Here is a 91,703-nt window from a genome sequence, read left to right as displayed (position 1 = left end):
GGAAATCCTAACTCCTTCGCTCTCAATCCCTGAATGCGTAGCGAAGCGAAGCACACCAATTAGGTTTGGTTTTGAATTAGGTAAAAGATGGATTGGTCGCGAGCTTGGATACGAATTGGGGCGATGGACTTGCCGCGGGAACGAGCGGGTGCTGGCGGGAAACTAAGTCACGGGTTGCGGCGGGGAACGGGCGGATTGCAACGCAGAACGAGCGGGTTAAGATGGAAATCCTAACTCCTTCGCTCTCAATCCCTGAATGCGTAGCGAAGCGAAGCACACCAATTAGGTTTGGTTTTGAATGAGGGAAAAGAAGGATTGGTCGCGAGCTTGGATACGAATCGAAGCGGGGGCTTTCCGCGGGAACGAGCGGGTACTGGCGAGAAACGATTGGGTAGCCGCGGAGAACGGGCGGGTACTGGCGAGAAACGGTCGGGTTGCAACGGAGAACGGGCGGGTACTGGCGAGAAACGGTCGGGTTGCAACGGAGAACGAGCGGGTACTGACGAGAAACGAGCGGGTTGAGATGGAAATCATAACTCCCCCAATCTCAATCCCTAAATGCGTAGCGAAGCGAAGCACACCAATTAGGTTTGGTTTTGAATGAGGGGAAAGATGGATTGGTCACGAGCTTGGATACGAATTGGAGCGGGGGCTTGCCGCGGGAACGGGAGAGTTCTGGCGTGAAACGAGGGGAAGTGCTCATAAATCTCTGAAAGTGATCATATGCCACAAAAACTTATCATAAATCTCCACACCCTCATACCCACAACAACTTTCCAACAAAAAAAGCCACATGCCCCGTCAGAACGTCTGACAGGCCATGTAGCTTATTCAAAATTACTTCTCTTCGCCTTCAGTGTCAGCCGGTGCATCTGCGCCGTCTTCTTTAGCTTCAGGCTTGCTTTGGTTAAACATGTCCAATGCAGATTTCAAATCTTTGTCTGCTACTTTCACGTCTGCATCTTTAATAAGCTTCGCAACTTTGTCGACAATTTTGCTTGTATCCGCTTTGGCAAGCTTCAACTCTTGTTTTGCTTTTTCTTTGTCTGCTTTAGAAGGCTCTTTGTCGTCTGCTTTACGCGTGTCTTCTAATTTGATGATGTGGAATCCGAACTCAGATTGAACAGGTTCGCTGATTGTTCCTTTTTCCATTGCTACAGCAGCATCCCAGAATTCTGGAACCATTTTACCTTCACCAAACCATCCAAGTTCGCCGCCAGACTTGTCAGCGCCTTCTTCAGTTGAGTATTCTTTAGCAAGTTTCGCGAAATCTTCGCCTGCATCTGCTTTCTTCTTCACTTCTTTAGCCTTCTCTTCGTCTGCAACCAAGATGTGGCTAGCTTTTATTTCTGTATTCTTTTGTTCTAGATATTTGTTAAGTTCATCATCGCTTACCTTAATACCATCTGTAAGCGCGGCTTCTTGCAATTTGTTGAGCTTAAGTGCTTTTTTGAAACCGTCCGCTGTTTGACCTTGTTGTGCGAGGTATTGATCGAAGTTGTCGCCAAGCTGTTCTTTGACATCATCGTATTCTGCCTGCACATCTTTGTCAGATACATCATATTTTGAATCGAGGACCTTTTCAATAACCATCATTTGCAGTGCTTGTTCACCAACGGAATCTTTCATCTCTTGGTAAAATTCACTCTTTGTTATATCTCCATCTTTGGATGTAACGATTGCTTCATCATCAGAAGCATTCCCTGAACAAGCCGAGAGTGCAAGAACAGATGCTGCCAACGTGAACGATAGTACTGTTTTTTTCATAGTTTAGATACTCCTCTGTAAATGTAATTAACAATTGTCACTATAACATACAAACGAATCGAGTACAAAAAGGTTCCCACTATAATCGCCCAACTATTGAAAAGGGGTTCGCATAAGATACAAAAGAAGAGAGGGGGTGCTTCGATGAGTGGATATGCTGGAGGTACTGGAGCAGGATCTGGTTTCGCATTGTTGGTTGTCCTGTTCATTCTATTGATCATTGTAGGCGCGGCTTACCTGTACTAAAACATGAAAAAAGTCCATCCCGTTTTACGGGGTGGACTTTTCGCTATTTAGACCTTCAAAAAGACTTCAACGTAAAGTGATAACATTAAGATAGTAATCAGTACATTTACAGTTGCATATATTTTATTTTGCTTTTCTTCAGGAATTTCTCGTGATTCGCAGAGCGCGAACGTCATTTTGTTGATTTGGAACAAGTAGAATAGTGAAAAGAGAACAGTTATTATTAAAATCACGTGCATACCCCCTTTGGACATCTCTTCCCATCATAGCAGACTGAGCAGAGATTTGGGAATTATTTATCCTCACCAGATACGAGTTTCAATTCACTAGGTGTCGCTGTGAGATGCCCATTTTCTTCTTCAAAAGTTTGGCCGAGGCTTTCAAATCCCTTTTCGAAAATTCCCATGAAATCTTCACCATACACATTGCGAATGACGGACATGACTTCCAAAAACTCAGGGAACTTTCCGTAAAGATTTTTAATGGGAAGGGACCCATCTAAAATTGAATGATCAGAGACAAAGTAATTTTCGGTCATCTTCTTGATTAAATCTTCGCCATGATCTGTGACGAGAACATATGTATTCCGGCGATCGTCTTCTTTTTTGAAAAACTTTAAGTACCCACGTTGTTCTAATTTCTTGGAAAAGTTGAATGCGGTAGATACATGCATGACTCCGAATTTTGCGATATCTGAGATCGTAGCACCTTGTAGATGATATGCAATCCAAAGTATGTGATGTTCGTTAATATTCAAGTCATAAGGTTTTATCCATTGTTGCCAGTCTTTTTCTACAGCTTTCCACAACGCTTTGGACATCTGCGCAAGACGTTGAGTGTAAATCATTGCTTCCTTAAAGGAATACTCTTGTTCGGACATGCAAGCACCTACTTTCTTTTTTCTATAGATGCTTTCATTATAGCAGGAAAGCAACAAATAAAAAAGTTAGAATTGAAAAAATAATTGAAATCGTTTCAAATACTAAAAGAAAAATAAAAAAACATCCCCAAAATGAGGATGCTCTTGTCGTCTTATCAATTATTTTGTTGTGCAGCAACAGAACGTTCAAGTTCTTCAATGGCAGATTGGATTTCTAGAATCTCGCTTTCTAACCGGTTCCGCGATCCTTCATCCGCAGTGCGCCAACCGCCTACAGAATCTTTGACCCCTTCAATCGCAGGTTGGACATTCTCGTTTGCAAAATCAGAAACGGATTCTTTCAACTCATTGACTCTACCTTTCACGTCTTTTAGCTTTGACTTTATATCGGCAGATGCAGTTGCGACGGAAGTTCTCATTTCGCTTCCAGACTGCGGAGTTGAGTAAAGAACTGTAATGGCAGCAGCAACTGACCCGACAGCCAGTCCTGCAAAAAATGTAGATGTTTTCATTTATAGCTCACTCCTTCCTAGTTGGTTCATTTCCTTGTCGTGAATAGTTGAAACATGATTGGATTTTAAATGATACGTTACACGTTTGTTTGGAGAATCTTTTTAATGTCTCCCGCAAGTTCTTGAATCCGTTCGCTTGGGAACTCTTCTGTTTTTGGATTCCATGTAGGACGATACCCATCCGTTTCGTCGTATCTTGGGACGAAATGCAGATGGAAGTGGAAAACGGCTTGGCCGGCTGCTGCGCCATTATTTTGGACGAGGTTCATACCCGCAGGTTCAAACGTATCCTTAATGGCGTTTGCAATTTTAGGAGCAACTGCAAACAGATGAGAGGCCTCATCAGAAGTCAGGTCATACACATTTTCCCTATGTGTTTTAGGGATGAGGAGGACATGCCCTTTTGTAACTGGCATAATGTCCATGAAAGCAATTACGTGTTCATCTTCATACAAAACTTCTCCAGGGAGTTCCCCGGCTACGATTTTACAGAAAATACAAGAGGACATTTGTACACTTCCTTTCATGAATGTCATTAGTGTAGCATATTTTCAGATAATCAGCATGAGCTGGACAAGGCATTGTTGTTTCAAATTTGGTAAACTATAAGAAGAATGGAGGATGACGCATGGCAATACTTGATTTGAAAGACGTAACAGGCGGTTATTCAAGAAAACCTGTTCTACATGAAGTATCATTTAACATTCAAAAAGGTGAATTAGTCGGGCTGATTGGACTAAATGGTGCCGGGAAAAGTACAACCATCAAACATATTATCGGGTTGATGAATCCTCAAGGGGGATCCATTGAAATTAACGGTGTCGCGTTTGACGAGGATGCTGAATTGTATCGAAAGTCATTCAGTTACATTCCTGAAACGCCAATATTGTATGAAGAACTGACACTACGTGAGCATCTAGAACTTACCGCTATGGCGTACGGACTCCCGCAAGACATATTTGAAGCAAGATCAGCGGCGTTACTGAAAGAGTTCCGAATGGAAAAACGATTAAAATGGTATCCTTCTCATTTTTCGAAAGGGATGCGGCAAAAGGTCATGATCATGTGTGCATTTCTTGCTGAGCCTGCACTCTATATTATTGACGAACCCTTTGTCGGACTAGATCCGCTAGGCATTCGCTCATTGCTTGCTCAACTTACACAGAGAACGGAAAATGGCGCATCGGTTTTGATGTCGACACACGTATTGTCGACTGCTGAAAAACATTGTGATCGGATCATCCTCTTGCACGAAGGCAGCGTGCGGGCACACGGAACGATGGACGATTTACGAAAAGCATTCGGACGTCCGGATGCATCACTGGATGACTTATACATTGCGATGACAGAGGAAGCAGATTATGAACAGCTTACGTGAAGTGTGGGGGAACCGTTTCGGTAAATATTTGATGGAGTTGCAGCGCTACTTGCAATATGTATTCACGGGACATTTGGCAATCGTGTTGCTGTTTTCGATAGGAGCAGCAGGCTATTCCTATAGTGAATGGTTAAAAGATGTACCCGCTGACTTACCTGCGGCTCGGATCATCGCCCTGTTGCTAGCTGCTTCAACGTTCATAGCGACACCAGTGACACTTCTGAAACCAGCAGATGCTGTCTATTTACTGCCACTTGAAAAAGAATTACCAACGTATACAAGCCGAGCGTTAAGTTGGACGTTCTTTTCAAAATTACCTTTACCAATCATTGTTTTCATCGTAGCACTACCAATGCTAAGTGCTTATGAAATAGGGAGTAAACCGATATTCGGCTTATTACTTCTATTGATCATTGCTGTTTTGTGGGCAAGTGTGCGAACCGAGTTTCTTTATCGGAAAGCTAACGAAGGACAAGGAGTGTGGCGGGACCGATTCATCCGTTTCGTACTGAACGCACTATTGTTTTATGCAGTACTCACTGATCAGTGGATTATCCTGGTTGTTATTACAATTGCCTATTTGCTATACGCTACTTTGTGGATGAAAAAAGCGAACGTACAACCATTTCCTTATAATCACTTCATCGAACTCGAGCAAAATCGGATGATGAGTTTTTATCGATTTGCCAACTATTTTACTGAAGTCCCTCATTTAAAGGGGTCGATAAGTAAGCGGTCATGGCTCGGTCTATTCATGCCTGATGCAAATGTAGAGCGTACAGATGCACAAAGCTTTTTGCTGCGTCGGACGTTTATCCGGACGGACGAATCTTTTTGGCTTTGGCTGCGGCTAACGGTGCTATCGATTTTAGGAGTGTTGTTCATCCCATTCCCAATCGTGGCATTCATTTTCATTGGGGCACTAGCCTTCGCCTCGGCGATTCAGACGTTGCAAACACTTCGTGGTGGTGATGAATTCCGGATGGATTTGTTATTCCCGAATACAGAAGAGACACGTCCAAAAGAAATTTTCCGTTTGACGGAGCGTGTCCAATGGTTGCAAGCAGGGCTAATAGTAATTGCAGGCTTACTCATGCATGGTCTGTCAATAACACCTTTTGTAATGGGTGCAATTGTACTGATCATTTCTGAAGCCACGATTCGATTATCGAATAACAAAGAGGAAGAGTAGGAATATTCGAAAAAGTACTTGCAAAATGGAGGAAGAATTCGTTACAATAATTAAAAGGGTTCCGAGGTGAGAAAGATGGAGAATAATTATTCATATGCTGAGTTCCTAAAGGCTGTGGGAAAGAATAGTTCCTCAATGCAAGCGGAAAAAATGCTGAATGACATCTACATCGATTTGTTTCTTAATCATATCCACCGTGAACAAACTCGAACACGTTTGCTGGAAGAGATTGATGCGGCCCTGGATCGTAATGATAAACCGACTTTTATGCAACTGACTGATTCGTTACGTAAATTAGACGAAAAAGATTGATTTAAAACTGTGCGCAATCGCGTACAGTTTTTTTTTGAGAAAAAACGTACGTTCGCTTTTTGCTTTGGTATGAAGAGGGAATGTGATAAAATAGACAATAGAGGAATACTAGGGAGTGACGTTCAGTGACAGATACATTTAGCCTACAAGCACCATATACACCTCAAGGAGATCAGCCGGCTGCCATCAAAGAGTTGGTTGCTGGTATTGAGAAAGGTGAAAAGCACCAAACATTACTAGGGGCAACAGGTACAGGTAAGACATTTACCGTTTCAAACGTTGTAACCGAGGTAAATAAACCGACTTTGGTCATTGCTCATAACAAAACGCTTGCGGGTCAACTCTATAGTGAATTCAAAGAGTTCTTCCCTAATAACGCAGTTGAATACTTTGTAAGTTTTTATGACTACTATCAGCCGGAAGCTTATGTCCCTCAAACAGATACGTATATTGAAAAAGACTCCAGTATAAACGATGAAATAGATAAGTTACGTCACTCAGCGACGGCATCACTCTTTGAACGAAGAGACGTCCTAATTGTTGCTTCCGTATCATGTATTTATGGTCTAGGTTCACCTGAAGAATATGGTGCCCATATGATTTCACTACGCCCTGGTCTGGAAATTGATAGGAATCAGTTATTACGTAAATTCGTGGATAACTTGTATGAGCGCAATGATGTGAGTTTTACACGCGGAACGTTTCGTGTACGAGGGGATGTCGTGGAAATCTTCCCTGCATCTCAAGACGAACGTTGTATCCGTATTGAATTTTTTGGAGATGAAATCGAGCGGTTACGTGAAGTGGATGCACTGACAGGTGAAGTGCTAGGTGAACGCGAACACGTAGCGATTTTCCCGAATTCCCACTTCGTAACTGGTGAAGCGAAAATGGTGAAAGCGATTGAACGAATAGAAATAGAATTGGAAGAACAGCTGAAAATACTTCGAGAAAATGACAAACTGCTTGAAGCACAGCGACTTGAACAACGCACACGGTACGACCTGGAAATGATGCGAGAAATGGGCTTCTGTTCAGGAATCGAAAACTATTCCCGTCATCTATCCCTTCGCGACGCGGGAGAGACACCTTATACATTGATCGACTATTTCCCTGATGATTTCCTCATTGTGGCGGATGAAAGCCACGTGACGCTTCCACAAATCCGAGGTATGTACAACGGGGACCAGGCGAGGAAGAAGGTTTTAGTTGAGCATGGATTCCGTCTTCCTTCCGCATTGGACAACCGTCCACTTATGTTTGAGGAATTTGAAAAACATGTCAATCAGGCAATTTATGTCTCGGCAACACCGGGACCTTATGAAATCGAACATACGCCAAAAATGGTTGAACAGATTATTCGTCCTACTGGTTTGCTCGACCCCATTATTGAGATACGTCCAATTGAAGGGCAAATTGACGATTTATTGGATGAAATCAATGAACGGGCAAAACGAAACGAACGTGTGCTTGTTACGACGCTCACGAAAAAAATGTCTGAAGACTTGACGGATTACTTGAAAGAAGCTGGCGTGAAAGTGAACTACCTTCACTCTGAAATCAAAACCTTAGAGCGGATAGAAATCATTCGTGAGCTAAGACTTGGTGTATATGATGTCTTAGTAGGCATTAACTTATTGAGAGAAGGACTGGATATTCCAGAGGTGTCACTCGTGACAATATTGGATGCAGATAAAGAAGGGTTCCTACGTTCAGAACGCGCGCTCATTCAAACAATTGGACGTGCTGCACGGAACTCTGAAGGACGAGTTATCATGTACGCCGACCGGTATACGGATTCCATGAACAAAGCAATCGAAGAAACACAGCGACGCAGAGAGATACAGATGGATTATAACGAAGAGCACAATATTACGCCGACAACGATTCAAAAGGGAATTCGCGATGTCATCCGAGCGACACAAGCTTCTGAAGAATCCATCTCCTTTGTGGATAAAGTAACAGAAGGTAAGAAGTTGACGAAAGAAGAGAAAACAACATTACTTGCTTCACTTGAAAAAGAAATGAAAGAATCAGCGAAAGCACTAGACTTTGAACGTGCTGCTGAACTCCGGGATACAATATTGGAATTGAAAGCGGAAAGGTGAGAAGGCATGAAAAATACTGAAATCTATATACAAGGTGCCCGAGCGCACAACTTGAAAAACATAAACGTGACGATCCCGAGAGATCAGTTAGTCGTCATGACAGGTCTCTCCGGATCAGGGAAATCATCTCTCGCTTTTGATACGATTTATGCAGAAGGTCAACGCAGATATGTTGAGTCTCTCTCTTCTTATGCTCGGCAATTTCTTGGGCAGATGGACAAACCTGACGTAGATCTCATAGAAGGTCTATCACCGGCCATTTCGATAGACCAAAAAACGACGAGTAGAAATCCGCGTTCTACAGTTGGTACCGTTACAGAAGTATACGACTATTTAAGATTGCTTTACGCGCGTGTTGGAAAGCCGATTTGTCCGAATCATGGGATTGAAATCACCTCGCAAACAGTTGAGCAAATGACAGACCGTGTACTTGAGTTGGATGAACGGACACGTATTCAAATATTAGCACCCATAATTTCAGGTCGAAAAGGAACCCATGTTAAGTTACTGGAAGACTTGAAAAAACAAGGGTATGTCCGTGTTCGAATTGATGGTGAAACATTTGATCTAGATGACAATATCGAACTCAACAAAAACAAAAAACATAACATAGAAGTCGTTGTCGACCGAGTCGTTATCAAAGAAGGTATTGCAGGTCGACTCAGTGACTCACTTGAAGCGGCTCTTCGCCTTTCGGAAGGAACAGCACTTGTCGATGTAATCGATGGGGAAGAACTATTATTTAGTGAACACCATGCCTGTCCAATTTGTGGGTTCTCGATAGGGGAACTTGAACCGAGAATGTTTTCGTTCAACAGCCCATTTGGTGCATGTCCGGATTGCGATGGACTCGGTATGAAATTAGAAGTAGATCCAGATCTAGTCATCCCTGATTCTTCACTATCCTTAAAAGGGGATGCGATAGTCCCTTGGATACCGACGAGTTCACAATACTATCCAGAACTGCTGAAGACAGTTGCGCAGCATTACGGAATTTCTATGGACTGTCCTGTTAGCGAATTGGCTCCAGATGATTTGGATAAAATTCTTTACGGTTCGAAAGAAGAAAAAATACGATTTAAATATACGAACGAGTTTGGTCAGACCCGTGATAATGCAATTTACTTTGAAGGCGTATTATCTAATATAGAGCGCCGTTTCAGAGAGACTTCTTCCGACTATGTTCGTGAACAGATGGAGAAGTATATGGCGCAACGTCCATGTCCAACTTGCAAGGGCTACCGATTGAAACAAGAATCGCTCGCTGTAAAAGTCGCTAATATCCACGTTGGTCAAGTGACAGAGAAATCGATTGTCGAAGCTCAGGCGTTTTTCGATAACCTTCAGCTTTCAGAAAAGGATACAAAAATTGCTGAGCTGATCCTTCGGGAGATTAACGAGCGACTCGGTTTTCTTGTAAATGTAGGTCTCGATTATTTGACGCTATCTCGCGCAGCGGGAACTCTTTCAGGTGGAGAAGCGCAAAGAATCCGGCTTGCGACTCAAATTGGCTCCCGTCTAACGGGCGTTCTGTATATCTTGGATGAACCTTCTATTGGACTTCATCAAAGAGACAATGACCGGCTAATCAGTACGTTGAAGAGTATGAGGGATATTGGGAACACACTCATTGTCGTGGAGCATGATGAGGACACGATGATGGAAGCTGATTACTTAATCGATATCGGCCCAGGAGCGGGTGTAGCGGGAGGAGAAATCGTTTCTGCTGGAACACCACAAGAAGTGATGGCAGATCCAAACTCGTTGACTGGACAGTATTTGAGTGGGAAGCGGTACATTCCTTTGCCGATGGAACGACGGAAATCAGACGGTCGGAAAGTGATAATAAAAGGCGCTTCTGAAAACAATCTTAAAAAAGTGAATGTCGATTTCCCGCTTGGCCAGTTCATTGCAGTGACGGGTGTTTCCGGATCAGGAAAGAGTACACTTATCAACAATGTACTTTATAAAATATTGGCGCAAAAGTTGAATCGTTCAAAACAACGTCCAGGTGCGTATAAAAGCGTTGAAGGATTGGAAGAATTAGAAAAGGTTATTGAAATCGACCAATCTCCAATTGGGCGAACACCTCGTTCGAACCCTGCTACTTATACGGGTGTATTCGACGATGTAAGAGACGTTTTCTCCATGACGAACGAAGCGAAAGTACGTGGTTACAAAAAAGGAAGATTCAGTTTCAATGTAAAGGGCGGACGATGTGAAGCGTGCCGTGGAGATGGGATTCTTAAAATCGAGATGCATTTTCTACCGGATGTCTACGTACCTTGTGATGTGTGTCATGGGAAACGATATAACCGTGAAACGCTTGAAGTGACGTATAAAGGGAAAAACATTGCTGATGTACTAGAAATGACAGCAGAAACTGCAACTGAGTTCTTTGAAAACATCCCTAAAATTCAACGGAAACTCCAAACAATAGTTGACGTCGGCCTAGGGTATGTTCAATTAGGGCAGCCTGCGACAACGCTTTCTGGCGGTGAAGCACAACGTGTAAAACTTGCTTCGGAACTTCACAAACGGTCTAACGGGAAGTCTTTCTACATTTTGGATGAACCGACTACGGGACTTCACGTACATGATATCGCGAAACTCCTAAAAGTTTTGGAGCGACTTGTTGACTCCGGAAATACAGTGTTAGTTATAGAACACAATCTAGATGTCATTAAAACCGTTGATCATATTATTGACCTTGGACCCGAAGGTGGCGACAAAGGCGGACAAATCATCGCTACTGGTACACCTGAACAAGTTGCTGAAAATAAACAATCTTATACAGGAATGTACTTGAAACCTATCTTGAATCGGGATCGCGGTCGTATGACTGCAAGACTTGAACAGGCTGAAAATCCAGTAACATGAAACTTTTTGGGTTACGAACCGTATAGATAAGCAAATCATATGCACCATCATTCCACATAGGAGGCGAAAGAAATGCAAAACGAAAGAAAACGCATTTTAACTATGCTTGAAAATGGAACGATTTCAACGGACGAGGCTTTGACTCTATTAGAGGCGTTATCTCAAAGTGAACCTGCAAAGAAGTCTGCTGATTTTTCTATTGATATTGAACCAGCTAAAACACAAGATCATGGACAGAAAAAAACAGAAGAAGACCCTTTTGCTGAGTCAGGAAAAGAAGAGCATTCCAAAGGAAAAGCTAAATCTGGTTGGTCAGGCACTTCTGCAGAGGAATTCATGGAAGACGTTCGTAAGGATTTAACGAATGTCGGTGACCAGTTTATGCAATTCATGCAAAGTGCAGTTCAAAAAGTGAAGCAATTCGATATGGATAATCCGTTTGGCGCTTCAACGACGTTTGAACACAAAATGCAAAAAGAAGTAAAAGAGTTGGAAGAACTCATCGTGGATATCGATAACGGTAAACTATCGATTGTCCCGGGTGAAGGAGAAGAAATTTCAGCAGTCTTTTCAGTGAAGACCTTCACGTCAAGTTCTGAAGAAGAAGCAAAGAAGGAGTTTTTGGAAAAACTTATTTTTGTAACTGATGATCAGTCACTTAGAATTTCAAGTAATTCCAAAACGGTACAAGTAAATACAGTGCTCACCGTTCCTAAAAAAACGTATCGTAAGATTTCAGTACGATTGTTGAATGGCGGATTCGATTTCCGTAATTTGGAGGCTGATGTCCTTCGTGTAAAGACAGCTAACGGAAAAGTTAATCTAAGCTACGTTAAAGCGGGAGAAGTGGACATCGAAACCCTTAATGGAGAAATCCGTTTGCTAAGCATTGAAAGTCATAAACTGGAGACACAGACATTGAACGGACTCATCTACATTGATGGGAAAGTGAAAGACACGCAAGCTCGTACACTCAACGGATCTATCTCAGTGACAACTTCCCATGAATGTCCTGAAAAAATAGATGTGAAAAGCGTTGGGGGAAATATAGAGTTGTATGTACCTAGCTCGCTATCGTTAGTAGGTAGCATTACATCAACCATCGGTAGCCTGAACCTGAAACTGCCGGATGTTGAGAATACGTCCAATCAGGATCAGCTTTTACATCGTTCCATGAACTTTAAGAAGGATGAACAGGATTCTCCTTCTACACTTCATTTGTTTGCTGAATCTAAAACAGGTTCAGTCATGGTTTGTTATTCTCCTGATAAGAACGAATAATGAATAGAGTCAGCCTTCTCTCTTACTAATCGAGGGAAGGCTTTTTAATTCATGGTTAAAAATTTTAAGACAAGCGAAGTCATCGATGCAAAAAACCGTTCAAAATCCATTGTACAATGGTAGAATGATGCATAGATGACAATTGAAGATGGAGGTGGCCGATCAGATGGGTGGAGTCACGGTAAAAGATATTAAGGAACGGTTTGACTTGGAATTGCTTGCTGGAGCTAGTGGAATCGACAGAACGATTGAGTTAAGTGACATATCCCGTCCAGGGCTTGAGATGGCAGGCTATTTTGATTTCTATACACGCACACGCATCCAACTGTTAGGGAAGACGGAGATTTCGTTTTTTGAATTGCTACCTGAAGCTCTTCGCGTTGAACGGATGAATTTGTTATGCACACCGGACACACCTGCATTCGTTTTGGCACATGGTGTTACATTACCAGCGGAGCTTGAAATCGCTGCAGAAAGAATGGGGATATCTGTTCTTGGTGCCGATATACCAACTACCAGACTTTCGGGCATGTTGACAAATTTCATTGCGGGTCGCCTGGCACCGATGAAAACACTTCATGGTGTTTTAGTGGATGTCTATGGGATTGGTGTGTTAATCACTGGAAAGAGTGGTGTTGGGAAAAGTGAGACAGCTCTCGAACTTGTTAAACGCGGACATCGACTCATTGCAGATGATTCGGTTGAAATCCGTGAAGTGGCAAAAAATATTTTAATCGGAAGTCCTCCACCTTTGCTCCAACATATGTTGGAGATCCGAGGCGTGGGTATCATTGATATTATGACCTTATTTGGCGCGAGTTCGGTAAAAGATGATAAGCGGATTGTTCTCATCATCGACTTGGAACTATGGGATCCTGAGAAAATGTATGATCGTCTAGGTGTCGATGAAGACAAATTTAAGATCATGGATTCAGAAGTGACGAAGCTAGTTGTGCCGGTTCGTCCGGGTAGGAATCTATCGGTTATTATCGAAGTGGCTGCTATGGATTATCGACTCAAATCGTTAGGCATTAATGCAGCTGAAGAATTTACAAACAAGCTGGATGCAGTGATTAGTCAAAAGGCGACTGCAGCAGAAGAAAAGGGGATTCACCGGTAAATGAATACATTATTAGCGATCGATCCAGTTGCGTTTTCGTTCGGTACTTTTGAAGTCCGTTGGTATGGAATCTTAATTGCAACGGGAATCATTTTAGCGTTTTTACTAGTTCAAAGAGAAATGGTAAAACAAAAGATGCATCCAGACTTCTTGACGGATATGCTCATTTGGGCAGTTCCAATCTCCATTATTTCTGCACGAATTTACTATGTAATCTTTTCTTGGGATTTCTATAAAGATCATCCTGGAGATATTATTAAAATCTGGGAAGGCGGCATCGCCATACACGGTGCCCTGATCGGAGCGATTATTACAGCGGCTATCTTCACTAGAAAACGTGGTGTTTCTTTCTGGAAAGTAGCAGATATTACAGCACCTGGTCTACTCATCGGTCAAATTATCGGGCGTTGGGGCAATTTCATGAACCAAGAAGCACATGGCGGTCCAGTGTCTCAGTCTTTCCTCGAAAATAACATCATTCCTGATTGGATCATGAATCAGATGACGATTGATGGTGTTACCTATCATCCTACGTTTTTGTATGAATCCGTGTGGAATCTCGTGGGTCTTGCGATCATCCTATTGTTGCGAAGAGTCAACTTGAAACGTGGAGAAATCTTCTTCTTCTATATCATTTGGTATTCAGTTGGACGTTTCTTCATCGAAGGAATGAGAACGGATAGTTTGTATGGAGGGGATCTCCGTGCAGCACAAGTCGTATCTATTTTGGGAGTGGTCATTGCACTGGGGCTACTCATCTACCGCAGGTTCATTATGAAAACGGATGTGAGGTATAATGACAAATAATGATAATATGGCGACGCTCAAGAATGGGTTAGGAGCGGGATTAAAAACAACTTGGTCACTGGGGAAAATTATTTTCCCCATCACGATTCTTGTAGTAATTTTACAACATACTCCTATATTGCCTTGGATAGTTAAGCTGATTTCTCCATTCATGAATCTTTTTGGATTGAGTGGAGAAGCGGCAATCCCGCTAGTCCTCGGAAATGCATTGAACTTGTACGCCGGAATCGCTGGAATCTTATCGCTCGACTTGACGGTGAAAGAAGTGTTTATCATTGCGATGATGCTTAGTTTTTCACACAACCTGTTCATCGAAACTGGGGTTGCGTTGAAAGTGGGCGTCAAACTATGGATTGTGTTGGTGGTGCGTTTCGGTTTGGCAGCGTTATCCGGGATTGTCATTAACCTCGTTTGGCAAGGCGGTGGAGAAATCGCGAAATATGGGATTGCTCCTGAAACGGCTATAGTTCCTGACGGCTGGTTTGATATTTTCTTATTGGGGCTGCAAAAAGCATCTTTTGGAGTCTTGCAACTCGCTCTCATTGTTATCCCGTTGATGCTCGTTGTCCAATTCTTGAAAGACCGAAATTACTTAGAGAAGTTCTCCTCTAAATTTTCACCAGTTACTAAACTTATTGGTGTACAGCCGAACGCTTCGTTAACGTTAGTGGCGGGACTTGTCATAGGTTTAGCATATGGTGCAGGTGTAATGATCCAGGCGGTTCAAGAAGACGGTGTTAGTAACAGGGATGCAACACTATCGTTCATATTCCTTGTCGCATGTCACGCAGTCGTCGAAGATACGTTATTATTCATCCCATTAGGTATCGCGGTCTGGCCACTGCTCCTGATCCGCGTTATAACCGCATTCGTTCTGACGATTGCAGTCGCGTTTTTCTGGAGACAAAAGCTGAACGAGAAACTGGAAAAGGAGGCTACTGTTTTCAATGGATAAGCCAATTACAACGATACTGTTCGATTTGGACGGTACTTTACTTGATACGAACGAACTAATCATGCAATCATTTGAACAATTACTCGGCAAACATTACCCGGGAAAATATACACGAATAGATATTTTGCCTTTTTTAGGACCTACTTTAGCAGAGACATTTAATGGGATGGACCCTTCCAAGACAGAAGGGATGATTCAGGAATATCGTGAATGGAACCTTGCGAACCATGACCGATTAGTGGATGAGTTTGATGGAGTTACGGAAGTATTGACCCAATTAGCTAACAGTGGCATCCGAATGGCGATTGTGTCGACGAAAAGAAATGACATGGTTCATAAAGGGTTAGATTTAATTGGCATCACACACTTATTTGAAACTATAGTTGGATTAGACGACGTACAACGTCCCAAACCAGATCCTGAACCACTTTTACTTGCGATGGACCGGTTGAATGCTTCAAAAGAAGAAGTCCTAATGGTTGGCGATAACTTCCACGACATTGAAGGTGGGAAAAATGCTGGGGTTCGTACAGCTGCTGTTGCTTGGTCTGCAAAAGGTTCTGAATTTCTTTCGACTTTTAACCCAGACTATATGTTGACCCACATTTCAGATTTATACGAACTTGTAGGTGTGAAGGGCAAATGAGAAAGACGGAGCGTTTTCGTGTAAAGGGTGAAGGAAACTCACTTTGGAACTTGTACAAATCGGTATCAATTTTTAAAGTCATGAAAAACTTTGTTGTCATACAAATTGCTCGCTATACACCGTCATTCAAAGTGAAGAACTGGTTATATAGAACATTCTTGCGGATGGAGGTCGGACAGCGTACCGCATTTGCTCTTATGGTCTTTCCTGATGTAATGTTTCCCGAACGCATTCAGGTAGGGAGCAATTCCGTTATAGGGTTCAACTCCACTATCCTGGCTCACGAATACCTAATAGATGAGTATCGGATTGGGAACGTGGTCATTGGTGACGAAGTCATGATCGGTGCAAACTCCACAATATTACCAGGCATTACTATCGGTGATGGAGCTGTAGTTTCTGCAGCTTCGTTGGTGAATCGAGATATCCCGGCGGGTGCATTTGCAGGAGGGAACCCTGTTCGTATTATTTACACAGCTGATCAGGTTGCAGAACGGAACGAAAACAAACTTAAGGTTTAAGATTGTACAAAAGAGTTATGGTATACTGTAGTCATATTGCAAGAAGGAGCGTTTCCCTCGTTCCTTCTTGTTTTTTATCGGAGGAATCTGTTTGGATAAAAACGAGTACAACAAAAACAATAATATTATTTCATTTGTCCCAGACGGCGATTTTTACTATGAACGGGCCCTTGCGGAAATCCAGAAAGAACAATTTCCGGAAGCTTTGAAATATTTGAAACGAGCGGTGGAACTGAATCCTGATGATCATCAAATTGTCATGCAATATGGAATTATGGTGATGGAAGAAGGACGTTTTGAAGAAGCGCTGGATTTACTAATTCAAGCGTACGAATTGGAACCGACAGATGGCGATGTGATTTTCTATCTTGCAGAAATTCATGCACATCTGGGTCTATTACGTGAAGCGAAAATGTTTGCAGAAAAATATATGAACGTGGCGCCTGAAGGGGAACTTTCAGAAGAAGCAAAAGAGATTATCGAGTTTGCTGAACAAGAAGCTGCATTTTTATCGGACGAAGAACCGGGAGACGAAGAAGTTCACTTGTTACAAGAAAAAGCAAGACGGTTAATGGAAACTGGAGAGTTTGACAAAGCGGTCTCAGTCTTAGAAGACATCGTTGTGGATTATCCTGAATCCTGGTCTTCTTTTAATAACTTGGCACTTGCTTATTTTTATAGAGGTGAAACGTCGGATGCCCGTGAATTGTTGTACGACGTGTTGCGAAAAGACCAAGGCAATGTCCATGCATTATGCAATCTTGCTGTTTTCTATTACTACGAAGGGGATCAGGAGAAATTACTGCCCCTCACAGAATTGCTAGTGAAAATACGTCCATATCAGTTTGAAAATCGCTACAAATTGGGAGCTACTTTTGCTCTGATTGGTAATCATAAGGAAGCGTACTACTGGTTGCGTAGCATTCAGAAAAAAGGATTTGAAGGAGATGCAGGATTCTTCTTTTGGCTAGCACATGCTGCATTCTTTTCAGGTCATCGTCAACAGGCTGAAACTGCATTTAGCCGATTGATTGAAATTGACCCTTCAAAGGCTGGACTGGAACCATGGGTTGACGCGAATGAGGACAAGCAGATTGACACGTCAATCTATACACAGGACAAGCAATTTTTACTCGATAAAATTGGCAATGAGTATGTCAGCGAAAGAATGTTCGGATTTTTCCTGTTAGGAAAGTCCATTCATAAACAAGAAATCATAGCACACCCTGCTTATATAGATGTTGAAAAGTTGGAGGATCTTGAGAAGCTAGTACTCGCTTCAAGTCTGGATTATCATCTTGTAGAAAAGTCTATCGCAGATCAGGCATTCAATCGCGCCATGCAAGCAAGCGAACTGTTATATGCCAAGCACAATCCGCTTGATGAAGAAGGAACGCACTTATTTCAAATGTGGTTTTCTTTGTTTGAAATCGGAATTACGAAACAGTACACATTCAAAAATCCAAAAGCGATAGCTGCAGCTGCAGACTATATGTTCCATTCTTCTCGAAGCAAAGGGGTCACGAAAACAAAACTTGCTGAATTATATAAAATAAGCACACCTACACTTACTAAATACGTGAGTGAGTTGTTCGAGCTCCTTCCAAACTTCTCGTGATAACCTTTTGCCATGAAAAACGTATAGCAGGCAGAAAAGTTGATGGTAAGTCAGAAACCTTATACGATTTGAACAGAAGTAGTTAATTAGAGGAGGAACTAGAATGTCAGCTGAAACAATCTATGACGTGATTATCATTGGAGCAGGACCTGCTGGTATGACGGCAGCAGTATATACGGCACGCGCTAATATGTCGACTCTTATGTTGGAACGTGGAGTACCAGGCGGCCAAATGGCAAGCACGGAAGAAATTGAAAACTATCCAGGATTTGAGTCCATTCTTGGGCCTGAGCTTTCAACTAAAATGTTCGATCATGCTAAACGCTTTGGTGCAGAATATGCGTATGGTGATGTCAAAGAAATTATTGATGGAAAAGAATATAAAACAATTGTTGCTGGTGGAAAAGAGTATAAAGCTCGATCCATCATTATTACGACAGGCGCAGAATACCGGAAAATGGGAATTCCTGGGGAAACAGAGTTAACAGGTCGCGGAGTGAGCTACTGTGCAGTTTGTGATGGTGCTTTCTTTAAAAACAAAGAAATCATCGTTATTGGTGGCGGAGATTCTGCGGTTGAAGAGGGGACTTACCTTACTCGTTTCGCAAGTAAAGTAACTATTATTCACCGACGCGACGAGTTGCGTGCTCAGAAAATTCTTCAAGAACGAGCATTTGCAAATGATAAGATCGACTTCATCTGGAATTCAACCGTCAAAGAAGTGCACGGTAAAGATGGAAAAATCGATTCGGTCACATTAGTGTCTACAGAAGATGGTACTGAACAAGAGTTTGCAGCCCAAGGTATGTTTATCTACATTGGTCTAGATCCAATCACTGCACCATTCAAGAATCTCGGTATTTTAGATGCGAATGGATATATTAAAACAAACGAAGTGATGGAAACGGAAATTCCGGGAATCTTTGCAGCAGGGGATGTGCGTGAAAAACTATTGCGCCAAGTCGTCACAGCTACAGGGGACGGAAGTATCGCTGCACAATCTTGTCAAAAGTATGTGGAAGAATTGACAGAATCCCTTGAAACTCAAGTGTAAGTAAATAATCTTTCCTTAACGCAACTTTAACATTTTTGTAACGCTACTGAAATAGTTATCGGTTATACTAAGAGTGTTGATTGACCCCCTATTTTTAAATAAACTTTTAAGCTGTCGGAGTGTACTATGCCGGCAGCTTCTTTTTGTGTCGTTTTTCGTTGAAATCGATTATACTTAATACTATGTGTATAAAAAGAAGTGAGGAACGCATATGCAAAGAATTGTAAACCTACTCGTCGTGAAAGACGGAAAAACCTTATTGTTAAAAAAGCCGCGTAGAGGCTGGTATGTAGCTCCTGGTGGAAAGATGGATGCTGGCGAGTCCATTATGGAAACTGCCGTACGTGAATTTACAGAAGAGACCGGGGCAAAACCTGTCGATCCTCATCTTAAAGGTGTGTTCACTATGGTCATACGTAAAGGTGAGGAAGTAGTGGATGAATGGATGCTTTATACCTTTGTCGCGCATGATCTTACAGGCACTCCTCTCACACAGACGATTGAAGGAGAACTAGGATGGCAGCCGATAGAAGCCTTGAATACACTACCAATGGCAGAGGGAGATCGAACGAACTTACTATTTGCGAGTTCAAGCCCTGGTATTCAATATGGGACATTCACGTATACAGAAGAATTTGAGCTTCTTGAAGAAAAAATTCAAAAGTCTATGGAAGGTGATTGAACCGATGGAGATTGAAGCACATTCTGAAGAACTCGAACTTGTCATTATTACAGGTATGTCGGGTGCGGGTAAGTCCGTAGCGATGCAAAGTTTTGAAGACATGGGCTACTATTGCATCGATAATTTACCACCGGAACTACTTGTGACATTCCTCGACCTGATGTTGAAATCGGCGGACAAAAAATCGAGAATCGCTGCGGTAATCGATACTCGAGGTGGTGGATTATTCGATGCTCTGCTTGATGCGATTGATAACTTGACTCGAATGGAAAATGTTACGACGCGAATTCTATTTCTTGAAGCGGATGACGAAACACTGGTTAGTCGATATAAAGAAACACGGCGATCACACCCGCTCGCAAACGGAAGACAGCCGTTAACAGGCATTCAAAAAGAACGAGGTCTCCTAAGTGATGTGAAGGGTCGTGCGCGTTCAATCTTTAACACATCTCGTATGAAACCGAAGCAACTTAGAGATAAAATCATTGCAGAGTTCTCGGTGGGGGAAGGCGAAAATTTCACACTGAATTTTATATCATTCGGATTTAAACACGGAATGCCAATCGATGCAGATGTCGTATTTGACGTTCGTTTTTTACCGAACCCTTATTACATTGAATCGATGCGCCCGCAGACGGGGCTCGACAAAGACGTGTATGAGTACGTTCTGAAATGGGATGATACGCAAACATTGATCGCTAAGTTATCTGATCTGTTTCAGTTTTTAATCCCTCAATATAAGAACGAGGGCAAATCACAAGTCGTCGTTGCATTCGGCTGTACAGGTGGGCAACATCGTTCTGTGACCCTAGCTGAATACTTTGGGAATCTGTTCAAAGATGACTATACAACATACGTAACACACCAGCATATCGAAAAAAGAAAGGGCTGACGCTATGACAACTTCCAATAGCCGCAAAAAAGTTGTGGTGTTTGGAGGCGGTACAGGTTTGTCGACATTACTTCGAGGGTTGAAGAAGTATCCAATCGATTTAACTGCGGTTGTTACAGTTGCTGATGATGGTGGAAGTTCAGGGAGGTTGTTGGATCAATATGATATCCCGCCTCCCGGAGATGTCAGAAAGGTGATGGCAGCGCTTTCAGATGTTGAACCTCTCATCGAGCAGCTTTTCCAGTACCGCTTTACAACTCAAGATGATCTTCACGGGCATTCCCTTGGGAATTTGATGCTTGCAGCTATGACAGATATTACAGGTGATTTTGCTAGCGCCGTAAAGAAAACAGGTCAGGTGCTCAATATTAAAGGAAAAGTGCTTCCGGCTGCCAATCAACGGATTAAGTTGCATGCAGAGCTGGATGACGGAACGATTGTTACTGGGGAATCTAAAATTCCGATGTACGCACGTAAAATTCGTCAAGTATACTTATCCCCTCAAGATGCCAAGCCATTGCCAGAGACACTAGAAGCGATCCGTCAGGCAGATTTAATCATCATTGGACCGGGGAGTTTGTATACAAGTATTTTACCGTCTCTGCTTGTACAAGATATTCGCGATGCCGTCCTAAAAAGTGAAGCAAGTAAGGTGTATGTCGGAAACTTAACGACTCAAAAAGGTGAAACCTATCGATATACGGCTTCTGAACATGTCGCTGCACTATATGACCATGTCGGAAAACCGTTTTTAGATGCAGTACTGCTGAATAAGACTGACATTATGCCGCTTTTAACAGAAGCAGGTCAAACCGTCACATCTTGGCCGGTAGAAAGGGATCTGGAAGAATTACAAAAGCTAGTTCCTGAAATTTGGCAAGAAGACATAGCACTCGCAGAAAATGATCGAGTGTTGCACGATGCAGAAAAAGTAGCAGAATGGTTCGTAAATTACATATCAGACGAATCTAAAACCAAACAGACGTGATCGTCACCGAGAAAGGGGAGAGTTCATGTCTTTCGCATCAGAAACAAAAAAAGAATTGACGCAAATCGAATCAGATGATTGCTGCACAAAGGCAGAAGTGGCTGCATTCATCCGAATGAACGGCGTTCTCTCATTTTCCAATAAGGCTATTAGTTTAGATGTACAAACAGAAAATGCAGCGATTGCCAGAAGACTCTATTCAAACTTGAAAAAGCTATATAAATACAAGGTCGAATTACTTGTACGGCGCAAAATGCGTTTAAAGAAGAATAACGTTTACATTTGTAGAATCCGAGAGGGAGCACGTCAGTTACTCGATGATTTAGATATTTTGACAAATACATTCCAGTCCAACCAATCCATTTCAGCATCGATTATTCCGAATGATTGTTGTAAGCGAGCGTATTTACGTGGAGCATTTCTGGCAGGAGGATCTGTGAATAATCCAGAGACGTCTTCCTATCACCTGGAAGTCTTTTCGATGTATGCAGAACACTCGGATGCATTAGTGGATCTCATGAACGAATATCAGCTGAATGCAAAATCGATTGAACGGAAAAAAGGATTTGTTTCATACTTGAAAGAGGCAGAAAAAATTGCGGATTTTTTAAGTATTATAGGTGCACATGTTGCACTCATGAGATTTGAAGATATCCGGATTGTCCGGGATATGCGCAATAGTGTCAATCGGTTAGTGAACTGTGAAACAGCGAATCTTAATAAGACAATTAGTGCGGCTCAACGCCAAGTTGAGAATATTAAACTGATCCAATCGACAATTGGTTTGGACCAATTGCCTGACAGGTTGCAAGAAATTGCTCACTTACGAGTAGAGTATCAGGATATCACGTTAAAAGAGTTAGGGGAGATGGTTTCGGGGGGGCCTGTAAGCAAATCGGGTGTCAATCACCGTCTACGTAAAATTGATGAGATTGCCGAAAAAGTTCGAGTCGGCGGAATTACTTAAAAAGAAAGGGGTCCAAAGAAATGATAGAGAAAACCGCTGAAGTGAAAATTAAGCCTGGCTTGCAAGCACGTCAGGCAGCTCTATTTGTGCAAGTAGCAAACCGATACACATCTGACTTGTATGTCAAACGGGATGAGCGTCAAGTGAATGCAAAGAGTATTATGGGCGTTATGAGTTTAGCGATTGCACAAGGAAGCACAGTTACATTGATTGCCGATGGGGCTGATGAAGAACAAGCAGCAGAGTCGCTAGCTACTTTTGTGCAAGGGGTAAACTAACTAAAAAAACGTCCCGCAATTTACGGGACGTCTTAGTAGGTCTTAAAGTTATTTTCCTTCAGATTCTCTCATATCGCTACGTGTAATGATGTGGTCGATTAAACCATATTCTTTTGCACGTTCTGCGGTCATGAAATTATCACGGTCTGTATCTTTCTCAATTACTTCAATTGGTTGACCTGTGCGCTCAGCAAGAATCTGGTTAAGTTTCTCACGGATGAAGAGGATGTGCTTGGCAGCGATTTCAATTTCAGTCGCTTGACCTTGAGCACCACCAAGTGGCTGGTGAATCATAACTTCAGCGTTAGGAAGCGCATAGCGTTTTCCCTTGGTACCAGCTGCAAGTAAGAACGAACCCATTGAAGCTGCCATACCGATACAAATTGTTTGGATGTTCGGCTTAATGTATTGCATCGTATCATAGATCGCCATACCTGCAGTGATACTGCCGCCTGGACTGTTAATGTAAATGGAGATATCTTTGTCTGGATCTTCTGATTCTAAGAATAGTAATTGAGCGACAATAGAGTTTGCTACGTTGTCGTCAATTGCACTTCCAAGCATGATAATACGGTCTTTTAGCAAGCGGGAGTAAATATCATACGCACGCTCTCCACGATTCGTTTGTTCGATAACTGTAGGAATTAAGTTCATTTCATTTCCTCCCTTTAATTGTTGAATATGTCGTATGTTAAAGCGGTCGCCCGCTCAACCATGACTTTATCATACATAGTATGGTCAACTAAGGTCAAATATAACGCTTTATAAATATTTGTTGCATTTGGATGGGGCAGGAAGTATACTATAACTTGTCCGCTGCAAAGTCAGATGATGCTGAGCCCTCGTGGTGCAATGGATAGCACGCAAGCCTCCGAAGCTTGAAATGTGGGTTCGACTCCCGCCGAGGGCATACCGTAACACCCGATATGACGGCGTTCAAAGCCGATAGCACTACGAAGCTTATACGCACACCTACACGCTGATTTAGACGTTTTTATAGTCCGATCGGCAAAGACGTAGGTACGAGAACCCCCGTTCGATTTACGTAGAAATACGTATTTTGAGCGGGGGTTTTTTCGTTGTCTAAGAAAAACAGGACGGTCAACCCGGCGATATATGAAGGCTTGAAGTCGGTTATTGGTCAGCCCAGCGATATTGTTATTTCGTATGATGCGGCAGTAGACGACTTTATCCAGTATAGCGCTATTAAAGGTCTATCGAAGCACACGGCGTCCAGCTACGCTAAGGAACTGAATCAGTTACGAAAATCATTCGTCGACCAAGGCGTTGACCTCACAGACATTCGTGAGGTGAAGGCGTCCGACTTCGAAGAATTTATCCGGTTACAAGTCGCGAAAGGATATGCGCCCTCCACGATCAATATAAGAGTGCGTACGGCACGCATATTCGGCAACTACTGCGTTAAGAAGGGCTATACGTCCAATAACGCTGCATCCGAGGTGTCGTTGCTTAAAATGCGTCATACGGTGGGCGCTACGTTCACACAAGCGCAACTAAAGCGATTACTCGAAGCACCTGACTTATCGACGTTTGAAGGCGTGCGCGACCTTGCGATCATGCTGACGTTTGCAGATACGGGCATACGCCTGTCAGAACTCGAGGCAATCCGAACGACGGATGTAGTATTTCCGGATCGCGCTATCAATATTCAGCGGACTAAGAACGGATACGCTCGACGCATACCTATGACAAAGCGTCTGCAAACCGTTCTGCGTGCCTACATGAAGGCGCGAGGATTGGACGAGTTTACATCTTCACTATTCGTTACCATCGAAGACAAGCCACTTAACGCGCGTTCTATACAGTATCAGATACGCGAGCATGGTCGACGGTCGGGAGTACTGGACGATGTGCAATGTAGTCCTCACGTATTTCGACGTACATTCGCCAAGTTTAAAATAAAAGCCGGCGTCGACATATTCACGTTACAGCAACTTATGGGGCATTCGGATATTACGGAATTACGAAAGTATGTTGCCATCTATTCAAGTGACCTAGACGCAGCAATCGAAAAAGGAATCGAATAAAAAACGCCCCAACCGCAATAAAGCGGAAAGGACGCACTCATGCCCGCGCCAACGGGACTTAACGAAATTAAAGTATGACGTTAGTATACTGCAAAAAAAGCGGAATATCAAACGTCTATTTGAGTGCGCACTTTTTAGGGGCTTCGGAATGGAGCCGTTTACTATGAATTACCTCGCAGAGTATCAAACATTCGAAAGTAAAAACGAACTAAACGATGCAATCGATATACATATAGAACGTAATAACTTCGCCCTCAACGAAACAGAGCGCAGTATTTTTCTCATGCTTTCACGTTACGCCGTTAAATTTCCCGGTGTGGCACATTTAAAGTCGGACACCATCGCCAAAGCTATCGGTAAGACGAGTCGCACGATCCGACGTGCAATCGCTAAACTTATTGAACTAGGAATGATCGAACGCCTCGAGTTTATGCGCAGCGTAGCGGGCGGTAATGGTGCGAATATTTATCGTATTGTCCACCCGTCAACGTCCACCCGTACATTACCGGAAAACACAACGACAGCAGCGGCTGAAGCGACCAAAAAGGCAACCGAACCTATTACTCTTAAAAACAATAAACCTAGTAATACAACAGATACGGCTAAATCGTTTTTGTCCACAGAATCGGACGTAATCAAACGGGGATTGCTCGCCAAAATACCGACCTACATCGCAGAAACACTAGGAATATTCTTCGATGCTTCCGCAATTCACCGTCTTTACGGCGTGATGCTTCGTGCAAAAGCTTCGATAAATCGATTACTGACGTTCGAATCCGACGAGTACGAATACAACAAGTCGCTTATGAGCGTGCTTTCCGCTTGGAAACGAGGCAAGGTGAGATCACTTGACGCTGTAATTTACGAAGCCACTAAGCGTACGGCACGTCGTTTATGGCTTATTGATAGGGGACGTGCGACATTTAATTTGTGACGCCTGTATCTAATCTAAAGGCGAAGGACTGTGAATCGCCAAGTTCATCGAGGATTGCTGGAAACGTGAGAGGAAAATTCATCGTGAAAATTTAAATGAGTAATTCATAATTGAAAACAAAGAATATTTTGTATTAAGGCTTTCTAGCTTCTGACAATTATGATACATTATTAGTAAAATAAATATTTGGAGGTAATTTTATGGCGAAGCCCGAAAAGCTAGTTAAGCTTGCGCAAGAACACCTTAATGGAGAAGAGGTTAAATATTGGGTATTCGGTGCCTTTAAGTCGGAGATTATGGGGAAAAGTACACTTCGAAATGGCGTCTTCATTGCAACTGAGAGGCAAGTATTCTTTTATTGTAAAAAATCATTTGGATTTGACACCGAGTCTTTCCCGCTTTCTAATATTTCAAGCATTGAAACAGGAAAAGGGGCATTAGGACATAAAATCAATATCATAGCATCTGGAAATAAAGCCGAAATGGGCATGATAAATAAAGGCCAGTATGCAGAATTCATCGAGTATGTAAGTTCTCAAATCGGAAAATCGAAGACTAGTGACGCAGTAGCAGAACCGATGCTTGACGCCGCTACAGAAATCCGTAAGTTTAAGGTGCTGTTAGACGACGGTATTATTTCACAGGAGGATTTTGATGCTAAGAAGAGTCAATTACTTGGTGTATAAATGAATAAAGACGAGGACTTCTGCGGCACGATGCTGTGGGGTCTTTTTTTATGGAGTTCCACCGTTTCCGGTAGCGCTTTTTGCTCTGGTGGAAACTAGGACGTTAAAAAGCCCTGGCAGATTTAATCGCTAGGGCTAAGTTTGTGTTTTATTATTCTTGTGCCGAGTTTTTATCTTCTACGTATTCAATAATGTCTTGTACGTTACACTTTAATGCTGCACAAAGTTTACTTAGTGTATCGAATTCAATCCCGTTATTCTTTCCGTTAAGTATTTTCGATATGCCGTTCCGATGAAGGCCCGCTGCAATCGCTAGTGAGCTGATGTTGTAACCTTCCTCTTTCATTTTTGCAGCTAGTTTTATAATAATCATTTATATTACCTCCTATTAGTATCTACTGATAATTATATCTAATAAACACTATGGTGTGCTATATTTTTAAAAATATTCTTTTAAAGTATTGACAATGCACACTATGGTGGTTATTATTGAGTTATCAGTTGCACACCATAGTATGCAAAATATGAGGAGGAATATTCATAATGACTATTCAAATTTCGTTTACAAAGACTATCGTAGGTTGGTTTAACGTGACACTCGTAGACACTGGCGCAATTTACAACGTATCACCGGATGTACTTCACGGAATCGCAGTCGCAAGCCCAAACGTTGTCCTAGGTTGTGCGGAAATTAACGGTGCTCAACTCGTAAAAATACTGACTGATTGTAATACGCGTTGCATTACACGTCAAACGGTCGAGGTGGCAATATGACTAATCTTCACGATGGTTACGCAAAGCGTCTCCTAGACTTGTATTCTGAAACTAGGGGCACGCGTCAACGACTGATAAAGCAGGTTTCTATCTACGATAAAGCGTTGAGTGCTTACTATCACGAACTAGAAAAACAAGTCATATCACCAGCCGAATCATTCGAGTATTTGGTTGCATTGCAAAATATCCTCATTAAACGTCGCACGGTGAAGCAAGAACTCTATCATATAGACGTAATTGAAAGGAGTTTGCGAGAAAGCGTGGAGAAGTTTAAACATCGGAGAGGCAAGGCAATCAAAAGGACGTCCGAATATGACCGGACGCTCAACGTAAACATAACGATTAATGATGTAATGTAATACTGATATGGTGCGGAAGTCTAGTGTCTCTCACTGCTTGACGTGTTAAATGGCGTTTGCGTCCGTAATAACGGAGGGCCGAGCGCAGCAGCCAAATAGTACGGTGCGTATGCGGGCGCCAAACCGTTATACGTTAAATGACGCCGTAACTGAACGACCTGGAGCGGTGTCAGCCGAATAGCCTATTAGACCAAATAGAAAAGAAGAACGGGGCGCCAACACCGCTCTTCTTCTTTATTTCCGCGAAAAACCGGAAGTGGAAAATATTTAGGATGATACATGAAATAGGTTCGCGGAAAAATAATGTTACCGAATCATGTAATATAATTTCGTATAAGTCTGCACCATAAGCTATTACTTACGTAATAAGTGGAAATATCAATCCAATAATTTCAAATCTGCAGTTAAACTTACCGATATTCCTTCATGAAGATATGTATTACTTACCGTCGCAATGTCCTCTAGTGAACCAATTTCAATTGGATTCGCCAATTTTTGTTTGATTTTTTCATTATCCGTATTTATGATTATTCTCGCTTCACTTTGATTTTCAAACCGTTTATGCTTAATTGCTAATTCTTTAGGTGGTCTTTTTCCAAAATCCCACCAACCCGAATTACCGTTTTCATAAAAATCTACATACCGAACGGGTGTAATGATAATTTCTTCTCTATTTAGTCCTAATGCCATAAGGGTTTTGATAATTCTTTGTTCAAACTCCTTGTAATTGTGTATGAAAATAACTGCCGGTTTATCATTTTTACTTAATTTCTCTACTTCTTGAGGATCTAAATCGTCCATAAAGTCTCTGAAATATGATGCTGGTACTGTTGTTGATAATATGTTTTTTCCTTCCTTATTAGGACAATCAAACATACTTTGCTTCAATATATAAAAGCAAAAACATGGCAATTCCATATCTCTGGATCTCTTTAAGTAAATGCGCTGATCAACGGTCATACGTATTAAATCCGGATACTTTTTATATTTCTGATACATTTCAACTACCCGGTCAATATCAAAAATATTAAATGTCGCTAATGTTCCTTCTAATTTGTCTCCACGCCCTTCGCCTTTTTCAAAAGCATATTTAACCCAAGAGCTTGGGGTGCTAAATTTAATCTCACCTTTTTTCAAAAAAGTTTCAGCATATTTCTGAGAAGTACATCGAAATACCGAAGTAAAGCTATCAGGCTCTGCCCATACACCTTGTTCTTCCACTTTTTAAAACCTCCTTTTTCACTTAAGTTCAATGTCTAAGATTAGTAGTTCTCTATTTTGCAGAATGAATGAGCCGCGTCTTATTTAGTGTTAGTTTTTTGCAGCCCCGCAAATTAATTTTCGTAGTAAATCAACTAGACTTAATCAAAAAATGTCCGTTTGTTGAATATTGTAACAGCTTTTTTAATTTTAAACGACCTTATTATGATTTAAACAATTGAATTATTTTTACAGAGTCTGTAGGGAATGCGAAGTATATTCACTGGGACCCCGAATGTAGAAAGTAGAGCACTGAAATATGTTTTAAGTTATTCTCGCTAAATCTCCGCACTAGTAAGTTTGAAACGATAGTACATATAGGTGAGTCGAGGAAGATTTAAAAAGAATTCCGAAATAATTCCCAATGTGCTGGTTTCAAACGATAACACAAGTAGAGGAGGACAGATATTCATGGTAGTTATAACGAACCAGCAGCAAGCTCTATCCTCGGACATAAACGTAATCACAGCAGAAATCAACGCATACCAACGAGTCGCCGGCGAAGCTATATTCGAAATCGGCAAGCGGTTGAAATACGTAAAGGACAACGACTTGGCGCATGGGGAGTTCGGCAAGTGGCTAGGGGAAATCGGTATGACAGCGCGGAATGCACAGCAATTCATGCAGATTACTGAAGAACTCGGAGAGAAAGCGAAATCGGTTTCGCATTTAGGGTTCGCAAAACTACTACAGGTTGCTCAAATTCCCGAAGACGCCCGGCAAGAGTTCGTAGAAACACCGCACACAATCCCATCAACAGGCGCAGAAAAGAAGGTCGACGAAATGACTGTGCGAGAACTCCGCGAAGTCAAAGCGGCATTGAAGGCGGAACAGGCAAGTCGTGCTGAGGCGGAAGCACAAGCGGAAATGGCGCAACGCAGCGAGGAAATTACGGAAACTTGATCGCTGACACTATAATTGCGGGGCGTTAGTTGGCTATACCTTATAGAGACGGCTTTAACGATCAAGCATAACGGCCGCAGTTAACGACGAGAGGGTTGTTAAACACCGCAATATGTATCTAACAGTAGTAGAGAGAGTAATTGACGATTCCGGGATTAGCTGTCTTTAGAGGTGAGAACGGGTAAAAATGTCGCTGCCGACACCTATACAGTGAGAGGCGCATATATTTTTTACCTTCTACGTAGCAACTATTACTATTTTAAAGGAGTTGACACAATGACATCGAATCAATTCGCCATGATCCGCCGCGTAGCCGGCCTGACACGTCAACAATTCGCCGATAAGACGGGCGTTAGTCCGCAGCTAGTCAACGCCATTGAGCGCGGGGAACGCCTTGTAACAGCCCGTACAGCCGCTTTAGTGCGGTCAGCGTTCGGACTGGACGCGGATAAGCTGGCGCAAATCATCGCCGTGCAGAATTATTTTAAATAAAACGCAAAAAAGACGGAAATCTACTAAACATCCGTAGAAAGCCGCCGATATTATACTTAGGCGTGTCTATTTCCGCCTAAATTCCGTCCATTTTATCACTGTAAAGCAATTATATCACGGTGACAGGCGTTGTGCAACAGTTTTACGAAATTTAAAGGAGATGACGAGATGACGGACACAGAAGCATTAAAACTTGTAATTGACGAGGCTGTTGCAATCGAACTCATGCAGCGCGGTCACAACTTACTGGCGCAATTACCTAGTGAGACAGTCGAGGATCGGCGCGTTTATGTATTCGCTAACACTCCACAACTAGATAAGGAGATGACAGAGTATGACGAATCTACCTACTATGCCTAGTTTCACACTCTTCTATCACGTTACTTAGCTATATATAAGTTATTAGGTTCAAAAACCAACAAGATGAAAAGGGGCGTTTTGATTGAAATGTATTTTAAGTTTCCGCGTCGCAAAGTATTTACTGGCGCAAGGCTGCAAGTTGATTGATATTGACACGTCGCACAAGGTTCCTGGGAATGTTGTTTTCATTTTCGAACAGTCACAACAACTATCCAAGGCGCTATCACAGTTACCGAAAATTGAAGAAATCAGAAAGGGGCAATGACGCATGACTCCACCGAAACAGAACAGCCAAGGTCCAACAATCGCAAAACTAAGCGACCTCTACGTCACTACACGCAAAAAGTACCTCGTCCAAACACAGGACAGTTACATCACGCTCGACCGATCGAATAATTCCGGCATTTGGACGCTGAATGACAGTATGCTGAAACGTCACATCGAAGGATCCAACACGTACGGCGTATTTAATGCGAATGCCTACAATAAATTCGTCACATTCGACGTAGATTACTCGGACGATCAGCCGATGGCGCGATGGGCAACGCTGAAACTAATTGACGTATTACAGCGCGAGTTCCACATTGCAGGCGCGGATATTCACGTCAGCATTTCCGGGGGAAAAGGCTACCACGTCGATTTATTCTTTGACCGGACGCTACCGAGCGAAATCGTGCGTACCTTCTATATGAACGTCATTCAAGAGGCTGACTTGCCGGCTGAAAAAGTCGAGTTTCGACCGACCTGGACGCAAGGCGTTAAAATACCACTCGGCATTCACCAACGTACAGGCAACCGATGCTGGTTCGTCGATAGGCAGACGCTTGAGCCAATCGAAAGCTACGACTATTTGTACGATGTACAGCCGCTTGCAGCCGAATTGATCGAGGACGGCGCTATCGAATTGACTGACGAACAGGAAGCGGAGTTCCGCGAAGTCGTGGAGCGCACAGATACGACAGTGAACGTGGTCGATACGTCAAAAGCACTCACGAAAGCCGCGGAAATACTTAAAGCCGGCCGTCTAATCGCATCGAATACGCGACACAGCACGACGTTGACGCTTGCCAGCTTCTTCAATTCGCAAGGTGTCGAGGCTGACGTGGCTATCGAGAATATCATGCGCGTGCTCCACGATACGCCTCGCGAATATTTCAGTCCAAAGAGTACGCCCGAACACTGGCAGAAGGAAACGGAGCGGATCGTCGCTATTGCATATGACCGAAATTACACGCTAGGCAACGCAGATAGACCGATTACGATTTATAAGTCGGAAATACTGGCCGTCCTGGAAGTCGGTACATTCCGTCAGAAACAGCTTGCGTATGCCATGCTATCGACTTCGAAGCGATATGGAAACGTGTTTTATCTGACGATGAACAGCGCCATGAGGATGATCGGCACGAAATCGAAGCCGACCGTAAATTCCGCAATTAAAAAGCTGGTCGAGCGCGGATTCATTGAGTACGTTCGGAAAGGTGAGGTCGATAAAGCACGGAGCGCTGAACTCGGGCAGACGCGATATAAGCCGAATAAATATCGACTACTTTTGGACAAGCCTGCAGAAGGTGAGAAGTCGGTCGAGGTTACAAGTGAGCAGTCCGTTGTCGATGTAGCTTATCTACTTTGTGATACGGATGAAATTAAGGAGCGCATCAAACGCTATGAGAGGGAGAATCACTGGTCTATCGCATAGTTTCACACTCTTCTATCACGTTACTTAGCTATATATAAGTTATTAGGTTCAAAAACCAACACACACAAAAACCACCGGAAAAGGGGAATTTCAATGACAACTAAAACTACTAATCCAACAATCGACTACTCAACTATGCCACGATTAAAAGCGTTCCACCCTGTTCGATACGGAGAAGGCTTTCCGCAGCGTAAGATCGAGGGGCGCGAACAATACGCCAATGTCACGGATATGCAGTTAAAACGTGCGCCACGGACGACACTCGAAGGATCTGCCCGCGATATGATTACGATGATTGAGCGCGCGAAGCAGGAATTGATACGCGCCAATCCGCCTGTAAACTGCAAAGGCTACGTAGAGCGCTCTGACTATCCGATTACGTCGCTGTACAGCGATTATAAGGACAAGATCGAGGACGGCAGTGCTACATGGTCGGACTATCACGCAGAGCGCAAGAAATGGCGCCAGTGTCGTCATATGTTTTGCTTAAATATGTACCCAATTGACCGCAACAACTTCCGCAAAAAGCCGGCAAAACGCAAAGACGCTCGCTTTTGCTGCGATGATTGTAGAGTAGCGCAGAAGGACGCAGATAACCGTTATAGTGAGACAGGATCGTACTTGCCTGTCTACTTCTACTTGCCGCGTTTGACTGAAACAGTGAACGACGAGGCGCGGTTGTACGAGAGTGCGTATGAAGGTGAAGATATTGAAAAGGAGATCGACAAGAAGCGGCCGGAACGTGTGCAGAAATTGAAGCGATCTAACGGCGGTGGAGGTACGCGCGGTGGGGTAATTAAGAAGTATAAATCACTCGCGGAGGCTGAAAAAGGATATGCCGAGCAAGATCGGACTGGATGGCGCAAAATAAATTAATATAATTGTAGGAAAATTCATGAAAACGAGAAAATATCCGTGGGAAAATTCCCATATATAGTAACAGGGTAGCGGCAAGCCCATATATTTTTTGCACTAGTAAACATAAAAGGGAGGGTAAAAGAGATGGACGCTAAGCAATTTAAAGAAATAAGGCAAAGTAAATACATGACGCAAGCGGAATTTGGAGCGTTGTTAGGTCTGGCACAAAGCACAGTTCAACACATCGAGGCTGGACGCAATGTGATATCAGATCGGACACGCGCTCGTCTAGCACAAGTTGTTGATATTGAGGAATTAATTTCTTTTTCTCGTCAAATCGAGGAATTAGGTAGTATATTCCCAATTAAATCATAACATTACTAATTCAAAGAGTCAAGGAGTTGTTTTAATGGAGAGAAAAGAGAAAATCGAGCCAGGTGTACCGGTCAGCGCCAAATCTATGTGGTGGCTTATTTGTAATCAAGAAAAACGAAAAAGGGGACGAGAAAATGACAGTTGAAATCAAGAAATCGGTAGCGAACAAGGTATTCAGACATACGATAACGGCCGCACATTCTACCGTGGACTGTTACGGCTCACCGCATGGCCTCGCGGACGTTCTTAACGACGATCTAAAAGAATTACAGCAACTCGAACAATCGCCAATCATTGACGCATCGATCCGACTCGTTGAAATTGCAATTACTCACGCAGTCGAGCCAACAACGGAAACGCATACGAAAGCTAGAGTCGCCCGCGATGAACTGGGCGATTTTTTAATTGGCGCAAAAGAAATACAAGGGTGAGGGAGGACGACGGAAATGACGGAAGTTATTGAGCCGGGAATCACACGCACACCACCCCCGGACAAGCCATACAGCGCTAAAGGTGGCAATGTCACTACGTATCGACTGAGTGAGATGTCGCCGGAACAAATAGAGCGGCACGGTCTGACTAAATACGTCCGACAGCAGGGTGGTGAAGACGATTGAGTTATTACGAACGAGCCGAGCAGGAAACGATGTATTCGTATTCCGTGCCGGACGGCTACTGGCGCGTGTATTCCACGTACCCACCCGACATACGCAAGATTCTAGAGAACGCCGCTGACGTAACCCATCGAGAAATGGACGACGAGGGCCGCGTTATATGCGTTGAGGCTCGCGCTAATCAAAATCAAGTACGTTTGTTCAAGCCCCGCTAACTACGGTTGCAAGCCTAGTTTTGCGTAGTGGGTGCCGAACATGAACGAATACACTCGGCAACTATTGCCATACGGAAAATCATGGTTGCAAGTCGGATAAATGACCGTAGAAACGACGATAGCGCCTTTAAATGTATGGAGAGGGGAGCGTGATGTCTCATGCAATGCGTAGAGGTTACACGGCGATACGGACCACACGGAATTACCCGAGTTTACATTACAAGAGCGGACGGATCGGAGTACCACATGGATGTCGGCCGTCACGTCGGACTGAATCGAATCTATCAACTAGCGCAATCGCTAAAAATAAAGGAGAAATTACGATATGACAAACTCAAAACACAAGCCACGAAAGCCGAAAACGCCCACGCGCTATAACAAGGCGGGCATTCCGCAAGAGGGAGAGCGCAAGCCCCGCCGACGATTCTTGCCGGGTGATTCCGAGTGAGCAGGGTTTACTATAACGCCGGTACACGACAGATTTACGTTGATAAGCCCGGTGGTAAAACGATAACACTCGACCTCCCAGAGGATTTAGACCCGATTGATATTGCGTATACAATCCAATCCGATACACTGCGCGCGGTAATAGATGCGCTTACAAAAACTAACTAACAAAATCGCAAAGGGGACTAGAAAATGATCGAAATTACGCAACAAATTGAGCAAACGGATCCAGCGGAGTACGTCGTTACGATACTCAAAGATGGCGAGGAATACGAGAAGGAAGTGTTTTCGCGCAGTAACGCAGTATTTCCCGCGTATCGCACGCTAATTAACGTGTTGCGCGACTTTGAGGACGACACGGTACACGTTTTAACGGATAGTGCGCCGCTTGCCCGTGAGTTTAACAATACGCCGAATCCTAACGCCACGATGTTACGGCAGTTAAATGACGTGGTAGCAAGACAAGGGTTAACGGTAACAATCGAACACAATAACGCCAACTAAAAGGGAGAAAACGACATGAAAAAGACGATGAAAACGATTAAAAGCAGACTAACAATCTTCGGAATTTTGGACCGGTTGACCTCGATTGACGCAAAGATTAACGCAGTAATAGGCGGTGATCAGCGATGATGTGTCTTTGTAGAGTGTGCGGCCAAGAAAAAAGCATTGACCTATTCGAGCGTGATAGCCGGAAAAAGAACGGTACTACAACACGGTGCAAGGATTGTAAGCATCTATCTAATAGGAAATCTGCAAAGGCGTTCGGTCGCCTGCGAGAAAAACAGAAGAAGTATCCGATCCCAATTGAGACAGATCAGCAGGAGTTTGATGTTCTTTTTGCTCAAATGGATGATTTGTGTAGCTATTGCGGTTGTGCGTATACGAGTACGCCGACAATCGACCATATCCAGGCGATGAAAAACGGTGGCAGACACCATATCAGCAATCTGACGCTAGTCTGCAAGTCGTGCAATTCCGCTAAAAACAACAAGCCGTTACTAGTTTATTACGAACAAAATGCGCTCAACTTCCCGCAAATTAATCTTACGAGTGTAGTTCACCACATGGCGTATTTTTCTAGGCGAACTTTTGACGAAGTAGTCGAGGAACTAGAACAGCAAAAACGTGATTATTGCGAGGTTAGGGGATGGAATTGTTATGCGACAGACTTTACTAGATGGACGGCTTATTTTGCGTTTCTAAATGTACGGAAAGCATCCTAAGGAGGTGATCGCAGATGTCACGAAAAAATTCATATGAAATCCGAGAGCGTAACAAACCACAGCAATTAAAACGAAGTGAGGCAAAGAGTAAGCGGAATGGTAGGATTCCACATGATATGCGCGACTTATTTGCACGCAAAATGATGAAAGTTATCGAGCGTATGCAGGACGAATAGTAGACGTGCTACCAAATTTATATGTAACTCGGAAACATCAAATAATAACTTTAAAAGGGGATTATCTAAATGACAGAAAAATACGTTGATGTACTAATTACTGAAGCAATAGATATTAATGGGAGTCATAAATACGAAGGGAATATATACCCGCTAACCGAAGCGCAAGCACAAAAAGTTGAGTCGGAAGGCAAAGGTCAAACTACGTATGTCGGGCCGTTAGAAACACATAAAAAAACTATGGAAACTTTGTCGGAGCAATTATTTTCTAAACTTACGACGATAGAAGAAGATCCGCGGCTAACGGATTTCGCTAAGAAGGAAGACAAAGAAGCGGCCATTAAAGAAAGCGAGGCTATCGCACAAGGTATACAAGAAAAGTATGAAAATGAGTTGCGTATTTTAAGTGAAGCAGCGCAGGAGAAGTTTAGGAACTCCGTGCCTGCGACGTCACTCTCGCCGGATGAAATAAAAACTAAAGCTCGTCTAATAATGTCAGAAACAGCCCTTGCATCAACTTTCAATGATGCAGTTAGGGTAATTAGGGACCAAATTGAGCACGCTGAACCGATCGTATTGAGGGAATTACAATCACATTTCTATCAAGTTAAATCTGATTTAGAATCCAAAATGTCTAAAAGTGGTGATGGGTATGAGCGCATTATACAAGGGGGAGACCTTAAAAAATTGTATGAAAGCCTTAAAAAGAAATCCCTGACACCCGAACAATCGGAATTAAAGAAGCGTGCAGATTTGTTTACAGCCCTGACGCAACAAAGAGGCGATGTTCGGGAGGACTTCGCTAGGACTACTAAAATTATGAGACGTCAACTGTAAAAAATGAAGGGTATAATGCGCAACTAGTTCGAAATCGACAAAGGGGACGTTAAAAATGCCAATTGCATATCAGATGGACGTGACAAAAAGCGTAATCATGGCGCAAGCTCCGTCGGCGATTAACGGATATAAATCCACCGCTAGGATGGTACGTTACTCTGCCACTGCAACTTGCTTTGACGGTACGTCGATTAACTTAGTAAACGGACTTAACCGCCCGTTATACGAGGTTCTCGACGAAGCATTAAGCGCGTTGTTTAAGTTACTAGCGGCTAAGGACGTGACAGCCGTTGTGTCGTTCAAAATGAACGTAGGACTCGCAGAGGGAGCTAAAGCTGCGCTGTTGAACAAATATGCGGCGGAAACTGAATTTGCGACAATCAAATTTGCATAGGCGAAAACATGGCGCTCGGGCTATTCCGGGCGCTTTTTATTTACATGAAAAGGCCAAAGTTAGTCAAAGTCAAACTTAGGGGGAATTAAGATGAACACACTGGAAGACGTAAAAAAGATCATGCAACGCTCGTTTTATGAAACGGCCGCAGAGATGCAAAAAGTCGAGGACTTATCGAAGATCAAAGAGGGCGCGCGCATTGCGGAGTTACGCTTTGCCGAGGGGCTACAGGAACTTGAGAAATTAAAACTGTCAAAAGACGACAGGCGTCACTTTAAGCTGCTACGTGAGGCGTACTTAGACATCATTAAGTCGGTCCAGTACATCCAAAAAGGCAATCACGTCATGGCAAATAGATATAGCCTGCAATCCGGGGAGAAAGCGTTTAGATACGCCCAAGCAAGGATGCGATTAAGTGAATAACGGCGACATCCTAATCAAGATTGGCGCAGATATAACTCAATTTAGTCGGTCCATGCAAAAAGCAAATAGCGATTTAAAGCAATTTGGTACCGCGAATAAAGAAACGTTTACAGCATTTAAGCAAACCGGAGCAGTCGTCACAGGTCTCGGAGTTTCAATTGCTGCAGGACTAGGAGGTGCCGTAAAAGTCGCGTCCGATTATCAGTCAGCGTTTGCTGGGGTAAATTCTTGCCCTCTCCGTTAGAAATAGCGGAGTAACAAATCGAGCAAAAACGGTGAAAGCTAAGGCTCGGGCTATGCCAACACCGTGGTAACTTCGTAGATTTCGAAAGGCTACGAAGCACCGTAGAGCGTAGCAGGTGAATAAATATAATCCTGCCAAGAGTGTTCGACGCCTAAACGTTTTGGACGTAGGCGAAAATGTACGCCGATCTAGGTACGAATTGACGTACCGTCATGCGAGGAAACTCCTAGAAGTAAAGGATAAAAAGCCTTTACGTTAACAATATGAAGGAAGACTACAGACGCTACTGAAACAGAGTTTTCGAAACTATCGCAGGGAATTCGGAACATGTCTAAGGAGTTACCAGCCAGCGCGGTGGAAATCGCAAATGTCGCTGAAACAGCCGGACAATTGGGGATAAAAAGTGGCGATATTTTGGAGTTCTCCAAGACGATGGTAAACCTCGGAGTTGCGACAAATATGTCGTCAGAAGAAGCCGCTACGTCACTTGCGCGTTTGGCTAACATAACGCAAATGCCGATGGATAAAATCAGTAACCTCGGATCTACTGTAGTTGCTTTGGGTAAAAGAAATTGCCCGGCCGTTGAGAAATTAGCGGCATAAAATATCGAGTGAATTCAAGGAAAGCTAAGTGTTTTGTGATTAAACATATGCCGATCTTGAGCCAAGCGCGTAGTAAACTGCGTGAAGGTGCAACGACTAGATAAAGTACCCTAATCAAAAAAGCTACTCAAAATGGGTGGCTTTTTTGTATGGAGAAATATCCACGAGCGCTCGACGCCTAAACAGATGATGCTGCAGGCGATGACATAGTCTGAACCAGGTGCGAAGTGACGCACCATAATGCGGGGAAACCCCTGGAAGTAGAGGATAAAGAGCCTTTACGTTAACAAATTGAATAACCTGGCAACTACGGAGTCAGAAATCGTCGAAATGTCTCTACGACTAGCCGGTGTTGGTGCACAAATCGGACTGACCGAGCCGGAAATTGCGGCGCTAGCAGGATCGATGTCCTCAGTGGGTAAACAAAAATGCCCAGTTGTCGAGAAATTGGCAGCTTAAAAAATCGGGTGAATTCATGGAAAGCCCTTCCGGGTAATCATGAGCCAAGTCACGCAGGGATGCGTGGAAGGTGCAACGACTAATCGCATACCACTAGACCAGTGATGAAGCGGACACGAGCGCCCGACACCTAAACAGACCTTGCTGTAGGTGATGATATAGTCTGAACCGGGTACGAAACAACGTACCATCATGCGAGGAAACTCCCGGAAACAGGGATAAAGAGCCCTGTGATAACACATTTGATTGAGGCCGAGGCTGGGGGCAGCGCCATGAGCATGGTCATGAAGAAAATCGACAAGGCTGTGTCTCTAGGTGGTGGAGCAGTAGAAAGGTTTACTGAAGGCGTTGGGCTTAACGCAAAAGAATTCGCGGAAATGTGGAAGGCGAATCCGATTGACGCGCTGAATCTATTTATCGAATCGCTCGGAAAAAGCGGTCGAGAAGGCGAAAACCTCGCTGCAATGCTCGACTTTATGGGCATAAAGGGTATCCGCGAACAAGATACGATTTTACGTCTTGCCGGTGCCCAAGGTCTTCTAACGGAATCTCTCGACATCGCGAACAAAGGATGGAGCGAAAACAGTGCTCTATCTAACGAGGCCGCTGAACGTTATAAGACGCTAGAATCGAAGATGGCGATATTCAGCAACGTAATAAAAGACATCGGAATATCTATCGGCGACGCCCTACTTCCTTACATTACGCAATTCGTGGACAAGATGACGGAACTAGGAAAGTGGATTGGCGACCTTAATCCGAAGTTTCTGCAGCTCGGAGCGCTAGTCGCAGCGGCGTCCGCGGCATTTCTAATCGTTGGAGGTTCGGCGCTACTATTAATCGGATTTGTACCGCAAATCATCACGGGCTTTATGGCGCTAAGTACGGTAGCTGGTGCGTTGGGTACGGCCTTCACAGTTCTGACGGGTCCAATCGGTATTGCTATCGCAGCCATTGTTGCAATCGGTGCAGCGCTAGTCGTTGCGTATAACAAAGTCGACTGGTTCCGCGCGGGTGTCGATAAAGCGTGGTCGATGATTAAGCAGGCGACAGCGACGGCATTTAACGCTATCAGGTCGACCATTACGAGTATTATGGGCGCCGTGTTGACCTTCGCAAAGTCGCAGTTAGATATACTGAAAAACTTCTGGAACGCAAACGGTAAAGCTATTGTAGCCAGCGTTAAAACGCATTTCAGCAATATCCAAGCGACCATAAAAATGGTGATGGGGATTATTCAAGGCATTTTCCAAGTGGCATGGCCGTTGATTTCCGGAATTGTTAAAGTCGCGTGGGCGTTAATCCAATCAGTTGTGACGACTGCGATCCAGCTAGTCCTCGGAATCATCCAAACGACTATGCGGATATTGCAAGGCGATTGGAAGGGTGCCTGGGACACGATAAAAACCACAGCGTCGAATATTCTTTCTAGCATCGTCAGTATTTTTAGGGGTATCGACCTCGTACAGATCGGAAAGAACATCATACAAGGGCTAATCAACGGAATTGGAAGTATGGCCAGTGCGGTTGTCGAAAAGGTTAAGTCGATAGCATCCTCAATTCCGGAGTGGGCCAAGAAGATGCTAGGAATCCACTCGCCTTCCCGCGTCATGATCGAGATCGGTAAACATACGGGACAAGGGCTCGCGAACGGAATCGCCTCTATGAAAGGCGTCGTAACCGCGTCAATTAAAGGGCTTACGAGTGTTCTGCTAAACGTCACGAAGGCGAGCAACGCGGAAATCAACGCAATTCACCGTAAGCAGTCAGCGGACGAAAAGAAGATTATCGCGGACAAGAATCGTGACATCGCGAATATCCATGCGCAGGCGCGCGCTAAGAAACGCAAATTAACGGTTTCGGAGATTCAGCGTATCGCGAAGATTGAGTCCGACGCGAAGGCGAAATTGGTCGCTAACGAACGCAAGCATGGCGCGGAAATCGTCAAGGTACAGGAGAAGGTTGCGAAGGATCGTCTTGCTGCGATTAAGCAGTACGTCGAGGATAAGAAGTCTACGGAAGAATTGTCACTCGTAGCAGAAGCCGAAGTATGGCGACGGTCATTGGCGCAGTTTAAGGCAGGCACGAAGGAACGCGTCGAAGCGCAGAAGCAATACCAGGCAGCGGTCGAAGCCGTTAATAAAGAAGTCACGGCGATTAATCAAGAGTACGCGGATAAGATGCAGAAGATTAACGATGACCTGGCGAAGAGTGAGCACGATCTTAACGCCGAGTATAACAAAGCGTATAGCGACCGTGTGTCCGCGATTACGGGATTTGCGAATACATTCGATGAGTTCGTATCCAAGTTCGAAGGTACCGGACAGACGTTGCTCGACAACCTACAATCGCAAGTTACCGGACTTCAAGACTGGCGCTCCGTCCTCGATTCACTATGGGGAAAAATCGACGATCAAGCCTTGATGGAAGAACTCGAAGCGATGGGGCCGAAAGCACTCGGCGAATTGCAGGCGCTTAACGGACTGTCCGAGCAACAGCTTACGCAGTACGTGGCATTGTACAATCAGAAGTTTGCGTTAGCGCGTGACCAAGCGGACAAGGAACTCGCCGGCATGAAGGAAGATACGGCTAATCGCATTACGGCTATGCGTGAAACGGCGAATGCTGAACTCGAGAAGATGTGCACGGAATGGACGAGTAAAATCGTAGCGCTTACGAAGGTGACAGATACCGAGTTGAAGTCGCTAAAAGACATCGGTAAAAACGCTGGACAAGGCTTGCTAAACGGATTGGCGTCTATGGAACCGGCTCTTATCGCTAAAGCTACGTCAATAGCGAACTCAATTAAGGCAGCCATGGCCGCCGCGTTCGATATTCACTCACCATCGAGATGGATGCGTGATTTTATTGGCGTCAATATGATGCGAGGTTGGATTGATGGAATGGCTTCGATGCAGTCGAGAGTCATTGGGATGTCGAGACAAGCAACCGACTGGATGACGCCTGCGGTTCCGCAAATAGCGGGTTATCAAGCACCGTCCCGCTCGTCTATTCGGACAGCGAGCGTTGGAGCGACTTTGAATGGCGAGGGCAAGTCGGGCATCACCGTGACTCAGACGCTACATTTCCACGATCATCCGATTTCACCGGCAGAGGCCGCACGTAAGCAGAAACAGGCAGCGCAACAACTCGCATTGCAATGGCAGACGCGATAATCGTACACATTCAAGGACGGCATCCTTAACGGGGTGTCGTCCTTTTTTTTTATGCGGTAATACCGAACGTGGAAAAGGTGCCGGAGTCCGATTATAAATTACGTCAATGTTGCGCGCAATGGGGTGTCGATAAAAGGGGCGACAGGACATGCGTAAATACATAGGTAACACGTTAGCGTAGTGAAGCGCTCTATAGAAGGAACTCAAAACGCAGGCTTGACGTAGCTTTACGTTTGGATGCCGTTTTTGTCCTATATTTGATGTTCCACCATGTAACAAAAGTGCAACGATTAGCGTCGATATAGGGGTACGTAATCGGACGATATAGTGGCGTTATGGATTCTGCGTAGCTCCGTGTTTTTGCAGCTTTCGCCCTCTGGCGCGCGGGTAGCCAAACGCTTTGAGGCTTGCGTTATTAAGGCAAAACGAACATAGAGATTATATGCGACGTAATATAGAAGGAAGTTTAAAAGCGGACTGCGGATAATGTTCGGTTTGAGGTCGCTCTTTGCAGCTTCGGCTATCTTACGCGTGCCTACTCCAACGTTTTGAATCGTCAATATTACGCCAGCTTATCAGTTCACGGCGGACAGCCTCGCCAAACTCACGGGGTCGGGAACAATGCTGTATGTACCTTATTGTATATTATCGTACATTAAATCGTTGACACGACGGGGTTCTTTGTTTATACTAACGATAATATACATTGAACGTACGATAACGTATGAAAAGAGGCGGTAATATGGCGAAGGTAAAGAACGTTCAGCCGTTAAGAACAGCGGAGGAAATCGAGGATATGCGATGGGCATTGCGCCGGTATGCGAGTGAGCGCGATCTGTTCATGTTTAACATCGGGATCAACTCGGGACTGCGCGTCAGTGACATCGTGCCATTGCGGGTGCGCGACGTAAAGGGAAAGACCCACGTCACACTGCGTGAGACTAAGACGGGCAAGACTAAACGCTTCCTATTGCCACGGGCTACACGCGCAGAGGTGGACGCCTACACAGTGAACATGGAGCCGGACGATTACCTGTTCAAGTCACGCAGAGGCGACAGCCATATCACTACGACGCAAGCCTATCGTGCCTTACAAAAGGCAGCGGAGGCACTCGGACGGGACGACATAGGCACGCACACGATGCGCAAGACAATGGGCTTCCATCACTACCGTAAGCATAAGGACGTAGCGACGTTACAGCATCTGTTCAATCATGCTGCACCATCTGTAACGCTATTGTATATCGGCATAACAGATGATGAAGCGGACGCAACGATGGAGGACTTCGCGCTATAAACAACACAAACAGACGCAGGGCTGCTACTAGCCGAGCGTCTTTTTTATTTCCCATAAAAAATACAACGGGGGGGCATACGAAAACGGGCGACCGGTTTGCAGGCGCCTCTTAAATCCGTACAAAAAATTTTCATTTGGGGGTTAAACTTTACTTCCATTTACTGATAAACGTACCCACTCCGTCTGCCATCGACTGTGCTCCGTCTTTAACCTCGCTGACAATGTACGTCAGCAAGTGGGTCCACGTAAGATCCTCTTCATACGGATTATTCTTCCGCAGATACCGCATGACCTTTTTCAATTCTTCCATGCGTCGCTCGTCAAGTTCGCGTTTTAAGTAGTCTCGCACATAGTCGTTCAGAAACTCGCTATTGCGGATTGCAGCGTCTAATAGTAAAGCCGTGGCGCGTGACGGACTGACGTCTAATGCGTAAGCCAGCGTAGCTACATGTTCGTAATCGTGCGCATGAAATCGGATAGTGATCCGCTCCGTCTTGCCCGGCGCCACTTTACGTTGCAACGATGGCCGGCTAATATCGCCCATGTATACGGTCTGCCCCAAACGTAAATCACGACGGAAATTAAGTGCGAGATAGCCGATAACCTTTTTTGAGGTCAAACCGCTAATGCAAATCGCTTCGGCGACGTCCTTAACGGGTGTGTCGGTGATATAAGATAGGCGATGGATTGTGTCCTTTAAAACAATCGAAATAGTTGGCGCCGATTGCCGCTTTTTATCCGATCTCTGCTTACGTTTTGCGCCCTGCCCCACTGACATATTATCGTCCCTTCTCCGGTTTTTCCCTGCTAACGTGTAGCTGTGTAGCAGACTTAACTTACGATATGCCGGGGAGCGGGGCAGTATGCGAGCGGCACGTATAAGAAGCGGAAAGCCCGTCCATACTGCGAGTATCATAGTTTTGGAGGTCGTTATTTATGGCAAAGCAGACGAAAAAGGAACTTGCGCAGGAACAGGCTCGTGCAATTATGGATCATGGACGCAAAATCGGATTGCCAGCGAAGCCACGCAAGCGTAAATAAACCGGACGGTAGTGTTTAGTCATACGAGGTATTACGTTGTCATACCAATTCATAGCGATATGCCCGTCTTGTCATACGTAGTCATACCTCGTCATACCAATTCATAGCGAGCGTCATACGTAGTCACACACGTAGGCGCTTTTTGGTGTTCGGCAATAACAGGCGCTTCACAAGCCGATTTGAGCCCACTAACTTTGCCTACACGCCTAACCATGTAGCCTATCTATGCTTACGCCTTTCAATCGGTTATACTGGACGTGAAAGTTATGTAAAGGGTGAAGACTATGACGGAACATATCGCTACATATTCTGTAAAACAGGCGTCACAGGCGGTCGGGATCAGCGTGGGAACCGTCCGCAGGTACGCCGGTCTGTTGGAATTGCACGGATATTGGATTAATCGCGACGAGCAGAATGCTAGGCTCTTTTGTGATGCAGACTTAAACGCTATGAAACTACTAAGGAAGAACACGGAAGCGGGAAGGACGTTGCAATTGATCGCGCGTGATATTGCAGTAGCGCAGAAGGAACCGAAAGTATTTCAGGATAATCGGCAGGTTCCAAGTGATAAGCAAGCTATTCGTAAGTTAGAGTCAATCGTCTCGACTTTAGTCGAAAAGGTAGACGAATTATTGAACGTGCAAGAGGACACACGGCAGGATATTAATGTGGCGTTATTGAAGATTGAAAAGCTGAAAGCGGAAAAGGAGGAACTATTCGCAGAGAAGTTGGAATGGTTTCAGAAGCGGTAGAATACTTCCACGGAATTGACGTCAGATGCGATAACTGACTAGACGGATTATGCGCTCCGTGTTATGCTTGTCTTACGTAAATTGAGCGGGAAGCGCGTAGCACTACGTCAGCTTATACGAACACCTATCGTCATATCAGCGTTCTATGCCGTCCACCTAACGAGTGGTGCAATGGATAGCACGCAAGCCTCCGAAGCTTGAAATGTGGGTTCGACTCCCGCCGAGGGCATACTAACCCCCCTACACTTGGATTTATCCAAGTGTAGGGGGTTTTTCGTTTTTTTATACATGAAGTCCTTTAGATAATCCCGACGACTTTACTTTTACACAATCTAGTGTATATTGATATAACGTGTACAACTGTTATCCACGTTAGAGAAAACAAGCAGATTTCTATTATTTATTCTAAGGAGGGAACACGAATGCAAATGAAAGCCGGGTTTGAACAATCCATCTATGCTATTCTCTTACTCAATCTATTACCAGAAAAGGCTGTATTGCCCGGTGAAGCCATTAGTCACCAATTAGGAACTTCTCCGACGTATTCTAAGAAAATGCTTAGGAAGTTAGTGCGTGCAGATTTGATAACGTCCACCACAGGTAGTAAAGGGGGATTCAAGTTGAAGCAGAAAGCAGAAAATATTCGTACCTATGATGTTTATCTGGCGATAGAAGGGCAACAGTCGCTTTACTCTTCTAGTGGAATCCTTGACGACATGCTTGAATTGGACAAAGAAGATCGATGCTGCATATTAGTAGACTTAATGGATGATGCTGAAGTGGCCTGGAAAAATGTACTGAAGCAAAAAACAATAGCCTCCCTTTTTGAAGATATGCATGCGGATCATTTGTTGGAAGAGTTAAAAACGCTCGAACAATGGATTGAGGAAAAAATGGTCGTCTAACTAAGGGGTAGGAAACATCGGAGGATAAATCATGACTGATTTTCAGGCGCACAATGGTTTTGCACGTACATTCAAAGAAGATAAATTAACATTAGGAATCACTCTTCCAACGGAGAAAAAGTCAGGAGAAGTCAACAAGTTAACTCTAGACGAACAAATGGCCCTAGTAAGAAACGCGGAAGACTTGGGATTTGCTTCATTGTTCGTAAGAGATTCACCATTGCTAGACCCTGACTTTGGGGATGGGGGAGTCTTGTATGATCCGTTTATCTTACTAGCGTATGTCGTCGCCCATACAAAAAAACTTGCGATTGGAACGGCTAGTGCGGTAACGACACTCCGTCATCCTTTACACCTAGCGAAGGCTGCAGCTTCGTTAGACGAATTGTCGCAACAACGTTTTTTGTTTGGGATTGCGACAGGAGATCGTGCGATAGAATTCCCTGCATTTAAAGTGGATAGGACAAAGAAGCCAGAGTTATTTAGAGAATCCGTACAAGTGATGAAAAAAGTATGGAAGGAAGCATTTCCGGAACTGCAGACAGAGCGAGTAGGAATGACTGCGGGGGATATTATTCCGAAACCGGCATTTGCTGCAATTCCTACTTTTGGAACCGGATTTTCAGGTCAAACGGTTGAGTGGCTAGCTGAACATACAGATGGTTGGTTGTTCTATGCTCAAGAACTCAAAAAACAACGTGAAATCATCCAGCTTTGGCGTGATCATACACCTACATTCAAGCCATTTATACAGCCGCTAGTTGTCGACTTGTTAGAAAACCCAGTGGCAGCTCCAAACCCCATACCGGTTATCGTTGGATTTAAATCAGGTCGTATGTTTTTGATCGACTATCTAAATGCTTTACAAGAAATTGGAGTGAATCACGTCGTCTTGAACCTGCGGTCGAACACGCGTCCGATTGAAGACGTTCTGCAAGAAGTAGGAGAATATGTATTACCGCGCTTCCCATCTTTTGAACGCGTGGAAATACAGCACTCTTAAACGCTTTCTTTTAAGGGAAAGCACATCAAACGATCGTACAGATTGCCTTGTATACTAAATAGAAAAGAGTGAACATAACATGATTGAAAGTTTAACTAGAATCAATGAATTAGCAAAGAAAGAACGGCAAGAAGGACTAACAAATGCTGAGCGCGTTTGGCAACAAGTATTACGAGAAGACTATTTGAGAGAAATAGGTGGGCAAGTACGCAATACGTTTTCAGGAATGACAGTGATCGACCCACTTGGAAATGACGTTACACCAGAAAAAATACGTCTCGAGAAAATAGATAAAGATTTGTGAAGCTCAATTTGTATGGGGGCTGAGGAAAGGAGGAAACGCAAAAATGAATGACTACCTAGTGAAAGCTATCGCGTATGAAGGACAACTTCGTGCTTACTCCGTTATAACGACAGAAATAGTGAAAGAAGCTAGGCGTCGGCATGATACGATACGCGCTTCTACAGAAGCACTTGGACAGATGTTGACTGCAGGTGTGCTGCTAGGGACGACACTGAAAGGTACTGAAAAGTTGACGATGAAGGTAAATGGCGGTGGCCCGATTGGCAGCGTTTCAGTTGATGCGAACGCAGACGGTGAAGTCCGAGGATATGTTACAAATCCTAAGATGGGATTGGACTTTCCTGAATTTGATCAATCAGATGTTGAAACTGCTGTAGGATTAGATGGTGTATTTTCGGTCTCTAAATACATTGGCGTGCATGCACCATTTGTTGGGCAGGTTCCGCTAGTTTCAGGAACAATAGAGGAAGATTTTTCATTGTACCTGAACAACTCTGAACAAACTGCGTCAATAGTTAAGATGGGGGTTATGTTGGACGCGAGTTATAACGTTCAATCTGCCGGTGGAATTATCATCCAGATGATGCCTGGAGCTAGTAAAGAACTATTTGAACGAGTTCAAGCTTATGTGCGCGAAATGGACTCAATTCCTTCCATGGTTGCACGAGGAGCCAAACCGGAATTTCTGCTAGAAGAAATAGTGGGGGCTGAAAATCTTACTATATTAGAGCGAACCCCTGTTCGTTTTCAGTGCCAATGTTCTGAGGAAAGAATCTCAAATGCAATTATAAGTTTGGGGAAGGAAGAGATTTCTGACATCATTAATACGGATGGTCATGCTGAAGCGAATTGCCATTACTGTAATGAGACATATTTTTTCACGAAAGAGGAATTAGAGAAGTTGATGTCCGAAGCTAGTTGATGGTTCGTTATTCTCACTTTCCATCCATACCGGTTACATTGCTGATTCTGTGTCTGAAAACTATTCAGACACAGGATTTTTTCATATAAAGAAACTTTTTGTTTTCTTATTCGTATAAAGAGAGAGTAGGAACGTTTTGAGTAAGTTAGTTTCAGGGTAAACTTCTGAAAGTGTCGAAGCGAAAAACTTATTGAGGAGGCGGGGAATTTGAAGAAGTTATTGGGACCGATAATAATCATCGGAGTAATTATTTTGATAGTAGTGGGGATTTTCACTTCAAGCTATAATAAATTCGTGACGGCTGAAGAGAATGTAGATCAAGCGTATTCACAGATTGAGACGCAACTGCAACGAAGAGTGGATCTCATCCCTAACCTCGTGAATACCGTAAAAGGGTTTGCGAAGCAAGAGAAGGAAGTAATTGGTCAAGTAACAGAAGCTCGTTCAAAACTAGCTGGTGCAAACGGTCCACAGGAGCAAGCTGCAGCGGACTCTGAGCTTTCAGGTGCACTTAGTCGATTGTTAGTAGTGGTTGAGAATTATCCAGAATTGAAAAGTAATGAGAATTACAGACAGCTTATGGATGAATTAGCTGGAACTGAAAACAGACTTGCTGTAGCACGGAAAGATTACAATAGCGAGGTCGCTTCGTATAACAAACAAGTGAAGCGTTTCCCGGGCAAACTCGTTGCGTCTGTTTTCGGATTTGACGAAAAGGAATATTTCAAAGCAGAAGCGGGTGCAGAAAAAGCACCAGAAGTCGACTTTGGGGCTGATGAGTAATGAGGAAGCTAGCTGTCCGAGCATTTGCCCTGCTTGGCATGCTTCTAGTTTTGTTGACAATTGTTCAACCGGTAGTCCACGCAAAAGTGGATGTAGTGCAAGATGAATCGGGTATTCTGTCCGAGAGTCAAATACAAGAACTAAGGGATTATGGAACGCGATTACAAAGTGCTACAGGTGCTGAATTTGCTGTATTAGTCGTACCAGACACAAATGGTGAGGATTTTCAGGACTATGCTGTAGAGAAGTTTCGTGAGTTTAAGTTAGGCGATGCCAAAGAAGAAAACGGTGCTTTATTATTCGTCAAAACTGGCGGACCAAAAGGCACCCGTGACTTTCGTTTAATTGTTGGTTATGGATTGGAAGGAGCTCTTCCTGACGGGAAAATTGGTCGTATTACTGACCAAGTGTCTGGCCCATATTTGGCAGCAGAGCAACCAGACCTAGCCGTTATGGAAGCATACAAAGCTTTTTATAACGAAATTGCCAAAGAATATGGACTTGAAGGGTCTGAACTACCTGTTGCTACCTATGGTGGAGAAAACTACGATGACGATGAGGGTGGGTTCCCAATCGTCCCAATCATCGTCATTGGTTTCATCCTCATCCAAATCTTCTTTAACTCTGGAAGAGGTGGTGGTTCCGGTGGTTCTGGAGGATCCGGTGGTAGACGTCGCGGAGGCGGTATGATCTTCTTCCCTGGATCATTCGGAGGCGGTTCAGGAGGATCAAGCGGTGGGGGTGGTTTCGGGGGCTTCGGTGGCGGTGGATCTACAGGTGGTGGAGGCGCTGGCCGAAGTTGGTAAGCCAAAAACGATCTATACAACACTTAGTGTTGCGTAGATCGTTTTTTCCTTTTACACTGAGGTTATATGGAGGGATTCTCATGCATGTACTATTTTATACCAAACCGGGCTGTCCTTTGTGTGACGAAGCTGAACAGATGATGGAACTCATCCAGGAAGACTATCCATTAACGTGGACAGCTGTAAATATTGAAGACGATGACGCGAAGCACGAACAATACGTGTTCATGATTCCTGTTGTCGAAAAAGACAATGAGGTCCTTTGTTCAGGTGTGATTAGTTATGTCGATCTTGCATTACTTTTTGAAACCGGAGTTTAAATTTGAAATTATCGGGAATAGTATGTATAGTTGCATTATAAGTTAATATATTTTTTTGACTAAAGTGGGACGTATTTTAACCTACATGGTCAATTGTTGTCCTATGATGGAAGGAGGAGTCTTTCTGAAATCGGCTATTGTGGAAGCGCAGGAGAAGTTGGTACCCGAAATGATGGCAACCCTGCAACAACGTTATCTTGTGCTAAAACTTATCAAAACATCCGGGCCAATTGGAAGACGACCTCTTGCTGACACTGCAGGTTTGTCTGAACGTGAAACACGCTCGGTCGTGGAAGCCCTTCGAGATCAGCAACTTATACGAGTTGCAAAAGAGGGAGCGACCATCACTTCTGACGGAGAAAATGTGTTGCAGCATCTTGGACCGTTAGTTGAGTTGCAATATGGCAAGAATGTACTTGCAAAGCGTATTAAAAGTTATTTTTCCATTCAAGATGTACACATTGTAAAAGGGGACAGTTCTGAACCAGGTGGCTCCAACGAATTACTTGGAACTGAAGCTGCATCTGTTTTTGCAAGTCGCATTGGAAATGGACGTATCGTGGCCGTAACTGGTGGAAGTACAATGGCAGCTATTCCGAAACACTTGAGTTGTTACCCAGGTGCAGAAGATACAGTATTCATTCCCGCTAGAGGTGGGGTTGGAGATAATATAGGACAGCAAGCGAACGTGATTGCTGCTACATTCGCACATACGTGTAATGCTTCTTATAAGTCATTATATTATCCTGAATCTCTTAGTGAGGAAGCACATGCCATATTCCTAAGAGAACCGACCGCTCAGAAAATGCTTGAGCTATATGAAACAGCGGATTGCTTACTACATGGTATTGGCGATGCGAAAAAAATGGCGGCCATGCGTGATTCCAATGAAGAAGAACAACAGTTACTCGATTCCAGAAGTGCAAAAGGTGAAGCTTTCGGGTATTACTTTAATGGTGCCGGTGAAATAGTTCATCACCTTCGAACAGTTGGAATTCAAACCGATCATCTAAAACGCATTCCATTGGTATTAGCAGTGGCGGGTGGTTCGGCAAAAGCAGAAGCGATTCTTTCGTATTTGCGAGGAGCTACAAAGCAAACTGTTCTTATTACGGATGAAGGCGCTGCAAGGGAAATCGTGAATTTGCTAGCGAACGACTAACGCAACTTGTTTACAATTGGCTCGCTTTGGAAATGTTCCGAAGTATGCCATCTATATATAACAACAAAACTTGGAGGGATTTTACATGACTGTAAAAATGGCGATTAATGGATTTGGACGTATTGGACGTATCGTAATGCGAGACACACTGGAACACGAAGAACTTGAAGTGGTAGCAGTAAACGACTTAACGGATGCACCGATGCTTGCTCACTTGTTGAAGTATGATTCAGTTCACGGAATCCTGGATGCAGAAATCACTTCGGATGAAAACCACATTATTATTAACGGTAAAAAAATTCGTGTCTATGCTGAAAAAGATCCAGCTAACCTTCCATGGAAAGACCTTGGGGTCGATATTGTTGTTGAAAGTACAGGAGTATTCCGCGACGCTAAAGGCTTACAGAAACACATCGACGCTGGAGCGAAGAAAGTCATCTTGTCAGCACCTGCTAAAGGTGATGTGAAAACACTTGTTATGGGTGTGAACGAACAAGAATATGATGCAGCAACAGATCATTACGTATCCAATGCATCATGTACTACAAACTGTTTAGCACCAGTCGTTAAAGTGTTGAACGAAAAGTTCGGCGTTGAGCGTGGCATGATGACAACAATTCACTCGTACACAAACGATCAGCGAATTCTTGACCTTCCACACGAAGACTACCGTCGTGCGCGTGCTGCAGCAGAGTCTATGATCCCGACAACTACAGGTGCAGCGTCTGCTGTAACAAAAGTAATTCCTGAATTGAAAGGGAAATTGGATGGTATGGCTGTACGTGTTCCAACACCAAACGTTTCACTCGTTGACTTCGTTGCAGAGTTGAAAAAAGACGTTACTGTTGAAGACGTAAACAGTGCATTAAAAGAAGCATCTGAAAACGAACTAAAAGGGTACCTATTCTACAGCGACCTTCCACTCGTTTCAAAAGACTATAATGGCAACCATGCTTCTTCTACAGTGGATGGTCTGTCAACAATGGTACTTGGAGACAACATGGTAAAAGTAATTAGCTGGTATGACAACGAACAAGGATATGCTGCACGTTGTATCGACCTTGCGTTGTTCATGAACGAAAAAGGACTATAAGCTACAACCGTAAACACATATCGGGCACATAAAATCTGGCTTATCAGATTGTGACCGATTATACTTAATAGATGGGCAGGAGGAACGGCATTGCCCGTTTCCTCCTTTTTTATTAAAAACTTTTGTTTGTGAAGGAGTGCTTGTTCGCATGAATGCCAAAATGACGATGAAAGACTTGGATCTAAAAGGGAAACGAGTTTTCTGCAGGGTGGATTTTAACGTACCTATGGAAGATGGGAAAGTTTCAGATGATACTAGAATCCGTGCTGCCATCCCTACAATCGAGTACCTTTCTGAACAGGGTGCAAAAGTAATTCTTGCGAGTCACCTGGGTCGTCCAAAAGGTGAAGTGAAAGAAGATTCACGTTTAACGGAAGCGGGAAAGCGATTGGCGGAATTACTAGGCAAACCCGTTTTGAAATTGGACGAGTCCACAGGGCCAGCGGTTGAGAAACAAGTTTCCGAGTTGGCTGATGGAGAAATTCTTTTACTTGAAAATGTTCGATTCCATGCAGGTGAGGAAAAGAACGATCCTGAACTTGCTAAACAATTTGCTGCACTGGCAGATGTTTTCGTCAATGACGCATTTGGAGCAGCACACCGCGCACATGCAACAACTGCTGGAATCGCGGAGTATCTGCCAAGTGTACAAGGACTTCTACTTGAAAAAGAACTCGACGTACTTGGGAAAGCATTATCAGATCCGGAGCGTCCATTTACAGCGATTATTGGTGGCGCAAAAGTGAAAGACAAGATTGGTGTCATCGATCACTTGTTGGATAAAGTCGATAATCTACTTATCGGTGGAGGCCTCTCCTATACATTTTCGCGTGCCCAGGGGCACGAAATAGGTGACTCACTGGTTGAAGAAGACAAAATCGAACTTGCAAAATCATTCATTGAAAAAGCAAAAGAAAAAGGCGTTAACTTATACTTGCCAATTGATGTGAAGGTAGCCGATTCATTCTCTGAAACGGCAGAAAATAAAGCTGTGGAAATCACAGGCATTGAAAAAGGTTGGATGGGCCTTGATATCGGTCCGAAAACCGCAGAACTTTACGACAGCGTGATCCGGGATTCAAAACTTGTTATTTGGAATGGACCGATGGGTGTATTTGAAATGGCACCATTTGCTGAAGGTACAAAGCGAGTTGCTCAAGCAATGGCTGAAACCGATGCATTTACAATTATCGGTGGTGGCGATTCTGCTGCTGCTGTTGAAAAGTTTGAAGTAGCTGAAAAAATGGACCATATCTCTACAGGTGGCGGTGCGTCATTGGAGTTCATGGAAGGTAAAGAATTGCCTGGCGTTGCTGCATTGAAAGATCGTTCATAAGGAGGAAACTACTCATGAGAAAACCGATTATCGCAGGAAACTGGAAGATGTACAAAACGATGGATGAAGCTGTAGCGTTTATAGATTCACTTGCTGGAAAGTTGAAGGAAAGTGACAAGGTGGAAACTGTGATTTGTTCACCCGCACTTTATCTAACAACACTTGTTGAAAAGACAAAAGAATTACCGGTTCGTATTGGAGCACAAACGATGCATGAAGAGGTTGAAGGGGCATTCACGGGCGAAATCAGTCCGACGATGCTTTCAAGTGTAGGTGTTGAATTTGTCATCCTTGGACACTCTGAGCGTAGACAATACTATAACGAAACAGATGAATCTGTTAACCGAAAAGTAAAATCGGCTTTTGAACACAAGCTTACACCGATTGTATGTGTAGGTGAGTCACTGGAACAGCGTGAAGACAACGCGACATCAACGATTGTTTCAGAACAAGTGAAGAAAGCGTTTGCGGGCGTTAGCGAGACAGATGCGGCTTCAGCAATCGTTGCCTATGAGCCGATTTGGGCGATTGGTACTGGACGTACAGCAACTGCAGAAGATGCGAATGAAGTGTGTGCACAAATTCGTACAGTTCTTTCAGAGCTATATTCTGAATCAGTGGCACAGGCGATCCGTATTCAATACGGCGGTAGTGTAAAACCTGGAAACATTGAAGAACTCTTATCGATGAGTGATATCGATGGAGCATTAGTCGGTGGAGCTAGTCTCGATCCGGAATCGTTCACCGCACTCGCGGAGGCTGGAGCAAATGCCTAAATGTCCTGTTGGCCTTATCATTATGGACGGTTTTGGACTGCGCTCAGAAACTTCCGGAAATGCTGTTGCGCATGCGAAGAAACCAAACTATGAGCGATTATGGAACGCATATCCCCATTCCACGTTAACAGCGTGTGGGGAAGCGGTCGGGTTGCCTGAAGGTCAAATGGGAAACTCAGAAGTCGGTCACTTGAACATTGGAGCTGGACGGATTGTCTACCAGAGTCTTACTCGGGTCAATAAATCGATTCGTGAAAACGATTTTTTCCAAAACGAAGTGTTACTTGCGGCTGTACAGCACGCAAAAGCGAATAACGGTGCACTGCATTTGATGGGATTACTATCAGATGGCGGTGTCCACAGTCATTATGAGCATTTGTTTGCATTGCTTCGCCTTGCTGAAATGAATGGCGTTCGTGAAGTATACGTTCATGCTTTTTTAGACGGAAGAGATGTTGGACCTAAAACGGCATTAACATATATCAAACAAACTGAAGAAGTCATGAAATCGGTCGGTGTGGGACAACTAGCTTCAATTTCTGGCCGCTATTATGCGATGGATCGCGACAAACGCTGGGAACGTATCAAGTTGGCATATGATGTCATGGTGAATGGTGAAGGACCTGTATACGCATCAGCTGAAGAAGGTGTCCAAGCTTCTTACGACGCAGGTGTGACAGACGAATTCGTTGTGCCATTTATTGTTCAACCAGAGGGACAGGCTCCTATTCAGATTTCTGAGGGAGACTCTGCTGTATTTTTCAATTTCCGACCTGACCGCGCGATTCAGTTATCCCGTGTGTTCACGCAAAATGGATTTGAAGGATTTGCAGCGAAAAAATATACAGATTTAAAATTTGTTACATTTACGGATTACAGTGCTGAAGTTGCTTCCCAAGTTGTATTTGCCAGACAAGATTTAAAAAATACAATTGGTGAAGTCCTTTCACAAAACAATATTCGTCAGCTTCGTATTGCAGAAACTGAAAAGTATCCGCATGTAACGTTCTTCATGAGTGGTGGACGAGAGGAAGAATTCGAAGGCGAGAAGAGAATTCTAATCCCTTCACCTAAAGTTGCCACGTACGATTTGAAACCTGAAATGAGTGCGTACGAAGTAACAGATGCGCTCATCAAAGAAATACAAGAGGACCAAATCGATGCGTTCATCCTCAATCTTGCGAATCCTGACATGGTCGGTCATAGTGGAATGCTCGAACCGACAGTGAAAGCGGTTGAGACAACGGATGAGTGTGTTGGACGTATCCTAGATGTGTTACTTGCTAAAGGTGGCACAGCGATTATTACAGCAGACCACGGAAATGCAGACGAAGTAATGACAATTGAAGGTGCACCAATGACTGCGCATACGACTAATCCAGTACCAGTAATTGTGACGAAAGATGGCGTTACACTAAGAGAAGGCGGTATTCTCGCTGATCTTGGGCCAACCATGTTAAAATTACTAGGTATCAAACAGCCAGTAGAGATGACAGGAACGCCATTATTTTAACTAAAGGGAGAGATTTGCATGCCAATCATTACACTTGTTCAAGCTAGAGAAGTACTCGACTCACGAGGGAACCCAACTGTTGAAGTCGAAGTGTTTACAGAAAGTGGAGCATTTGGACGAGCAATTGTACCATCTGGTGCATCAACAGGTGAATATGAGGCTGTTGAACTTCGCGATGGCGACAAAGATCGTTACCTTGGAAAAGGCGTGCTAAAAGCTGTTGATCACGTCAACGAAATCATTGCAGATGCGTTGGAAGAAAACTATTCAGTTCTCGACCAAGTCGTGATCGACAATGCTTTGATCGAACTGGACGGAACGGATAACAAAGACAAACTTGGAGCAAACGCAATTCTTGGCGTATCTATGGCAGTAGCTCATGCGGCAGCTGACTATTTAGATATTCCGTTGTATCAATATCTTGGCGGCGTGAATGCGAAGCAACTTCCAGTTCCAATGATGAATATCGTCAATGGTGGAGAGCACGCAGATAACAACGTCGACATTCAAGAATTCATGATCATGCCAGTTGGCGCTGAATCATTCCGTCACGCACTTCGTATGGGAGCAGAAATCTTCCACGGATTGAAAGCGGTTCTTCATGATAAAGGATTGAACACAGCGGTTGGTGACGAAGGCGGATTCGCACCGAACCTATCATCTAACGAAGAAGCGCTCTCTACGATTGTAGAAGCGATTGAAAAAGCAGGTTACAAAGCCGGCGAAGATATCATGCTCGCAATGGACGTAGCTGCTTCAGAAATCTTCAACAAAGAAGACGGCAAGTACCATCTATCAGGTGAAGGCATCGTGAAAACATCTGAAGAAATGGTTGACTGGTACGAAGAGTTAGTCAACAAGTATCCAATCATTTCAATTGAAGATGGTTTGGACGAAAACGACTGGGCAGGTCACAAGCTCTTAACAGACCGCCTTGGCAAGCGCGTACAACTTGTAGGAGACGATCTCTTCGTAACGAATACAGAAAAATTGTCACGCGGTATTCAAGAAGGCGTTGGCAACTCAATTCTTATTAAAGTGAACCAGATCGGAACACTTACAGAGACATTCGATGCGATTGAAATGGCGAAACGTGCGGGCTATACAGCAGTTATCTCTCACCGTTCAGGTGAAACAGAAGATACAACAATCGCTGACCTTGCAGTCGCAACAAATGCAGGGCAGATTAAGACCGGTGCTCCTTCGCGTACAGATCGCGTTGCGAAGTATAACCAATTGCTACGTATCGATGACCAACTCGATGAAACAGCACAGTACCTTGGCAAACAAACATTTTACAACTTGAAGCAACAATAAGTTGCGGTTAGAGACAACTGCTTGAAACAGCGGTTGTCTCTATTGCTAGAGTTTGGTAAACTGGTAAGGTAGTTGAGTTCTGTTTCAGGAGGTGGAACATTATGCACGCGTTATTATTGACATTGCTCGTGATTGTCTCACTTTCACTAATTGTCGTTGTCTTGCTACAATCGGGGAAAAGTGCAGGCCTATCTGGAGCCATCTCCGGTGGTGCAGAACAGTTATTTGGTAAACAAAAGGCACGCGGTCTAGACTTAGTCTTGCAGCGCGTTACAATTGTACTATCCGTGCTGTTCTTCGTACTGGCGATTGCGATCGTGAAAATATAAAAAGAAGCAATTTTCGCCTGGCCATCTGTACGGCCAGGCTTTTTTATTCAAAAATGGTTTGGTAATGATTGGAGGTTAGGTCGCATGAAAGTTTCTCATGCAAAGCCTTTCTTTTTTGAACATGGAAAGCGAGCAGTGCTTTTACTGCATGGTTTTACAGGAACATCTGCAGACGTACGAATGATCGGACGTTTCTTAGAGAAAAAAGGATATACATCCCTTGCGCCGCATTATAAAGGACATGGTGGCCCCGCGGAAGACCTGATTCAAACAGGTCCTGACGACTGGTGGCCAGATGTCACTCAAGCTTATGACCAACTAAAAGATGCTGGTTATGACCAAATTGCTGTAGCTGGGTTATCATTAGGTGGCGTATTTTCGCTGAAATTAGGCGCCGAGCGTCCTGTGATGGGAATTGTTACGATGAATGCACCGATGTCGATGCGTTCGTTAGATCAGATGTATGAAGGGGTTCTTCACTATGCCCGCGAATACAAAAAACTAGAAGGTAAAGACGAGGAAACAATCGATGTGGAAGTGGCGGCACTACGTGAAAAATCGATGCCTTCGCTAACCGACCTTCAGAAGCTGATCGAGAACGTGAGAGCTGAAGTGGATACGATCTATGCGCCGTTATTAGTTGTTCAATCCACTCATGATGAAGTAATCGAAACGAATTCAGGACAAATCATCTATGATAACGCAGAATCTACAGACAAAAAGATTTCACACTATGAGAAATCGAAGCATGTGATTACATTAGGAACTGAAAAAAATGAGTTACATGAAGAGATTTTTGAGTTTCTGGAGTCTCTTGATTGGGAAGAGTAATCCTATCGACTTCAGGTAATACTAACAATATAAGGAGGGATGAGAATTGGATAATTTTGAAAAAGAATTGCAACAAAAAATCCTTTCAACAATGAAAGACGATTCATACAAGCCGCTGACTGTGCAGGAAATCCAGGAGTTACTCGGAATGGAGCAAGCCGCAGAATTTAAAGAACTTGTGAAAATGCTTGTCCATTTAGAACAAAAAGGACTCATCATTCGTTCCCGTACAAATCGTTATGGCACTCCAGAGCGTATGAATCTTGTACGTGGAAAGTTTATCGGACATGCGAAAGGTTTTGGATTTGTCACACCTGAAACGGAAGGCATGGATGATATTTTCATACCGCCGAACGAAGTAAATGGTGCGATGAATGGAGATATCGTGTTAGTACGCGTTTCCAGCAGCTCATTCGGAGATCGAAGAGAAGGTGCAATCAGTCGAATCGCTGAACGTAAAACAACCAAAGTTGTTGGTACGTATCAGGACAACAAAGGGTTCGGATTTGTCATTCCGGATGATAAAAAGCTCCCTATGGACTTATTCATTGCTAAAGGAAATAACCTAGGTGCTGTTGAAGGGCATAAAGTAGTTGCGGAAATAACTGAGTTTCCAAGTGACATGAAATCTGCGACTGGAATGGTTGTGCAGATTCTTGGACACAAAAATGATCCAGGTGTCGACATCCTTTCAATTATCCACAAACATGGAATTGAAATCGAGTTTCCTCCTGAAGTACTTCAGCAAACGGATAAAATCCCAGCAGAAATCCAGGAAACAGATTTGTTCAAACGTAACGACCTGCGAGATGTACTGACGATTACGATTGATGGTGCAGATGCAAAGGATTTAGATGACGCGATTTCACTCGTGAAAAACACAGATGGAACGCATACGTTATCCGTCCACATTTCCGATGTAAGTCATTACGTCACGGAGAATTCTCCACTGGACGCAGAAGCCTATGATCGTGGAACGAGTGTCTACTTAACGGACCGCGTTATTCCGATGTTGCCACATAAGCTGTCCAACGGAATCTGTTCGTTGCACCCTGATGTGGATCGTTTAACACTCACATGTGAAATGACGATCGACGGAAGCGGGAAAGTGACACATCACGAAATTTATCCAAGTATTATCAATTCCGATTATCGGATGACCTATCAAGACGTCTACCAAATCGTTGACCAATTGGATGAAGAGCTACGCACAAAGTACTCAGAAATTGTCCCAATGTTGACTGATATGGCAGAGCTTGCGAAAATACTTCGTCAAAAACGGGCAGATCGCGGTGCTATTGACTTCGATTTCAAAGAATCGAAAGTTTTGGTGGATGAAGAAGGCTGGCCAAAAGAGATTAAGATTATCGAACGTACTGTTGCAGAGCGCATGATTGAAGAATTCATGCTTGCTGCGAACGAAACGGTTGCAGAGCATTTCCATTGGCTACAAGTTCCGTTCATGTACCGAATTCACGAAGATCCGAAACCAGAGAAACTTCAACGGTTGTTTGAGTTCCTTACAAATTTCGGTATCGTCGTAAAAGGTGCTGGCAACAAAGTACATCCACGAGCGTTGCAAGAAATTACAGAGTCCATTTCAGGTCTTCCTGAAGAGACTGTTATTTCAACGATGCTCTTACGCTCCATGCAACAGGCGAAGTATTATCAGGAAAGTCTCGGCCACTTTGGTTTATCTGCAGACTTCTATACACACTTCACTTCTCCAATCCGTCGCTACCCAGACTTGATCGTACATCGTTTGATTCGTACGTATCTGTTTGAAAAAGACGTTTCAGGGAAAACAGTTGCACATTGGGATGCGGAATTACCGGAAATTGCTCAGCATACATCTGATATGGAGCGCCGTGCAGTCGATGCAGAACGTGATACGGATGCATTGAAGAAAGCGCAATTCATGTTGGATAAAATCGGTGAAGAGTTTGAAGGTGTCATTTCTTCTGTTACGAATTTTGGATTGTTCGTAGAACTTGAAAATACAATTGAAGGACTTGTTCACGTCAGCTATATGACAGACGACTACTATCGTTTTGACGACCGTCAAATGATGATGATCGGGGAGCATACTGGTAAGCAATTCCGAATTGGGGATGAAGTCACAGTAAGAGTGACAGCTGTTAAGCCAGAAGAATCTTCGATTGACTTTGAAATTGCGGATATGAAGAAGACGTTCCATAGAACACGTAAGACAACACCGAAAGTTATCCATGCTAAGAGCAGGAATTCTGGCGATTCAAAGGACAAAGGTTCTAAGAAAAATGATTCCGGTAAACCGAATCATTCTGGAAAGCCAGCTGCCAAAAAATCTGGCGGAAGTGAAAAGAAACGGTTTTATGAAGGTGTTGCGAAGAAGAACAAAAAGCAAAAACCTAGAAAAAGAAAGTGAACCGGATTGCCAACTGGCCATTCGGTTTCACGGGAGGGTGAATGACGATGGCAAAAGGCAAAGGTAAAGTACTCGCAGTCAATAAGAAAGCCAATTACGACTTCGCAATTGAAGAAACAATTGAAGCAGGTATTGTACTGCAAGGTACGGAAATTAAGTCAATTCGTAACGGGAAGGTACAGTTGAGAGATGCATTCGTGCTCATTCGTAACAATGAAGCATGGATCTCCAATATGCATATCAGCCCTTACGAACAAGGGAATCAGTTTAACCATGATCCTGTTCGCTCTCGTAAACTACTGATGCACAAGAAACAGATTAGTACATTGATCGGGCAGACGAAGGAAAAAGGGACTGCTATTGTTCCTTTGAAAATGTACATCAAAGACGGTTTCGCGAAAGTGCTAGTAGGAGTCGGTAAAGGTAAGAAGTTATACGACAAACGACATGACTTGAAAGAGAAAGAAGCAAAGCGTGAGATGCAGCGGGCTTTCAAAGACAAACAGCAATATTGATATGTGGCGTTCGATGAGGTATACTGTTTATAGAAATACAGTTCCGAAGTCTTAGTATCAGTAGGAGGCTACTGATGACTCTAGACGTTTCTCGGACATCCCTTTAACGGGGACGTTACGGATTCGACAGGGGTGGTCTAAGCGTGAGCTGCGCGTCGGAGGCTCGTCTCCGTCAGAAACGGACCTTAATAATAACAGGCAAAACAAACAACAACCTAGCATTCGCAGCGTAAGCTGTTGAATCTGCCTTGCAATACCATCGCCCATGTGGCGTTGTAGGGCTAACCTAAAGTGGGATACGCTGGATGCTGCTTTTCGAGGCTCCCCAGAAGAGATTTCCGAAATAGCGCTCAGGACGCCCTGTCTTCCGGCATAATGTAGCGCGAACTCAAATAGGAAAACTACACGCGTAGACGTTTACGTATTAGAGCCTCTGGACGTGGGTTCGACTCCCACCGTCTCCATATTATAAAATTAGTGGATTTCAAACAATGTCAAAACCCTTGGTTCTCAAGGGTTTTTTCTTATACCTAAAAATTAAATAATAGTTACCGTAAATGAAAGTGAATGATTGAGTGCAGAAGCTTACTATGAATGATATGCTGAGAAATAAGTGATAGGTGAAATACTACATATTTACATAGATTTTGAATTACGATTTTTTAATACTAGTTTGTTATCTAACTTTCCTATTTTAAAAACTTTACAATATATAGCATAGAGGAGAAACTAAACATGCAAACAGAACAATTCAGCGAATGGCTGATAGAAAACAACGTCAAAATGCATACGAATTATATAAGCAGATTGGGTAAAGTAGAAGAAGTGGAAGAGGATTTAGATAAGCATTTTGAACAAGATAAATGCGCGTCCTTACTAAAGAAATTCACATATACCACAAGCGATAAAATAAACGAAAAAGACGTCAAACACCAAATTCCCATTGAACCTCGGGATGCAGTGGACCTGTATCAAGCTTACTATCAAGAGACAAATGATTATCGAAGCAGGATCACAAAATACATAGAATTCAAAGAGGCACAGCTCGCGAACTTCGCTACACAGATTGATGATCTACCAGGTAGATTAACAACTGCCTACAATGAGTTGCTTAACAACAATCAATTACTACCTCTTCCCCAATTAAATGATGGGTATGAACTGTTTGCTCAAAAGTTTGGTCCAGCACAATTACATGCACTGGACGGAGAAGAACTTCTTGATACACTATTAAATATTGGCAATCGAGATGGTATGACCTACTGGCTCGAATTTAAAAATGATAATGAGTTTCAGACGAATGCGCATAGTTACGGCAGTATTGCAGGTGGTAGCTCATTCAAGTTTATTTTATTTAACCGTAACCTGGATAACAAATGGGTGACTGGAAATCCACAAAACCCGACTATCCTCTCACTTGAAGGAGCCATTCAATTAGGTCGGGAAATCAGGGATGCATTAGTTGCAGGGGCAGAACTAATTAAAAACCTGCCGGAGCATGCAAGCGTACAAGATTATATTGAGCTCCAAGTACAACTAGAGGTAACGTTGAAACATAATATGTACAACCTTGGCTGGGTGCATAAATACTACCATATGATTTATCCCGACAAGATTGACAGTTTTCATTCCACGCTTTGGCAAAAGTATGTACTGATTTCATCTCGTATATTGCCTGTCCAAGAAGATAAGCTATACACCATGACGGGGCAATTGATGCAAATCGCAAGACAGATTGAGTTACCGACTACTTACGTCATGTTGGGGATGATTGAATTATTTGGGGCACCTATTAATTATTTTAGAATTGACATGAAGGACAGCGTACCTAGTCATTGGTCTTCAATGAAGAAACATTCATATATAGGTATTGGATGGCCAGACCTTGGAGATTTATCAACATACCCAGATCTGAAAACGATACGCAATGACATTGAAACGGAATTGAAGGCTCATTACAATTACGATCCGAATGAAGCGAGCCGTAAAGCAGGTGAAATTATAAGATTCCTAAACCATGTTCAAATTGGAGACATTGTTGTTGCTGTCGAAGAACAACAAGTTCTAGGTATTGGTCAAGTAGCCGGTGATTACGAGTATCATGAAGATAGACCAGTTCCACATACCAAACAGGTTGATTGGATAAGGGTTTTTGATCAACCTATCACATTACCGAAAGTAGCAGAAGGAGCCCGTTCGACTTGCGTGAAATATAGGGATCTCAACAATATCTTTGAAATTGATCGCCTAATAGTTGAAAAGGTAGAAGAACCTAAGCCAACACCTATAAAAACGTTACCGCCTCTAAAAGGGATACCGGCCCAAGTGAATAATGTGCTGAAAAGGAAGAAGCAAGTTATTTTATATGGACCTCCAGGGACTGGCAAGACGTTTCATGCAGAAAACACATGCCTTGAATTATCAGCTAGAAATGTATTTAGCAAGTCTTATAATGATTTGTCTTCAGAGGAACTAAAGACCCTCAAAGGAGACGGCAGAAATACGGGAACAGTTCGCATGTGTTGTTTCCATCCTTCATATGGCTACGAAGATTTTATTGAAGGTATTAAACCGAGCGCTGTAAATGGACAGACTGTGTTTGAGTTAAAGGAAGGTATCTTTAAGTCACTATGTAAGGATGCAGCGCAAAATCCGCAAAAAGATTTTTACTTAATTATTGATGAAATTAACAGAGGCGATATTTCACGGATCTTCGGAGAATTGATTATGCTGATTGAATCTGGAAAGCGCGGCAAGTCGCTCACACTTTCACATTCGAATACATTATTTTCAGTCCCACCTAACGTGTATATCGTGGGGACAATGAATACCGCAGACCGTTCAATAGCATTATTGGATGTGGCACTAAGGAGACGATTCGGGTTCATCGAACTTCTAACGGATTATAAATTGTTTGAGGGAGTAACGTTTGAAGGATTGCCTCTCGGTCCATGGCTCGAAGATTTAAATAATCGTATACGTGAACATATTGGAAACGAAGCACGGAATCTACAAATCGGTCATTCATACTTTTTGGACAAAGAGAAGGCGATTGAGGATCACGAACGATTTAAATGGGTCATAAAAGAAGATATTATTCCGCTTATTGAAGAGTATAGCTATAGCGATTTTGCGTTAGTTGAGAAAATACTCGGTGAAGGTATCGTTGACGTGAAAAAACAATTGATTCGGACAGAGCTATTTAATGGTCCGGATATTTCAGATTTAGTAAGTGCTCTATTGTCTCAAAATCCGAAGTTACGGGTTGAAACTGAAGTGGAAGTTATGGATCCTGATGTGGAAGAAGAAAACCATGACGAGGAAGAGCAATGAGCGAAAACGTCATTTCGTTGAACGAATGGCAACGCATCTTTTTGTCTGATGTGGAACTCAGTGATGATCCTGCACGGGAGCTTGCAGAAGCGTTGGCGAACAAAGGAATCATTACACTGACTGAGTTGAAAAATGGACTGGAAATTCAAACGAATTCTTATGTCGGACGAATAAAAGTAGGGGACTTGCAAATTAATGTGCAGCCTAAGTTAGAAGGAATGCCACTTTATCAATTGCTACGGTATGCATATGAGTTACGGAATCTAAAGATATTCGATGCATCCGAACATGCATTGGATCGGTTATCATTTTTTGATTTACTCATCTACGAATTGTTTATTGAAACAGAGGACTTACTTCGAAGAGGCATTCAAAAGAGTTATGTTCTCCATGAGGAGAATTTGTCGTCTCCACGCGGTAGGATTGATATGAAAAGATTGGGCGCGCAAGGTGGGCTATCTAGAGAAACATTACCTTGTTCGTACTTCCAGCGGGACGTAAACGATGTATTGAATCAAACATTGCTTGCCGGTTTAAAACTGGCGTTGAAAATGGTATCTGATCTTAACTTGAAAATGAATTTACGACGACTATGCGTTTCGTTAGGAGAAGACATTAAATATATCCAGCTCACGAGAACCAATTTACGTCGAGCAAGAAACGCTATTAACAGATTGACGGAAAGATATATGGCAGTTCTTGAAATCATTAATATTCTATATGAATCACAAGGGATTCAGTTTGAGGATGAAGAGAATCCTATTCAATTGCGTGGGTACTTCTTTGATATGAATGTCTTTTTTGAAACGTTAATGGGGCGTTTACTAACAGATTATCAACATGACTATGAGTTGAAAGATCAGTTTCAACTTCATGACCTGTTTAAATATACACCGGGTTTCAACCCGAAGAGGAGAAAATCTCCAACCCCGCGACCTGATTTTGCTTTAATGAAAGAGGGCAAGGTCGTTAAATTACTAGATGCAAAGTATCGTGACTTATGGGAACGAAATTTACCATCGGGAATGCTATATCAATTAGCTATCTATGCTGTGAGCGGAATAGGCGGCAAATCCTCAACGATCCTTTATCCATCAATGAATGAGGTGCCAACTATACAGAAAATCGATATCAATAATCCAATGACGAACGCTAAAATGGCATCGGTCTACTTGCAACCTGTAAATTTGTTAAAGGTCGCTGATTTACTCGGAAAAGATAGAAGGGATTTAAAAGAGTATGTACGATCCATCATTAAATAATAGTTCATACAAATAAGGGGAAGATTTAAGAATGAATGTTATAGTGATGATTGTGATGAGATTAGTTTGAATTACGGTTAAATTACTTAAATAAAACGTCGAAATGACAAAAAGGATGGAAATCAAATCGATTGCCATCCCTCTTGTCTACAGTCTGAGAAGCTTTTCAGCTTCCTTTAGTAATTATTTAAATCGTCTACATCTATTGGTTTGCCAGCGTTGAATCTATCATTGTAGACCATACCAAGAAAGCGTATGCGTTGTGAATTGTCCATGCTATCAAGTAATTTTATCCACTCTTTGAAAGAATCTTCGGCAGACTGTTTTTCATTGAAATAGCTTTCAATCATTGCATCATCTGTAAAGTGATGTTTACGATTCTCTTTAATTTCTATTGTCATATCGTCAAAAATTAATGTATCGCCTTTGTTTGCATATGCAATATAATTTGGTGATATCTTCATTGCTTTTTTGAATGATGGGTGTATAAGTGATGGGTTTGGTTCATCAAAGCTACATACTAAATATTTTCCGTCAGCGTTTACGTGTATATACATTGTTTCTGCACAATCATCATCATCTTCTTCTGTTTCTTCAGTCGGTACCCCATCCAAAACCCCTTCGACTATTTCAGCATCAACCAGCAATAATCTTTCACCATTTGTACCAACTAGTGTTATCGCCTTTTCAGTTTCTTGGTCAATCGTGAATACAGTACCTTCAAATATAGTAGCTGAAATGAACTCGAAAACTTCTTCTCGCTGCCATTGATTAAATATCATTAGAGAAGTGGCTTTTTTATCTCCATCCTCTAGTTTGGTATATTGCATTAGTTCAATATTTAGTTTTTCAAAGTCCATTAAAACACCCTTTCCACGGCATACGGTTGTAACACAGCAACCAACAAACCAGCTTTAATTATATCTATAGTCACTCATATTACAATGAAATAACTTTTATAGATTGTTAGGTTTTTGTAGAAATTAAGATTCAATTACGCTTTGCATTAAACTTTCATGTTTGTTTAAACATTCATGATTGTTATGTGCACAGGTACCTTTCATTCTTTTCCCACCGTCGCCCTAGTTCGTGTCAGAGCAACCTTTAAAAGGTATATGACGTCAATTAGTAAACAAAAGGAAAGTGAATCTCAGCCATCCGGCTAGGATCTGCTTTCTTTTGTTTTTGAGAAGAAGTCAATAACGCCAAATGCATTAATATAACAACAATTTTGACGCTTTAGTCTTGTGTAGTTTTGTGTTTTATAAAATTGACAGCGGTGTAAATGGAGAGTAAAATTCATGTGCAGCGAGAAAAGCGCTGTTGTAAAGTAACATTTTTCAGACTTTTAACCAAAAGACTTAAGTAAATATAAAGCAAGATTTAAATTCGAATAAATAAAAGGAAGGTGCAAAATTGAAAAATCTAATCAGTAAAAAAGATAATCTTTTGAAAAACTTTCTAGGGATCTATCTATTAGCTGTTTTGATGTTATGGATTAAAACATATATCACTCAAACAACTCAATTTCAACTAGGTGTGGAAGGACCTCTTCAACAATTCCTTTTACTCTTAAATCCACTAGGCTCCGCGTTACTCTTTCTAGGAATTTCGTTTTTATTTAAAGGAACAAGAAAATACACATCACTACTCATCGTGTACACGCTTATGTCTATTCTTTTATATGCCAATGTTGTGTACTACCGATTCTTTAGTGATTTCATTACATTGCCAACGATTTTCCAAACGCAAAACTTTGGAGATTTAGGTGGAAGTATTCTTACGTTATTAAAACCTTTTGATATCTTGTTCTTTGTGGATGTATTTGTCATGTTTTACTTGCGATTCTCGAGAAAAATACAAAAACAAACAACTCGTATTGGATATAAAAAACCAGTAGCCATTATTGCTGTTGCATTGGTTGTATCGATCATAAATTTAGGACTTGCTGAAGCTAGCCGTCCGCAACTATTGACTCGTGGCTTTGATAGAAACTATATTGTGAAATATCTAGGCATGTACAACTATTCCATCTATGACTCAGTAGAAACGATGAAAGCATCCTCACAGAGAGCGTTGGCGGATAGCAGTGATACTACAGAAGTGGTGAACTATACGCAATCTAACTACGCCGAGCCAAATCCAAACTACTTTGGTGCGGCAAAAGGAATGAACGTCATCTATTTACATTTAGAATCATTCCAAAACTTTATTATCGACTACAAATTGAATGGGGAAGAAGTTACACCATTCTTAAATTCATTATCAAAAGATAAGAACACCTTGTACTTTGATAATTTCTTCCACCAAACAGGTCAAGGTAAAACTTCTGATGCAGAATTCATGCTGGAGAATTCACTATTTGGATTGCCACAAGGATCTGCGTTTATTACAAAAGCACAAAATACGTACCAAGCAGCTCCGAGTATATTGAAAGATTATGGTTATACATCAGCTGTATTCCATGGTAATAAAGGTAGCTTCTGGAATCGAAATGAAGTTTATAAATCATTTGGATTCGATCACTTCTATGATGCTAGTTATTATGACACGAGTTCTTCAGAAGACATGGCTGAATATGGATTGTTAGATAAACCATTCTATGAACAATCTAAAAGTCTTTTGAGTTCGTTGCCACAACCTTTTTATACGAAATTTATTACAGTCGGAAACCACTTTCCATATACAATGAATCAAGACTTAGTAACAATTAATAAAGCCCAAACTGGAGATTCGAGTGTTGACGACTATTTCCAAACAGCGCGATATACAGATGAAGCAATCGAACAGGCTTTCAATCAGTTAAAAGAACAAGGCTTATATGATAATTCGATGATTGTTCTGTATGGTGACCATTATGGCATTTCACACAATCATAACAAAGCGATGGCACAAGTCATGGGAGAAGAAATTACACCACAAGAAGGTGCTAATTTACAACGAGTACCATTGTTCATACATGTCCCAGGAATGAAGGGCGAAGCCAACCATACTTATGGCGGCCAAACAGACCTTCTTCCAACATTGTTACACCTACTAGGAATTGATACGAAGGACTATGTTCAATTTGGTTCAGATTTATTGTCAGATGAGCACAATGAAGTTGTTCCATTTAGAAATGGCGATTTCGTCAGTCCTGAGATCGACTCCATTAATGAAAAGTTTTATGATAATAAAACCGGTTTACCACTTGATGAAAGTCTATTAGAGGATGCGAAGGCGCTTAAAAAAGAAGTGGATCATAAATTGCAGCTTTCCGATAAAGTCGTGAATGGTGACTTATTAAGATTCTACACGCCAAAAGGGTTTACGCCAGTTGATCCTTCGCAGTTCAATTACAGCAAAGATGCGGATGAAAAGTCTAAATAATACCTATGGAAAAGCACTATCCCTTGTGGATAGTGCTTTTTTTTGGAATAATTTTTTCGGGCTTGGGGTACTTAAAGTGATGGGTTCAGCCTTCTTATATATGATTACTGTTAGGAGTTGTTTAAACATGTGTGAATTCTTCTCTAATATCGAAGAAAACAACTTTCATAAAAACCAGAAAGAAGTACACACTGTTTGAGAGGAGGCGAAATACATTGCAAACCGATAAAAAGTACACGGTAGCCGGTACTGATATTGACGAAGTGAAGCGACTCAATGCCAATTCTGGACTGACGTACAATGAACTTAACGCGTTAATTGCCAAGACGGGTGGTAAGGGATCGGCTCAGTATAGTGACACAGATCCTGCGCAAGTAAAAAAGTGATTCGTGGGGGAGTGAAGAAAAAGTGTGAGGTATCCAGCGTTAGACTAGGGTGGTTATTTTAACATTCATGACTATTTCCCGCACGGGGATTTCTCACAAGAAAATGAGGTACGTGTGCATCGATCTTTAGTTGGAGAAAGAACTAAATAAAGAACAAAAAGCACTCTGTTCATTGGACGGGTGCTTTAATTATTTTAAATTATCAATACCATGTTGTGCTTCATCAGGAGTGAACTTTCCCCCGTATTCCGAAATCAATTGCTTGTAAATAGTAGAGCCTGACATATGCATATTAGCTGCAAAGAACTTTGCTCTTTTTGCCGCATTTTCTTTCCAATCAAACTCAATGTTATCAATAGCATATTGAGCCGCTACTGCAGGGAAATTGTCTCCGTATGGAGAAGTCAACTGGTCATAAACGCTCGCCTTGGACATACTCATAAATTCGGCATAGCTTTCTGCTCTTTTTAATGCCGATTTATGTTCCCTAGGAATACTTTCCTCATACGCCTTAGCTTCCGCTTCTTCTTTTGTATTGTATTCATTATCTAATTCCTTAAATTTAGCAATATATTTGTCACGTATTTCTTTTAATTTAGCATCCGTACGTTCTTGTTCTTCTCTTATGATTTGCTCCACGGGTTTTCGATTTGGCTGAGTTCTCTTTCCAAACTTTTTAAAATCTGTCATATTCGATACCCCTTTTAAATAGATTTCTTTGTTGTATATACTGTATGACCATCAGTGAACACCTGTGTATACAAATGGTTGCAATCGGTGCACAAGGCAAATCTTATGTACGAAGTGCACAGCGCTTTTATTGTTTCCTATTTGAGCGACACAAAGGTACCGTCCCCTTTACGCAATAAAAAAATGGATCAGGCGTCATGCCGCCTGATCCATTCTTAATGTAAAAATCTTTAAATCCACGAAAATTATTGTTGCATTTTACCAGCAGTAAAGCCGCCATCAACTGCAAGTGTTACACCGCTAATTGAGCTTGCAAGGTCTGAACATAAGAATACAACAGCATTTGCTTGATCTTCTGCTGTAGACATTTTTCCAGCAGGAAGTGATTTGAGTACACCCTCGTATTGTTCTGGTGATGTTTTTGCCCAATATTCAATTGCAGGTGTAATGGTTGCGCCTGGTGCAATTGAGTTAATCGTGATGCCTTTTTGACCATATTCCAATGCAACTGATTTAGTTAAACCAGCGATTGCGTGTTTAGATGCAGTATATGGAGCCATGTTTGGTGAACCTTCAATACCAGCACCTGATGCTGTATTGACGATTGCACCGCCACCAGTTTTCAACATTGCATTGACTTGGTGCTTGATGCAGTAGAAAGTACCATATAGATTTACTTTTAGTGTAATATCCCAGTCTTTTGAATCCATTTCTCCAATTGGTACAAGACCTTTGTTAATACCCGCATTGTTATGTGCAAAGTCGATCTTGCCAAATGTTTCAACTGTTTTATTTACAAGTGCAATTACTTGCTCTTCATCACTTACATCACATTTGAAAAAGGCTGCTTCGCCACCGTTATCCTTGATGATTTGTACTGTTTCTAGTCCTGATTCTTCGCTTACGTCAGAAATCATTACCTTCGCGCCTGCTTTTGCTAATGCAACTGCAGATGCTCTCCCGATTCCTGAACCTGATGCTGTGACTAATCCTGCTTTACCTTCCATAATTCCTGTCATAAAAAACACTCCTTCTTTTATAAATCTCCCTATTAGTTTACACCAAAGTTTGCATTTCACAATCAAACAGAACTCACTTATGAAATAAAAAAATCATCTGTATTATTTGATATTTTAGCATTAAATAAAGGTATCAAAAGTGTTGCTATGTGTGGCGAGACTCATACACAATTCGGAATTGAAAAATGCATGGTGCACTGACTGAGAGCAAGCCCTTCGCAAAACTCTTGCTTAAAGCGGAAAACAACTTTTCATGTTGAATTCAACTGAAAAGAAAAAAGACAGTAAGCACCCCCCATGATTTCTAGAGGTTGCCTACAGTCTGAACGCTTTCCTTCGTGAACAGTGTTTTGTTATGTGGAATTGTATTTAGCGCATGGTTCAAGCTACATACTTACTTTTTTTGATCATCCTGTATCTTCGGATCTCTTCTCTGAGGCATTTCAACACCAAGTTCGTCTAGCTGTTTTTGTGCTTCTTCCTCAGTAATAGTTCCTTCTCTTCGTTGGTCCATAATACTTTTTACTTTTGCACTCGTTTCCTCATCTAGATTCGGAAACATCTCTTCCTTATTTCCGTTTCCATGTGGCTCTCCATCTTCGGGCGCTCCCATACCTCCAGGGCCACCCATTCCACCAGGACCTGAATTTTTTGCAGTGGTGATACCAGATTCATCGAGCCATGTAACGGTGTCAGAGATTGTGAACTCCACTACTTTCGTGCCACCTTGATAGTCACCATCTCCAAAAAGACCGTCATTTTCTTTACCGGATGTTGTCCCTCCTGAGTAAAGCGTGTAGGAAGCATCTTTCGTTAGATTTGGTGAACTAATGACGACCGATTGGTAGTCTTTTTCTGGAGCAAATGTCACAATTGTATTTCCATCGCTATCTTTTAGATGCAGTGTGGTTCTTGCAGATTGGGTCCCAGGATAACTCATTAGAATCGTATTCTGTGAGGAGTTGTCTGAAGTAGCCATCGCCATACCTGAACTCCCGGCAGCAATGAGGACTCCGCCACTTATTTCAAAGTTTTCGTCATAATCCAATGCACCATTGCCGTTATTCGTTGGTCCATTAACAATCACTGTCCCGCCTGTCATGGATATGGAACCATTTGAATCGAGTCCATCACCCGCAGAATCGACATAGACATAGCCGCCATTTAACGAAAGCAAATGTTCTTTAGCTTCTGTTTGCTCTGTAGACGTGTCTGTCTTATCGTCGCCTCCGCTAATGTTAATGCCATCATCCACGGCTTTTACATGGATTTTTCCATCTGAAATTGTAATGGCATCACTTTCTATTCCTTCATTACTCTTCGTAATATCGATATTTCCACCTTTGATGAGAATGGATGTATCTGCGTGAATTCCATCATCGCCAGTAGCGACATTCAAATCGCCGCCAGTTATCGTGATCGAGTTATCACTGTGTATTGCATCATCTAGTGAATCTAGGGTAAAGCTACCCCCACCAATTGCCACCTCTTCAGTTGCCTTAAGCCCTTTGGCACTAGGTGTATCTGAGCTTGCTTCAGTTGTACTTGCCTCCATTTCTCCAAGGGAAGGAGGTTTCGTTTCAGTGTTCGTTATTTTTTCAGGGCTGCCCCCGCCGGATGAAATCTTGAAATCTCCGTCTGCAATCAGAAGGGAAGTCTCAGCCTGAATGCCATCCTCAGCTGCTGTGATATCAAAACTTCCTCCTTCAATGGCGATAATACCTTTGGACGCATCTTTGTCATTCGTGGACTTCATTCCATCACCGCCCGCTTCGATACTGATAGTGCCTTCTTTAATGGCGAGAAGATCACGGCCGTTTAATCCATTATTATCTGAATTAATTTGAATTGTTCCTCCTGTAATTTTCAATTGGTCTTTACTCGTGATTCCGTTGTTGTAATTGCCATTTACGACTAGTTTCCCACTCCCGTTAATGGTGAGATCATCTTTGCTGAATAACGCTGCATTCGGTTCATCTTCCTCCGAATCTTCATAAACATATGTTGTTCCATCGGATAAATGATTTTCAGTTCCTTCTTCTAATGAAACAACAGTTTTTTTCGCTTGTTTCACGTAGATTGCCGAACTGGTGGAAGAAGTGATCTCCACCCCATTCAGAACGAGTCGAACAATGCCATCGTCTTCTGCATCCACGATGATTTGCCCATCATCCAGCTTTCCTTCTATTGTATAGACTCCTGATGATTTGATGGTGATGTTGCTTTTGTCGATGACGACTTCACCATCCCCTTTAAAGCTGGCATCATTTCCATTCAACTGAATAGCCGTTGCCTTTTCCCAAACCTCGTAAAAGTCTTCATCGGAATACGTTACCTTCTTGCTAATCACACTAGCTATTTCTTGACTGCCAGTCGTGCTTACGTTTTCTATATTTGCACTAGTATCGTTCGTGGCAGTTGGATTTTCTGAATCATTGCTGCAGGCAAACAATAATGCAGTGCAAATAACAGAGGCAGTTATCTTCATGTACTTAGAATTTTGCTTTTTCATCATGAGCTCCTTATTGCAAATGGAATTTCACCTAGTTTTCAGATGATATTTTGCTGTGAACCCTATTATTCAAGATGAACCTTAAACAAACCTTAAAAAAAGAGCTGTGAAACTAAAGTTTGCTTTTATTTCAATTGCTCCTATAATCTAACGTAACCAATTAAAACTTTTGATAAATAGTACGAGGGGAGTCGTATATGAAATTACTAATCGTTGAGGATGACAAGTATCTCTCAGAATCAATATGTGAAACAACACAGGAAATGTTCGAAACGGAGCAAGCTTTCGATGGGGAAGAAGGGCTGTTTCTCGCACAGCAAAATATTTTCGATGTCATTATTTTAGATATCATGCTTCCGTATATGAACGGTTATGAGGTATTAGTAAATTTAAGAAAGCAAAATATTCATACACCGGTTATCATGTTGACAGCCAAAGATGGAATTGATGATAAAATTAAAGGCTTTAAAGTTGGGGCAGACGACTATTTAGTGAAACCATTCCATCGAGAAGAACTATTAGTGCGACTGGAAGCAATGGTAAGACGGTCAGGAGGATTGCTAAAGGAAAATATCCTTACTTTTAAGGAACTCCAATTGAATATCAAAAATAAAACAGCGGAAATTAATGGGGAAGCACTAAAGTTAAACGGAAAACAATTCGGTTTACTAGAGTATTTAGTGAGCAATAAAAATGCCATACTGACCAAGGAACAGATTTTTGATCGGTTATGGGGGTTTGAGTCTGATACTTCTACTACTGTTGTAGAAGTGTACGCCAGCAATTTACGGAAGAACCTCAAGAAGTTTGGATATGATCACTATATCAAAACCTTTCGCGGGTTAGGCTATATGCTGGAAGACCATGGTGAAGGTAATGTTTAATAAACAGATTTTCAAGAAACAGCAGCTGAAATTTATGCTTTACAACTTGCTCGCTTTTACTGTGATTTTTACGGTCTTTAGTATCATCATATTGGGCCAAGTTCAAAACACATTATTTTCAAAGACGGACGGGGAACTCTTGTCATTTAAAGAAATGATGACAGATACCAATTCAAAGATGTTGCGGCTCCCTCGTAAAGATGGAGACTTAGACCAACCTGATGACGAGAGTCAAAAAAATAAGCCGAATCCAAGAATGATTGTTATCCATTGGGATAGCGCTGGAAATATACTCAATAAAAATGAAGTGGGAACTACATTTTATGAAAACTATTTAGAAGACTATAAACTGGATAAAACACATATAGACAAGATTACAACGACAAAGATCAGCGAGCTGTATCAATTTAGATATATTCTTTTTGAAGACCATAATGAACAGAATGAAACTGCCTATACTCAGCTAATGATCAACGTGGATGCTGAACAAACAATCATTTCCAACTTTGAAAAACTGATTATTATTTGCTCGGTAATCTTCATTGTCCTCTCGATTTCCGCTAGTTACTTGCTATCGAGAAAGATGATGAAACCGATTATTCACTCTTGGAATAAGCAGGCGGAGTTTGTTGAAAATGCTTCACATGAACTCAGGACGCCATTGACGATTATTCAAAACAAACTGGAGCTTCTCCTTACAGTACCTCAAGAAAGAATTTCAGATAGGTTTGAAAATATAGCACAAAGTTTGTCCGAAACAAGGAGATTGTCCAAGCTCACTTCGGATTTGTTAACCTTGGCAAGAGCAGATTCAGCGGAAACGCAGATTGTGAAGCAGTATGTTGAAGTGGATACTTTTATCCAAAAAGTATGCACACCTTATAAGGAAATTGCCGAGTCACAAGATAAGCATTTTTCTCTAGAGTGTAAGAGTCCTTTGACTATAGAAGCAGACGATACCCGACTCCATCAACTGTTGGTCATTTTGTTGGACAATGCTTTAAAATATACAGGTGAAAACGATAGCATTCGCGTGAAAACATATGTCGAGGACCAAAAAGTCGTTATTGAAGTCAGCGACACGGGAATCGGTATTAAAGAAGAAAGTATCCCGCACATTTTCGATCGCTTTTACCGTGAAGACAAAGCCCGGACTAGGGAAACTGGAGGTATGGGATTAGGACTGTCTATCGCCCAGTGGATTGCAACCATACACAATGGAACTATACAAGTGAAAAGTAACCCAAATAAAGGAACCATCTTTAAAGTCAAGCTTCCAAAGTAGGAGATCACAACTGCGTGATCTCTTCAGACTGTAGACAAAAGGGATGGGAATCGATTTGATTTCCAACCCTTTTGTCTTTTTGCATCGTTGACACTGGAAATGAAGGGTAACAGGCCGTTGATCTCCGTTTCGGACGGGCGCTTTCCGGGGGCTTGCCCTCAGCCTCCTCGTCGCTTCGCTCCTGTGGGGTCTTCGCGCTGCGCTGATCCCCAGGAGTCGCCGTCCTTCACTTCAATCAACTGAATGTCTTATGAGACATTCACATCATTCAATCAAAGAATGCAATCGGTGAGCTCCATGTCCAGTCGGTAAGAATAGCTAGATGCAAGAGAAGACTTGAGACGCCGATATGAAATCAAAGAAGTATATGGAAATGAAAAGAGACCGTTGAACGCGTTTTTGCCGATGCCAAGTAGAAGCATGGTATGCGATAGACAACCCTAAGAGGATTTAAGGGATTAAATAAATTACATATAATAGAAAACGAAAAGCTCTATGCATGGTCTCCCGAGTAGTGAATATAAATTTACAACCAATTGATAAATGAAAGGAAAATCAATTGCTACTTCTAATTTACGGACCCGATGGTCTAGCGGAACTAACTGTTAGATTGTAAGCATCTTCATCTGTTCCCGTTCTTTGATTTGATTCTTCATCATCATTTCCTTTGCCCCATTTGATTGTTGGGAGATGCTGTTGATTGTAGTGGAGAGCGGAGACTCCGGAGGGATCAGCGAAAGCTGTGACGAAGAACAGCTTTTGCGAGTAAAAGCGAAGCGTTAGGAGCACGTGTTTTCGAAGACCCTGGACTGAGCAAAGCGAGGGAGATAAGTGCTGCCTTAATTTCAGCAAAGTTCGCTAAAACACGGCAAATCGAACTCTTCGTCGTCCGATTGGCTGAGAGCAAGCCCCTCGTAAAGCGTCCGCTCGCAGCGAAAATCAACTTTTCATAGTTAATTCTATTGTAAAAGAAAAAGACTGTAGGCAATCCATGATTTCTGGAGTTTGTCTACAGCCTGAGAGATCACATCTACGTGATCTCTTTTTTTGTTGTGGCTAAATTGTTTTAAGGTTTGTTTAAGGTTGGTCTTTTAGTATGTAACTCATAGAGTGACAGCAAAAAGGAGCAGATACAAATGGCGATTGAAATCTTCAGTCGGAAAGAGCAAAAGTACTTGATCACTCACCGACAATACGAGGAGATTGTACAACGGATTGGACTTGAGATGCGTAACGATAAAAATGGTATCGACGGTAAATACTCAGTCACTAGCCTGTACTTCGATAATGCGGAGAAAGGCATTTATTTTGAAACAAAGAACAAGCTTAAGTACCGACAGAAACTGAGGTTACGTGTATACGATGATGCAAATCTCAATAGCACTGCCTTCTTCGAAGTAAAGCAAAAACATAAGAAAGTCGTCAATAAAAGACGGATGCTATTGCCACTAAAGGAAGCGTATCGGTATTTAGAGGAAGATGGGCAATCAGGTTTGGATAACTACGAAACGTCCAATTCACAGGTCATGAAGGAAATAGATTATTTCCGTAAATTCTATCGGTTATCTCCTGAAATGGTCGTCTCCTATAGCCGTCATGCTTTGCACGGCATCCACGATTCAGAACTGCGCATCACATTCGATTTTGACTTACGTTGTCGGAAATCAGATCTGCATATCGAAAACGGTCCATATGGAGAGCATTTCATTGACCCTGATCTCGTTGTGCTAGAAGTGAAAGTAGATCATAGTGTACCGCTTTGGCTCGCACGTATTTTGCAGGAACTGCAATGTGAGCAGCGCAGTGCTTCAAAGTTTTGTACGAGTATGGAACTGCTGAGTGGAAATGTATTACCACAAGCAGGATATTTTGAACCGAAAGAATTGGAAAAGCCACTAACAGGAGGAATAGAAAATGGATCAGATCACGAAATTGTTTACATCTAATGGATTGGGAGGAGTCGTGCCGAACATGTGGATGAGTATTTCTGCGATGGCACTTGCTGCTATCTTAAGTTTAATAATCACGAAAGTGTACCAAATTACATTTACAGGGGAGCGGTATTCTCAAGCTTTCGTCCATACGATTATTATGATGAGTGTTGTCGTGTCAGTTGTTATGAATGTAGTGAGCGGAAATGCCGGGGTAGCATTTGGTCTGTTCGCCGTATTCTCCCTCATCCGTTTCAGAAGTGCTGTGACGAATGCAAAAGATATTGCATACATCTTTTTCGGTCTATGTGTCGGGATGACTGCTGGACTATTTCAGTTCCCACTGGCCATTGCGTTGACGGTATTCGCGAGTCTCATATTCTACATTCTGTACAAAGTGGACTATGGCAAAGGAAAAGATACACAAATCCTTAAAGTCACTGTACCTGAAAACCTGAATCACGAAAGCTTGTTTGACGATATCTTGAGTGAGAGGACCGAATCCTACCAACTCCGACAAGTGGAAACTACAAACTTGGGAACGATGATTCTCTATACATTTGCGATTCGAAGTAAAACGGATACAAAAGATCAGGACTTGCTGAACGAAATCCGTGTGCGTAACGCGAATTTGAAAGTATCTCTATCCTACCTTAATGTATTAGACTGAACTTAAAAGTGTTGCCTGTGCATGGTTCAATTAAGAATTGATCCGATTAATGTAGTGCGCAGGCAACGCTTATATTTGTACTAACTGATTTTTTAGCCATCATTATTCCCACCATCGCATAATATCTGAAACTGAAAAGAACGCAAAAAAAATCCTATGCTTGTACAAAACTCATACAACATAGGAAACAACTAATTTTCGTACTCTCTTGGCAGGAACCAATCCCACATAATACTTCTAATTTATATCCTCTTAACTCAAGTATTCCAGTTTATAATGTCTTTTTGAAACTATACTCCATCTTACCAGCCATAGCTGCTGGTGTATCACCAGTTTTCCTAGGATCATGAGTATGAATTTGTTCAAAAGGACCAAAATTAACTTGTTTATAGAATTCATAACAAGGAAATCCATCATGTTCTCCTTGAATCTCGGCACTACCATCTTTATTTACTTGTACAGTTAATAGGTAGTCAACAGGAGGAGCATATACATTTAATGGGTTGCTAGCACTTGCACTCATTTGAAATTGAACATCATCAGAACTCCATATGATATTCGTACAAATAATACCTTCTGTGCTTGCTTTCCCTTTCCTGAAGTCAATAGAATTATCTGGATTAGTAACTTTTTCAGTTGTAATACCAGTGTTCGCATATAAGAAAATTTCTTTCTTATAAAAATCTACAACGACTTCTTGTTCAACTCTGGAACGCATTGTGTTCACTGCATATGGTGTGAATTCACGAGAGTCGCCTTCGAATTGGATTACTTTCCCTGTTTCAATGTCCTTCTTAGGTTCAGTCCAAGACACTGGAATAAACACGCTTGCTCTGATTTTAACGATACTAGTCATCAAAAACACCTCTGCAATTCTAATTTTATTTTGGGGAATAAAATCTTGAGAAAACAAATCGTATTTCTTTCGCATACGAATGTTAGCCATGATAATCCCGATAATTTATTTACATTTTGTGGAAACATGTTTCTGTTTTGTATCATAGTCAACTTGATTGACCATATTATGTAGAGTACAATGAAACCAAAACAAAGTCAACCTGGTTGACTTTGTTCAGAGGAGGTTTACTGCATGAATGATCAAGTATTTAGTGATTTAGATCTTACATCACTTTTATCATTATCCTATAACTCTACAATCAATGAACTACATGAAAAATTAAGCGAATTGGGATTTGATGATATAAGACCTGCACATGGTTTCATGTTTAAATGCATCATTCCTAATGGAGCCACAGGTATAGAAATATCTGAGTACTTAGGAATTACTAAGCAGGCTGTCAGTAAAATGGTGGATTTTCTCGAGAAAAGTGGTTATGTAATGCGTCAAACTCATCCCACTGATAAAAGAGGGAAGATTATTGTTTTGACTGAACGAGGTTGGTTAGTTGTGAAAGCGAAAGAGAAGATATTAACGGAGATTGAGGGACGTTGGAGTGCAAAAATAGGTAGTGAACGAATGCAAGTGCTCAAAGGAGATTTATTAAAAATAATATTTAAAGAAAACGAAGGTGAATATTCTTCGTTTTCAAGACCTATTTGGTAAAAATTTAGCTTAAAAGAGGACTTTTAAAGTGTATATAAATTAGTACTAACAGGTGCTTAAAATTGCTGACAAAAGGACTGAAAATCAATTCGATTTCCAGTCCTTTTGTGTTTTTAATGATACTGTTTTCAGGAAGAAGTGGGAGCTATGAACACGGAGAGAGAAGCGAGTCCGCTAAATGGATACGCTCTTAGCGACAATCAACTTTTTCAAGTTATATTCCATTGTTAAAGAAAAATGACTGTTGGTTAACACAAAAATTTCTGGAGTTAGCCCGGAGTCTGAAAAACATTCAGAGTGGATGTTTTTTGTGCATAACTTGTAGGTGATAAATAGGAGTTGAAATTCTATTAAGAGTAGGGGAGTACGTTCTTTTTCTTAGTTCTCCAGTGGATTATAAGCTTATATATCTATAAAAAAGAATATAGAATTAAACGGACTTTATAATTAATATGAATACCTATTAATAAACTTATTACCTAAACTCTCTAGAATAAGTTATTGACTAAAGTAATGGATAGGAGTAGTTTAATTTAGAAGTTATGACCTGGATATATGGAGAGGACGATAGTGATGGTTGAGTATCATATAGAGAGCATTGAAGTGCATCACGGGCGCGAGGGGATTTCACTTGCTGAAGATTATGGGCAGCTCATGAATCTTTCAGGATTATCTCTGAGTGAGCGACGGATCGACCTCATATTTGAAAGGGAAAAAAGAAAAGGAAGTGGCATTATATGAATACGATTGCATTGAGATTATTGAAGACGGTTACCTTATTACTCGCAGGACTTTTTGGATTTTTTGTATTTGCAGGAAACTTGATGGATTATAATTCAAATTATGAATTTGTCCACCACGTACTTTCTATGGACACAACGTTTGAAGGGAACTCATTGATGTGGCGTGCGTTTGAAAATACGACCGTACACACCATTGCTTATTGGGGATTAATTATCGCTGAAGGAATTTTTAGTGTACTTGCTTTCATCGGTGTTTATCATATGTTGAAAAATATTAAGTCTCCTGGACGGAAATTCAATCAGTCTAAGGCATTTGGCTACTATGCATTCATTCTTGGATTTGCAATTTGGTTCTTTGGCTTCGTCGTTATTGGAAGCGAGTGGTTTGCTATGTGGCAATCACAAATTTGGAATGGCAAAGAGACCGCAATGGATATTACTTCCGTGTGGATCGGATTCGCTATTTTACTAGCGCTCAAAGACGAAGATTTAGACGCATGATTAGTTTGACTCAGACACTTGCGAAGTTCTAAGTGCTGAGGTTGAGATTGGAGTGAAAACCCTTGGATTGAGCAATCAATCGAAGGGTCTTTGTATGAAAAGAGATCACATCAGGTCTGAGAGTGCACTTGAAATTTATAAGAAATGAATAGTTAAACATCTAAAGAAATAAACCGATAATACATTTGAACTAATACTTAAAGAGGTGAAAAGAACTATGAAAAAAATGGGAGTTTTTCAAAGGAATTTAATACTGACCTTGGTAATTTCAATCTCTGTGCTTGTCATTGCAATTGTTTCTTTAAATTATATTCGAACACAAGAGAGCTTAGAGGTTGAAAAAGAGCAAACAGAAAAGCTGATTGAGGAAAATTTACTGAGCGTTATTGAAAGTTCGGATGTAGCCTATTCGATAATTGAACAATCACTTTCAGGAAAAATGGAAGCATATACAAAGATCCTTCAAGAGGAATACCAAAAGAACCCGAATGTTGAATCTTGGGATCTTGAATCATTCAAGAAGAGATTTGATGGGTTTGATATCTTTATGATGAATGATCAATTTGTCGTCAAATATGCAACAAGAGAAGCAGATTTAGGACTTGATTTAAAAGAGTTTGGGCTAAAAGATCTCTTGCAGCAGCGAATGGTTGCAGGTGTTTTTGTTGCGGATCGTCTGGAAATCAGTGCAGCTACAAAAGCAACGAATAAGTTCAGTTATACACCTACGCCCGATAAAAAATATATGATTCAAATTGCAGCAACCGCCGATCAGTTTTCGGATTCGATTCAATCGATGGACTTAGAAAAAGTGACGGCTGATTTAAAAAAGAAACATGAGTATGTGAAAGATATCGGTATCTATACGATCGACATCGATGGTGTACCGTCTTATTCGATGAATAAGAAAGATGATAAGGGAGAGGCTGCGCTCCTGCCTAAGTCACTGATGAAAGCAGGGACAAAGGCAATTGGTGACAATAAAGAAAAAGTCATCAATAACCTGAGTGGCGAATCAGGTCTGTCCCATAAATTGATTCCTCAAATCGATCTAGATGCGAGTGAGGATAATGCATTTCGACAATCACGCTTACTGTCTTTAACGTATGATGCAAACTATTACAACAAAAGATTGCAAGCTAATAACATAACTTCAATCGTGATGGTTGTCGTTTCAATAATTGTTTCTGTCTTATTATCCATCGTTATTGGACGCCGAGTGTCGAAGCCAATCCATGAGTTCAGTCATGTTATTGATCAGACTGCTAAATTGAATTTCACTAAAAATGAGCATGTAGACAACTTGCTTACACGAAAAGATGACTTTGGTGTATTGGCTGAACAGTATGAAGAGATGCTCGTATCGGTACGGGGAGCTTTCGAAAAAGTCATTGACTCTTCAGACCAATTACTAGCTATGTCGAGCGAATTCACTGCCAGTGCGGATGAAACGAAAATTGCTTCTGTTCAAATTTCTGATTCCGTCCAAGAAATGGCGTATGAAACAGAAAACCAAACACAATCTGTTCAACATGCGGTTTCGGATATTGGAACGATTAATCAGGAAGTAGATCGACTTTCTGAGAAAATTAGTAATGTGAATGAGCTTGTACAGCATACCGTTTCGATTTCAACAAACGGAAATGCACGTGTGCAAGAGACTGAAAAGAATATGGAACAAATCAATAGCTATACCAGACAGTCTAAAGAAACTGTCATTGAACTTCACGAAAAGTCTTCTAAGATTGAAAGCTTCTCAGTCTTCATTACCTCTATTGCTGACCAGACCAATCTGTTGGCACTGAATGCGGCGATTGAATCTGCCCGTGCAGGGGAAGCAGGTAAAGGGTTTGCAGTAGTTGCGGATGAAGTCCGGAAGCTCGCAGTAGAATCGAGTAGTGCTGCTAACCACATTAGCCAGCTCATCAGTGAAATCAAACAAGATATTTCACAAACTGTCGACAGCATGACAGATGGTTATGAAGCAGTGAAAAATGGAACTGCCTTAGTCAGTGAGTCGGGAGAAGCCTTTAGAAGTATTTTACTTGCAGTCCAGTCTGTCTCAGAACAGACAACTGAAGCGACAACGATTTCTACAGAAGTCGAGAACGTAATGGGGAATTTACTGAAATCCATTGAGCAGATCTCCTCGTTGTACGAAAAGTTAGCAAGCCACTCTGGAGAAATTGCAGCAACGACAGAAGAGCAAACGGCTACAGTTGAAGAAGTTGCTGCCGCTGCCAAGAACCTATCCGATATAGCGGAAGATTTAAAAGGTGAAATCGGTAAATTCACGGTGTAACTCGTGGATAGCCACCAAGTTACTTCAGAATATATCAATTGAAACATTAAGAAGGCAGCCAATCATTCAATTGGCTGCCTTCTTTTTAAAAGTGTTGACTGTGAGCGGTACAAAGATAAGATTGTAAATTCGTCTTCACTTTTCGGGATGAAGAAATACTAGGATCTTACCTTCCTGAACGTCTTCTGAATAGCGTTCGGATTCCTCATCAGGAACTCCGATTTCCATAAGTGCATGCTTTAATCCACCAGCACCCGAGCTAGCACCTACAACTGCTCCGCCAATAGTTGAAATAATAGGACCAGCAGCTAACACGGCGCCAAGTCCGGGAACCACTACTGCCGAAATCCCTGCAATTACGCCTGCTATCCCCAGTGTTCCACCAGTTAATGCCCCAGCGATGGCTCCATCTTTAGTGGACGGCTTTACTTCCTGTGTGAATTCAGGCAGATTTTTTGTATTTTTAGCAATCACTGAAATTTCCTCGGTTTTGTAGCCTCTCTCTCTTAATCGTTCAACAACTTCAACCACTTGTTGTTCGTTTTCATATACCTCAATATCGTAATTCTTCATTGTAAATTACCTCCTGTTTGCTTGAACAATGAATTCTATACCCCCTATTTAGTTTCTTTAGACACATTTCACTTTAACACTTTACTTTTCTAGAATTGTATTTCTAATTTGCAACTCTCGGGAATTGGTTTTTCAGTAATTTTCAATGAAAGTTACTTGGTTTTTATGTAAGTTAAACCAATATTAATATAAAACCCCCTTCCAACATTACCTGAAAACAAGCAACTTGAATCTAGTGCTATTTGTTCATGGTGTGGAACCAAAGGTATGATAGTATTTAAACTATAAAATAACTGAATAGGCAAACCTAAAGAAATTTAGGGACGCAAAGCTATAGGGACTAAGGTGTATCACTATGTCAGCCAGTTGCCGAAGAGTACACACTACTTTTTGTTTAGTAAAGTTAACTAACTGCTACTTGTTTTTTTGACTTTATATAATCCAAAGCTACTCTTTTTGAGTAGCTTTTTTTGTGCGCTCAGTAGGGAATATATTCATGAGGAGGAAAAGTATATGAAGATGATTGCGTTCGCAACAGCAGCTGCCTTGGCTCTTAACGTAGTCTGCAGTCCAATTTCTGTATTAGCAAATGTACAACCGCAAGAAGGATTAGTCATGCCTACTGTAGCAGAAAGTAACCAAAGTACCGGTATTGCATCGGTTCGAAAATTCGACTTGTACGGAAAAGCGAGTCTACCTGCATACGATGAAGTATTCAAAATGCCTATCTCGAATATAAAATCGATCACAAACAATGGAGGGAACTACTCAGGCTCTCCTATTAATCATGCGATTGACGGAGAACTGAAGACACATTGGGAAACAAATAAGCCGAATAGTGCTTCATTTACTAACGAAGTTGTGGTGGATCTTAACGAATCCACAACCTTAAATAGAATTGTCTATGCCGCGCGCCAATCCAGTGCAAAAGGAAAAGGCTTTGCACAAGAGTTTGAAATCTATAGTTCACAATCAGCCGATGGTAATGATTTCTCATTAGTTTCTTCAGGAGGTTACAACGGCTCAACAGGTGATGTAGTAGAAATCCAGTTTGCCCCGACGAAATTTAAGCGAGTTAAATTTGTATTCACAAAAGCTAACCAAGACTGGGCAAGCGCTTCAGAGTTTCAATTTTACAAAGAAGATTCTGTATCCGACAAAATGGAAACACTATTCACGGATGCATCGCTAAGTTCAGTTAGTGATCAGTTTAAAACGCTGGATGCGTTAACGAGATTGGATGCTGAAGCAAAGGGGCATCCGTTCTATCCTCAATTCAAAGAAGATATAGAGAATGCAAAAGTTCTCATTAACAAAGCGGAAATTGAATCTACTACAGCAGTAACTAAACCATTCCTGCATTATTCAAATGAAGCCTACTCTCAGTTTTTTAGAATGGATCGTCAAAACATCAAAGGGATTCGCAACAATGGTGGGCATTATGCGAGTGCCGTTATTGAAAATGCAATTGACGGCAACCTTAACACGTACTGGGAAACAAATAGAAGTAACACCAATGACTTTTCAAACGAAGTCGAAGTCGAATTTAAAGATAGCGTAACGTTAAATCGACTTATGTATGGGGCAAGACCTTCTGACCGAAAGGGGTTTGCTGAAGAGGTTGAAATTTATACTTCCAAAACATCCAAAGGAGACACCTATCAGCTTGTAGCAACAGGGCAGCATAATATGGTTGCTGGATTAGTTGAAGTCAAATTTGCACCAACCGAATTTAAGCGCGTAAAATTCAAATTTAAAAAATCTAACCAAAACTGGGCCACGTTATCGGAACTAGCCTTCTACAGTCAGGACCCGATAGAAGAGCAAGTCGCCAATCTATTCACAGATGGTCTTATGAATGAGTTAAAGCCGGAATTTGCTTCTATGGATGCAATTCAACAATTGGAGAAAGAAGTTGCGAAGCATCCTTTAAAAGAACAGTTACAACAATACGTAACAATGGCAAAAGACGTACTCAACAACGTACATGTTTCTAACGAATCAATCGTGATTGCATCGCAGCGGGGGAACTCAAGTACAGAAGCCAGCAAACATCAAATTGCCAGAACCTCGTTCTCACTAGATACATTTGGTAGATACGTAGTGCCAGGTGAGACAATCCAAATTACAGTTGAAGCAGATGAAAACGGCGTCATGCCAAATCTAGTTCTTGGTCAAATAGCTGATGATAAAAATGGATGGATTAGAAGATATGCGTTAAAACAAGGATTGAATCGAATAACCGTTCCAGCATTCGATAACATGAAGCCATCTGTTGCATATGTGGAAAACAATGCGCTACCAACTGAACAGTCATTTGCTCCAAAAGTAAGACTAGTTGGGGGAACTAAATTCCCTGTCTACTATCATGGAATAACAGATCCCGCAGCGTATGAAAAAGAATTGGAAGAATATGTAGAGAAAATCAGTGTGAACGACAACGACTTTGCAAACGGAAAACCGAATGATGTTGTGTATAACGTCTCTGAACTAGTGTCCGAAAATAATACAATTTCTACAAGTGCTGCGGGCGCTCTAAAGGGAATTAAAGAATTAAAAGGAACTGGGAAGACCGTATCAGACACGATGAAAGAATGGGAAATGATGTGGACCGAGTACCAAAAAATTAGTGGTGCTGTCGTGGATGATTCAGATCCAAGAAACCAATATTTCAATGCAAAGTTTACATCACGGGTATTCACCAAAGGGCCTTATGGTTGGTCGGATTGGGGATATACAGGATTTAACGGAGGGAATTCTCCTAGAAGAGATGATGGATTCTTTAAACAAATCGTGAAGCCATTTAGTGTACCTGGAAATGATGGATGGGCTTATTTTCATGAATGGGGCCATAACATTAATAACTCCACGATGGAACACACTGAGATAACGAACAACATCTACTCAGTAATTATGAGAAAGAAATTCAATAACAGCACAGAAGACCGTGTAGATTGGAATTCCATGTACAAAAGGTTTTCAGGTGAAACGGTTCAACATGGTTTCTGGACTTACTTAGGGGTACTTGAGCAAGTGCAATATTATTATGGCGAAGATAGTTATGGTAAGGCTTCCCGAATTGCTCGGACAAACCCTGAAGGTGTCATGAATGGATTAGGAAGTAATTTGCAACGATTAGTTGTGGGATTATCTTTAGCAACCGAAACGGACCTAACGGCATTTTTCGAAGACTGGGGTTACGTAACAGCTACCGCTAAGATGAAAGAGAAAGTCGCACACTTACCAAAACCAGATGTGAAGTTAGAGTACATGCATAGTTTAGGACGAGATTACGAAGGTAATGGGTTCTCAAAAGATGCAAAAGTTACTGCGCATTCAATAATTGCAAATCCAGATAAAAAAGAAATCAACCTGTCCTATGATATTGATGAAGCAAATAAGGGCGCTGCTATGGGATATGAAATCCTCCGTAATGGCAAGGTAGTAGGCTATACAACAGGAACTTCATTCATAGATAGAAACGTAGATACGAGTGTTCCTTATACTTATGAAATCGTCGCGTATGACAGGAAGTTAACTCCTTTAAAACCTGTGGAAGTTCACTCACAGCAACCGAACTTATCTGTAGAAGAACAAGTTACGTTAAGATTACATCAAGCGTTTGAGCCAATGGATTACGTAAACGCAACTTCGTTTTCCGGTCAAAACATTACCAAAGATGTAGTGATTAAATCAAATATGGTAGATGTAACGAAAAAAGGATCTTATGAAATTGTTTACGAAGTGAAGAATGCGAATTTAATCGAATCAAAGAAGACGAAGGTTACTGTAACAAGTGACTATGCCTATATCTCAGATATGAATGCTAAATCCGTTCAAACAGATTGGAGTTCATTGCAAAAAGATAAAGCAATTTCTGGAGGGCTTATCACACTACGAAGACAAGGTAGTGATGCGACGTATCCTAAAGGAATAGCCATTCATGCTAATTCTGAAGTTGTGTATGATATTGCTGGAAAAGGGTTCAACTTCTTTGAAAGTTATATCGGTATCGACCAATCTGTCAGAGGGCAGGGGTCTTCCGCAACGTTTGAAGTGTGGGTAGATGGAGAAAAGAAATTGGATAGTCGTGTATTCAAATCGGGTACGGAGCATGAATTTGTGAAAGTTCCCGTAACAGGTGCAAAAGAAGTAAAACTTATTACAACGGATGCGAAAGACAATGGGATTTCCTCAGACCATACAGTTTGGGCAGATGCAAAATTCACGAAAGATTCTAGTGAACCTACATTAAATGTATCTGAAGATCTCACGTTCGTTAAACTGAACAACAAGGACTTTACAATTTTAGATGGTGTAGAGGCGTTTGATAAAGAAGATGGGGATTTAATCGACGCAGTCAAAGTAACATCTAACGATTTCACTGTTAGTAAAACAGGCACGTACAATGTAGCCTTTTCAGTTACTGATAGCGATGGAAATAAGGTAACGAAGACGAAAGAAATCTATGTATATAGCGATACCACATTCGTAAGTGATACGCCGTGGATATCCGCACAAACAGCGTGGAGCACGGTGAAAAAAGATCAGGCTTCGTCTGGTGGTCCGATAAGGATACTAGTCAATGGTGCGACAAAGGAATTTACTAAAGGAATTGGAACCCATGCAAATTCATCTATTGTGTATGATCTTGCAGATGAAAACTACGATTACTTTGAGACACTCGTTGGTATAGATCGAAACATCGCTGAAAATAACAATTCAAGTGTGACATTTAAAGTACTAGCGGATGGTCAGGAAGTCTATAATAGCGGGGTTATGAAATATAATACAGAAGCAAAATTGGTAAGAGTTCCATTGAAAGGCGTTAAGGAATTAACGCTCATTGCAAATGATTCTAGTAATGGAAATGGATCCGACCATGCAAACTTTGCAGATGCTAAGTTTTATATTTCGAATGGACTGCCCCAGCTTACAATACCTAATTCGGTAGCAACTAAAGTGGGTACACCTATCGATTTAAGCGAAGTTTATTCTGCTGTCGATGCTGAAGATGGAGATTTAACAGCTCAAGTAAAAGTGACGGGTAGAAATCAGGTGAATTTTGAGCGAGCTGGTAAATATGAAATCACATACACTGTGGTAGATAGTGATGGCAATGAAGTATCTATGAAGCGATTCATATCCGTAGTAAATATGGAAGACTTCAACTATCTATCTGATTTCGAATGGAAGTCTACACAAAATAGCTATAGAACTCCTGTAAAAGACGAAGCAATCAGTGAACAACCATTACGATTAACAGGGAAGGACGGAAGTGTACAAGCCTATGAAAAAGGGATTGGTGCACACTCCAACTCAACAATCATTTATGATTTAACGGAGAAAGACGCCGATTATTTCACTTCATTTGTGGGGGTAGACCGACAGATGCATGGCTCAATCGGATCCGTCACATTCCAAGTTTTTGTAGATGGTGTGAAACAATTCGATAGTGAGATGATGCATTCTACAGATCCTCAGAAGTTCATTGAAGTAAAAACAGTTGGTGCAAAAGAACTCAAATTAGTCGTGACTGATGGCGGGAACGGAAATGGTTCAGACCATGCAACATGGGGTGACGCTAAACTCCATTTCGCGAACGGTGAAAGAGTGTACACGAAAGATTTAGTAGCTGCAGTTGAAGAGTCGAAAGCTATCGATTATGAGAAGTTTTCTACTGAGAGTATGAGTGTGCTCCTGAATAGTATTGCAAAAGCAGAAGAGATTCTTGCTAAAACACAAGTGACTCAACTAGAAATCGATCGTGCCCTTGATGCTCTCCTGCAGGCGAAGTCCGATCTAGTGGAACTAGACTTAACTCAAGTCATTACAGTACCTGATAAATACCTTAGAAATGTTATTCAGCAAAAACTAGGGATTACTGGGGAACTCACTCTAGGAGATCTGCATGCACTCACGACTCTTGAAGCACCTAATGCGAGAATCCAAAATCTTGAAGGCTTACAATATGCAAGAAACTTAGTTTCTCTAGATGTATCAGGAAATGAAATCACAGATTTTTCACCTCTGAAAAATCTGGAGAAACTGAAGACGATTATGGCACACCCTCAACTAGTGGCAGTGAAAAGCTTAAAAGGCCCTCAGCTAACTGTTGAGAACTTAGTGGAAGGGTTGGATGGTCAATATCTAAATCCTTATCAAATAGGCCTAAGAAATACAAAAACCAATGAGATAGTAACTGTAGATGTGGATCAATTCAAGCCAAATTCGGACCAGTTTACATTAGATTTTTCACAAGTAGAGAAAGGCACGTATATGTTGGTTATGGCTTATAAGTTAAAAGAAGATACAATCATTCAATTAACATATTATGTAGATCTTCGTAATTAATAATAAATAAGGGCTGTCCCGAAAGGTCATAATTATGACTTTCTGGGATAGCCCTTTAAGTTTGGTGACAATTAGTGGGATAGTTTACGGTGGTGATATCATTGTCAGCCGGAAAGTGATCATAACCCGGGGAAAGTTCTCATAAATCTCAAAAAGTGATCATAACCCAGGGAAAGTGCTCATAAATCGCAGTAAGTGAAGATAGTATAGAAAGTGGACACAATCCAATGAGCGTGTTTGGATAGAGAGAACATACTAACTGAACGGAGC

90 protein-coding genes, 1 tRNA gene, 1 other RNA gene, 1 pseudogene and 1 riboswitch are annotated in these 91,703 nt (G+C 42.1%); of the genes and pseudogenes, 78 read left to right on the top strand and 15 right to left on the bottom strand.

The window, feature by feature from the left end; all coding sequences use genetic code 11:
• Positions 1 to 294 precede the first annotated feature (294 nt).
• Positions 295 to 522 (top strand): hypothetical protein, encoded by a 228-nt coding sequence (locus ACR65F_RS12370; protein ID WP_440504587.1) that lies wholly within the window; start codon positions 295 to 297, stop codon positions 520 to 522.
• 315 nt (positions 523 to 837) lie between these two features.
• Here ACR65F_RS12370 and ACR65F_RS12365 read toward each other — a convergent pair whose 3' ends face one another.
• Positions 838 to 1,767 (bottom strand): peptidylprolyl isomerase, encoded by a 930-nt coding sequence (locus ACR65F_RS12365; RefSeq protein WP_039042563.1) that lies wholly within the window; start codon positions 1,765 to 1,767, stop codon positions 838 to 840.
• 144 nt (positions 1,768 to 1,911) lie between these two features.
• Here ACR65F_RS12365 and ACR65F_RS12360 point away from each other — a divergent pair, with 144 nt between their 5' ends.
• On the top strand, positions 1,912 to 2,013 hold the full coding sequence (locus ACR65F_RS12360) for a YjcZ family sporulation protein (RefSeq protein WP_082003340.1): 102 nt from the start codon (positions 1,912 to 1,914) through the stop codon (positions 2,011 to 2,013).
• Positions 2,014 to 2,060: 47 nt separating this feature from the next.
• Here ACR65F_RS12360 and ACR65F_RS12355 read toward each other — a convergent pair whose 3' ends face one another.
• The 4 genes from ACR65F_RS12355 to ACR65F_RS12340 all read right to left on the bottom strand — a co-directional run bounded on the left by ACR65F_RS12355 (position 2,061) and on the right by ACR65F_RS12340 (position 3,914).
• Complete coding sequence (locus tag ACR65F_RS12355) at positions 2,061 to 2,252, bottom strand: hypothetical protein (RefSeq protein WP_225217795.1); 192 nt, start codon at positions 2,250 to 2,252, stop codon at positions 2,061 to 2,063.
• 53 nt (positions 2,253 to 2,305) lie between these two features.
• Complete coding sequence (locus ACR65F_RS12350) at positions 2,306 to 2,893, bottom strand: HTH-type transcriptional regulator Hpr (protein WP_440504586.1); 588 nt, start codon at positions 2,891 to 2,893, stop codon at positions 2,306 to 2,308.
• A 155-nt stretch (positions 2,894 to 3,048) separates the two neighbouring features.
• A complete protein-coding gene (locus ACR65F_RS12345; RefSeq protein WP_039042561.1) occupies positions 3,049 to 3,405 on the bottom strand; it encodes a YtxH domain-containing protein in 357 nt (118 codons plus the stop codon).
• Positions 3,406 to 3,482: 77 nt separating this feature from the next.
• A complete protein-coding gene (locus ACR65F_RS12340) occupies positions 3,483 to 3,914 on the bottom strand; it encodes an HIT family protein (protein WP_039042560.1) in 432 nt (143 codons plus the stop codon).
• Between the two features lie 119 nt (positions 3,915 to 4,033).
• On the opposite strand from ACR65F_RS12340, the gene ACR65F_RS12335 reads away from it, so the two are divergent.
• The 18 genes from ACR65F_RS12335 (at position 4,034) to ACR65F_RS12250 (ending at position 23,084) form a co-directional block, all read left to right on the top strand.
• Complete coding sequence (locus ACR65F_RS12335; protein ID WP_039042559.1) at positions 4,034 to 4,783, top strand: ABC transporter ATP-binding protein; 750 nt, start codon at positions 4,034 to 4,036, stop codon at positions 4,781 to 4,783.
• Positions 4,767 to 5,975 carry an ABC transporter permease gene (locus ACR65F_RS12330; RefSeq protein ID WP_440504585.1) on the top strand — a complete coding sequence of 403 codons (1,209 nt, stop codon included), beginning with the start codon at positions 4,767 to 4,769 and terminating at the stop codon, positions 5,973 to 5,975. The genes ACR65F_RS12335 and ACR65F_RS12330 overlap by 17 nt, the downstream gene beginning before the upstream one ends.
• Positions 5,976 to 6,050: 75 nt before the next feature.
• Positions 6,051 to 6,287, top strand: a complete 237-nt coding sequence (locus tag ACR65F_RS12325) for an IDEAL domain-containing protein (protein WP_025783097.1) — start codon at positions 6,051 to 6,053, stop codon at positions 6,285 to 6,287.
• 125 nt (positions 6,288 to 6,412) lie between these two features.
• Positions 6,413 to 8,395, top strand: coding sequence for an excinuclease ABC subunit UvrB (gene uvrB / locus ACR65F_RS12320; protein WP_440504584.1), 1,983 nt, complete (start codon positions 6,413 to 6,415; stop codon positions 8,393 to 8,395).
• Positions 8,396 to 8,401: 6 nt separating this feature from the next.
• Entirely contained in the window at positions 8,402 to 11,275 is a 2,874-nt protein-coding gene (gene uvrA / locus ACR65F_RS12315) for an excinuclease ABC subunit UvrA (RefSeq protein WP_440504583.1), read from the top strand.
• Positions 11,276 to 11,347: 72 nt separating this feature from the next.
• Positions 11,348 to 12,556, top strand: a complete 1,209-nt coding sequence (locus ACR65F_RS12310; RefSeq protein WP_440504582.1) for a DUF4097 family beta strand repeat-containing protein — start codon at positions 11,348 to 11,350, stop codon at positions 12,554 to 12,556.
• Between the two features lie 166 nt (positions 12,557 to 12,722).
• A complete protein-coding gene (hprK, locus tag ACR65F_RS12305; RefSeq protein WP_039042554.1) occupies positions 12,723 to 13,676 on the top strand; it encodes an HPr(Ser) kinase/phosphatase in 954 nt (317 codons plus the stop codon).
• Complete coding sequence (gene lgt, locus ACR65F_RS12300; protein WP_440504581.1) at positions 13,677 to 14,483, top strand: prolipoprotein diacylglyceryl transferase; 807 nt, start codon at positions 13,677 to 13,679, stop codon at positions 14,481 to 14,483.
• 7 nt (positions 14,484 to 14,490) lie between these two features.
• The gene (locus ACR65F_RS12295; protein ID WP_039042589.1) at positions 14,491 to 15,438 is read left to right on the top strand and encodes a nucleoside recognition domain-containing protein; all 948 of its coding nucleotides are present in this window, start codon (positions 14,491 to 14,493) and stop codon (positions 15,436 to 15,438) included.
• Entirely contained in the window at positions 15,431 to 16,084 is a 654-nt protein-coding gene (gene ppaX, locus ACR65F_RS12290) for a pyrophosphatase PpaX (protein ID WP_039042552.1), read from the top strand. Before ACR65F_RS12295 ends, ppaX begins: the two co-directional genes overlap by 8 nt.
• Positions 16,081 to 16,605: an acyltransferase gene (locus ACR65F_RS12285; protein ID WP_440504580.1), complete on the top strand. Its 525-nt coding sequence runs from the start codon at positions 16,081 to 16,083 to the stop codon at positions 16,603 to 16,605. The genes ppaX and ACR65F_RS12285 overlap by 4 nt, the downstream gene beginning before the upstream one ends.
• 91 nt (positions 16,606 to 16,696) lie before the next feature.
• The gene (locus tag ACR65F_RS12280) at positions 16,697 to 18,223 is read left to right on the top strand and encodes a tetratricopeptide repeat protein (protein WP_440504579.1); all 1,527 of its coding nucleotides are present in this window, start codon (positions 16,697 to 16,699) and stop codon (positions 18,221 to 18,223) included.
• Positions 18,224 to 18,326: 103 nt separating this feature from the next.
• On the top strand, positions 18,327 to 19,277 hold the full coding sequence (trxB, locus tag ACR65F_RS12275) for a thioredoxin-disulfide reductase (RefSeq protein ID WP_440504578.1): 951 nt from the start codon (positions 18,327 to 18,329) through the stop codon (positions 19,275 to 19,277).
• 211 nt (positions 19,278 to 19,488) lie between these two features.
• Positions 19,489 to 19,959 (top strand): NUDIX domain-containing protein, encoded by a 471-nt coding sequence (locus ACR65F_RS12270; protein WP_039042548.1) that lies wholly within the window; start codon positions 19,489 to 19,491, stop codon positions 19,957 to 19,959.
• Between the two features lie 4 nt (positions 19,960 to 19,963).
• On the top strand, positions 19,964 to 20,851 hold the full coding sequence (gene rapZ / locus ACR65F_RS12265) for an RNase adapter RapZ (RefSeq protein ID WP_440504577.1): 888 nt from the start codon (positions 19,964 to 19,966) through the stop codon (positions 20,849 to 20,851).
• A 4-nt stretch (positions 20,852 to 20,855) separates the two neighbouring features.
• A complete protein-coding gene (locus tag ACR65F_RS12260) occupies positions 20,856 to 21,839 on the top strand; it encodes a gluconeogenesis factor YvcK family protein (RefSeq protein WP_039042546.1) in 984 nt (327 codons plus the stop codon).
• A 25-nt stretch (positions 21,840 to 21,864) separates the two neighbouring features.
• Positions 21,865 to 22,806 (top strand): DNA-binding protein WhiA, encoded by a 942-nt coding sequence (gene whiA, locus ACR65F_RS12255; protein ID WP_440504576.1) that lies wholly within the window; start codon positions 21,865 to 21,867, stop codon positions 22,804 to 22,806.
• 20 nt (positions 22,807 to 22,826) lie between these two features.
• Entirely contained in the window at positions 22,827 to 23,084 is a 258-nt protein-coding gene (locus ACR65F_RS12250) for an HPr family phosphocarrier protein (RefSeq protein ID WP_039042544.1), read from the top strand.
• A gap of 48 nt (positions 23,085 to 23,132) precedes the next feature.
• Here the strand turns inward: ACR65F_RS12250 and clpP are convergent, their stop codons facing one another.
• Positions 23,133 to 23,738 (bottom strand): ATP-dependent Clp endopeptidase proteolytic subunit ClpP, encoded by a 606-nt coding sequence (gene clpP / locus ACR65F_RS12245; protein ID WP_025783081.1) that lies wholly within the window; start codon positions 23,736 to 23,738, stop codon positions 23,133 to 23,135.
• A gap of 184 nt (positions 23,739 to 23,922) precedes the next feature.
• On the opposite strand from clpP, the gene ACR65F_RS12240 reads away from it, so the two are divergent.
• From ACR65F_RS12240 to ACR65F_RS12225, 4 genes are all read left to right on the top strand, one after another.
• Positions 23,923 to 23,994: transfer RNA gene (locus tag ACR65F_RS12240), tRNA-Arg, on the top strand.
• A gap of 169 nt (positions 23,995 to 24,163) precedes the next feature.
• Complete coding sequence (locus ACR65F_RS12235; protein WP_440504575.1) at positions 24,164 to 25,132, top strand: tyrosine-type recombinase/integrase; 969 nt, start codon at positions 24,164 to 24,166, stop codon at positions 25,130 to 25,132.
• Between the two features lie 148 nt (positions 25,133 to 25,280).
• On the top strand, positions 25,281 to 26,066 hold the full coding sequence (locus ACR65F_RS12230) for a helix-turn-helix domain-containing protein (RefSeq protein ID WP_440504574.1): 786 nt from the start codon (positions 25,281 to 25,283) through the stop codon (positions 26,064 to 26,066).
• A gap of 200 nt (positions 26,067 to 26,266) precedes the next feature.
• Complete coding sequence (locus ACR65F_RS12225) at positions 26,267 to 26,752, top strand: PH domain-containing protein (RefSeq protein ID WP_025783078.1); 486 nt, start codon at positions 26,267 to 26,269, stop codon at positions 26,750 to 26,752.
• Positions 26,753 to 26,903: 151 nt separating this feature from the next.
• Here ACR65F_RS12225 and ACR65F_RS12220 read toward each other — a convergent pair whose 3' ends face one another.
• Positions 26,904 to 27,125 (bottom strand): helix-turn-helix domain-containing protein, encoded by a 222-nt coding sequence (locus ACR65F_RS12220; RefSeq protein WP_440504573.1) that lies wholly within the window; start codon positions 27,123 to 27,125, stop codon positions 26,904 to 26,906.
• A 170-nt stretch (positions 27,126 to 27,295) separates the two neighbouring features.
• Between ACR65F_RS12220 and ACR65F_RS12215 the strand changes: the two genes are divergently transcribed.
• Both ACR65F_RS12215 and ACR65F_RS12210 read left to right on the top strand, forming a co-directional pair.
• Positions 27,296 to 27,526 carry a hypothetical protein gene (locus ACR65F_RS12215; RefSeq protein ID WP_440504572.1) on the top strand — a complete coding sequence of 77 codons (231 nt, stop codon included), beginning with the start codon at positions 27,296 to 27,298 and terminating at the stop codon, positions 27,524 to 27,526.
• A complete protein-coding gene (locus ACR65F_RS12210; protein ID WP_440504571.1) occupies positions 27,523 to 27,885 on the top strand; it encodes a hypothetical protein in 363 nt (120 codons plus the stop codon). Before ACR65F_RS12215 ends, ACR65F_RS12210 begins: the two co-directional genes overlap by 4 nt.
• Positions 27,886 to 28,263: 378 nt before the next feature.
• On the opposite strand, the gene ACR65F_RS12205 is transcribed toward ACR65F_RS12210, so the two are convergent.
• Complete coding sequence (locus tag ACR65F_RS12205; protein ID WP_440504570.1) at positions 28,264 to 29,106, bottom strand: hypothetical protein; 843 nt, start codon at positions 29,104 to 29,106, stop codon at positions 28,264 to 28,266.
• A gap of 450 nt (positions 29,107 to 29,556) precedes the next feature.
• On the opposite strand from ACR65F_RS12205, the gene ACR65F_RS12200 reads away from it, so the two are divergent.
• From ACR65F_RS12200 to ACR65F_RS12105, 20 genes and pseudogenes are all read left to right on the top strand, one after another.
• On the top strand, positions 29,557 to 30,048 hold the full coding sequence (locus ACR65F_RS12200) for a DUF3102 domain-containing protein (protein WP_440504569.1): 492 nt from the start codon (positions 29,557 to 29,559) through the stop codon (positions 30,046 to 30,048).
• Between the two features lie 276 nt (positions 30,049 to 30,324).
• Positions 30,325 to 30,540, top strand: coding sequence for a helix-turn-helix transcriptional regulator (locus ACR65F_RS12195; protein ID WP_440504568.1), 216 nt, complete (start codon positions 30,325 to 30,327; stop codon positions 30,538 to 30,540).
• A 168-nt stretch (positions 30,541 to 30,708) separates the two neighbouring features.
• Positions 30,709 to 30,900: a hypothetical protein gene (locus tag ACR65F_RS12190; RefSeq protein ID WP_440504567.1), complete on the top strand. Its 192-nt coding sequence runs from the start codon at positions 30,709 to 30,711 to the stop codon at positions 30,898 to 30,900.
• Between the two features lie 82 nt (positions 30,901 to 30,982).
• Complete coding sequence (locus ACR65F_RS12185; protein ID WP_440504566.1) at positions 30,983 to 31,165, top strand: DUF5659 domain-containing protein; 183 nt, start codon at positions 30,983 to 30,985, stop codon at positions 31,163 to 31,165.
• A gap of 3 nt (positions 31,166 to 31,168) precedes the next feature.
• Positions 31,169 to 32,596, top strand: coding sequence for a TOTE conflict system archaeo-eukaryotic primase domain-containing protein (locus ACR65F_RS12180; RefSeq protein ID WP_440504565.1), 1,428 nt, complete (start codon positions 31,169 to 31,171; stop codon positions 32,594 to 32,596).
• Between the two features lie 93 nt (positions 32,597 to 32,689).
• Entirely contained in the window at positions 32,690 to 33,472 is a 783-nt protein-coding gene (locus tag ACR65F_RS12175; protein WP_440504564.1) for a hypothetical protein, read from the top strand.
• Positions 33,473 to 33,598: 126 nt separating this feature from the next.
• The gene (locus ACR65F_RS12170) at positions 33,599 to 33,829 is read left to right on the top strand and encodes a helix-turn-helix domain-containing protein (RefSeq protein WP_440504563.1); all 231 of its coding nucleotides are present in this window, start codon (positions 33,599 to 33,601) and stop codon (positions 33,827 to 33,829) included.
• A 134-nt stretch (positions 33,830 to 33,963) separates the two neighbouring features.
• Entirely contained in the window at positions 33,964 to 34,260 is a 297-nt protein-coding gene (locus ACR65F_RS12165) for a hypothetical protein (protein ID WP_440504562.1), read from the top strand.
• An 842-nt stretch (positions 34,261 to 35,102) separates the two neighbouring features.
• Positions 35,103 to 35,273, top strand: a complete 171-nt coding sequence (locus ACR65F_RS12160; protein WP_440504561.1) for a hypothetical protein — start codon at positions 35,103 to 35,105, stop codon at positions 35,271 to 35,273.
• Positions 35,274 to 35,297: 24 nt separating this feature from the next.
• Positions 35,298 to 35,609 carry a hypothetical protein gene (locus ACR65F_RS12155; protein WP_440504560.1) on the top strand — a complete coding sequence of 104 codons (312 nt, stop codon included), beginning with the start codon at positions 35,298 to 35,300 and terminating at the stop codon, positions 35,607 to 35,609.
• A 125-nt stretch (positions 35,610 to 35,734) separates the two neighbouring features.
• Complete coding sequence (locus ACR65F_RS12150; protein WP_440504559.1) at positions 35,735 to 36,331, top strand: HNH endonuclease signature motif containing protein; 597 nt, start codon at positions 35,735 to 35,737, stop codon at positions 36,329 to 36,331.
• 14 nt (positions 36,332 to 36,345) lie between these two features.
• A complete protein-coding gene (locus tag ACR65F_RS12145) occupies positions 36,346 to 36,507 on the top strand; it encodes a hypothetical protein (protein WP_440504558.1) in 162 nt (53 codons plus the stop codon).
• Between the two features lie 69 nt (positions 36,508 to 36,576).
• Positions 36,577 to 37,344, top strand: a complete 768-nt coding sequence (locus tag ACR65F_RS12140) for a hypothetical protein (protein WP_440504557.1) — start codon at positions 36,577 to 36,579, stop codon at positions 37,342 to 37,344.
• 55 nt (positions 37,345 to 37,399) lie between these two features.
• Entirely contained in the window at positions 37,400 to 37,738 is a 339-nt protein-coding gene (locus ACR65F_RS12135; RefSeq protein ID WP_440504556.1) for a hypothetical protein, read from the top strand.
• Between the two features lie 90 nt (positions 37,739 to 37,828).
• Positions 37,829 to 38,161: a hypothetical protein gene (locus tag ACR65F_RS12130; RefSeq protein ID WP_440504555.1), complete on the top strand. Its 333-nt coding sequence runs from the start codon at positions 37,829 to 37,831 to the stop codon at positions 38,159 to 38,161.
• The gene (locus tag ACR65F_RS12125; protein ID WP_025783062.1) at positions 38,154 to 38,405 is read left to right on the top strand and encodes a hypothetical protein; all 252 of its coding nucleotides are present in this window, start codon (positions 38,154 to 38,156) and stop codon (positions 38,403 to 38,405) included. The genes ACR65F_RS12130 and ACR65F_RS12125 overlap by 8 nt, the downstream gene beginning before the upstream one ends.
• Positions 38,406 to 38,684: 279 nt before the next feature.
• Positions 38,685 to 39,008 (top strand): annotated as a pseudogene (locus ACR65F_RS12120) (phage tail tape measure protein); the annotation flags it as partial.
• 330 nt (positions 39,009 to 39,338) lie between these two features.
• On the top strand, positions 39,339 to 39,467 hold the full coding sequence (locus ACR65F_RS12115) for a hypothetical protein (protein WP_440504554.1): 129 nt from the start codon (positions 39,339 to 39,341) through the stop codon (positions 39,465 to 39,467).
• Between the two features lie 230 nt (positions 39,468 to 39,697).
• Positions 39,698 to 42,643, top strand: coding sequence for a phage tail tape measure protein (locus ACR65F_RS12110; RefSeq protein ID WP_440504553.1), 2,946 nt, complete (start codon positions 39,698 to 39,700; stop codon positions 42,641 to 42,643).
• A 724-nt stretch (positions 42,644 to 43,367) separates the two neighbouring features.
• Positions 43,368 to 43,940: a site-specific integrase gene (locus ACR65F_RS12105; RefSeq protein WP_440504552.1), complete on the top strand. Its 573-nt coding sequence runs from the start codon at positions 43,368 to 43,370 to the stop codon at positions 43,938 to 43,940.
• A 148-nt stretch (positions 43,941 to 44,088) separates the two neighbouring features.
• On the opposite strand, the gene ACR65F_RS12100 is transcribed toward ACR65F_RS12105, so the two are convergent.
• Positions 44,089 to 44,718: a hypothetical protein gene (locus tag ACR65F_RS12100; protein WP_440504551.1), complete on the bottom strand. Its 630-nt coding sequence runs from the start codon at positions 44,716 to 44,718 to the stop codon at positions 44,089 to 44,091.
• A gap of 547 nt (positions 44,719 to 45,265) precedes the next feature.
• On the opposite strand from ACR65F_RS12100, the gene ACR65F_RS12095 reads away from it, so the two are divergent.
• The 21 genes from ACR65F_RS12095 to ACR65F_RS11995 all read left to right on the top strand — a co-directional run bounded on the left by ACR65F_RS12095 (position 45,266) and on the right by ACR65F_RS11995 (position 66,650).
• Entirely contained in the window at positions 45,266 to 45,733 is a 468-nt protein-coding gene (locus tag ACR65F_RS12095; RefSeq protein WP_440504550.1) for a MerR family transcriptional regulator, read from the top strand.
• A 422-nt stretch (positions 45,734 to 46,155) separates the two neighbouring features.
• A complete protein-coding gene (locus ACR65F_RS12090) occupies positions 46,156 to 46,638 on the top strand; it encodes an RrF2 family transcriptional regulator (RefSeq protein ID WP_440504549.1) in 483 nt (160 codons plus the stop codon).
• A 31-nt stretch (positions 46,639 to 46,669) separates the two neighbouring features.
• On the top strand, positions 46,670 to 47,641 hold the full coding sequence (locus ACR65F_RS12085) for an LLM class oxidoreductase (protein ID WP_440504548.1): 972 nt from the start codon (positions 46,670 to 46,672) through the stop codon (positions 47,639 to 47,641).
• Between the two features lie 79 nt (positions 47,642 to 47,720).
• Positions 47,721 to 47,945 carry a DUF896 domain-containing protein gene (locus tag ACR65F_RS12080; protein ID WP_440504547.1) on the top strand — a complete coding sequence of 75 codons (225 nt, stop codon included), beginning with the start codon at positions 47,721 to 47,723 and terminating at the stop codon, positions 47,943 to 47,945.
• A gap of 43 nt (positions 47,946 to 47,988) precedes the next feature.
• Positions 47,989 to 48,867, top strand: a complete 879-nt coding sequence (gene hslO, locus ACR65F_RS12075; RefSeq protein WP_440504546.1) for an Hsp33 family molecular chaperone HslO — start codon at positions 47,989 to 47,991, stop codon at positions 48,865 to 48,867.
• 207 nt (positions 48,868 to 49,074) lie between these two features.
• Positions 49,075 to 49,650, top strand: coding sequence for a LemA family protein (locus tag ACR65F_RS12070; protein WP_440504545.1), 576 nt, complete (start codon positions 49,075 to 49,077; stop codon positions 49,648 to 49,650).
• Positions 49,650 to 50,456, top strand: a complete 807-nt coding sequence (locus ACR65F_RS12065) for a TPM domain-containing protein (RefSeq protein WP_440504544.1) — start codon at positions 49,650 to 49,652, stop codon at positions 50,454 to 50,456. The genes ACR65F_RS12070 and ACR65F_RS12065 overlap by 1 nt, the downstream gene beginning before the upstream one ends.
• Before the next feature lie 80 nt (positions 50,457 to 50,536).
• Entirely contained in the window at positions 50,537 to 50,776 is a 240-nt protein-coding gene (locus ACR65F_RS12060; protein WP_440504543.1) for a glutaredoxin family protein, read from the top strand.
• A gap of 85 nt (positions 50,777 to 50,861) precedes the next feature.
• The gene (locus ACR65F_RS12055; RefSeq protein ID WP_440504542.1) at positions 50,862 to 51,938 is read left to right on the top strand and encodes a sugar-binding transcriptional regulator; all 1,077 of its coding nucleotides are present in this window, start codon (positions 50,862 to 50,864) and stop codon (positions 51,936 to 51,938) included.
• 85 nt (positions 51,939 to 52,023) lie between these two features.
• Positions 52,024 to 53,031, top strand: a complete 1,008-nt coding sequence (gene gap, locus ACR65F_RS12050) for a type I glyceraldehyde-3-phosphate dehydrogenase (RefSeq protein WP_440504541.1) — start codon at positions 52,024 to 52,026, stop codon at positions 53,029 to 53,031.
• Positions 53,032 to 53,179: 148 nt separating this feature from the next.
• Positions 53,180 to 54,367, top strand: coding sequence for a phosphoglycerate kinase (locus ACR65F_RS12045; RefSeq protein WP_440504540.1), 1,188 nt, complete (start codon positions 53,180 to 53,182; stop codon positions 54,365 to 54,367).
• 14 nt (positions 54,368 to 54,381) lie between these two features.
• Entirely contained in the window at positions 54,382 to 55,143 is a 762-nt protein-coding gene (gene tpiA, locus ACR65F_RS12040; protein WP_440504539.1) for a triose-phosphate isomerase, read from the top strand.
• Complete coding sequence (gpmI, locus tag ACR65F_RS12035) at positions 55,136 to 56,656, top strand: 2,3-bisphosphoglycerate-independent phosphoglycerate mutase (protein ID WP_440504538.1); 1,521 nt, start codon at positions 55,136 to 55,138, stop codon at positions 56,654 to 56,656. The genes tpiA and gpmI overlap by 8 nt, the downstream gene beginning before the upstream one ends.
• Before the next feature lie 18 nt (positions 56,657 to 56,674).
• The gene (gene eno / locus ACR65F_RS12030; protein ID WP_440504537.1) at positions 56,675 to 57,973 is read left to right on the top strand and encodes a phosphopyruvate hydratase; all 1,299 of its coding nucleotides are present in this window, start codon (positions 56,675 to 56,677) and stop codon (positions 57,971 to 57,973) included.
• 101 nt (positions 57,974 to 58,074) lie between these two features.
• Complete coding sequence (secG, locus tag ACR65F_RS12025; protein WP_025783047.1) at positions 58,075 to 58,302, top strand: preprotein translocase subunit SecG; 228 nt, start codon at positions 58,075 to 58,077, stop codon at positions 58,300 to 58,302.
• Positions 58,303 to 58,386: 84 nt separating this feature from the next.
• On the top strand, positions 58,387 to 59,133 hold the full coding sequence (locus ACR65F_RS12020) for an alpha/beta hydrolase (protein ID WP_039042537.1): 747 nt from the start codon (positions 58,387 to 58,389) through the stop codon (positions 59,131 to 59,133).
• A 46-nt stretch (positions 59,134 to 59,179) separates the two neighbouring features.
• Complete coding sequence (rnr, locus tag ACR65F_RS12015) at positions 59,180 to 61,540, top strand: ribonuclease R (protein WP_440504536.1); 2,361 nt, start codon at positions 59,180 to 59,182, stop codon at positions 61,538 to 61,540.
• 47 nt (positions 61,541 to 61,587) lie between these two features.
• Positions 61,588 to 62,055, top strand: coding sequence for an SsrA-binding protein SmpB (smpB, locus tag ACR65F_RS12010; protein ID WP_039042535.1), 468 nt, complete (start codon positions 61,588 to 61,590; stop codon positions 62,053 to 62,055).
• A 108-nt stretch (positions 62,056 to 62,163) separates the two neighbouring features.
• Positions 62,164 to 62,522, top strand: a transfer-messenger RNA (tmRNA) gene (ssrA, locus tag ACR65F_RS12005).
• 268 nt (positions 62,523 to 62,790) lie between these two features.
• Entirely contained in the window at positions 62,791 to 65,388 is a 2,598-nt protein-coding gene (locus ACR65F_RS12000; protein ID WP_440504535.1) for a DUF8426 domain-containing protein, read from the top strand.
• Entirely contained in the window at positions 65,385 to 66,650 is a 1,266-nt protein-coding gene (locus tag ACR65F_RS11995; protein ID WP_440504534.1) for an McrC family protein, read from the top strand. Before ACR65F_RS12000 ends, ACR65F_RS11995 begins: the two co-directional genes overlap by 4 nt.
• A 176-nt stretch (positions 66,651 to 66,826) precedes the next feature.
• On the opposite strand, the gene ACR65F_RS11990 is transcribed toward ACR65F_RS11995, so the two are convergent.
• Positions 66,827 to 67,510 carry a hypothetical protein gene (locus ACR65F_RS11990; protein ID WP_440504533.1) on the bottom strand — a complete coding sequence of 228 codons (684 nt, stop codon included), beginning with the start codon at positions 67,508 to 67,510 and terminating at the stop codon, positions 66,827 to 66,829.
• A 556-nt stretch (positions 67,511 to 68,066) separates the two neighbouring features.
• On the opposite strand from ACR65F_RS11990, the gene ltaS reads away from it, so the two are divergent.
• Positions 68,067 to 70,019 carry a lipoteichoic acid synthase gene (gene ltaS / locus ACR65F_RS11985; RefSeq protein WP_440504532.1) on the top strand — a complete coding sequence of 651 codons (1,953 nt, stop codon included), beginning with the start codon at positions 68,067 to 68,069 and terminating at the stop codon, positions 70,017 to 70,019.
• A 215-nt stretch (positions 70,020 to 70,234) separates the two neighbouring features.
• The gene (locus tag ACR65F_RS11980; protein ID WP_440504531.1) at positions 70,235 to 70,405 is read left to right on the top strand and encodes a hypothetical protein; all 171 of its coding nucleotides are present in this window, start codon (positions 70,235 to 70,237) and stop codon (positions 70,403 to 70,405) included.
• 189 nt (positions 70,406 to 70,594) lie between these two features.
• Here ACR65F_RS11980 and ACR65F_RS11975 read toward each other — a convergent pair whose 3' ends face one another.
• The 3 genes from ACR65F_RS11975 to ACR65F_RS11965 all read right to left on the bottom strand — a co-directional run bounded on the left by ACR65F_RS11975 (position 70,595) and on the right by ACR65F_RS11965 (position 74,626).
• Positions 70,595 to 71,095 carry an Ltp family lipoprotein gene (locus ACR65F_RS11975; RefSeq protein WP_440504530.1) on the bottom strand — a complete coding sequence of 167 codons (501 nt, stop codon included), beginning with the start codon at positions 71,093 to 71,095 and terminating at the stop codon, positions 70,595 to 70,597.
• A 245-nt stretch (positions 71,096 to 71,340) separates the two neighbouring features.
• Complete coding sequence (locus tag ACR65F_RS11970; RefSeq protein ID WP_440504529.1) at positions 71,341 to 72,114, bottom strand: SDR family NAD(P)-dependent oxidoreductase; 774 nt, start codon at positions 72,112 to 72,114, stop codon at positions 71,341 to 71,343.
• A 394-nt stretch (positions 72,115 to 72,508) separates the two neighbouring features.
• Positions 72,509 to 74,626, bottom strand: coding sequence for a carbohydrate-binding domain-containing protein (locus tag ACR65F_RS11965; protein WP_440504528.1), 2,118 nt, complete (start codon positions 74,624 to 74,626; stop codon positions 72,509 to 72,511).
• 197 nt (positions 74,627 to 74,823) lie between these two features.
• Between ACR65F_RS11965 and ACR65F_RS11960 the strand changes: the two genes are divergently transcribed.
• The 4 genes from ACR65F_RS11960 to ACR65F_RS11945 all read left to right on the top strand — a co-directional run bounded on the left by ACR65F_RS11960 (position 74,824) and on the right by ACR65F_RS11945 (position 79,396).
• On the top strand, positions 74,824 to 75,510 hold the full coding sequence (locus ACR65F_RS11960) for a response regulator transcription factor (RefSeq protein ID WP_440504527.1): 687 nt from the start codon (positions 74,824 to 74,826) through the stop codon (positions 75,508 to 75,510).
• Positions 75,503 to 76,795, top strand: a complete 1,293-nt coding sequence (locus ACR65F_RS11955) for a sensor histidine kinase (protein ID WP_440504526.1) — start codon at positions 75,503 to 75,505, stop codon at positions 76,793 to 76,795. The genes ACR65F_RS11960 and ACR65F_RS11955 overlap by 8 nt, the downstream gene beginning before the upstream one ends.
• Positions 76,796 to 77,931: 1,136 nt before the next feature.
• Positions 77,932 to 78,741 carry a polyphosphate polymerase domain-containing protein gene (locus ACR65F_RS11950; RefSeq protein ID WP_440504525.1) on the top strand — a complete coding sequence of 270 codons (810 nt, stop codon included), beginning with the start codon at positions 77,932 to 77,934 and terminating at the stop codon, positions 78,739 to 78,741.
• Positions 78,710 to 79,396, top strand: a complete 687-nt coding sequence (locus ACR65F_RS11945; RefSeq protein WP_440504524.1) for a DUF4956 domain-containing protein — start codon at positions 78,710 to 78,712, stop codon at positions 79,394 to 79,396. The genes ACR65F_RS11950 and ACR65F_RS11945 overlap by 32 nt, the downstream gene beginning before the upstream one ends.
• Positions 79,397 to 79,667: 271 nt before the next feature.
• On the opposite strand, the gene ACR65F_RS11940 is transcribed toward ACR65F_RS11945, so the two are convergent.
• On the bottom strand, positions 79,668 to 80,252 hold the full coding sequence (locus ACR65F_RS11940) for a DUF3238 domain-containing protein (RefSeq protein WP_440504601.1): 585 nt from the start codon (positions 80,250 to 80,252) through the stop codon (positions 79,668 to 79,670).
• Positions 80,253 to 80,486: 234 nt separating this feature from the next.
• Here ACR65F_RS11940 and ACR65F_RS11935 point away from each other — a divergent pair, with 234 nt between their 5' ends.
• The 4 genes from ACR65F_RS11935 to ACR65F_RS11920 all read left to right on the top strand — a co-directional run bounded on the left by ACR65F_RS11935 (position 80,487) and on the right by ACR65F_RS11920 (position 84,506).
• On the top strand, positions 80,487 to 80,960 hold the full coding sequence (locus ACR65F_RS11935; RefSeq protein ID WP_440504523.1) for a MarR family winged helix-turn-helix transcriptional regulator: 474 nt from the start codon (positions 80,487 to 80,489) through the stop codon (positions 80,958 to 80,960).
• Positions 80,961 to 81,533: 573 nt separating this feature from the next.
• A complete protein-coding gene (locus ACR65F_RS11930; protein ID WP_440504522.1) occupies positions 81,534 to 81,701 on the top strand; it encodes a hypothetical protein in 168 nt (55 codons plus the stop codon).
• A complete protein-coding gene (locus tag ACR65F_RS11925; protein WP_440504521.1) occupies positions 81,698 to 82,204 on the top strand; it encodes a DUF2165 family protein in 507 nt (168 codons plus the stop codon). Before ACR65F_RS11930 ends, ACR65F_RS11925 begins: the two co-directional genes overlap by 4 nt.
• A 217-nt stretch (positions 82,205 to 82,421) precedes the next feature.
• Positions 82,422 to 84,506: a methyl-accepting chemotaxis protein gene (locus ACR65F_RS11920; protein WP_440504520.1), complete on the top strand. Its 2,085-nt coding sequence runs from the start codon at positions 82,422 to 82,424 to the stop codon at positions 84,504 to 84,506.
• 135 nt (positions 84,507 to 84,641) lie between these two features.
• On the opposite strand, the gene ACR65F_RS11915 is transcribed toward ACR65F_RS11920, so the two are convergent.
• Positions 84,642 to 85,079, bottom strand: a complete 438-nt coding sequence (locus ACR65F_RS11915; RefSeq protein ID WP_440504519.1) for a general stress protein — start codon at positions 85,077 to 85,079, stop codon at positions 84,642 to 84,644.
• 290 nt (positions 85,080 to 85,369) lie between these two features.
• Positions 85,370 to 85,453, top strand: a riboswitch (cyclic di-GMP riboswitch).
• A gap of 139 nt (positions 85,454 to 85,592) precedes the next feature.
• Here ACR65F_RS11915 and ACR65F_RS11910 point away from each other — a divergent pair.
• Positions 85,593 to 91,433: an NPCBM/NEW2 domain-containing protein gene (locus tag ACR65F_RS11910; RefSeq protein ID WP_440504518.1), complete on the top strand. Its 5,841-nt coding sequence runs from the start codon at positions 85,593 to 85,595 to the stop codon at positions 91,431 to 91,433.
• The last annotated feature ends 270 nt before the right edge of the window (positions 91,434 to 91,703 follow it).

Source organism: Sporosarcina sp. SAFN-010 (assembly GCF_059415065.1).
This window is presented reverse-complemented; position numbering and strand designations above follow the sequence as displayed.

Excerpts from the sequence above, each read along its gene's own strand:
- ACR65F_RS12365 (WP_039042563.1), bottom strand. The coding sequence starts at position 1,767 with ATGAAAAAAACAGTACTATCGTTCACGTTGGCAGCATCTGTTCTTGCA.
- ACR65F_RS12360 (WP_082003340.1), top strand. The coding sequence starts at position 1,912 with ATGAGTGGATATGCTGGAGGTACTGGAGCAGGATCTGGTTTCGCATTG.
- ACR65F_RS12355 (WP_225217795.1), bottom strand. The coding sequence starts at position 2,252 with ATGCACGTGATTTTAATAATAACTGTTCTCTTTTCACTATTCTACTTG.
- ACR65F_RS12350 (WP_440504586.1), bottom strand. The coding sequence starts at position 2,893 with ATGTCCGAACAAGAGTATTCCTTTAAGGAAGCAATGATTTACACTCAA.
- ACR65F_RS12345 (WP_039042561.1), bottom strand. The coding sequence starts at position 3,405 with ATGAAAACATCTACATTTTTTGCAGGACTGGCTGTCGGGTCAGTTGCT.
- ACR65F_RS12340 (WP_039042560.1), bottom strand. The coding sequence starts at position 3,914 with ATGTCCTCTTGTATTTTCTGTAAAATCGTAGCCGGGGAACTCCCTGGA.
- ACR65F_RS12335 (WP_039042559.1), top strand. The coding sequence starts at position 4,034 with ATGGCAATACTTGATTTGAAAGACGTAACAGGCGGTTATTCAAGAAAA.
- ACR65F_RS12330 (WP_440504585.1), top strand. The coding sequence starts at position 4,767 with ATGAACAGCTTACGTGAAGTGTGGGGGAACCGTTTCGGTAAATATTTG.
- ACR65F_RS12325 (WP_025783097.1), top strand. The coding sequence starts at position 6,051 with ATGGAGAATAATTATTCATATGCTGAGTTCCTAAAGGCTGTGGGAAAG.
- uvrA (WP_440504583.1), top strand. The coding sequence starts at position 8,402 with ATGAAAAATACTGAAATCTATATACAAGGTGCCCGAGCGCACAACTTG.
- ACR65F_RS12310 (WP_440504582.1), top strand. The coding sequence starts at position 11,348 with ATGCAAAACGAAAGAAAACGCATTTTAACTATGCTTGAAAATGGAACG.
- hprK (WP_039042554.1), top strand. The coding sequence starts at position 12,723 with ATGGGTGGAGTCACGGTAAAAGATATTAAGGAACGGTTTGACTTGGAA.
- lgt (WP_440504581.1), top strand. The coding sequence starts at position 13,677 with ATGAATACATTATTAGCGATCGATCCAGTTGCGTTTTCGTTCGGTACT.
- ACR65F_RS12295 (WP_039042589.1), top strand. The coding sequence starts at position 14,491 with ATGGCGACGCTCAAGAATGGGTTAGGAGCGGGATTAAAAACAACTTGG.
- ppaX (WP_039042552.1), top strand. The coding sequence starts at position 15,431 with ATGGATAAGCCAATTACAACGATACTGTTCGATTTGGACGGTACTTTA.
- ACR65F_RS12285 (WP_440504580.1), top strand. The coding sequence starts at position 16,081 with ATGAGAAAGACGGAGCGTTTTCGTGTAAAGGGTGAAGGAAACTCACTT.
- trxB (WP_440504578.1), top strand. The coding sequence starts at position 18,327 with ATGTCAGCTGAAACAATCTATGACGTGATTATCATTGGAGCAGGACCT.
- ACR65F_RS12270 (WP_039042548.1), top strand. The coding sequence starts at position 19,489 with ATGCAAAGAATTGTAAACCTACTCGTCGTGAAAGACGGAAAAACCTTA.
- rapZ (WP_440504577.1), top strand. The coding sequence starts at position 19,964 with ATGGAGATTGAAGCACATTCTGAAGAACTCGAACTTGTCATTATTACA.
- ACR65F_RS12260 (WP_039042546.1), top strand. The coding sequence starts at position 20,856 with ATGACAACTTCCAATAGCCGCAAAAAAGTTGTGGTGTTTGGAGGCGGT.
- whiA (WP_440504576.1), top strand. The coding sequence starts at position 21,865 with ATGTCTTTCGCATCAGAAACAAAAAAAGAATTGACGCAAATCGAATCA.
- ACR65F_RS12250 (WP_039042544.1), top strand. The coding sequence starts at position 22,827 with ATGATAGAGAAAACCGCTGAAGTGAAAATTAAGCCTGGCTTGCAAGCA.
- clpP (WP_025783081.1), bottom strand. The coding sequence starts at position 23,738 with ATGAACTTAATTCCTACAGTTATCGAACAAACGAATCGTGGAGAGCGT.
- ACR65F_RS12230 (WP_440504574.1), top strand. The coding sequence starts at position 25,281 with ATGGAGCCGTTTACTATGAATTACCTCGCAGAGTATCAAACATTCGAA.
- ACR65F_RS12225 (WP_025783078.1), top strand. The coding sequence starts at position 26,267 with ATGGCGAAGCCCGAAAAGCTAGTTAAGCTTGCGCAAGAACACCTTAAT.
- ACR65F_RS12220 (WP_440504573.1), bottom strand. The coding sequence starts at position 27,125 with ATGATTATTATAAAACTAGCTGCAAAAATGAAAGAGGAAGGTTACAAC.
- ACR65F_RS12215 (WP_440504572.1), top strand. The coding sequence starts at position 27,296 with ATGACTATTCAAATTTCGTTTACAAAGACTATCGTAGGTTGGTTTAAC.
- ACR65F_RS12210 (WP_440504571.1), top strand. The coding sequence starts at position 27,523 with ATGACTAATCTTCACGATGGTTACGCAAAGCGTCTCCTAGACTTGTAT.
- ACR65F_RS12200 (WP_440504569.1), top strand. The coding sequence starts at position 29,557 with ATGGTAGTTATAACGAACCAGCAGCAAGCTCTATCCTCGGACATAAAC.
- ACR65F_RS12195 (WP_440504568.1), top strand. The coding sequence starts at position 30,325 with ATGACATCGAATCAATTCGCCATGATCCGCCGCGTAGCCGGCCTGACA.
- ACR65F_RS12190 (WP_440504567.1), top strand. The coding sequence starts at position 30,709 with ATGACGGACACAGAAGCATTAAAACTTGTAATTGACGAGGCTGTTGCA.
- ACR65F_RS12180 (WP_440504565.1), top strand. The coding sequence starts at position 31,169 with ATGACTCCACCGAAACAGAACAGCCAAGGTCCAACAATCGCAAAACTA.
- ACR65F_RS12175 (WP_440504564.1), top strand. The coding sequence starts at position 32,690 with ATGACAACTAAAACTACTAATCCAACAATCGACTACTCAACTATGCCA.
- ACR65F_RS12170 (WP_440504563.1), top strand. The coding sequence starts at position 33,599 with ATGGACGCTAAGCAATTTAAAGAAATAAGGCAAAGTAAATACATGACG.
- ACR65F_RS12165 (WP_440504562.1), top strand. The coding sequence starts at position 33,964 with ATGACAGTTGAAATCAAGAAATCGGTAGCGAACAAGGTATTCAGACAT.
- ACR65F_RS12155 (WP_440504560.1), top strand. The coding sequence starts at position 35,298 with ATGATCGAAATTACGCAACAAATTGAGCAAACGGATCCAGCGGAGTAC.
- ACR65F_RS12150 (WP_440504559.1), top strand. The coding sequence starts at position 35,735 with ATGATGTGTCTTTGTAGAGTGTGCGGCCAAGAAAAAAGCATTGACCTA.
- ACR65F_RS12145 (WP_440504558.1), top strand. The coding sequence starts at position 36,346 with ATGTCACGAAAAAATTCATATGAAATCCGAGAGCGTAACAAACCACAG.
- ACR65F_RS12140 (WP_440504557.1), top strand. The coding sequence starts at position 36,577 with ATGACAGAAAAATACGTTGATGTACTAATTACTGAAGCAATAGATATT.
- ACR65F_RS12135 (WP_440504556.1), top strand. The coding sequence starts at position 37,400 with ATGCCAATTGCATATCAGATGGACGTGACAAAAAGCGTAATCATGGCG.
- ACR65F_RS12130 (WP_440504555.1), top strand. The coding sequence starts at position 37,829 with ATGAACACACTGGAAGACGTAAAAAAGATCATGCAACGCTCGTTTTAT.
- ACR65F_RS12115 (WP_440504554.1), top strand. The coding sequence starts at position 39,339 with ATGTCTCTACGACTAGCCGGTGTTGGTGCACAAATCGGACTGACCGAG.
- ACR65F_RS12105 (WP_440504552.1), top strand. The coding sequence starts at position 43,368 with ATGAAAAGAGGCGGTAATATGGCGAAGGTAAAGAACGTTCAGCCGTTA.
- ACR65F_RS12100 (WP_440504551.1), bottom strand. The coding sequence starts at position 44,718 with ATGTCAGTGGGGCAGGGCGCAAAACGTAAGCAGAGATCGGATAAAAAG.
- ACR65F_RS12095 (WP_440504550.1), top strand. The coding sequence starts at position 45,266 with ATGACGGAACATATCGCTACATATTCTGTAAAACAGGCGTCACAGGCG.
- ACR65F_RS12090 (WP_440504549.1), top strand. The coding sequence starts at position 46,156 with ATGCAAATGAAAGCCGGGTTTGAACAATCCATCTATGCTATTCTCTTA.
- ACR65F_RS12085 (WP_440504548.1), top strand. The coding sequence starts at position 46,670 with ATGACTGATTTTCAGGCGCACAATGGTTTTGCACGTACATTCAAAGAA.
- ACR65F_RS12080 (WP_440504547.1), top strand. The coding sequence starts at position 47,721 with ATGATTGAAAGTTTAACTAGAATCAATGAATTAGCAAAGAAAGAACGG.
- hslO (WP_440504546.1), top strand. The coding sequence starts at position 47,989 with ATGAATGACTACCTAGTGAAAGCTATCGCGTATGAAGGACAACTTCGT.
- ACR65F_RS12065 (WP_440504544.1), top strand. The coding sequence starts at position 49,650 with ATGAGGAAGCTAGCTGTCCGAGCATTTGCCCTGCTTGGCATGCTTCTA.
- ACR65F_RS12060 (WP_440504543.1), top strand. The coding sequence starts at position 50,537 with ATGCATGTACTATTTTATACCAAACCGGGCTGTCCTTTGTGTGACGAA.
- ACR65F_RS12055 (WP_440504542.1), top strand. The coding sequence starts at position 50,862 with ATGGTCAATTGTTGTCCTATGATGGAAGGAGGAGTCTTTCTGAAATCG.
- gap (WP_440504541.1), top strand. The coding sequence starts at position 52,024 with ATGACTGTAAAAATGGCGATTAATGGATTTGGACGTATTGGACGTATC.
- ACR65F_RS12045 (WP_440504540.1), top strand. The coding sequence starts at position 53,180 with ATGAATGCCAAAATGACGATGAAAGACTTGGATCTAAAAGGGAAACGA.
- tpiA (WP_440504539.1), top strand. The coding sequence starts at position 54,382 with ATGAGAAAACCGATTATCGCAGGAAACTGGAAGATGTACAAAACGATG.
- gpmI (WP_440504538.1), top strand. The coding sequence starts at position 55,136 with ATGCCTAAATGTCCTGTTGGCCTTATCATTATGGACGGTTTTGGACTG.
- eno (WP_440504537.1), top strand. The coding sequence starts at position 56,675 with ATGCCAATCATTACACTTGTTCAAGCTAGAGAAGTACTCGACTCACGA.
- secG (WP_025783047.1), top strand. The coding sequence starts at position 58,075 with ATGCACGCGTTATTATTGACATTGCTCGTGATTGTCTCACTTTCACTA.
- ACR65F_RS12020 (WP_039042537.1), top strand. The coding sequence starts at position 58,387 with ATGAAAGTTTCTCATGCAAAGCCTTTCTTTTTTGAACATGGAAAGCGA.
- smpB (WP_039042535.1), top strand. The coding sequence starts at position 61,588 with ATGGCAAAAGGCAAAGGTAAAGTACTCGCAGTCAATAAGAAAGCCAAT.
- ACR65F_RS12000 (WP_440504535.1), top strand. The coding sequence starts at position 62,791 with ATGCAAACAGAACAATTCAGCGAATGGCTGATAGAAAACAACGTCAAA.
- ACR65F_RS11995 (WP_440504534.1), top strand. The coding sequence starts at position 65,385 with ATGAGCGAAAACGTCATTTCGTTGAACGAATGGCAACGCATCTTTTTG.
- ACR65F_RS11990 (WP_440504533.1), bottom strand. The coding sequence starts at position 67,510 with ATGGACTTTGAAAAACTAAATATTGAACTAATGCAATATACCAAACTA.
- ACR65F_RS11975 (WP_440504530.1), bottom strand. The coding sequence starts at position 71,095 with ATGACAGATTTTAAAAAGTTTGGAAAGAGAACTCAGCCAAATCGAAAA.
- ACR65F_RS11970 (WP_440504529.1), bottom strand. The coding sequence starts at position 72,114 with ATGACAGGAATTATGGAAGGTAAAGCAGGATTAGTCACAGCATCAGGT.
- ACR65F_RS11965 (WP_440504528.1), bottom strand. The coding sequence starts at position 74,626 with ATGAAAAAGCAAAATTCTAAGTACATGAAGATAACTGCCTCTGTTATT.
- ACR65F_RS11960 (WP_440504527.1), top strand. The coding sequence starts at position 74,824 with ATGAAATTACTAATCGTTGAGGATGACAAGTATCTCTCAGAATCAATA.
- ACR65F_RS11955 (WP_440504526.1), top strand. The coding sequence starts at position 75,503 with ATGTTTAATAAACAGATTTTCAAGAAACAGCAGCTGAAATTTATGCTT.
- ACR65F_RS11950 (WP_440504525.1), top strand. The coding sequence starts at position 77,932 with ATGGCGATTGAAATCTTCAGTCGGAAAGAGCAAAAGTACTTGATCACT.
- ACR65F_RS11945 (WP_440504524.1), top strand. The coding sequence starts at position 78,710 with ATGGATCAGATCACGAAATTGTTTACATCTAATGGATTGGGAGGAGTC.
- ACR65F_RS11940 (WP_440504601.1), bottom strand. The coding sequence starts at position 80,252 with ATGACTAGTATCGTTAAAATCAGAGCAAGCGTGTTTATTCCAGTGTCT.
- ACR65F_RS11935 (WP_440504523.1), top strand. The coding sequence starts at position 80,487 with ATGAATGATCAAGTATTTAGTGATTTAGATCTTACATCACTTTTATCA.
- ACR65F_RS11930 (WP_440504522.1), top strand. The coding sequence starts at position 81,534 with ATGGTTGAGTATCATATAGAGAGCATTGAAGTGCATCACGGGCGCGAG.
- ACR65F_RS11925 (WP_440504521.1), top strand. The coding sequence starts at position 81,698 with ATGAATACGATTGCATTGAGATTATTGAAGACGGTTACCTTATTACTC.
- ACR65F_RS11920 (WP_440504520.1), top strand. The coding sequence starts at position 82,422 with ATGAAAAAAATGGGAGTTTTTCAAAGGAATTTAATACTGACCTTGGTA.
- ACR65F_RS11915 (WP_440504519.1), bottom strand. The coding sequence starts at position 85,079 with ATGAAGAATTACGATATTGAGGTATATGAAAACGAACAACAAGTGGTT.
- ACR65F_RS11910 (WP_440504518.1), top strand. The coding sequence starts at position 85,593 with ATGAAGATGATTGCGTTCGCAACAGCAGCTGCCTTGGCTCTTAACGTA.